The sequence below is a fragment of the Marinoscillum sp. genome, from assembly GCF_965229915.1.
Lineage (GTDB): Bacteria > Bacteroidota > Bacteroidia > Cytophagales > Cyclobacteriaceae > Marinoscillum.
Map to the genome: position 1 here is coordinate 2,394,902 of NZ_CBDDJZ010000001.1, position 115,343 is coordinate 2,510,244.

Below are 115,343 nucleotides of genomic sequence, written 5' to 3' on the forward strand. Positions count from 1 at the left end.
ATCAGTTTTAGGTCATGAACTGATACATGCCAGCATGATGGAAGATATTTACAGCAATACGAATATCATAACCAATAATCAATATGATCTTTCTGATCTTCAAAATAATTTTCCGCTAATTTATGACTTATGGATAACTCAAGGGTTAGGTCCAGAAGGAGCCTCGCACGAGGCTATGGCACAAAACTACCGAGATGGAATGATCATGTTTATGAGAGAAATAGACATTTCACTAAATGGGAGTCCGGTAAATGAGGGTATTTATGAGGAACTATCTTGGGTAGGACTAGAAGGAACAGATGCTTTTGAAGCGGCTGTTGCAACAGGACAAATTAGTGTATCACAATTGAATAATATACAAAATGCCGAGTTATCTAAAGGTAAGTGTAATTAGTATTCTTTTATTTCAAATACTTCTATGTCATTCCCAAACTAGAGATTTGGATGGGCTAAATGATTGTGATGATGCTTTCCGAAAAGCAGAAAGTGATGTAAAAAATGGCCAACTGTTATGGTATAAACAAATTAGACCAAATGCTCACAGTAAATACTTTATTCAAGATCCTACCAGCTATTATAAAAGAAGAAATCAGATAGATTCCTTGATGTATAATATTCATGGCATAGATGTTAAAAGATATGACTATTTGAATGATACATTGTTGAACCGAGATCGGATTGCCAGATGTTATAATGTCTTTATCACCCATCACATGGACACTACATACTCGGAACACTTCATGATAGAAATTTACAATGAACTGAACAAACTCAATGGTGAACCTCCGTTGGATTCTACATGGGTCAGAAAAAAGAAAATACCTGATCAAAAATAAAAGCGGAAGTGCAGATTTATCTAAGGGTAAGTGTAATTGGTCTCAAATAAACCCCATTTAATAATAGCTCCGAATCTCTTAAAGGTCGATTTCTTTTTGTGTCAGACCCAGAGCCGAACTTATATGGAAAGGTTCTTTATAAAGAAGGCTATTTCGAGGCAACGAGAATTTATGATGATTCAGAGATTCCTTTTTTCTATCTGGATCAAAAAATTGACTAGTTAAACTCGTTTAGGATTGGATGTGGACGTGACAGCTTTAGACCTTCATGAAATGAGACAAAAATCAATTCTTCTGTTCCTGATAATCAATACGCATGTCGTTTTTTCTCAAAACGATCAGTATTATCAATTCGTGAAACCAGTAGAAGACTCCGTATTTATCCTGTTTAACGTTGAGGATTCAAAATTCTCCATCGAACGTCTCGGTGGAGAAGACCCGAATCCTGGTCACGACTATGTTATCAAAATGGAAATAGGAATTGATCTTCGTTTCACAAACAACTATTATCCATCCGACATATACCAAAGCACCATTTCATTTGATTCAATGGCTCAATTAGATGTTAAAGACTATTGGTGGTTATACCATAATTATCAAGATAGTAACAGGGATAGATTATTGCAAAAGCTCAATTGGGACCAGACCGACTTCTATTTAGTGTTGCCTGACAGTTGCCAAAAAACAGCTACCCTATACCGGGTGTTCAATAGAAATAATACGGAATACTAATTCATTTTGAGACATTAAAAGAACAGATAGGTTATGGAAACCTATGAAAGCTTTAAGATTTACACTAACATCAGTATTTAGCAGTATCTTAATGACTGCTACAGCCCAATACAACAGTTATTATGTTGTTGGATCTGAAAAATTGGACACATTAGATACGAGAATTCTAAGCCATCAACATTCAGGAGACAGCATTCATAAAATCTGTTATGAATTATTGAGTCATCATGGAGACGTATTTAAAGAAGAATGCTTTATTCTAATTCACGATGGCTCGTATCAGAACATAAAATTTATTTCTGAACGCGAGTTGTTTATCCAAAATCAAGTATTTAAGGTTACTAAGTATTTGAAAGATGATCCAAACATAGCTGATGACGAAGAAATACTCTTCTACACACCGTCCCTTGGAATCATTTTTAGATACAACCTGGCATGGGAGGGATATAATCGCCTTTTTCGGACTTCTTCACTCTCCAAAACTCAATTTGGAATTTTGATAGTTGATCAAATAATGATGGATAAAGAATTTCTCAACTCTTTGGATTGATGGTGAAACAGACTACTGTACGGAATAAAATTAATTTTGCATTGGTTGTAGTTGTATTGGTTTTGTTAGGCATTTCTAATAAATCAAATGCACAATCTCCACTCAGCAATGATCAATATAGATTTATAGAGTACTACTTCTGTGAGATCTTTGAGGCCAGAAAAACGGATAAATTAAGTCTCAATCTGCTAAATTATTCAGATGTCATCATGAGATGGGAGCCAAAATTATCATTAGATGACATTATCTCTAAGGAGTTCATGCAAAAGTACTTACTACCTTTACAAGGGTGGGATACATTAATTTCAAAACAGGATTTTGTCGAAATGAGGTCTCATATAGACAGACTTTCTAATGTAACCCGTCTAAATCAAAAAGAACTAAGGATCAAAAGAAAGAATCTGCTAATAAAAGAGGATGAAAGTAAAAATAGACTAAATAAAAGCTATTCTGACTACACCACTTATCGAATAACCCCACCTGTTTATAATCTAAAAAGAGATTTAATCTTACTTTATGTAGAAAATCACTGTGGTATAGAATGCGGTGGCGGAGAATTCCTATTATTCAAAAAATCAGATAAAGATGGCTCTTTCATCTTCTTAGGTCGGTTGCCCTTATGGGTTAGTTAAAGTAACTAATAAACCTCCTCCTCACTCTCGCCTTGTAGCTGCTTGTCGTGGAGTTCTTTGTAAGCGCCGTTTTTGTTCATCAGCTCATCATGCGTACCTGCTTCCTGCACATAGCCATCATCTAGCATAATCACTTTGTCGGCAAGCTTGGCTGAGGACACTCGATGGGAAATGATGACTGATGTTCTTCCTTTCATTATTCGAGCCATGGCATTGAGGATGGCATTCTCCGTCTTGGTATCTACAGCAGACAAGGCATCATCCAAAATCAAAATCTTGGGTTCGCGAGCGATGGCTCGTGCAATGGACACCCGCTGTTTCTGACCTCCTGATAACGTGATGCCTCGCTCTCCTACTCGAGTGTCAAAGCCATTCGGGAAGCGGTCAATGTTTTCTAGCAAATCAGCATCTGCAGCGGCTTTTTTAATGTCCTCAAAGCTCATCTCGTCTTTACCAAAAGCGATGTTGCCTTTCACCGTATCAGAGAACAAAAAGACGTCCTGCGGTACATAACCAATCTGGCTTCTCACCGTCTCCAGGCTGTATTTCTTGATGTCATTTTCGTCTATTTTGAGCGTGCCACCAGACACATCATACATTCGGCAGATCAGGTTGGCAATGGTACTTTTACCCGATCCAGTGGTACCAATAATGGCTATCGACTCTCCTGGTTTCACATCAAACGACACATTTTTCAACGCCTGGATTCCAGAATCAGGATACGTAAACGATACCTCCTTGAACTGAATGTGTCCAGCAATATCGGTGATCAGATTTTCAGTGGAGACGATCTCACTTTTAGTATTTAAGAATTCATTGATACGCTTCTGAGAAGCTGCCGCTCGCTGGATGATACTCGTGATCCAACCAAGAGAGGTTACCGGCCAGGTGAGCATGTTCACATAAATGATAAACTCGGCAATCACACCGGTACTGATCGCGCCTTCAAATACCTCTACCGACCCGATGTACACCGTGAAAATCACGCTCAAACCAATCAGACCCATGATGAGCGGAAAGAACAATGCCTGCACAAAAGCGAGCCCAAGAGACTTGTGCTTGTAGTCCTCGCTGGCCTTGTCAAACTCCTGCTCCATGTCCTCTTCCCTGACGAAAGCCTTGATCACACGGATTCCCGAAAAAGCTTCCTGTACAAAAGTCGATAAGCCAGATAAACTTTGCTGGATTTCTTCTGATCGTTTGTTGATGATGTTGTTGACGAAATAAATGCTAATTGACAGCAGTGGAAGCGGAATCAACGAATAGAGTGTCAATCTTGGGTTGATGGAAAACATGAACGGGATCACCATGAAAAAGAGCGTAAATAGGTTGATTCCATACATGATCGCCGGACCCACATACATACGCACTTTGCTGACATCCTCTGAGATACGAGCCATCAAGTCCCCGGTGTTGTTCTTTCTATAAAAGCTGAGCGGCAATGTTTGGTAATGTTCGTACACCTCATTTTTTAAGTCATACTCTACTCTTCTGGACATCACAATGATGGTCTGCCGCATGAAAAACATGAAGACTCCTTTGAGCAAAGCGGACACCAGAATCATCAAACCGAGGATCAAAATGCTTTGTGCAAACACCGCATAGGTCGATTCCTGCAGGTCAAAACCACTAAACGCCTGAAAAATATCGTAGCTGCGCTGCAGCAGATCAAACGAATATCTGACTACCACAGCCGGCACTATGCCAAAGAAATTGGAGATAATGATAAAAATTGTCCCCAGAATCAGATGCCATTTATATTTTCGAAAGTATTTATTGAGATGTGCTAAGTCTTTCACAAGGTTTAAAACGCTTAGATTGGCAAATGGTTATTTGATCAAAAACACCTAATTTTGAGGCCCTTTTGGTCGGATGGGCTTTACAGCGACCAAAGGCAGCAAAAGTAGTAATTACGACAACAATGATAGATACCCAACCCAAAGTAAAAAACAGCGAGATCTTCAGCGCCATGGCCGACCTCAACCATGAGCAGGTGGTCTTTTGTCATGATGAAGCGCTTGGCTTGAAAGCGATCATCGCGGTGCACAATACCGTGCTCGGCCCAGCCATGGGTGGCACGCGCATGTGGAATTACCAGTCGGAAGAAGAAGCAGTCAGAGATGTGCTGCGTCTCTCCAGAGGAATGACTTTTAAGAATGCCATCGCAGGATTAAATATCGGCGGGGGAAAAGCGGTCATCATTGGTGATGTGAAGAAAATCAAGACTGAAGCACTCATGCGCCGGTTTGGTAAATTTGTCAACAGCCTGAATGGTAAATACTGGACAGCTGAGGATGTGAACATGACCACTCGTGACATGGAATATGTGCGAATGGAAACCCCGTATGTGACAGGTCTTCCAGGCAAATCAGGTGACCCAAGTCCTGTCACTGCTTACGGTGTCTATATGGGCATGAAGGCCAGTGCCAAAAAAGCCTACGGATCCGATGATTTGAAGGGTAAAAAAGTGGTTGTGCAGGGTGCTGGGCACGTGGGAACTTATCTGATCGAATATTTGGTTAAGGAAGGCGCTGAAGTGTATGTATCAGACATCTTCGAAGATAAAATCGCTGGGGTAACCAGCAAGTTCAATCAGGTGAAAGTAGCCGATCCGAATGAACTGTATGCCATGGATATGGATATCTATGCTCCATGTGCACTGGGAGCCACATTGAATGACGAAACCATCGCTCAGTTGAAGTGCGCCATCGTAGCAGGCGCGGCAAATAACCAACTGGATGATGAAATTATACATGGTCAGGCTTTGAAGGATAGAGGGATTATCTATGCTCCAGACTTCCTGATCAACTCTGGTGGGATCACCAATGTGTACTATGAGCAACAGGGTAACTATGACCGAGATCGCGTTTACGAACAGACGGAACGGATCTATGGAGTATGTACCGAAGTGATCGAGTATGCAGATAACCACGACACTACCACGCACAAAGCGGCATTGCAGTTGGCAATGAACCGTATCAGTGATGTGGGCAAGGTCAAGTTAGCTTACTAGTGCCTCATGGCACTAACTATTCAATAGTACGGATTGACTAGGAAGCATAGCTAGACGAGCTTGTTATTAGTCGCTGAGACTTTTTCAATTGATAGGGAAAAGAAAAGTTAAAAATATAATTTATGCTTAATCGTAGGATTCTTCGTGTCAAAGCCATGCAGGCACTTTACAGTTATTTCACGACACAAGAATCGTTGAAAGAAGTGGTGCGCGAAAGACTGGAAAGTCAGTTTTATCCGGACCCTGCCAAGGATGACTTTTCTGAGTCAGACAAATTTGCGGCTCGTAGAAAACAAGCTTCCAATCTATTCAATGATCATTTGCTCGATAGAAAGGTTCAGCAAACATCGGAGGTAGAGGAAGATGTCATTGAGGCAGTAAATGCGTCAATTGATACGTATTACAAAGAACTGAACAAAGAGCGAAAGGCAATCAAACAAGCAATGCTGGCCGATGTAGAGGATATCAACAGACTGTATCTGAAGCTTCTGGTACTGCCAGTAGAGTTGGCGCACATTGAAAAGCTAGAGCAGGAGAGAAAAGCCAAGGCATACATTCATAAAGAAAGCCCCTGGAAATGGCACTTCATGAACAACCCGTTGATCGACGAGCTCACTAAGTTTGAAGCACTCAACAAAGCATTGATTGATCAGAAAATAGCATGGGATACTGATCAGGTGGATCAACTCAGAACCTGGTACAAGGACATTCTGCGCAAGGATGAAGTACTCAATGAGTACCAGACCAAGGAATCCCCAACCGAAGAAGAGCACAAGGAAATATTGCTCCACTTATTCAAAAAGATCATTTTCAAGAACAGCTCAATAGACGAGTACCTGTCAGAGACAGATCTGCACTGGAGTGAAAACAAGCCAATACTCAGAAGCCTGGTAGCCAAGACTTTCCAGGATTTTGAAGCAGAACTGGAGCCTCCTTACGAACTGAAATCGGTTAGTAAAAACGAGGATGAAGACATGGAGTTTTTCAATGTGATGTTTGATGAAACGCTAGCGAAGAATACTGACCTGGATGAGTTGATAGAAAAAAAGATCAAAAACTGGGACATCTCGCGAGTAGCAATGACTGACCGTATCATCCTGAAGATGGCACTGACTGAAATGATGCAGTTTCACGGTATTCCCACGAAAGTGACCATCAATGAGTTTATTGAGATCTCTAAACAATACAGTACTCCTAAGAGTAAACAATTTGTTAACGGGATTTTGGATGTACTCGCAAACGAACTAACTTCGGATGGTGTTATAAGAAAAAGTGGCCGTGGGCTAATCGACAATAAATAAAGATACTACTATGAGCAGTCGTGGAAATTCATTTTTTGCATTCTTATTTGGAGCCATCACTGGAGGAGTTCTGGGGATTTTGTTTGCCCCTGATAAAGGCACCAACACTCGTGATAAGCTGACTTATCGTCTGGACAAGTACAAAAAACGACTTGAAGAGATTGTGGATGATTTGGTGGAAGGAGCTGAGCTTACAGAGAATCAGGCCAAATCTGATGGTGAAAAGATCGTGAAAGACGCTAAGGTGAAAGCGGAAAAGCTTCTGGACGATGTAAATGGATTGATCGATCAGATCAAAACCAAGTAATCAACCGCCATTAACATATCATTAGGAATTAACCAGTAAGGTATAACGTCATTCTTATATAAGTTTGTGGAGTATTTGAAATCAAAAAGTGTTTAAAATGAAACTTAATACAATCAATCTGTTCGTGATCGCTCTTGCAGGGGCGTTAGCTTTTAGTTGTTCAAACAAAGAGCTGGAGTCAAGAATTGCCAAGTTGGAAGGAAAGGTAGCTGAACTAGAATCTACTAAAAGCACAACACCTAACCTCACACCAACGGCCAAGGCTACAGAGCCAGAGGTAAAACCAGATGGTCCACTTCCATCATTCGAATTTGCCGAAGAAAGTCATGATTTTGGCAGCATCACTGAGGGAGAAGTAGTAGAGCATACCTTTACTTTTAAAAATACTGGCGATGCGCCTCTGATTATTTCATCAGCTACTGCATCATGTGGATGTACTGTGCCAGACTGGCCTAAAGAGCCAATCCCAGTAGGTGAAGAAGGTAAAATCGAGGTAAGATTCGATAGCAAAAAGAAGCCGGGTATCCAGAACAAGACCATTACCATCACGGCTAATACATATCCTAAGCTCAATCGTCTTAGAATCAAAGCCAACGTACAGAAGGCTGACAATCCATCATAATTCATAATTTTTCAGAATGATCAAAACACTATTACTACAAGCCAGCACAGGTGGCACCAACTACACGCAATTCATCATGCTGGCTGGTATGATTGCCATTTTCTATTTCTTTTTCATCCGTCCGCAGCAGAAGAAGCAGAAGGATCAAAAGAAGTTTATCGAGGCAATTAAAAAAGGAGATCAGGTAGTAACTCTAGGTGGAATTCACGGTAAAGTTGTTTCAGTAGATGACTCAACGATCACCCTAGATGTAGATAGAGGCAACAAATTGCTAGTAGAAAAATCTTCTATCTCATTGGAGTCTAGCAAGCGAGTTTCTGGAGAAAAATAATAATGAATACTATACGTGTCTAGAGCATTTAACAACTGGAAGGTAGTCTTGCTATCGCTTATCGGAGCGACTACCTTCTGGTTTTTCAATGCACTGAACAAAAATTATGACGCCCGCATCAGCTACCCGATAGAGTTCGTTTTTCCTCGGGATAGCGTGGTGGTCATGAAACCGCTCGCAAGTACCATTGCGATCGATGTGTCCAGCGGAGGCTGGAATCTGCTCAGAAAGATTACCGTCAATACTACCCCGGTACGAGTTGAACTTGAAAACCCAACAGAGATTGGATTCTACACACGGAGTTCTTTACAACCCATAGTATCAGACCAGCTCAGTGAATTAAAGATCAACTACCTGGTCACAGACACTGTCTTCATCGACATAGAGGAAAAAAAGAAAAAACAAGTCCAATTGATCGTGGACTCACTGTCGATTGATTTAGCAGAAAACCATCGGATAGTAAGCCCTGTGATCATCGACCCTGATACCATCACTTTGATTGGTCCAAAAAGCTTTATCGATACCATCGGCAGTACCTACACATTAGGCATCCCTACCAGAGGTATTTCCAGCAACTATAACCGGGATGTGGAGGTCCGCCTGGAAGGAGGCAAACTCACTTCCAGTAGCCCTCTAGAGGTCTCGGTACAATTCAATGTAGATAAGTTTGAGCGTCAGAGCATTGAGGTGCCTGTAGAGGTGCAGAATGTTCCGGCGGATTCTTCCATCATGGTGGAGAAAGAAGTAGTGCAGGTATTCTATACCATACGAACCAGCCAGAAGGAGGATTACTCTGCAAAAGACTTTGCGATCACCACAGATCTCTTTTTGATGGATGAGGCCGACTCTACAGTCATGGCAATCCTGGTGTATCACCCGGAAGAGATCATTGAAATAGACGTAATACCAGAGTTTCTTAAGGTCATTCCTAATCCAAAGAATAATGAAGTCCAGTAGACCGCTGCTGGTTGGTATCACCGGAGGCATTGGTGCTGGAAAAAGTATTGTTTCGAGGGTTTTTGAAGTCCTGGGTATCCCAAAATATGATGCGGACACTCGAGCCAAAGCCTTGATGAACACCAATCAGCAACTCATTACACAAATCACAGAGCTATTTGGGCAAGAAGCCTATCAGGAAGGCATGCTAAACCGTCAGCATATTGCTGCCCAGGCTTTTGAAAATAAAGACCTCCTCCGTCAGCTCAACGAATTGGTTCATCCGGTAGTGGGTAAAGATTTTAAACGCTGGGCTGAACAGCAAGAATCTCCCTACATCCTGAAAGAAGCAGCACTTCTGTTTGAGAGTGGCTCTTACCAATCCCTCGACAAAATCATTACTGTAACTGCGCCAGAGCAAATCCGAATGGAGCGCGTGATGAGTCGCGATGGACGATCAGAAGAGCAGGTACAATCCATTATCAACAACCAGATGGATGAGGCAGAGAAGGTGAAAAAATCTGACTATGTGATCACCAACGATGGACAACAACTCGTCATTCCACAGGTCCTGCAGATTCACAGCGAACTATCTTAGAATATCTCCTGGTAACTTGATCTGATCGGCATAGAAGTTCATCCGTTTGGATGACAGGTCTAGAAGTTCGATCTGATCCACCATATCCTTCTGGTGGTTATAAAAGACTTCCACATAGACTTTGCCCAGTAGGTATAAATTAACCTTGTGGCGATAGTACCGAATAGAGGTAACCAACTGACCATTGAAGTAAAGCCATTTGGCTCTCTCAGGTAATGTAAGGGCTAAAAAACGGTCTCTGGTCATACCCTGAATTTACTAAAGAAAATTAATCTTCACAGTAAACCAGCTCATATTCTTCCGGTCGATATGCCTTGGACTTGAGGGTAGATCCATCTGCAGCAAAATAGGTCACTACATAAAAGGCTGCTTCCTTCAGATGCTGTTCTGCAAAGAACACCGGAGCGGACTCATTACCTACATTGATGATCTCATTGTACTGGACCGGCAGGATTTCTCCTCGCACATTTCCATGCAGGCCGTATCCATCCTCTCCAGACACCACCGCCAATAGCTCACCAGCCACCGTCATCCATGGACGCACACTTTGAATATTGTCTACAATTATTTCTTCATTCAGGTTGATCAGTGACCAGTCCAGATCTTGTCGTACCCAAAGGGAGGTATCGTTCCAGTCGATGATTTCATCATAGTCAAAGCCGATCACTTCTTTATTGAATGGATTGACAAGACCGTGTTTCCCATCCTTCACTACTTCATAGTTACCACGAATTCGTTTGATTCGGGCCTTGTATTCTGCCGGGATCAGCGCGCCATTATACAGATCATAGCAGCCAATATTACCATCCTTGAGTAGAAATAACAAACCGTCCTGCTCATCAATCACGTCATATTCTGGTGAGAGTAAATTGGAGCCATCAGTACGTTTAACGCCGGTTTTCCCCTTATACTTAAACTTAAACAACGAGTCAGCCATCAAAGTAAGCTCATCAAAATCTCCAAGAAACAGTAATTCAGAATGCTCATCAATTAACTTGTACTCATTACCATCGCGAATGCTCAAATAACTCGCCACACCTCCAGGTCTGGTGAATACGCTCAGTCGATTATTGGGCGTGAGTGGTACACGTTCGTTATTCTGAAAGATGAGCTCTAAAGTATCTCCCGACTTGATAAATGCTGCGAACTCGTTGAGCAACTTTACCGAGTCGATACTGTTGGTAGGCATGACACCATCCGGTCGCCTGGAGAGTAATATCCAATCTTCCTTTTTCAAAGCTATCCATCCATCATTGACCTCTATATGATCGAAATCCTGACGGATCACCTTTGATTTCTCTTCTTTGATCATCCGGTAAGTGTTGGCCTCCACCAGATACCAAAATGCACCGTTGATATATACTTCATGATCTGCCAGAGGTACTACAAAATCAAGATTTGCATCAAGCACCCCTTCCTGTCTGCCGTTAAACACCTGCATCAAAGTATCTTGTAGCAACTCATAGTCATCAAACTGAAACGCCAAACCTTCGTTTCCTTGCAATTGCTCCGGCGTAGTAATAGCATAAAGCCCCTCCCGTTCAACAACCACAAAAGGGCCAATCATCTCCACGTGATCATACTGAGCAGGAAGAACAACGGTACCATTCAGAGCACAGACGCCCCAATTGTAATCATTCTTGAAAGCTATCCACCCATTGGCCAGCTCCACGGCATCATCTACGGACTGATCCAAGACCTTAAAACCAGACGCGTGATAGAGATATGAACCATCCTCTGAAACCAGCTTCAAGGCTGGGCTCAAAGAGCGGTAACTCACCACTCCATCTATCAGGACCGTACCATTTCGGGCAATGAGCTGATTGCTGATCTGTGGACCTACCTGGAGCCAATTATCGTCAATAGCACCACAAGCATAATCAGGATGAACAGTTTTATACACTGGCGCCATGATTAACTCACCCATCGTGTCCATAAACCCAAACAATCCCTCCTCATAAATCGGAAATAAAACACGAGATGAAAGGTCGTGAATAGTCTGCAACGAATCCACATTAGGATGAATTCGGTAAACCTCTTGAGGTATTCTATCCTTTGGGTTTACCAACTTATGGTAGAGAATGTCCGCTGCTTTCTTATTGAGATGGCTGTTTGGATAATTCTTGATGAATTTGAGGTAATCGTCCTTATTATTGGTCACAGTCCACCGCTCAAAAATGATCTGCTCAGCCTCTTTGCGAAATGGAGTCTGAGGGTGCTCTTTTAAGAAGCGAACGTAGCTGGACGTCTGATTGTCCTGAGTATAGTCTTTGAAGAGCAATACCTGGTATCTCTTACGGGCATCTTCTACAAAAGGTGAATCAGGATATGTCTCAAAGTATGTTTTATAAGCCTGCCAGGTGTCCTCTTGACTAGTGGTTTCATAGGCCAATTCATCTCTCAGATAAGTTGCCCGAGTAAGTAGGTCGGAATAGGCAAAGCGTTGGCGAAAGTCTTCCAGAGCGGCTAATGTATTGGCCTCAGCAGCCCGATCAAACGCAGCTCTGGCTACTTGATTCCTTTGATAGATTAATGTATCCATAGACACACCTACATCCTGCAAGTCGTCCAGTACATCGGCATCTGCTCTATGAAAATCATCCAAAGCCCGTTCTATGAATAAACTTGATGAATCAATGTTTCTCCTTACGAAGGAACTATCCAGAAACAATCGAGAATAAAAATACCGCGCTCCGGGGTTGATTGAATCTTTCTCGATGGACTTAAGAACCAGCTTCTCAACTTTCTCAAAATCATGATTGAGATAGGCCTTTTGGATGCGATCCAGTATCCCCGCATTGGTCACAAATGCCACCATCAAAATAATAAAATACCCAACTGACCTCTTATTCATAGCTGATTGTTACACCTTTGCAAAGTAAAAACATTCTCTTTCAATGCTTGTTATGATTTTCGATATCCATTGAGCGGAGAATATTCCGGCTCATACAAGAATATTCCTGCCAGTCCGCCATGGCAAGTTCAAAATCAACCAGATGTATATCTTTACGTAATTAATTCGCAAAGGCGAGTAAATTTTAGGCGGTGATTTGGTCTAGTCGCAACGACTAGATCACAAGATTCGAACCCAACCAGTTATGGGTCGATCTTAAAAGGGGTAAGCGTGCGCTTACCCCTTTCTTTTTTTATGGCCTCTATCTACTGATACCACGGTCTGAAATCAATCCTCGAGTTTAACATCGCAAGTCAAAATGAGGGACTATGAGTGGACTCCTCATAGGTTTGGCACCTCATTTGAGATAATAGCTTGACCTCTAACCAATAGGTCAAAAACTCAAAACATTTTACTATCATGAAAAAATGGTTAAATCCATTAGCGCTCCTGCTGATAGTCAGTGGAACGCTATTCTTAACATCCTGTGGCGGAACTAATGAAGATGAAGGTCCGGCACTCACTCCCTTGATTGTCGGTGAGTGGCAGTATCAGTCAGCAGATGTAGACATCACCATCAATGACAAAGATATTTTCGACTATTTAGTGGCAGAATGGGGCCTTTCTGAAGAGCAAGCAGTAGAGTTTGCAGCCTCATTTGAGGAATCTATGAATGATTTTGATGGGATGAGTTGGAAATTCAATGCCGATGGTACTTACGAACTAACAGATCCTGAAGAAACTGAATCAGGTACCTGGTCCTTGAGCGCTGACAAATCGAAACTGACCCTCACCAGCAATGGGGAATCTGACATCATCAACGTCAGCACACTAACATCTAGTAAGCTGGTACTTTCCTATACAGAAACCTTTGAAGAAGACATGGATGAAGATGGCACTAATGAAGCCTTTGGTATCTCTATCATATTGGAAATGAAAAAGTAAACTGTCCATTTTGAATACAAAACCCTGTCCAATTATGGACAGGGTTTTTCTTTTTTAGCTATTTTCCAATACGAGCAGAATGTCCAACAAAATTATTTTCCTTGCTGCTTGGCCCAGTTATCCCGTAGTGTTATGGTTCTATTGAAGACCAAATTTCCAGAAGTGGAATCCTCATCTACTCGGAAGTATCCAACTCGTTCAAACTGCACCTGATCACCTACTTTGGCATCTTTAAGTGACCCCTCTAATACAGCTTTAGTATTCACCTCCAGGGAGTCTGGATTCAGGTGATTTTTGAAATCATCCTCAATGTCATTCAGGTTCTCTGTTTGGAACAGGCGATCATACATTCTGATCTCAGCCTTCACAGCATGTTTCACAGATACCCAGCCGAGAGTACCCTTGACCTTTTTGCCACTGGTGTCTTGTCCACTACGTGTCTCAGGGTCATACTCAGCATAGATGGTTGAGATTTCACCATTTTCATCCTTATCAAACCCTGTACACTTGATGATGTAAGCATATTTCAATCGAACCTCTCGGTCTGGCCCCAGTCGGAACCATTTTCTTGGACTCGGAGGATCTTCCATGAAGTCTGCTCTGTCGATGTAAATTTCTCGGCCAAACATCATGTCTCTGGTGCCAGCTGACTCATCTTCCGGATTATTGATTGCCGCAAGTGTTTCTTCTTGATCCTCTGGCCAGTTGGTGATCACCAATTTCACAGGATCCAGGATACCAAATACCCTATTCGTTTTTTTGTTGAGGTCTTCCCGTACGGCATGCTCTAATAAGGCCACATCTGTAATGCCATCGCGCCTTGCCACACCTACCTTCTTTACAAAATTTTTAATCGACTCTGGTGTGAATCCTCTACGTCGAATACCTGAAATAGTAGGCATCCTGGGATCATCCCAACCAGCCACATACTTACCCTGCACCAGCTCCAACAACTTACGTTTACTGACAATGGTGTATGATAAGTTCAATCTGGCAAACTCAGTCTGCTTGGATGGAAAAATCTCCAGTTCCTGAATGAGCCATTCGTAGAGTGGTCTGTGCACTTCAAACTCTAGCGTACATAGTGAATGGGTTACCTGCTCAATGCTATCTGATTGGCCATGTGCAAAATCATATGTTGGGTAAATGCACCATTCGCTGCCTGTGCGGTGATGATCTACATGCTTGATCCGATATAGAATTGGGTCACGCATGTGCATGTTAGGTGAAGACATATCAATCTTCGCGCGAAGCACCTTTTCGCCGTTCTTATATTTGCCATCACGCATCTCTTCAAAGAGCTTAAGGTTTTCTTCAGCACTGCGATTGCGATAAGGGCTTTCCTTTCCCGGGACAGTTGGTGTTCCTTTGATCTCATTGAATTCTTCCTGGCTCAGATCATCCACATAGGCTTTGCCCTTATTGATCAGCTTCACGGCAAAGTCATACAACTGTGGGAAGTAGTCTGAGGCGTAGTATTCACCATCCCAATCAAAACCCAGCCACTTTACATTGCTCTTGATGGAATCTACATATTCCACATCTTCCTTCTCCGGGTTGGTATCATCAAACCGAAGGTTGCACTTGCCATTGTACTTTTCAGCCAAACCAAAATTCAAGTGAATAGACTTGGCATGACCAATGTGTAAGTAACCGTTTGGCTCTGGAGGAAAACGAGTCTGAATGGCCTGATGCTTGCCGCTTTTCAGGTCATTTTCGATCATTTGTTCGATAAAGTTCAGGGATTCTCGTTTTTCGTTTTCCATGGGTCTTGAAAAATTTGTCGCAAAGTAAATAGAAACGGAAGAGAAAAGGGAGTGTTTATGAGAGCTTTCGAGGCTAAAACAAAAAAAACGGAGCGCAGTAAGCTACGCTCCGTTTGAAACATAATTTGATATAAAGAGGATTCTACTCCGTCTGAGTAGCCTGTTGGTCTAACGGCGTATCCTGCGTAGGGTTAGTTAACGAAGTGTTAAAAAACTATAATGAAGAGATTAATCCAGAGATTTGCTGTGGAACGAGAAAGGGAGCAGTAGTCTTACATCTTCTACAATCACAAACTGACCATTATGATCACCCATAATTATTCTGATCGGAGCTTCCTGGAGGTTCGCATATTCCATCATCACCTGGCGGCAATTTCCGCAAGAAAACGCATCGGCGGGTTTATTCTTCTGGTTTCTTGCCACAATCGCTATTGTAGAAATGGCTTGTTTAGACTGAGATTTGGCAGCAAATAAGGCCACTCGCTCAGCACACAAACCGGATGGATAGGCAGCATTTTCTTGATTATTGCCAGTGACTATAGAGTGATCAACCATTTGCACCGCACTGCCTACAGAGAAATGAGAATAAGGAGCATGTGCTCCATCCATTGCCTCTACTGCTTTTGTGATTAGCTGCTGGTCAGCCTGGTCAAGCTGCTCTTTACTCCGGGTCTGGTATTCAAAGTGGATCGTACTCATCTATTGCTTTTTGATGGGTAGAGTTATACGGACTTACCCATATGTTGGTTTAAAACAGACTAAAAGTGCTTATCTGTTGAACAAATCCCAAAGCTGAGGACGGGTCAATCAAAATCGCAAACACAATGCCGTAAACTGCTCCATATAAGTGTGCTTCATGGTTGATGTTGTCACTCATGTTTTTACCTTGAAAATATGAATATAAGATGTAAACAATCCCTAACAGAAAACCAGGAATGGGAATGGCTGCAAACAGATAGATGTTCCTAAGCGGATAATAAATGATACTGGCAAATACCATCGCCGACACAGCACCGGAAGCACCCAGACTGTTATAGTTTATTTGATCCTTCTTTTTCCAGGCACCTGGAAGATCAGAAATAATGATGGCCGAGATATAGAACAAGATAAATATTCCAATGCCAGTAGGACCGAATTTCTTAGCAAACTCCATTTCCACAGCGCGCCCGAAGAAGTAGAACGTGAACATGTTGAAACCCAGGTGGATGAAACTCCCATGAATAAACCCGGAGGTGATCAGTCGCCAGTATTGATTCCGATGAAATACCATGTATGGGTTCATCATCCATTTTTGGAGAAGTTCTCCACTGTTCAATGCTCTAAGACTGATTAATACCGTAATGGCAATGATTATTAGGGTAACTGACATGTTTATTTTTCTCTTTTCATAAGTTGTCTTGCAAAACCTTTCAGCAGGTGTTTGCCTTCTTCTCTGGCATCAAGCGATTCCAGTAAATTGAATGACTCATCAAAATACTGATTCATTAGGCCACTGGTCAGTTCTCTGATACCGATCTCATCATAAATGGCCGTAACCGCCTGAACCTTTTCTGATGCATCAAAATCTGTCTTAGAAATCCAGTCTACCAGTTTTGCTTTTTGATTTGGATTGGCTAGCTCAAGAGCCTTAATAAGTAGGAACGTTTTCTTATTAGAAATGATGTCACCTCCCACTTGCTTCCCAAACTTAGCCTGGTCAGCATAGACGTCTAGCAGGTCATCCATGAGCTGAAAGCCTATTCCCATTTTCACACCTATTTCATAGAGACTTTTCCTGTTGGCTGCTGACATGCCACCGATCATGGCTCCCAGCTCCAAACTGAACCCCAACAATACAGCCGTTTTCAGCCGTATCATATTGATGTAGGCATCTATAGACACCGAGTCCTGAGACTCAAAGTTCATATCTATCTGCTGGCCTTCGCAGACTTCTACTGCGCATTTATTGAATGAGCGAATAGCTTCTGGTAGAATATCTGACGGCACCTCCAGTAATAAGTCATAGGCTTTTACCAACATGGTGTCACCACTTAGTATGGCAACCGTACTATTCCACTTCTCATGGACGGTAGGCATTCCTCTTCTGAGTGGAGCCTCGTCCATGATGTCATCATGCATGAGGGTGAAGTTGTGAAACACTTCCACAGCCAGCGATTGTCGAATTATGCTAGATGGATTGTCTTTTACTAATTGATACCCTAACGAAACCAAAAGGGGACGCATTCTTTTGCCTCCCAGTGAAAGAATGTAGGAGATGGGGTCATAAAGTTCTTTGGGATCATTCCCAAATTGCAACTTGCTGATTTCTGCTTCAATTAGGCCTTGGAGCGCTTTGATGTCGGTCATTCTTCGAGTTTCACTAGGTCTAGATCAATCGTCCGTCGATCGATATCAGTCTTAACTACTTTAACAGTCAATTTGTCACCAAGCGTAATGATTCTTTTGTTTCGCTTGCCTATGATTCGATAGTTTTTCTCATCAAACTCGTAATAGTCGTCATCCAGATCGGCCAGACGGACCATTCCTTCACACTTGGTTTCCACGATTTCCACAAAAATACCCCACTCGGTTACACCAGAAACGATTCCTTCAAAATCTTCACCTAACATGCTTTGCATGAATTCTACCTGCTTGTACTTAATGGACGCACGCTCGGCGTCTGCTGCATTCTTTTCACGCTCGGAGGCGTGCACACATTTCTTCTCTTCTGGTTCCACTTCTACGGGCTTACCATCATTGAGGTAATGCCAAAGCAGACGATGCACCATCACATCAGGATATCTCCTGATAGGTGAGGTGAAGTGTGTATAGTGGTCAAATGCCAACCCAAAGTGTGGCTTGGCTTCCGTGGTGTATTTGGCCTTTGCCATGGAGCGTATGGCTAATTGCTCCAGCACGTTTTGCTCAGGCTTGCCTTCTACTTCGTCCAATAGCTTGTTCAAGCTATTGGAGATGTTTCCAGTCACATTCATTTTATGACCAAACTTCGCGGCAAACTTCGCAAAACCATCCAGCTTCTCCGGATCTGGATTGTCGTGTGTTCGGTACACAAAAGTGTACTTACCGTTTTCACCACGACCCCATTTGTAGATATGAGTGGCCACTTCCCTGTTGGCCAGCAGCATGAACTCTTCAATCATCTTATGCGCATCTTTTCGCACTTTAGGTACTACCGCTAGTGGCTTCCCCTTCTCATCGAGTTTGAATTTGACCTCAGTCGTTTCAAAGTTGACTGCTCCGTTTTTGAAGCGCTTATCTTTTAGCTTGTGCGCTATGCCATTGAGCAACTTGATCTCCTCAGCAAAGTCACCTTCGCCTGTTTCTATACGCTCCTGAGCCTCTTCATAGGTAAACCTCCGGTCAGAGTGAATGATGGTACGTCCAAACCATTTCTTTTTTACCTTGCCTTCTGTATCCATAATGAAGGATGCTGAGAAAGTGAGTTTGTCCTCATTCGGTCGGAGTGAGCAAAGGCCATTCGATAGCTTCTCAGGAAGCATAGGTATAGTACGGTCTACCAAGTAAACGGAAGTTGCTCGTTGTAGAGCTTCTTTTTCTAAGATGGACTTAGGTCTAACATAGTGAGATACATCCGCGATGTGTACGCCAATTTCATAATCTCCATTGTCCAGCTTCTCCACCGAAAGCGCATCGTCAAAGTCTTTGGCATCCTCCGGATCAATGGTAAATGTCGTAATGGATCGGAAATCTCTACGTCCTTTGATCTCCTCATCGGTAATTTCCGTCGGGATTTTAGCTGCAGCTTCTTCCACATTTTGGGGAAACTGGAATGGCAATCCAAATTCAGCCATGATGGAGTGGATCTCGGCTTCATTTTCTCCTGCTGGTCCTAGGACATCTTTTACTTCACCAAGTGGGCTGCGGTTTTTAGCATCATGCCATTTGGTGATTTTTACAATCACCTTGTCGTTGTGCTTGGCTTTCTTGATTTTCTCAGGATAGACCATCACATCAAAGTGGATGTTTCTGTTGTCCGGCACCACGAAGCTAAACTTCTCTGATACTTCTATTCGACCGACAAACTCGTCTTTGGCCCGACTGACTATTTCGGTCACACGCCCTTCTGGGCGAAACCCGTCCATGGCTGGTCGGGTCACCTGTACTTTGACTATGTCGTGATCAATCGCAAATTTGAGGTCTTCAGATTTCACCCAAACGTCTTCCTCAGACTCTTCACTGATGATGTAAGCAAACCGTGAGTTGACGTGATCGACTCGTCCGGTGATCTCTGGAGCTTCTACGGAGCTAATAAATCGTCCATCAGGCGCCTTTTCTATTTTACCCTTGGATTCCATGCTGAACAATAGATCCTTGAGGGCTTCTTTGGATTTTTTATCTCGGAGTCCTAATTGCTTGATTAATTGTCGGTAACTAAATCGTTCGCCCAGGTGATGTGCAAATACGCTTCTCAACTGGTCTTTGAGCCGCTTCACTTGTGCGGAATTATTAGAAGGCTTTCCGCCTTTCTGCTTTTTTCTTTTTTTACTCATATAGAGTTTTAACTAACTATTGTAATATTTTTTTCTGCTACTGCTGGCAGTACATTCATTTTTAAAAAAAGCTGGGCAGTAGCGATGACGTCTCCCTGACAGTACTTTTCAATCCGCTGAAGGCCGTTTTCCTCTTCATAGTAAACCTGGTTGACCATGGAGCCGTCTATATCGGATTTGCTGGAGGGAATGTTAAAAATGGTTGTGAGCAGATCCAGCGAGGTAAAATTCTTTCGATCTCCAAACTTCCACATTTCCATGGTGTCGAGAAAATTCACTTCCCATGGCTTCTTGCCGGAGTTGTCCAGCACATATGGGAGTTTGATCCCATTGATGAGCATTCTGCGGCTAAGATACGGAAAATCAAACTCCTTGCCATTATGCGCACATAATCGTAAGCTCTCAACATCAAATTTTGTTTCCAAAAACTGCTTAATTTCTGTTAACAAGACTTTTTCATCATCACCAGTGATTGATTTGACCCGAAGAGCCAGACTGCCATCAGGCAAATCGTGAAAAATCCCAAAAGCTACCGTGATGACTTTTCCAAATTCGGCATAGATTCCGGCTCGCTCTGCAAAAAGTTCGTCAGCAGTATGCTCATCTTCATTTCTCAGAAAGCTAGCTTTTCTCTCCCAGTGTTTCTGTAAGTCCACATTAAGTTTCTGATAATCTTTTGTGAGAGCAACTGTTTCAATATCAAGAATGAGCAGGTTTCGTAAACGTGGATCCATAATTGTAGGTTAGTTCCACAAATTACAAAACTTGAGGGCAGGTTTGCAAAGTATTTTGTTGGTAAGGACAATTTGATAAATAAGAACATTTGCGTAATATTGAAATATAATGTTGTATAAGGTTGTGTAATCTTTTAATCAGATGAAGAAATTTTTAACCGTAAGTGAGGCTGCGGAAAGAATGAATGTGAATTCTGAAACTTTGAGAAGGTGGGATAAATCCGGAAAGTTTACGAGTTCGCGGCATCCTATTAACAACTATCGAGTGTATAGTGAAGATCAAGTAGAATCTTTTGTTGAGGACATGCAAATGGAAATCTCCTATCGAAAGAAAGAAATAACACAAGACTCTATTGATACCTTTTTTAAAACTTCTTACGGAAAGCTATATAAAGGTGACTCTCTACAATTATTAAAAACTTTCGAACCTGGATCTGTTGACTTGATTTTTGCTGATCCTCCATACAACATAAAGAAGGCAGAATGGGATACATTTTCATCGCAAAAGGAATATGTAGAATGGAGTATGGAGTGGATTGCCGAAGCTAGTAGAATTCTAAAAGGAACAGGTTCTTTATATATATGTGGTTTTTCAGAAATTCTTGCGGATGTTAAATGGTCAGCATCTCGATTATTTAAAGGATGCAAATGGTTAGTATGGTTTTATCGAAATAAGGCCAACTTAGGAAATGATTGGGGGAGATCCCATGAGAGTATTCTCCATTTTAGAAAATCCAAGAATTTCAAATTCCATATAGATGAGGTTAGAATTCCATACAATGAACATACCTTAAAGTATCCATCACGTCCTCAGGCAGAATCTTCACAATATGCCAAAGGAAGAAAGGAAAAAAAGCAGTACGTATGGGAGCCAAATCCACTGGGTGCTAAACCAAAAGATGTCCTTGAAATTCCAACTATATCCAATGCTTCTTGGGAGAGATATTCACACGAAACGCAGAAACCAGTTGAACTACTACGTAGAATAATTCTGGCCTCTTCAGACGAAGGTGATTTAGTATTAGATCCTTTCGGTGGTTCAGGGACTACTTATGCTGTGGCAGAAGCGTACTCTAGAAATTGGGTTGGTATCGAAAAAGAGAAAAACTATTGTGAGATTATTAAAGAGCGCCTTTCTGATTATGAACATCTGAATAGAATTAGAAGCGAAGTTGATAGCGTCGAGTCTCAGAGAAGAAGACAAAAATTAAGGGGCTAATAGATCCCAAATGTCTTGAGTTATCAAATCTGAAAACTTTTTCATGTGGTCTGAATAAGGTTGTTTATTTGTGTTGGGAGGGGCATCCAAGTAGTATATTCCCTCTAATTCTGTAAGAAAAGAGGTATAAACCATGAACAAGCCAGATACAAGTGTATAACTAATGTTGTTCTCGTCTTTTCTCTGAACATCATTCAAAAAAATACCTATAACTTTTTGAGGATGATTAACGAACCTTTCAAGTAACATCTTATCAATAAATATCTTGCCCATTCGATCTTTAGATGTTGTCTTTATTGACACGACCACTTCCCTTTCATTGAGGTCCTTTGAGCTGGATTTGACTTTTGCAAAAGGAGATAAAATCAAATCATTTTCACACTTATATATTTTTTCACCTTGATCAGTTTGATATGGAATTTGAAGAACAGCTTTTTTGTTGGCAATGCCAATTGCGGTAAAAACACATTTAATCAACTCCTCAAACCTATTTCCTACATGTTTTCTAGCACTATTTGGATTAACAAAAAGATCTAGTCCAGCACCAATTGATTGCTGTATGGTATATATTGTATTGTCGATGGTGCGTAATTCTGTTAAATCAAAGGTTCGTTGACCAGATGCTATTCTGGCAAGAATGGAGGTGAATAAATGAAACTGATTTTCAAATTTCTCCACATCTGTTACAAACATGGACATGTTGATTGGCCGTATATATTTTGTCGTACCAGCTTGACTGATTATGTGAATTCGATACGGTGATTTATCAGAATAATCAGTGGTAACTGCTGGCAGATATTGAAGTACACTTTTTGTCAGACTTGCAAAATCTTCAAGGTTTGAAAGTTTGGATTGAAGGTCATTACCTAATGACATGGCTTGAAAAATTAATACTCACCAAACCTAATTAAATAAGTTTAATTTCACTCATGCAGCACTCCCTGCAGTTTTAGCTCTGGAATGAAACTTAGGTTGTCTTTGATGATGGTTTCAGGCACGAAAATGTATTTTTTATCATAGAGCTGACCATTGATGAAAAAACTTACCCAATACTCATTAGTGAGGTGAAAAACATCTTCAGAGATGGGTTCAATCAGTGCATATTCACCAGACTCTATTTTAGGAATCATGTGCCTCAATACCGATGTTTTCTGCTCCTGACCATTCTTATCACCGTATCCTTTACTAGTGACCATCACAGTATCCAGTTGTTCGTCGTGACGGTTGAGTAAGTAGACCTTCCAGCCTTCATCGTCCTGAACAACACTGACGAAAACGTTTTCTATTTGGGGAAATTTGATGTCTTTTTTCATGCTGTACTCACAATACTAATTTTCTAACCCTTACCTTGTTGGAGGATATCACGATAAAATTTCCATTCAATTTTTCAATAAACCGATTGATAACTGAAAATACAATATAGGGTCTGGTGTGAGGTTCTTTATCATATAGCCTTACGAGTATTATTCCTCTGTGTGGTTCTTTCTGACGAAATGCAAGCTCACCAAAATCCTTATCTTCAGTAATCAGAATTTCTTTTCTTGAATATGCGATATTCAATACATCAGTGTCATTAATGCCTTGATGATTCTCCTGAATAGAATATACTTCAAATTAGTTCTCTCCTAGATACTTGATGATTTCGAGTTGTACGCTTTCATCAGCAACAAACATGACTTTTACGAAGCGTTCTGATAGGAAACCTCTCCTTGAATAAATTCAGATGCATATGTTAATGCAGCATAAATCTGCTCAGCAACTAAATGTGGATATTCTTCCAGAAGCTCATTAACTGATTCACCATTTCCCATCTTAGCCAAAATTAAATCAACAGGAATTCGCGTGCCTTTAATGACAGGCTTACCTAGCATGATATTAGGATCCGAAGAAATATGATCTTTCCAGTTCATTTGATAAAATTAATCAATTTTCATTTCAAATAAATCCACCAGGTGTCCCTTCACGCGATCTTCCACTTCCTGCATATTTGGAACGTACCCAAGCTCTTTGTCTAGTGAAGTAACAGCCTTGTCGTCGATACCACACGGGACAATGTTCTTGAAGTAATCCAGATCAGCCGTGACATTAAATGCAAAACCATGCATGGTCACCCATCGGCTGCACTTCACACCCATGGCACAGATCTTACGCGCCTTGTCCATGTCCTCAAAATCAATCCAAACTCCAGTGAGCCCATCAATACGCCCTCCTGCTATGCCATAGTCATTCAATGTGAGGATAATCGCTTCCTCGAGATATCTCAGGTATTTATGGATATCCGTAAAGAAATTGTCCAGATCGATGATCGGATAGCCTACCAACTGACCAGGACCATGATAGGTGATGTCGCCGCCACGATTGATCTTATAATACTTTGCCTGCTTGTCAATCAGTCCTTGCTGGTCCAGCAGCAAATGTTCAGGCTTCCCACTTTTGCCCAATGTATAAACATGTGGGTGCTGACAAAAAATCACGATGTTTTCAGTAGGTGTTTGTTCAGCTTCGGGTAGTTTTCGGTTAGCAATCTTCCGGTCTACCTGCGCTTTGAACAACTCCTCCTGATAGTCCCAGGTCTCTTTGTAATCTTTCAGGCCCAGGTTGATGAACTTCGTGTGCTTGTTTTGCTTTGTCAATTAATTGCCGATATAAGACTCCAACAGCGTGGTGCCGGTAGAAGTTTCAAAAGTGTATTGCTCCACTGAAGCGGGCACCAATATCACATCTCCCATAGCTACTTCTTCGCTTCCATGAGCGGTCACGAGACGAGCATTACCTTCCAAACAGATGTAGATTTTGAAGCAATCGAGTCCGGCATGATTTATTTGAAAATTGCCGGTCAGGTGTAGCTTGTTGGTAGTGAAGTACTCACAAGTGACCAAATTGACCGATTCATCCTGTTTGTCGAGGTAAGGTGATTTGTACTCATCGTACTTCTGGTAATCAATAGCGTCCAAAGATTCCTCAATATGGAGCTCCCTTTTATTCCCTTGATCATCTTTCCGGTCAAAGTCGTAAATGCGATAAGTCACATCTGAGGTTTGCTGGATTTCTGCAAGCAGGAGTCCTTTGCCAATGGTATGCACCCGACCGGCTGGAAGGTAAAACACATCTCCAGCGGTAACTTCTTCACGGTTTAGGATTTGCTCCAGGCGTCCTTCATTGAATGCCTTCTGGTAAGACTCTTTGTCCACTTCTTCAGAAAATCCGCTGATCAAGGAAGCGCCCTTATCCGCTTGCATAATGTACCACATTTCAGACTTGCCAAAAGAGTTGTGACGCTTCTGAGCCAGTTCATCATCCGGGTGGACTTGTATGGACAAATCATCATTTGCATCAATGAATTTGATCAATAATGGAAATTCTGATCCAAATTGTTTTTTGATTCGCTCACCCAACAGATCTGCACCATAAAGAGCAATAACGTCCGTCAACGGTTTACCTGCCAGTGTACCATTAGATACCTCAGAGATATTGCCTTTTACTCCGGATAGTTCCCAGGTCTCGCCACAGTTGGGCAATGGCGAAAAATCTTTGCCTAAAATGGTTTTGATCTTTTCTCCGCCCCAAAGCTTATCTTTAAATATGGTTTTGAATTTTAATGGATACAGGCTCATCCCTACACGTCAGATTTTATGAATACCAAAAACAAGGGCAAATATGGGGAAGATTTGGCGGTTTCTTACCTCCGCAATAAGGGATTTGAGATCATAGAGCGAAACTTTAGGTACGGAAGAGGAGAAATAGACGTGATCGGAATTTTAAACAACGAACTGCTGGTCTTCTTTGAGGTGAAGTATCGAAAAGGAGATGAATTTGGCGAGCCAGAGGAGTTTGTATCTCGTGCTCAGGAACGCAAAATCATTGATGCAGCCGAAGAGTACATCTTTGGCATCAACTGGCACAAAGACATCCGATTTGATATCATTTCCATCAAACACGGCGAGGGAATCGAACACATTGAAGATGCTTTCTATTAAAAACACCTTCAATGATCAATGAACTTAGGCAGCTGCTTTTGCCTTCTTGGCCAGCTCCTTGGCTTCTTCTTTGTTTTTGGAATATTTGATGTGATCAGGCACTCCTCGCAGATCCCATATCAACCCGAAAAATGCGAAGACTCTCAGGATGTAATATGTGATATCAATCTCCCACCAAAAGAATCCCTGCCGGGCAGATGACTCATAGTAATGGTGGTTGTTGTGCCACCCTTCACCCAATGTCAAAAGTGCCAACCACAAACTGTTTTTCGATTCATCGTCAGACTTGTAGCGCTGCTTACCAAACTTGTGCATGATCGAGTTGATACTGAAGGTGCCATGATAAGTGATCACTGTGCTCAAGAAAAAGCCAATGAACAAGGTAGAAAATCCAGCCGTAGAGAACATCTCCATTATGCTGCCTCCATTCACAATACCTCCAAGTGCCATCACGGCTATTGCCAGGATAAACGGAGGCACCAAATAATTCTTATTCAACCAAACCAGTTCCGGGTATTTAGAAAAATCACCAATGAGTTTGTAGTCAGTCTCTTTGTAGTCAGGCCCGATGATCCAGCCCACATGCGAATACCAGAAGCCATAATGCTTCATCGAGTGTGGGTCATCGTAGGTATCACTGGTTCGGTGGTGTACCCGGTGGTGACTTGCCCACCAAAGAGCTCCCTTCTGAGCAGACGTCTGAGCCATGAAGGCAATCACAAACTGGAACCATCGAGATGTCTTATATGATCTATGGGCAAAATATCGATGATACCCTCCGGTGATCCAAAACATCCTAATCACATAAAGCGCCAAACACACCATCCAGTCAAAGAAGGTGGCTCCTGTGAAAAGCGCACCTAAGGGAAGAAGGTGAATCAGCAAGAAGTTGATTTCCTGTTTTAGTTTGGGTTTGTTGAGCTCTCTAGGCTCTTGAGACACTTTTGCCATAATTAATTCTTATTAGAGTAATTCCAGAATTACAAGCCGCAAAGATAATGACCGATGCGCTAGCATGATGGCTTAGCTGATCTAAATCATCTTTATGCTCTTATAAAGTTACAATGATTGATTCAGTAGAAAAGTTTCAATCACCATACCTAAGAAAATTAGGTATGGTTGATTACCTTTGACCTGTGGAAAACAAACAACTCATCAAAGGAAGTCTAAATATAATCATTCTGAAACTGCTCAGTGATCAGGAGAAGATGTATGGTTATGAGATTACACAGCATGTGAAAGAGATGACCAAAGGAGAAATGGAAATCACCGAGGGAGCGCTCTATCCGGCATTGCATAAACTAGAAGCGGATGGCTTGATTACCTCCGAATCACAGAAAGTGGGCGGTCGTGTTCGAAAATACTATTTGTTGTCCGAGGACGGTCAAAAAAGTGTCGCCTCACAATTAGATGAGTTGGCTGGATTTCTGAATAATTTGAGTCTGTTGTTGAATTTAAAACCAGCCCCCTAATGAAAACAATCACTAAGGTAGAGTTGGATACGCTTAAGGAATATCTTGGCAAAAGACCTTTTCGTTATGAGGAGGTGTACAATGAAGTGGTTGATCATTATGCTAGCGCATATGAGGGGTCAGATAAAGATCTTTACGATGTAATCAGAGAGCAGGACAAACACTTCACTGATAAGAAGATTAGACAAATTGACCAACAGTACATTACAGATGTAAAAAAACAACTATATAAAGCTCATTTGGGATTGATTCTTGGATATTTCAAATGGCCACAGTTGTTGATGACTCTGGCTGTTGTGTTGGTTTTTTTCTCGGCTGGGCCAATACTTTTAGACTTTCACGATATTGCTTTTTCGTTATTCTTGCTGTTTTTCTTTACGCCTTATGTTTTCATGATTTATGTGATGGGGGCATCACGAAAAATGGATAGCAATCTTCCTGGAAAGATCATCAATGGCAGATTGAGCGAGGCTGGAAGGCTTGGAGTGTTCGGGATACTTTACCTCCAAACAGATTGGTTATACAGCCATGTCGTTCCTAATCCTGCAGAATCTATTCTAGAGGATAATATGTATCTGACTTCCTTCATTTTGTTGATAGGTTTCGCACTGGGCTGGACCACCTACCAATTGTTTCGTTTGAAGTTTAAACCTGTTATTGTCTGATGAAATCAATAAGCGCAGAAGAATTGGATCAGTTGAAAGGTCATCTCATGAAAAAGCCTTTCAAGTATGAGGAGGTTTACCATGAGGTTCTGGATCACTATGCTACAGCTTATGAACGATCCAGCGAATCGCTTGGTGAAGTTAGGGTCGAACTTGATAAGGACTTCTCTGACAATAAGGTAGAAGACATCAACTCTAGGTATTTTGACGATTTAAAAAGAAGTCTTAGAAAAAGTCACGGCACTATTTTCATGGGGCATTTCAGGTGGCCTCAGCTGATGTATACACTGATAGCAACCATTGTATTATGGGTAATTACACCTTTTTTGATGGTTAATAGTAAGGTGGTGTATGTGGCTTTTGCATGTTTGACAGTGACACCTGCAGTCGTTGGGCTGTATTTGTATTTCTACTGGGCTGTAAAAAGACTCAGAGGTAAAACCAAACTCAAAAATGCGCATGCAGAATTGTTTGGGGTGGCGTTCGGCTTTTCAACTGCCTATATTCAATTACCTCAGCTTTGCAAGCTATTTGATGAGGACTTCAATGTATTAATGTACGACTCAGCTCTCACTACGGTCATTCTATTTCTTGCCTTAATTTTGTTTCAAACGTCTTTCACATTAATGTTCAACAGGCTTAAACCTGCCATTTTATGAAGTCTATTTCACCCAAAGAGATCGACCTGTTAAAGGATCATCTGATCAAGAAGCCATTCAAATACCAGGAAGTATTTCTGGAAGTGCTTGATCACTATGCTACTGCCTATGAGCAGTCGGATGAGACCTTAGATCAAACGGTCACTCGATTGGATCAGATATTTACTCCCGGCAAGATCGAAATGATCAATGAACGGTATTTGAAAGATCTGACCAGGAAGATGCGAAAAGCGCATTTTACCTTTTTCACAAACTACTTCAGATGGCCTCAGCTGATTACCACGTTCGTGGTGATTGCTGTATTCATTACTGCAGCTCCTTTACTTCATGCCTATAAACCCCTCAAGGTATCACTATTTATTCTGCTGGCGATTCTCCCTTTATGTTTTGCTATTTATGCTTGGATCAAGGCATTTCAGAAACGAAAGGCTTTACCAGGTAAATTAAAAAATGGTCATTTTGCTGCTATGGGGACCTTCATTGTACTTACCATGAATTATGCCCAGGTAAATACCTTTTATCGATTCTTTTCAGGTAACGAGCAAGCCAATATTTTTGAAATCTCAGCATATTGGACTGCTGGATTTCTGCTATTAGGTCTGATGCTGTGTAGCACTTCTCTTCAGGTTTTCTGGACCAAGGTAAAACCAAACCTTATTTAGTCAGTCAATTCTGTTTCCTCAATGATTCTGTTGATTAATTGAACAGTTTGTGTTTCGTAAATATTTTGCAGACCGCCACTGATCATCAGGTTGTGTGACAGATGGTTCTCAAATACCGCAGACTGTATCATCTCCTGATTTGTCAAAGCAAAAGGACTGGATCCAAATCTACTCTTAAAAAGCATATTGCGTGCAGAACCGTACTCGGAGATCACAGACATGAACTTATTATACTGAGCGGTTTCCAGTAGATACCATTCTCTTAGATTTTCATAATGTTGCTCCCATTCATGAAGTAGTCTTTTGAGCTGTTCATTTTCCAGGGACTTCAATTGTCCGGAATTTCTAAGGTCTGTCAAAACATAGGTGCTTGGATTCCATGTGGGATTGTCATAGAGTCGCCTAGCGAGCGTATCGAGATCGATGGTATCAGGGATGGCCTTGGCCGGATCAATTAGTTCATAGATTAGAATCGAGGCATTAATCTTTCGATTCAATCGAAACATCTGCTCATCCAATGACTCCAAGTTGGTTTTGAATTCCTCATTAAGGTTTCGGATAATCTCCTGTTGCTCCCTTCTAAACTTGACCCCTTCATTCCAGCTGTTTAGAACGAACGCCCCAACCACACCAAGCGTAATAACCAGTATCTCCAACAGGTACTCTACCCACTTATCCGCCAAAGTCTTCCATAACTTATTCATTACTTATACCTCCAGCTAGTCAAGTCTGCTCCTTTTGGCGCACTCTCACGAATGCGTTGCATGATTTTGTCCACATACATGGTATTGTACCTCAGTCGGGAAATGTGATTTGGATTTTCCTGATCTCCATTCCAGCAATGCTCCGCCCGATCTCCATAGTCGACTTCACCGGCATAGTACGGATCGGTAGTACTCTCCAAAAATTCCTCCATCAGGTAGACTGCATCATTGAGGTAATAATTGTCCATATCTCCACAGTAGATATTGATTTTGCCCTGGAGCTTCGGTCCCAATTGATCCCAGTCTCTTTCTAAAATGTACCGAAGGTCATAATTCTCTTTCCAGTAATCGGCCACATCATGATTGATCTCTCCAGTGTATTTGTCCCAGATTCTCGCCGGATAGCCATCTTCACCCTGGGGTGAATAAGTAGCTTCCCAAATATCATACTGACCTCCCGAACGAGAATTATCCCCAAGAGCCAGTTCCATCCAGTTGTAATCTCGTACGGAGGAAGATACATTTCCCAGATAGTCTCTATGACCTGGGATTAGTACTTCTTTATGTTCACTAGGATAGTAGTAAGCATTCTCATCCTCATAAATATTGTTAAGGCAATAAGCTCGAAAATCGATTGGGTCTGGACACGCGGCAAAGCATCCGTTGTATTCGTCGGGATACATCACTTGTACAGCCAGTGCCTCCCAACCTCCGGTTGATCCACCATACAAAAATCGGGACCAACCCTCTCCGATTCCTCGAAACTTCTCCTCAATATATGGAATCAGCTCATAGGTAAGGGCATCTCCATAAGGTCCCTGACTAGCAGAATTCACGGCGTATGAGTCGTCGTAATAGGGGGTAGGATGCTGGATCTCGATGATGATAAACCGCGGAAAGTCTTCACTAATCCACTGCAAGTATTGATCGTAAGCTTCCTGCTGCTGGATGATGTTGTATCCTTTTACATCAAACCGAGCTGAATAGTCAGGTTCCAGGTCAGGATCTGGAGGTGTGGTGCGGAAGCCACCAAAACCTGACGGATAATGCCCATGAAAAACCATCAATGGGTAACGAGCTTCAGGGTGCTCCTCAAATCCTTTTGGCAGCAACACATGCGCTCCCAGATACATATCACGTCCCCAAAACTCGGTGAGCAGATCACTCTTCATTTTCACGTGTTTGATCCATTCGGTGTCCTCTGGCTCTTCTAGAGGTGGAATCACCTGATCCATGACTACCTGGAAGCTCGATGATGACCCCTCTGGAATAGTTATTTTCTTGGGTTTACTGTACAAGTTGCCAGGAGATCGGTTCCATTGCTGACCTTCTCCATTGTCCATAGGCAGCTTGACGGTATGTCCGGTCGATAAATTGAACGTTTCATAAGTGTGCAGGAGTGCCTGGACCCAATACTCACCTGGTTTAAGCTGGCTCAGACTGTTGATAGGATATCCAAAATCCTCCGCATCAAATGTAATCGACTGATCAGACATCATGCCGTCTACATTTTGTCCAAAAACAAGCTGTGTGTTTGGGCCATCGTTGATTTGAAAGCGAGGTTCTCTGGAATCATCTGTGGAGAGTAGCAATAAAAGCCGACCATCTTTCGCTTTAGTACTGGCAGATGAAGTGAAAGAAACCTGAAAGGAAACCTGGTCTTTTGGAGATGAGCAAGACCAAAAAAACAGGGCGATTAGGATAGAGCGATATCCGGATACTAGGTATGTTTTCATTCTCCAATATAGGCAGAATGAATAGATAGTTTAGCCTGTCTTCTGTCCGGGAATTACTTTTTGATCTTCACCTTCTTCTTGAGATACTTCACTATCGCCTCATATTCGGTGTTTTCCCGATTGGATAGCTTCAGGATTTTCTTTTTGGAGTAGAGGACTTTCACTTCACGGAACTCACCATTTTTGGTTTTGACCACCTCTTCGTGCCAACCAAGCACCTCACCAATTTTGATGCTTGTTCGCAATCGACTAATCGGATAAAATACATCGATTTTGTTATCTCCTACTTTGACTACTTTAATAGCTCCCAGCAATTTGCCCAAAACAAGCAAACCAATGACTAGTACTATTGGCGCCAGAATAAGCTTTGCAATAAAAAAACTCTCCTCTTTCAACAGGCTATTGAGTAGCAGGAAAAAGGAAGCAAAAATCAATACTAAAAAAATAGTGAGTGCCGTAAGCGTTTGGGTCTTTGGCTTAGAAACAATCATTCTAGTGATAGTTGTATGTGCCCGATTCCGTGATAATCTCTACTTCTTTCTGATCAGCTGCTTCCACTCTTCCGACGATCTGAGCATCCACATTAAATGATCTGGAGATATCAATTACTTCCTGAGCATACTGCTCTGGTAGGTACAACTCGTAACGATGGCCCATATTGAACACCTGGTACATTTCCTTCCAATCAGTCCCGCTTTCCTCATGGATGAGTTGGAACAGTGGAGGAATCGGAAGCAGGTTGTCTTTGACTACTTTAAGGCTATCGACGAAATGGAGCACTTTCGTTTGCGCTCCACCACTGCAGTGCACCATGCCATTCACTTTTCCAGGTAGCTCTGTCAATACTTTTTTAATGATTGGAGCGTACGTTCTGGTAGGGCTCAAAACAAGCTTTCCAGCATCCAAGGGACTATTAGTTACTGAGTCAGTTAGTTTTTTACTACCTGAGAATACCAGCTCCAAGTCCACTGCCGGATCATAAGCTTCTTTGTATTTTTCTCGGTATTCCTTGTCAAAAACGTCATGTCTGGCAGAAGTTAATCCATTACTACCCATGCCTCCATTATACTCGCTTTCATAAGAAGCTTGTCCATAGGATGCCAGCCCCACGATCACATCACCAGGTTGAATGCCATCATTGGAGATCACATCTGAGCGTTTCATCCTGGCGGTGACCGTACTATCCACGATAATGGTTCGCACCAGATCACCAACATCCGCTGTTTCCCCCCCAGTGGAGATGATGTCTATGCCTTGATCTCGCAGCATTTGGAGTACTTCTTCTGTACCATTGATAATGGCAGAGATAACCTCTCCCGGAATTAAGTTTTTATTTCTACCGATCGTAGATGATAGAAGAATATTTTCAGTACAGCCTATACAAAGCAGATCATCGGTATTCATAATCACCGCGTCCTGGGCTATTCCTTTCCACACAGACAGATCTCCTGTTTCTTTCCAATACATGTAGGCAAGGGAGGATTTGGTACCCGCTCCGTCAGCGTGCATTATGGCACAGTACTCGTCATCCTTTGTGAGTAAATCAGGTACAATCTTGCAGAAGGCATTGGGAAAAAGACCCTTATCTACATTTTTGATGGCTGCATGCACATCATCTTTGGTTGCTGAAACTCCTCGTTTGGCGTATCTATCAGACATGGAACGATTTTTTTGGCAAAGAAAAACAAAATCATCTGAACTTGACCCGAAGAGACATCACGCTTACCAATAACGAGCAAAATAACACAAAGACTAATCCCCAGTTAAGGCCGTACCATTCTGCTAGAATCCCAATCATGGGAGGCCCTACCAAAAAACCTGCTGTGCCAAGTGTGGTTACCGCAGCGATACCCGTGCCAGAGCTATAACCAGGTTCATTTGCTGCTGATATGAACAGTACTGGAACGATACATGAAAAACCAATACCTGTCAGTGAAAAACCAAGTATGGCTAGCACGGCACTGTGAGAGAGTATGGCTAGCAACAATCCAAAGGTGGAAACAAGACCACCGTAAAAAACCAGTTTTTTCTTTCCCAGAATAGGAATTAAAGCATCACCACTTAAACGACCAACGGCCATTAATAACGCAAAACCCGCATAGGCAAACCCTACTAAATATGGATCGGATCGAATAATGTCTCTCATGTAAATGGCACTCCAGTCTGCAATAGCACCTTCACTTAAGAGAATACAAAATGCAAGTACGGCTAACAGTAATAGCCCTCCTTTTGGCAAAGCAAACACCTTGTCTTCCACATTTTTTGACTCCTTCAGTCGGAAAAGTGTGCCAGAGAGACCTAATAACAACAGTGCTACAGCCAACCCAGCTCCAATTAAGTGTGATGAAGTACCCAATTCTAATCCGAGCGTCAGACTACCCGCCATTGAGCCCAGCATGGCGCCAATACTCCACATGCCATGGCAAGTAGACATGATCGGTTTTTTCATGCTCTTCTCAATACTGGCTACTGCTGCATTCATACTGATATTCATGAGAGCATTGATGAAGCCGTAATAAACCAGGGCAAAGGTGAATGTCCAAAAAGAATTGGCAATCGAAATGAGTACCAGTGAAAAAGTATGTAGCAAGCCACTGAGAAGTGTCGTTTTACCAACCTCCAGCTTCGAAATAATCCAACCAGAAAGTGGCATGATCAACAAAGAGCCGATTGGTGCCCCCAGTAATGCTAAACCCAACTCCGCCTCAGACAACCTGATGGCATCTTTGATGTTGGGTATGCGAGTGATCCAGCTTCCGAATAATAAGGAGTTACAGGTGAAGACCAGCCCAATAAAAAAACTGTCCCGATGGGTAACAAAATACTTTAGATGTGTTGCCATTAACTGATCCAGTCTTGCTCGTCTGGATGCCGAAATCTAGCCAATTATCCCCTATTCACCAGAATCATCATCGTCAAAAAAGCGATCGTATTCATCGACTTCTTCAGTGGGTGGTAGTTCTTCCTCCTGTTCCCTTGGATTGTAGCGCAGGACTTTGAACTCGGTTCGTCGGTTTCTCTGGTAGTCTTCTTCTGACTTTTCATTCTGGATTATCAGCTGGGTCTCGCCGTAGCCTTTCGCTACTATTCTTTCTGGCTTTATACCTTTACTGATGATGTAATTCACTGCAGATTTGGCCCTCCTTTGAGAGAGGTCCAGGTTATAGTCATCGGGTGCTCTAGAGTCCGTGTGAGATCCTAGTTCGATATAGATCTCTGGATTGTCATTCATAATCAGCACCAAACTATCCAGCACTTTCGCAGCATCGGGACGTATGTTGGCCTTGTCTAGATCGTAGTAAATGTTGTTAAGCACGATTGCTTTTTCGAGTACGATTCTGTCCATCATGATTTCTGTATCAAACGTCACATTAGTGATAAACTCGGTCAGCGTACTTCTATCTACGGACTTATCCATGGTAGAAAATTCCTTTCTGGTGGTGAAGTAGTCCGTCTTTTCTCCGACCAAATTATAGTGCTCCTCTGCATAAACTCTGAACTTGAACTTGCCATCGTCCGAGGCAAAGGCTTCACTTACCACTTCGTCATCGGCTGCCATTAACGTCACTTTGGTATTAGGCAAGATGATTTTCTTCCCTGCATCATCAGTAGTATATGTGGTCCCTTGTACAAAGTAGTTGACCACTTTCAGATCAGGATCCTCGTTGACATAGGTGTAGATATCATCATCTCCTTTACCCCCTGGTCGGTTCGAACTGAAAAAGCCTCTTGTCAAATCAAATTGATACAAACCAAAATCGTCGGCAGCTGAGTTCATTGGCTGGCCCAGGTTTTCTACATTGATTTTCCCTCTTCTTCGGGTTGCACTGAACAGGTCCAGATTGCCGAACCCGGGATGTCCATTAGAAGCAAAATAAAGCTTTCCATCTTCAGACACAAACGGGAACATTTCGTCACCCGGTGTATTGATCTGAGGACCTAGATTTTGTACATCCACCCAGCGGCCTCTGCGGTTTAGCTGAGCAGAGTAGATGTCCGCACCACCAAATCCACCCTCTCTTGTGCTCGAGAAATAAAGCGTAGTACCGTCAGGAGTGAGTGCCGGTGTTGAATCCCAAGCATCTGGAACATTGATAGCCAGAGGCCTTGGCTCCAGCCATTGTCCATTTCTATATCGGGTAAAGAACAGGTTAACGTTATTATTTCCGGTCGCCTTACCGGAGTTTCCTTTAGCAAAGATAATCGACGTACCATCAGAGCTGATCGCAATAGATCCTTCATTGATATCTGAGTGATTAATGATCGGGTCCAGTGCTTGCAACGTACGGATACTGACATTGGCGCCTTGAGTTCTCACCCTGTAAAGGTCAGTAAATGGGGTACCCGTCACTCCATAGATTTTGCCTCCATCTCGATTGGAAGTGAAGTACAAATAACTGTTAGTGTACACAGGAGCATACTCTGCCCACCTGGTATTTAGATCTTCCAGGTTTTTGATGCGGTAGTAATTTTCCGCACTACTCAAGATGTCTATCTGATCGATATTATCCAACTCCACTTGAGCGAGATCTTTGAACTCCTTAGTGCCTCCAGGAGAGGTTACAAATGTGGTAAGTATCTGCTCCGCACCCTCATAATTCTGGTTGGCTTTCAAAGCGCGTGCATAGTAGTAATCTAACCCTGGCTCATCAGAGCCGGCATTTCTGGCAGCCCGATAATAGGGTGCCGCCTCTTTTAATCGATTAGATAGGCGATAAGCTTCTGCCAGCATGAAGTTGCCCTGAGCATCTGTCGGCTTCACACTGCTGCTCAGGATTTCAATCACCCGCTCATAATTACCTTTATCAAAATTGCTATTAGCCATTTGTTGACTACAGGAGACAACAAGGCCGCTAACTGCAAGAACGAGGAGAAATTTCTTCATAGGGTACGCCGGAATTTTCTATTTGATTCTGAAAAATTAACGATTATTGATCACATGATGTTATATCAACAATCTATTAATCCCAGTCCCTCAGGCAAAGTAACGTTTCAACCAAGAATCTGAGGCAACCTGCTGCCATTGCTGCTTCCAGTCTCCTGCATTCTGAACCGCATTGTTAAAGATCACCGTGTCAGCAGTAATCTCACCATCAGCCACGGCTTGCTTGATCTGTGTGAAAGGCCGCACATTCACCTCATTGCCAACCATATAGGCAACATCACTCTTGTCCAGTAATGAAAGTCCTGTTTGCTGCTCAATATGCTGAATCACGTGCACTGAAGCATCAATGCTACAGCCACTCGCCTGGTGCTGACTCTCATCAACAGCCAGCACAATGAACTGGTCTCTCTCAATGCTGAAAGTGGCTGCAAGCTGACGACCATGAGCAGCCCACTGATCGGTAAACTGCTTTAATTGCTCTGAGATAAAGGCTATCTCTTGCTCAGTGAATGTTCTTATGCTTTGATAGACCCAGATTCTGGCATGATCTGGCATTTCATGGATAATGCTCATAGATGCGAATTTAGCCATTTAAACCCTCTGCTTCCGCAATGAGTTCCGCTAAATCCTGAACTTTCACGTCACTTTCTCTTTCCTTGTTCTTCACTCCATCAGACATCATGGTCATACAGAATGGACAAGCCACGGCTATAGTACCTGCACCAGTATCCAATGCTTCCTCTGTTCGTTCAATGTTGATCTCTTTTTTGCCATTTTCAGCATCCTTAAACATCTGCGCACCACCTGCTCCACAGCAGAGTCCCTTGGTTTTGCACCGTTTCATTTCTACCAACTCGGCATCCAATGCTTCCAACACTTTTCGCGGCGCTTCATAGACTTTGTTGGCTCTGCCCAGGAAGCAACTATCATGATAGGTGATTTTGCGTCCTTTGAATTCGCCTCCTCCTTTCAGAGTGACTTTACCATCGTTGATTAATTCTTGCAAATATTGAGAATGGTGGATCACATCATAGTTTCCTCCAAGATCCGGGTATTCATTTTTCAGTGTATTGAAACAATGCGGGCAAGCTGTGACAATTTTCTTGATTTGGTATCCATCCAGCACTTGAATATTCGCCATTGCCTGCATCTGAAATAGAAACTCATTACCGGCGCGTCTGGCAGGATCACCAGTACAAGTTTCCTCTGGTCCTAGCACAGCGAACTTGACACCTACTTTATTGAGAATTTTGACGAAAGCGCGAGTTACACTTTTGTATCGGTCATCGTAAGATCCAGCACACCCTACCCAAAAGAGTACTTCAGGTTGCTCGCCTTTAGCAGCCAAATCGGCCATGGTTGGAATCTGTATATCTTCAGTCATGGTATTTCAATTTTGATATTTTGGGTTGTTTATTTTTCTTTCATTTCATCTGCCCATTTGAATCGATCAGTTGGGGCAAACTTCCATGGGGCGAAATTGGTTTCTACGTTTTGAAACATCATGTTCCAAGACTGTGGCGCAGCGGATTCTTCCATTGCCACATACCTTCTCATTTGCAATATGATGTCCAGAGGATTGATATTTACTGGACAAGCTTCCACACAGGCGTTGCAGCTGGTACATGCATTGAGTTCTTCTCTGGTGATGTAGTCATCAAGCAATGATTTGCCATCTTCCAAACCTTTTCCACCTTTCTGCAGTGATAGCCCCACATCTTCCATCCGATCACGGGTATCCATCATGATTTTTCTTGGAGACAATTTTTTACCGGTGAGGTTAGCCGGGCACTCACTGGTACACCTTCCACACTCCGTACAGGAGTAAGCTTCCATGAGGTTTTTCCATGTCAGGTCATTGATGTCTTTCGCTCCAAATTTCATTCCCTCAGGCGGTGCTCCTGCATCTTCACCAGTGCTCATTCCCAGCATGATTTTCACCTCATTGGTGATTTCATCCATATTGTTCATTTTACCTTTTGGTGTAAGTCGGCTGTAAAAGGTGTTGGGGAAAGCCATGAAGATATGTAAGTGCTTCGAATACGTCACGTATATGGCAAAAGCAAAAATGCCTACTATATGAAACCACCAGGCAGCTCTCTCAACGAATAAAAGACCTCCGTAACCCATACCTGCAAATAGAGGTTTCATCATACCACTGACTAAGAAGGTGCCAGTCTGAGTGTAGTGATCAGCACCACGTTCTTGTAGTAGTTGATCGGTGGCATTCATTGATAGAATAGCAACCATCAGCACGATCTCAATAACCAGTATGAGGTTACCATCCAGGGTTGGCCAACCTTTCATCTCCACTTTATGAAAACGGTCTACTCGAGTGACATTTCTTCTAAATAGGAAAACTACGCAGGCTAGGATAACCAATACAGCAAGTACCTCAAAGAAAGAAATCAATCCGGTATAAAAGGAACCCAGGTAAGGGGCGAAAAGCCGGTGTGTGCCTAGCAGACCATCCAGAATGATTTCCAAAACTTCAATGTTGATCAGGATAAAGCCAACGTAAATGAGCAAATGGAAAAACGCAGGCAAGAGTCTCTTGAACATCTTCTTTTGTCCAAAAGCCACCAATAGCATGGTTTTCCATCGTTCAGATTGATTGTCATTGATTGGTTGGGGTTTACCAATTCCAATGTTTTTCTTGATCCTCTGAATCCTGCGAAAAAGCAAAAATCCAAAAAATCCAAGTACGGCCACAAAGGCTAGTTGAGCTATCATTTTCTTTTGGGTTTTATTCTTGCGATTTTAAGTAAAATATTTTTTGCACGTTTTAAAAATTACTCTAGTTTTGCACCTCCTTAACAAGGTGCTGTAGCTCAGTTGGTAGAGCATCGGACTGAAAATCCGTGAGTCGGTGGTTCGAGCCCACTCAGCACCACGTTTGATAAACCCAGGCTTTTAGTCTGGGTTTTTTCATTTATGCTTCTACAACTTGCCACAGTATTACTCATCCTTAATTCCTATTTATTCCAAAGCATCGGACTGAAAATCCCTGCCTTGCCGGCAGGCAGGCGTGAGTCGGTGGTTCTGCCAAAGGCATTCCCACGGAAGAGCCCCTGCCTTGACGGCAGGCTAGCACTCAGCACCACGTTTGATAAACCCAGGCTTTTAGTCTGGGTTTTTTCATTTATGCTTCTACAACTCGCCACAGTATTACTCATCCTTAATTCCTATTTATTCCAAAGCATCGGACTGAAAATCCCTGCCTTGCAGGCAGGCGTGTGTCGGTGGTTCTGCCAAAGGCATTCCTACGGAAGAGCCCCTGCCTTGACGGCAGGCTAGCACTCAGCACCACGTTTGATAAACCCAGGCTTTTAGTCTGGGTTTTTTCATTTATGCTCCTACAACTTGCCACAGTATTACTCATCCTTAATTCCTATTTATTCCAAAGTGTCTGACTGAAACTCAATCCTCCCCGGGGTAGAACAGGTGCGATTCACTTAGGACATTCCTCAACTTACAGTAAGTCATGAGTCCTCGTGTTTTTGAAGCATCTATTCCACCATTTATCAGTGTATTTTGATTCGTCATCGACATTAAACATTTCATGTTTACAATTTCCTATTGGATGGTTCCATTTTACCCATTGTCGAAGATACAAAATCCCAGCAATTTAGTATGCATGCATACTAATTTTTCTTTCTGGATTCTCTATTCTGAGTAATTCAACTCTGTTTTATTGGTGTGGAGATCATATCTGTACCTCGAAATAGGTATTTCATCAAAACTCTCTTTAAATGATTTAGATGAGGTATTAATATTATCTATCTTCATGCTTTAAAACCAACCTACTAAAATCATTGAAGCGACTGATCCTCACCTTGACCTTCAGTCTAGCCTGTTTACTGGCAATATCACAGGACTGGGCCACTCTCTATCAGCAATCTGTTGATGCCTATAACAACTATGAGTCACAGGAGGCTCGAAACCTGGCCGAAAGAGCACTATCACTCATACGAAATGAGAACAGCGGCGCTTCAACAAATGAAGCGGTCATCCTACGCCAACTCTCACTAGTTTGCTATGATCTGGGTGATGATGATGGAGCCACAGCTTACGCTAAAGAAGAAGTAGAGCTGCTCATTGAGATAGGTGCCAATCAGGACATGAACTTTGCCAATGCACTGCAAAACCTGGCTGTATCCAGGATGTACCGAAGTGAATACAAGGCAGCAGAGCCTCTGCTCAGCCAGGCACTGGAAATCGCGCTAACCTACAATTCTGAGGACAGCTATGAAGTGGCCGTGTTGAGAGGGAATATGGGAATTGTGCTCTTTCACCTGAAGGAGGATGAGCGGGCCCGCGAGCTGTTTGAATCGTCCATTTCTTCCATGAACAACTACGAGGAGATCACATCGGACTATTATAACATCGTTTACAACTATGGATCCCTACTCGCCGAAAAGGGTAATTATGCAGGCGCTCTGCCCTACTATGAAGCACTGGAGAACTACTATAACTACGACACCCCCAACTATGAATACGGCAGCATATTAGTCAATATTGGTGATGTGCTGGATGAATTGGGCAGGTTCAACGATGCAGTGGAGAAATACCAATTGGCCATAGACAACTTCCGATCCATGGGCGAGGAAAACTCAGATGAATATGGAATTGCACTAAACAACCTAAGTATTGACTTGCAAAAGGTTGGTCGATTTGATGAAGCAGCCAACCTCATGAAAGAGTTGATTAGTCAAAAAGAAGGCTCTTCCAAATCCTATGCAAGTACTTTAACCAACTATGCCAATCTGCTCATTCGCAAAGGAGATATGTCAGCTGCCAAAGAGAAACTGCAGCAAGTGCAAACCTTGTATGCAGCAGATAGTGTCAGTAAAGACATCACTTACATAGGTGCTCTCGAAAGTCTAAGTGGGGTGCTGCTGTCTGAAGGTAATCCAAAAGAAGCTGCCTCAATGATCGAAACAGCGCTTACTGTAGCCACTGAGAATGGGATTGATAAGAAGCTGTATTCGCTCAACAATCAGAAAGCCAAAATCCTCACCAGTCAGGCAAAGTATGCCGATGCTAAAAGAGTAGCAGAGATCGCATTGGAAAAAGCTCTGGCTATCTACGGAACAGAGGCCTTACAAACTGCTTTTGTCAAAAATACTTTGGCAGGTGTGTACACGCAACTCGGAAACTATGATTTGGCTGAAGAACTGTATTTGGCAGTTCTCCCGATTTTTAGAAAGGCCTACGGTGATCAGCATCCAGAATACGCAACTGTGGCTGCCAACTATTCCAGCTTGCTTCAATTGCAAGGAAACTATTACACTGCTGAGTATTACTTGAAAATAGCCGAGCAAATTAAACTGAACACTTTTGGCAAGGACAATCTGGATTATCTGACTACTTATGAAAATTTGGCATTGCTCTACCTAAATACAGCAAGATATACTGAGGCAGAGTTGATCCTTGAGGATATCCTTGCCGTGAAAAAGGGTTTGCTGGAGCCAGATGACCCGTCCATTGGCTATTCACTCACTAATCTCGGCTCGGTCAACAAACAACTAGCAGAGTATGCAGATGCGGAGTCTTACCTTAAAAAAGCCAGAAAAATCTACACCAAGGCGTATGGCGAGAATCATATTTTCTACGCTTCTGTGGTTAATAATCTGGCACTTCTTTACCAGAAGATGGGTAACCTGGAAGCTGCACGCCCACTGTTTGAGCAAGCCCTGGCAGTATATGAAGAACAAATTGGTAAGCTAAACCCCGATTATGCCACAGCACTTGAGAACCTGGCTACCCTTTATCAGCTGGAAGGTGATCTGGACAAGGCTAAAGAACTTCTTGAAGAGGCTTTAAAAATCGATGAACAGATATTAGGGCAGAATCACCCATTGTACTCCAAGACACTGCACAACCTGGCTTCTATCTATGAAAAGGATGACGATTTTGAACGGGCAAAAGAACTCTATACTCGATCACTGGATATTGACCGTAATGTGTTTGGTAAAAACCATCCCTCTTATGCCAGTACACTGTACAATTTGGCTGTTCTGGAGCAAGAGTTAGAAAATTACGAGCAAGCACGAACCTATTACCAACAGGTAGCGGATATTAGAAAAGCTATTTTAGGTGCGAACCATCCTGATTATGCTTACTCTCTGTACGGCCTGGCTTCCGTTCTGCACAAAACCGGATCATTTGAAGAAGCAAAGCCGCTTTACCTGGATGTAACCAATCAATACCTTGAGTTTATCGGCAAGTACTTCCCCGCATTGAGTGAAAGCGAAAAAAGTGCGTTTTATGGAAAAATCAAGCCAGTTTTCGATAGTTACTATGATTTCATTGTGGATTATTATCTACTGAAGAAAGGCACTGAAGAGGATCGGCAGGAACTGGTGGGAAGTATGTACAATTTGCAACTATCTACTAAAGCCCTTCTGCTGAATGCGTCCAACAAAGTGCGAAATACCATCCTGTCTAGCGGAGATGAATCCTTGATCGCGCTGTTCAACGATTGGATTGCCCTGAAGGAAAACATTGTAAAAGCTTACAGCATGAGTAAGGAAGAGCTGGAAAGTAGCCATATTGATATCGCCCAGCTGGAGACAGAAGCCAACAATCAGGAAAAAGAGCTTTCACTGAAGTCAAGTGCATTTGCCGGTGCGTTTGACAATGACCAACCCACTTGGAATCAGGTGCAGGAGAAATTGAACGAAGGGGAGGCGGCAATAGAAATCATCCGCATCAAAAAGAAAATGAAAACGGATTCTGTCCTTTACATAGGTCTGCTACTCGAGCCTGAGCAATTGCCAAAAATGATTGTTAAACCCAATGGCATCTACATGGAGGACAAAGGATTCAAGACCTATAAGAACTCCGTTATTTATAAATTGGAAGATTTGAAGTCTTATGATGTCTTCTGGAAAGAATACGATCAGGAGATTGCACAAACAGTCAATACAATCTACCTGTCAGCTGATGGAGTGCTCAACAAAGTCAACATTGCCACCCTGTATAATCCTGATACAAAGGAATATTTATTGGACCGATACAGCCTGCGATTGTTAAGTAACACGCGTGAGCTGATAGAAGAACAACCAGACACTGAAGGTAGTCAAGAAGCTGTGATGTTTGGATATCCTAAATACTACTTATCAGATCTGGAACAAGCAGCTATGGGCACTCTGATCGCTTCCGCAGATATGGAAAGAAGCTTTGGCAGTGAGATTGCTGAATTACCAGGAACTCTCAAGGAGATTCAGGAAATAGAAAAGGTCGTCTCAGGTGGCGATTGGAACGTGCAAACTTACTTATCAATAGCTGCTACAGAAGAGGAGGTCAAGTCAATTGCCAGTCCCAAAATATTACACATTGCCACACATGGGTTCTTTCTGGAAGATATCAAGACCAAAGAAGATGAAGGGCTCACAAGCAGAAATGCCAAGTTCAATCCACTATTAAGGTCTGGCCTACTACTCGCAGGAGCTCAGAATACGGTAAAAAATGAAGAGTTGGCAGGTGAGGAAGATGGGATCCTTACTGCATATGAAGTAATGAACCTCAACCTCGACAATACACAGCTGGTGGTGATGTCCGCCTGTGAGACGGGATTGGGAGAAGTGAAAAACGGAGAAGGAGTCTATGGACTTCAGCGGTCGTTCATCGTAGCTGGGGCTGACAACCTGGTGATGAGCTTGTGGAAGGTAAATGACCAAACGACACAAATGCTGATGACTGGATTTTACGAAAACTGGTTTAACGGCCAGTCGAAGCTAGACGCATTTAATAACGCAATAGCGGCAGTGCGGAATGAGTTTAAAGATCCCTATTACTGGGGAGCCTTTGTAATGCTCGGAAAATAATCTGATTACCAAGAATACCTAACTAACACTATATGAAACAAGTCATAACTGTCATCGCGATCCTGTTCGGGATAAATGCCTTTGGGCAGGTACCTGACTCGCTGAAGACCTATGCTGATTCACTGAACTATTTCAAAACAACCGCTAAACCTATTGATGTATTCAATACGGACAGAGTGGAGTATGCACCATCGATTTCAGCTGATGGGCGTACCATGATCATCGAATCGAATCGGCGCGGAAGGTACGAATTGTTTGACTCGAGATTTGAAAATGGTGCCTGGAGCGAGCCATTGCCAATCAATGCCATCAATGATTTTGGAGATACAACGGATTTAATTGGAGGGCCAAGTGTTTCTTTTGATGGAAACATGTTGTTTTTCTTTGCTTCCTTTAGAGGAGGCAAAGGCAGTGAGGACATCTATTACTCCCAGCGGGATGGAGATGACTGGACAGAGCCGGTAAACATCGGTGAACCCATCAACTCTCGAGGTTACGAAGGGTTCCCTTCCATTTCTGCCGACGGCAAAACACTTTATTTCGTTCGTCAAAACTTTAACCCTATACAGGATAAAGACCTGGCCAAACAGTGGGAAAACAAAGCCTGTTTCAGCTTGTATTTATCTAAGAAACAGCCAGATGGTAGCTGGGGTCAGCCAGAGCTACTGCCATATCCTGTCAACCAGGACTGTGAGAAAGCCCCACGAATCATGGCCGATAACAAGACCTTGATTTTTGCATCCAACAGACTTGGAGGAAAAGGAAACTTCGATTTGTACCAGACTCGACTTACGCCTATTGGTGACTGGGTTCAGCCTGTAGCACTCGAGTTTGTAAACACAGCTTTGCCAGATCAGTTCTCGTCCATCTCGGCGCAAGGAGATTTACTCTATTATGTACACAATGCCAGCGACATCTATTCTGTAGAGATTCCTTACCAGCTACGCCAGTTTAAGAACATCATTATTCAAGGCTACATCACAGATGGCTCTAGTGGAGAGGGGGTCTCAGCTGATATTATTGTATCTGATGCATTCACCTCCGGTGAAATCATGACCCTAAACAATAACCCCAATGACGGTAGGTACACGGTGGTATTGGCAGTGGGTGGTAATTATAACATAGAAATCAAACGTGATGGCTATACGTCCAAATCCTTGTTCTTTGATCTTACAGATGAGGATGAATATAAGGAAATCGATCAGGATATTCAGCTATACAAATCTGCGAATCTTAACCTGAATATCTACGATGGTGACTTGTTTGAACCAATCCAAGCCAACATCAAAGTGAAGGAACAAGGTGCTAGCAGTTTTCTTCAGGATATTGAGAACAACCCAAGTGGGCGAATCACATTGGATTTGCCTCTGGGCAAGGTTTATGAGATTATCGTGGACAAAGAGAACTTTGATAGCAAGTTCTTTACATTGGATGTTTCAGATCTGGTGGTGTATCCGGAATTTATTCGTGATGTGGAAATGCTCCCTCACAAGCGTGACCTTCAGATCAACGTGGCAGACTTGGTGAACAATGGAAAGATTCGGTCCAGAGTACGAATTAGAAACCGCAACCGAGATGAAGTAATCGAGGTAAATGGCAATGAAACTGTGGCACTTCGTGTAGGTGATCGATACGAGATTGAAGCTACCAGTGATCAAGGCTATGCCTTTAACAGTACAGTGATAGATGTGAAAGCAGAGGGTACTCAAATTACTTCCGGTGATGCGGATGACCCAATGGGTGGAGTATCAGTTGCCAATGGTGGTGCCATGCCAAACATTGAATTGAAACTACAACCACTACTCCCAGGTGCGAACCTGACTTTGAAGGATATTTTGTTTGAGTCAAATTCAGATCAGCTCAATGAAGTCTCCTACAATGAACTACAGCGTGTGGTCGAGCTCATGAAGCAGAATCCAAAAATGCGCGTGGAGATCGCCGCACATACCGATGATGTAGGCTCAGCAGGATATAATGCAGCACTCTCTAACCGAAGAGCACAGAGTGTGGTCAAGTTCCTTATTGAGAACAAGATCTCAGAAGACCGATTTACTGCCAAGGGGTATGGCGAAAGTCAACCAATCGTACCCAATGATACGGAGGAAAATAAGGCCAAAAACAGACGTGTTGTACTAAAAATTTTGGGAGTCTAAATGCGAATTTTCATGAAGAAATTAACACTACTCATACTAACATTAGCGGCTGTTCAGTCTTCATTCGGCCAGAAGCTGGAGAAATATGAAGACGCATTGCCCAGGATTTTGACATTGCCACCAAGTGGAGCACTTGCTCAACTCAAACGGTACATTCCGGAAGAGCCGGAAGAGCCAAGTATTTACTTTCAGATGGCAGTGATCTACGAAACGAGATACAAAAACAGTGATCCAATCAAGGACTATGCTTACAAAGTAGGGAATGCTCGCGAAGCAATCAAAGCCTACTCAGTAGCTGACCGTTTCCTGGATGAAAAAGCTGTCAGAAAAAATGAAGAACTCTATTTCAACTTTGGCCAGATGGATGAAAAAGGCCGAATCGAAGTAGAATATGATACGGTGCGACAACACATAGATGCCATAGTGGCGGAGATGAAGCAGTATGTGACCAATATGCCTATCATCTACGATAAATACACCAATAGCTTTAGTAACTATGACAAGGCTCACAAGGAATTTACGGCTATCGTGGGAGAATACCCGACCTTCAAGGACCTGTATTTGTTATTCGATGAATCTGTAGACGCCCGTTTCGAACAAATCAAGAAAGATTACCTGGAAAGCCAGAAGTACTGGGAAGAGTACAAGTCAGCCTCCGATACTTTTGACATTGGATACGATCAGGAGATGGTTAGCAAACCCATAAAAGTATACAGACTGGACGGATTGGAATCCAAAATCAACTTTCTGGAAAGCAGAATTGAAGTATGGGACTATGCCAGCTGGGTAGATGAAACTCGGGGAATAATCCATGCGGAAATAGACAAACTTCGTCTTGACCTGGCCAAGGAAAACCTACGCCTCAATAGAAGAATTGAGCAAGCAGAACCAGACTTTATTCGTGACGAATTCGAACCATTGAAAGTGACTAAAGAAGTGCTTTTTAATCTGCGCAAATATGACCTGAACTCTGTGGTGGAACCAATCTTCATCTACAAAGAGAAAAAGCATGACCTGATTTATCAGGAAATGCTCAGTAAGCAGCTAGATACTGCCACCAATCTGGATGTGGAGCGGAAACTCTACCTCTATGGCCAAATGGTCAATCGAATCAAAGAAGCGGATACTGTGCTGAGTGATATCCGAAGAAGAAACACTCAAGCATCCCTCAACAAATACCCTGAATTCATCAATACCCATTATCAGGGGATGTCTGGAATCACTGCCATGATTGCTGAGGAGCGGACTACTAACAAAAATGATGTGACCCAATACATTGGCACCATCAGAGATCGGCTGTACGACATACTTGGAAGTGATAGTGTGGCTGAGGTGATTACCTATAAACGCCAGCAGATTCCTCTGCAGGAACAGCTGTCTATGGATGCAGAAATGCTCACTCCTAGGCCGGTGACCACTCATAGGATCAACAACTTTGATGGCTCTACGTTTCTTGGTGGGATCTTTAAAAATGAAAAAGAAAACAAGGTGCAAGCGTTCGTCTGTGGGGTGACACCAGACAAAAAAGTTGGTTGGTACAATGAGTATTTACTTCAGTTTGATAGCGCGATCGGGTACGATTCGCACACTCGTATAGGTGCGATGAAAACAGTACCCGGTGGACTAGCGGTCATGCTACATGGACTGGATACCAATGGGTCCCGACACAATCACCTGTATATTTTAGATGAAAAAGGAGAAGTCACGCTCAGCAAAAGGCTTATTCTGAACCAGTTTCCTCGTACGATCAACTACAACGAACGCACCAATACGCTTATGATCACTTACAAAGGCACGGATTATCTGGATGACATCCTCCAGCAATCCGAACTGATCATGGCCAATTATAGCATCTACGGAGACTTGCTTTGGCAGCAGCGAATCAATTACAAAGGAGACATCAACAGTGTGGTCAACCTGGATGACGGGTACATGCTGGTGGGTAACTACAACGAGCTTAAAATGCTCGATGGAAAAATCAGTAGAGCAGGTGGCTCAAATACAGATACGCGAACATTTGCATTGAAAATTGACCTGGCTGGCGAAATCACTGACATGAAAACTTTTGGTAGCAGTGAATCATATTTTACCAATAAGATCTACAAAGTAAGTGATGACTGCATCAACGTGTTCGGCTCAAGAGGTGCGTATGAAAAGCGAGTGGCTCTGGATGATGAGCCGGGGAGTTCAGTACACATGATTATCAATAGTAGTTTGGATGTACTCACCAGTTCCATGAAATAACTTGGAGCCTAAGAAACATTAAAAAAGGTGCTTACTCAGCACCTTTTTTATTTCTTTTTTGTCCAGTAGTATTTTTCAGAGCGATTACTTCTTTGGGTGAAAGATGTCGGAATTTTCCGCGACCGAGATTTTTCTTGGTCAGAGGACCGAACATGACCCGATCGAGCTTCATCACCTTATATCCAAAGTGCTCAAAAATTCTTCTGACGATTCTGTTTTTCCCGATGTGTATTTCTATTCCCAGCACCATGTTGTCATCCGAGACGATGGCCATTTCATCAGGAATAGCTACTCCATCTTCCAGCTTCACACCTTTCAGTATGTGATCGAAATCCTTGTTTTCAATAGGCCGGTCCAAAGTGACCTGGTAGATTTTTTTGACACTGTAAGATGGATGAGTGAGTCGTTTGGCCAGCTCGCCATCGTTGGTGAATAGCAGTAGTCCGGTAGTCGCTCTGTCCAGTCTGCCGACGGGATAGATGCGTTCTTCGCATGCATTTTTGATCAGGGTCATCACCGTATTTCTACCCTGAGGGTCAGACATGGTGGTAATGAAATCGTTCGGCTTGTTGAGTAGCACATACTGAAGCTTTTCTGATTGGAGTACTTTTCCCTTGTATTGGACCTTATCAGATCGCTGCACTTTGTGGCCAAGCTCACGGATCACCTCACCGTTTACCTTGATCTCACCATCAGCTATTAACTGATCAGCTTCTCTGCGCGAGCAAACTCCCGCATTAGCAATGTATTTGTTCAGACGGATTTCGTCTGATACTGGCTCCTTAAACTTCTTGTTAGGTTTGCCTTGTGGTTTGGAGGGTTTTTTCCCTTTCATCATTCTTCTTCTTTCCCGATTGTGTTCTCCTCTTGCACAAAGTCCTTTGGAGTAGGTAGATCCTTCAGGCTATTAATCCCAAAGTAATCCATGAACTTTTGGTTGGTACCATAAAGCATCGGCCGACCAATAGAATCAGACTTGCCTTTGATTTCGATGAGCTCTTTTTCCAAAAGTTTGTTCACCGCATAGTCACAGTTGACCCCTCTGATCTGCTCAATTTCGGTCTTGGTGACAGGTTGCTTATAAGCAATAATGGCGAGGGTCTCCATAGCTGAATTGGATAGCCTTCGCTTAGACTGCTGTTTCAATAAAATACTGATACTGGCCTGGTAGGCGGGCTTGGTCAAAAACTGAAAGCCTCCTCCGCTTTGTATCAATCCAAAGCTGTATTCATCAGCTTCATACTTTTTTTCTAGTGTGACAATTCCTTCAATGATGTCATTGAGTGGAACATCCGCTTCAAACATTTCTTTGAGGCAGGATTGGATTTCCTCGCTGGTGATAGGTTTAGGAGAGCAAAAGATTAATGCCTCAATATGGTTAGCCAGGTAATCCAAATTACTTGTTGGCGTTTAGCTTGGCTTCAATAGAATGCATGGTATGTGGCACCGCTCTCAAGCGTTCTTTGCTGATAAGCTTACCCGTATCTACACAGATGCCATAGGTTCCGTTTTTAATACGAATTAGGGCTTTTTCCAGGTTATTGATAAACTTCTGCTGACGACCAGCTAGCGTGCTGAGTTGCTCTTTCTCTGCGGTATCCGCTCCGTCTTCCAGCGTCTTGACCGAACTGTAATTGGAATCAGTCCCCTCATCAGTGTTTCGAGTAAGCGAACCTTTCAGGATATTCAATTCCTCTCTTGCCTTGTCCAATTTCTGGTTGATTAGTTCTTCAAACTCCTTCAACTCATCCTCCGAATATCTTGTTTTCTCAGCCATAGGTTTATTATTTATATTAGAGCGGTTTAAAAATAAGCGCTAAAGTAACACATCGATATTACATAAAAAACTATGATTAATGCAATAAGATTCAAAACAACATTCTTTTTCTCACTGTGGCTCAGCCTATTACTTTCCTGCCAAACAACTGAAAAGAAAGAAAATTTGGCCACCGAGCCGGAGCGCAAAATTGCCGTGGTTATTCATGGAGGTGCAGGTAATATAAAAAGAGAAAACATGGATTCGGTAACTGAAGCGGCCTACCGTGAGCGGTTAAATGCTGCCCTTGATACCGCATACTCGATTTTAGAATCAGGTGGGGCCAGTTGCGATGCAATTACAGCGGCAATTGTCCTAATGGAGAATTCACCATTATTTAATGCCGCCAAAGGTGCTGTGTTCACATCAACAGGTGAAAACGAATTGGATGCCAGTATGATGCGCGGTGACGACCTAAATGCGGGGGCCGTGGCAGGAGTGAAAACGGTGCGCAACCCAATTCTTGCTGCCAGAGCTGTAATGCTCAACTCTCCACACGTGATGATGGCTCGAGAAGGTGCGGAACAGTTTGCTCAAGAACAAGGGCTGAACATAGTGGATCCTGAGTATTTTAAAACGGAACGTCGCGCAAAACAACTGGCAAGAGCTATAGAAAAAGAACATGGAACTGTCGGCGCTGTAGCTGTGGATAAGGACAGAAACATCTGTGCAGGCACCTCCACTGGCGGCATGACCAACAAGCGATGGGGCCGTATCGGAGATTCACCCATTATTGGGGCCGGCACCTACGCCAACAACAACACATGTGGCTTTTCAGGCACTGGACATGGAGAATACTACATCCGTGCCGCAGCAGCTCATGATGTGTCCGCCCTCATGGAATATAAGGGCATGAGTGTTCAGGAAGCCACTCAAACGGTCATGGACAAACTGAGTGGAATGAATGCTGATGGAGGCATGATAGCACTAGACCAATATGGACAGGTGTCCATGCCATTCAATACTTCAGGTATGTTTAGAGGCTACAAAACAGAAGGGGAACCAGCAGTAGTGAAAATCTTCAAAGGCGAATGATTTTTAAACAATTACCCCTCTATTGACTTTCAATAGCGTAACAAATGGTTGTTGCGCTATCCTTTTTTTAAGCTTCCTCTGTGAATAAAAAAATCCTACGTTACGTACTGTTCATCCTATTGCTCATAGTGGTGATTGGCTCCTACTGGTACCTCAACTTTGTGGCCTCTGAACGACTCTCAGGCTTGTTAGGTGACCGTGTGAAAATAGATGGTGTGGAAGTGAATCTTCTAGGTCGTCAAGTTCGATTCAAGGCTCCAAAGGTCTATCTCGACTCAATCGAAGGGCAGGCAGACTTGTCTCTGGATGCCAGGGCAGGGGCTGTCACTATTGAGAATTTTAGCTTCTTAGATTTGGTGCTCAACAAAGAAATTGGTGTGGGTGACCTACGTGTCGACTCAGCAGAACTAGAATTAGTGCTGCCAACGGACAAACTAAACCTACAAGGTAAAAAAGAGATCAACCTTTTTGTGAGAGAGCTATTTACCAGCATCAACCTGCACCGATTTTTGTTTCGGAGCACCAATATTCGGATACTCAAAGGACAAAAAAGAGATACGCTTCTGGTGGTTAAGAATTTCCAAATCGATGCTAGGGATATTGTCATCGATACTTCCACAGTGAGTCATGTTTTTCCACTGGAATTTGGCTGGTCCAAGATTAGTGCTGACTCATTTGACCTGAAGGCTGGTGATTTTTACATTTTATCAGGTACCGATTTTCTGATAGAAGATACTACAGTGACTATCCACCAGGTGAAACTCACACCTTCGCTTTCACGTGAAGCGTTTGTCGCTCAGCTGCCACATGAAAAAGCACTTTTCCACCTGGATGTAGAACAAATCACTGCAAAGGATTTAGTCTGGAGCCTGGAGAATGGTTTTGAGGTAAGCTCTTCCAAAGTGGAAGTAGATGAAGCCCAATTAAGAGTCTATAAAGATAAGCGTCCACCTCCTCAACCCCTGGTGGTTAAGCCTTTGCTTTCAGAGGTAATCCGCCAAATCCCAATGGGAATCACCTTGGATACCATCACTGTCACCAATAGTTATATTGAATATGAACAGTATCCTGTTTTATTCCCTAGAAGTGGAAAAATCTTTTTTGATCAGACGTATGCAAGTATCTATAACCTATCGTCGGATAGTTCGCGTGTCGTAAACAACCCGATGTTGGTAACGGATGTACAGTGCGATTTTATGGGTGAGGGAAAACTCACTACGCAGATACGCATGAATCTGTTATCTCCAACGAGTGAATTTACCGTTTACGGTCGGCTAGAAGAACTTCCTGTGACCTATGTAAACCAAGTCATGACACCTCTGGTAGGAGTGACCGCCGAAGGAACTGTTCATCATCTTGATTTTGACTTTGAAGGGGATGACTATGCCTCTAGCGGCAAGTTGACAAGTGAGTATTCGGATTTGAAAATCTCTATTTATGAAGATGACAGAGATAAAGACTGGCTCAAGACGCTCTTTGGAAATCTGGTGCTGAGAAATAATAATCATGAGGATAGCCTGGGATACAAAGAGGGTGAGATCTATTTCATCAGGTATCAAAACAAGGACTTCTTTAATTACCTCTGGAATAGTATTCGTGTTGGGATCATGGACATTGCAGTTCCTTTCCATAAAAACCCCGACTCCACCCGCTCAAGTAATAAACCTAAATTCAAATATGAAGACTGAGCAGGTCTTTTACGAGTATTTGTATATTCACCACCAAATATTCAACAGTTAATATCATGAAGAACGTATTTTTTGCATGGCTGCTATTGTGCACCATGACAGTATGGGCTCAAAAAGACAAGAAACTTACCGACAAAACAGTAGATAAGGCAAGCATAGCCGCTCACCTGAGATTTCTCTCCTCCGACGCTCTGGAAGGAAGAGATACACCCTCTAAAGGACAGGCGGTGGCTGCAGAATATCTCCGTACACAAATGGAGCTTTATGGAGTAAAAGCTTTTGATCAGTATCCGGACTATTACCAGCCGGTACAGATGAAAAAAGTAGTGAAGCCATCAGAGGGGGTGATCGCAGTGGACAGTATGGAGCTTCGCATTGGCGAAGAGTTTTTGTTGATCAACGGAGGTAATTTCGATGTGACCAGTAAGGTAGTATATCTCGAATATGCCACACCTGATGAGATCAAATCGGCAGATGTGAAAGGTAAAGTGATTGTAGCCAATGCAGGTGATGGTCAGGATGTGAGTCCGAGAGCCTGGTTTGGGCTGATAAGTGACAAACGCAAAGCAGCCAAGGATGCTGGGGCTTTGGCGGTAATTGAACTGTACAATTCGGCTCAGATTCCATGGAACGTACTCAAACGCTACCTGAGTGGTGATCGAGTTGCCCTGGATTATGGAGATGCTGATGATTCATTCCCGTCCATTTGGGTAAACAATGCAAATCAGGAACGTAGCGAGGCATTTATAAAAGCCAAACAACTTACACTCACTATGTCTGGAGGAAATGTGGATCGGTTTGAGGTTTTCAATGTGGTTGGATACATCGAAGGAACAGATCCGGAGCTCAAGAAAGACTATGTGGTTTACTCGGCACACTATGATCACGTGGGAATTGGCCAGCCAGACAGCACAGGAGATGCCATTTATAACGGAGCAAGGGACAATGCCGTTGGCTCAGTGACCGTACTGGAAGCTGCAAAAAACATTGGCATGTACCCAACTAAGCGTTCTTCACTTTTTGTGTTTTTCACTGGTGAAGAAAAAGGATTGTTAGGCAGCGAATGGTTTGTAGAGAAAAGTCCTGTGGCTCTAAGTGATATGGTGTATTGCTTTAACAGTGACGGAGGAGGGTACAACAACACCTCCATGGCATCTGTCATTGGGCTGGATCGCACCACAGCCGAAGACTTGTTGGTTGAGGCCATTGAATCTTATGGGTTGACTGCAGGAGATGATGCCAACTATAAAGAACAAGGACTGTTTGACCGCTCGGACAATGTAAGCTTTGCAAAAAAAGGTATTCCAGCTCCTACCTTCACCCCAGGAATGGATGCTTTCGATGATGAAATCTTCAAATACTATCACCAGCCTTCTGATGAGTTTGAAACGCTGGACATGGACTATATGTACACTTTTTATCGAGCTTATGTGCTGGCCGGTAGACTCATTGGTAATATGAAAGAGACACCTTTCTGGAAAGAGGGGGACAAATACTATGAAGCCGGTAAGTCTTTGTACAACAACTAATGATTAAAGCCTCTTCGGAGGCTTTTTCATTTCTTACTATGCCAGTACGCCCATAAGATGAGTAAAGGGTGGATAACAATCAAACGCACCCATCCTACCCATGGACTGACACATAAATCTCCAACACAGTGGCCTTGCTGAATGAAGTAAACGTGACTGGGTATGAACAAAACCAAGAGAAGCACAATTCCCTTTGCGCTAAGCCTTCTGGTTTGAGTGACAAGGAGACCAGCTCCCAATGCAATCTCTGCCAGACCGCTAAAAACGTTGATCACCTCATTATAAGGCAAGTAATCAGGAATAAGTGGCAGGTAAAATCCCGGATTGATGAAATGATTGATTCCTGCCAGAATGTAGAACCCACTTAGGATGAAAAGGCTAAATCGCTTCATTATTCGAGTCCCAGTTTCTTTACGAGTGCCTTTCGCTGACGTTCACGCCTTGCACCAGTAATGATCATCAGTGGTGGATAGATCATGTAGGTGAGACCGGAGGCTAGAAAATTCCAGTTTCCGAACAATCCAGTAATCGCTATGAGCGTCGAAATCAGCGGCACCACAGCGAGAAACATGTTTACCTTCAACATGGTCACTGTTTCGAATACTTCATATTCATCTAGTTCCAGTTCGTCTCTCTTCTTAAGGGCATGCTTATACATGAGGCAAAATGTACCAAAGATCAGCATGGCTCCCACTCCATAAATAATCATGAGATACTTGGTGTCTCCCATGGCGATTACCTCGCTGAATGTATATCTGATGATTTGATCGTTTCCTGTGAGCAGTCCAGAATAGAGGTCAAACAAGATAACGAAGAGAAACTTCAGCGGATAGACATAGATGAGAATCAGGAAAATCAGAAAAGTGTTGTACGAAATAGTGCGCAAATCCTGCAAACCGTACCTAAGGAAGAAAATGTAATGCTGATACCAGATCACCATCACCAGCACTACACAAAGCCCAAAAGGAAGTACATCTTTCAGAGAGCCCCACAGTTCATCAAAGGTATGCGGCACTGAAGATGACAACACAATCAGTGTGATACCCAGTGCAAAAGCGGCATCCGTAAACGCCTCCACCCGGGTTTGATTTTTACCTCGGTAGCGAAAGTGTGGGTCCAAACCCACTTCCTGGTCTTTGAGCATTTGTCTCATGCCTGAAAATAGTTAATTCTGCTCAAATAACTGAAGATTCCCTTGTCTGGCTTGCGAAAGATGATAGCAGGTAGAATTATTTTTCTGGTGCAGGACTTATTAGACAGTGAGCATGGGAACAATCCTGCGGTGCCTAACTGATAAAGGATCAAATTCAATTAATGGCCTTCAACTAAGACAAAACGGCCAGGCCTCCAAAACTTAAAATGTTGTTTACTTGGAAATATATTAAACAACTCATTAGCTTACTTAACAGATTGTTCTTCATAGCTATGAATCGACTATTGCTCACATTGGGTTTGGGTTTTTCAATTTTGATGGTTCAAGGACAAGTAACTTTTCATGTTGGTGGCAACTATACTCTTCTTGCCAGTCACACCAAACACTTTAACTCCCAGCCAGTAACTGGAAATACAGGCTTTTCATCTCTTCAAGCAGCCTATACGATCAAAGAATCTTTTGCCAATGGACCTGGACTTAGTCTTCACCTAAGCTATGGACGAGCATTGGGCAACGCCATTAAGATTGAGGCAGGATTAGGATATGAACTATTGACCTATCAACGTCAACTTGAGATTTTTTTTGAGGAAACTGACAACCTATTCGTTGATCCAGACAACCCAGCAATTGTAGGTGAGCCACTTTTCGCAGATCCATTTGGTGATGTCTCTCCTGTTATTGAAAATTCTGACAACTATGGGAAAACAAAATTACACTATCTCATGCTTCCGGTAATGGCAAGTATTTCTCCAATGAAGCGAATTCGAATAGGTGGCACATTGATAATATCGTCATTGCTGGCAGTTACAGAAACGACCAATGAGCTTTCCTACAGTTTGAATTTTAACTCACTGCAGGATTTGGATACCAACAATGACGGCATAATTTCTATAGTGGAGTATAATCAGGGCCTTATAGGTTCATATGAAGTGCGTGAAAAGACTAGCCACACCAAAAAAGGATATAACCCTTTACAAATCAGTGCTGGAATAAATGTCACCTATGACCTGTTACGATCGATAGCTCTCGGAGCCCAATACACTCAGGGTTTAACTTCTATCTACTCAGAAGAGAAAATCATCACTGAAGATGTTCTTCCCAGCAGGATATCACTATCCTTGTCTATCAGGCTCTTAGATCGAGGCTAATACCCTCGATAGTAATTCCGCACTTTGGCTATAACCTGATCATAAAGAGGTGCTGTAAACTCTTCAAACATCCATTGTGGATTGGGGACGGATGCTTCCAAAGTATTCACCATTTCCAGTTCTTCCTCACTCAGTGCTCGTTCGTCACCATTGAAAGACGCCCATCGAATGGACCAGGTATATTCACTTGGGAACTTCTCCTGTGTAATCACTTTATTCTTATCATTGTCATAGATCTTGAAGTCCAATAAACCGGATCCGGTTATGGCTTTTTCATGTACGGTGAGCTTGGCTTTCACCGTGCCATAGATGTCCTCTCCGTCGCGAGTAGCAATCACCACGCTATCTCTGCTCACCTCCCGGGTATTCTTGCTGCTAAATACATTACCGAGTGAAAACCGATCAAACTCCATGCGGATGATGTGATCCACATATTCCAGCTGCTCCGCCTCCGCCTCAGACGGAGTATAAAACCTCACATATTCGTTTACTCGGGTATTGTGCAGGTATTCATTGATTTTATTGACAAAGAACTCATGCTTCACATTGAGCAAACGGCCCGGAGATGGAATATCCTCGACCACCACACGTAACGTAGCGTAGTACATAGCTTCCTGAAGCTTTTCTTCGACATCCTTGTAACGTGGAACAAAATCCCGAACGACTAGAAAATGCTCATGAGCCTCTATTGCCTTAATTCTGTCTTTTTTGAACTTCAAAGCCTCCACTCCCAAATCATACCGCACTTCAGCAGCATTCCTTTTCGCAGAAGCCAGTTCAGCATCATACTTTACCGGGTTTGGCACTACTTCTCTACAACCTGGGCACCTCAGTATCTCATCATACAAGAAGTTGATCTGCTGATAATCCCTGGCTATGCTTTCCCACTTCAACAAATCGTTAGAAGCTTTCGCTCTATTGACATTATTGATATGGGTTTCTACAGCATATTTATAAGCTTTCTTTAAGGTAACAGTAGCTTTCTTATGATCATCATTAGACCTCAGACGATTCACGGCCTGTGCTACTGCCTTGTCATAATTGCCTCTTTTTAGGGCCTTTTTACCGCTGGCACAGCTCAGCAAACTGCCCATTACGATTAGAATCAATGCTAGTTGTAAATATCTTTTCATGATCAGGTGATTAGCGAGTACTAAGATACGGATACCAGAAATAATGCCAATCAGAGATGACGATCTTAATTTAGTCTAGTTTTGTATTGGAAAATTTCATATTTTCAGCATGAATTAACCAAATCGCCAAATTTTTATGTCACTTATTGCGAAAGATTTCGTCCCGGAAAAAACCAAGGGCGGGATGTTCAAGTCTGGAAAAATGCAAACATTCCAGGAAGTACTAGACCTTGCTAATGCCTGGATTTCTGAGAACCCGCAAATCAAGGTAGTTAATGTAGAAACAGTGGTACTCCCCAACATCCATGAAAAAGATGAGGATGGCAGCACAGATACCGAACTGTGGACTGCAGGAGAGTCGAGCTCTCATTGGTACCAGATTGTGAGGGTTTGGTATAAGGATGCCTGATTAGATCTCCTTTCTCAATACCTCCAAAGGACTCTGGCTGATCACATCACGGCTGTTGGCCAGACCAATCAGCACAGTCATGAAAGTGACTGCCAGAGTCACTAAAATCATCTGACCAAAGTCTGGAACAAAGACAAATTCAAACACAAACTTGCCGAGTAGTGTGGTGAGAATTGTGGCGATCAAAAGCCCGGAAAGTGCGCCAAGTCCTCCAAGGAAAAAGTACTCGGCAAAGATGATCTTCCACAGTTTGGTACTAGAGGCTCCCAGAGTTCTCAAAAGCACGTTTTCACGCATCCGCTGAAAACGACTCAACACAATAGAGCTGATGAGCATAATCACACCTGTACCGATACTGAAAAAAGCCATAAACCGAATGACAAAGGCTATTTTCCCCAGAATGTCTTCCAGCGTTTTCAAGATCAGTTCCAAGTCAATGATGGACACATTAGGATAACTACGCACCACTGCTTGCTGATAACGAGCAGACAGTTCGTTGTTTTGGATTCGGGTGATCAATACATGAAACTGTGGGGCTCGCTCCAATACACCTTCAGGGAAAAGCACCAAAAAATTCGTTTGTACACGTCTCCAGTCGATCTCTCTAAAGCTTCCAATGTAAGTTTTGATCAAAGCTCCCTGTACGTTCCAGAGCACCTCATCACCGATTTCGAGTTCCAGACTCTCAGCCCATCCACTTGCAAAAGAGATGAAGATACTATCCCCAGGTTCAATCTTGGGTGTCCACTCACCCGCTACCAGCGTTTCAGAATCAATCAGACTATCCCGGTAAGTAATCCGATACTCTCGGTCGTACACCCAATCCCTAATGTTCACCGTGGTATCCTCTTCAGCTTCTCGCTTGGTCACTCCATTGATCTCTTCCAACCGCATGGTAACGATAGGTACTTCTTGCAGCACCGGCAAGTCATAATCTAGTGTGAGTTGTTTGATTTCCTCCTTTTGAGGGGTTTGGATATCAAAAAGCACAGTATTGGGGCGATCATCCGCTCCGCTGATAGAAACCCGGTCTACCAATAAATCCTGCATGAACAGAAGAGTGGCAATAAACGCAGTGCCCAAACCAAGTGTGGTTATCAACAGAGAAGTTTGGTTGTGTGGCCTGTACAAATTGGACAATCCTTGTCGCCAAACATAAGGAATCGTATCTGGTAGTAGCCTCTTGATGGCTAGTGCTAAACCCCTCCCGATCAACCCAAGTATAAATATGGTGAGCAGTAACCCAGAGGTAAAAATGGCAGCATCTCCCCAGTGACCTACCTGTAAGTACACGAGTACCAGCAAAAACACAAAGATTACTACACCGACACCTATTTGAACCTTATCAAAGCGAATGTTCCGTTGATTGAGATCCGCACGGATAGCTTGCAATGGGCTCACATTTCTAAGTGATACCAGGGAGATCAGAGCAAACAACATAGACACAACAACGCCTATGGAGATCCCACTGAGGACTGATAGCAATGAAAAAGTTGGCTCTAGATCTACTGGAATAAATTCTTTCACCAGCTCAGGCAGGTATACATGCAAACCAACCCCGATCAACGCACCAATAGCAGACCCAATGAATCCGAATATTCCCACCTGAATCAGGAAGATACTAATCGCTTGCCCAGATTTCATCCCCAGACACCTGAGTGTAGCGACTATCCCTACTTTCTCTTTGGTGTAAACATACATGGAGCTAGCCACTCCGATGCAGCCCAGTAGTAGTGCAGTAAACGCCACTAACTCCAGGAAATTCGTCAGGTCTTTAAATGCGCGACCCGTATCTTCCTTGCGCTCTTCTATATCGTCGATGCTGTAGCCTTTTTGATCCGCTACATCCACAAGCTTGGACCACTTGCCAGTAGTATCCACTTCACTGCTAAACTGAAAGTAATTGAGGTAATTGACCCGGCTACCTTTCTTTAAAAGATCCGTCTGGTCCAAGTGATTGAAAGGAATATACACCACAGGAGCAGCCGTAGCTCCTATATCCGTTTGGCCGGGAATCTTTTGGAGCCGACCGATGATTTTAAACTTGCCCTCCCCAATCTTTACTGAGTCACCAATCTCCACATTGTATTGGATCATCAATTTCTCATCTACCAGTGCAAACTCTCCTTGCTGAAACTGACTTGAAGCCTCCTCAGGTATGGTCTCAATAGCTCCATAATAAGGGTACTTACCGGATAATGCACGAACCTGAGCCAATCGGGTGCCATCCGTACTCGGGAAATAGACCATCGAAGCGAAGTACACTTCTCTGGACATCTCAGGAGCTAGCTCATAGAAAGCAAACATCAAACTATCTTCAAGTGGTTGGTTTCCCTTCACCTCTATGTCAGCACCTATCAGCGATTTGGCTTGATTATCAATCTCTTGCAGTAGATTCTCTCTGAAACTGGTAATACCGACCAACGCAGCAATACCCAAAGAAATAGACAAAATGAAAAGCATTAGTTTGCCTTTACTCTTTCGGCTATCTCTCCAGGCCATCTTTAGTGGCCAGGTAGCGGAATACTTAGAAGGTTGTATTTTGGTTCGTTTATCCATGGAATATGTTTTAGGTTCCATGTTTTAGGTTGATTTCTGAGTGCTACTTTAACCTAAAACTTACAACCTGAAATTAGGAAACTATTTTCCCTCCTTTCAACTTCAAAATTCGGTCTGTTTTATGCGCCAGGGCATCATCATGTGTGACGATCACTAAAGTAGTTCCCTGTTCCTTGTTGATTTCAAAGAGTAAAGATTCGATGGAGTGACTGGTTTCTTCATCGAGGTTGCCTGTGGGCTCATCTGCGAAGAGTATTTTGGGCCTGTTAGCAAATGCTCTGGCTATGGCGACACGCTGCTGCTCCCCTCCAGACAACTGGCTGGGATAGTGCTCATATCGATCACCAAGACCCACTCTGCTCAGAAGTTCTTTCGCAAAAGCAGAGATGTTCTTTTCACCGCGTAGCTCCAAAGGCACCATCACGTTCTCCAAAGCTGTGAGTGTGGGGATCAACTGAAAGTTTTGGAAAATAAAACCCACCTCCTGATTTCTCAATTGGGCCAGTTCATCCTCACTTAGTTTGTTTAACACGATGTTATCTAGAGATACAGAACCGTTCGTAGCTCGATCGAGTCCGGCGCATAAGCCCAGCAAGGTTGTTTTACCACTGCCAGAGGGACCAACAATAGACATGGTTTTACCTTCTTCCAGCTGAAAGTTAATTTCATCCAGAACTTTGATCTCTCTTGATCCGCTTTTGAATGTTTTAGATAGAGCGGATACTTCAAGTATTGCAGACATTTATCTTGAGTTTAAAAAGATAAAAACGTAATCGCTTAAATCATGTTTATTAATCCTGAATTTAATGACTAAAACGCTCAACAGCATTTTTGTCTAGATTAACCTTGACCAAACTATGTTTTCATCAGCCTAGCAGGCAAATTTCGTTAAACAACGAAATTTGGGTTAATTTCGAGACTTGACCTTGCAAAACCTGACTGATCAGATCAAAGACTCCAGTATGGTAAGATATACAATGTACATTTTGTTGGCATTCACCAGCTTTATATACTCCTGTGGAAATGCTGACAAAACTCAAGCTCAGCAACAGACTTCAGCAGAGTCCCAAGTAACAGAGGCACCAAAAGAAAAGTCGACACCTGTTATTCTGTTCTTTGGAAACAGCATTACTGCCGGGTACCAACTAGACATCAAAGATGCATTTCCCGCTTTGATTCAAAATCGATTGGATTCACTTGGATATACATATAAAGTAGTCAATGCCGGTCTCAGCGGTGAAACATCGGCTGGCGGTCTCAATCGGATTGACTGGGTGCTTCAGACTGTTCCAGACATCTTTGTGCTGGAACTTGGTGCCAATGATGGTCTTCGTGGATTAGATTTGGATGAAACTAAGAAAAATCTAAAAGGCATCATCAACAAAGTGCGAGAAGCTAATCCAGACGTCAAAATTATACTGGCAGGTATGCAAGTGCCTCCCAATCTGGGCAATGAGTATACAGGTAAATTCCAAGGTATGTTTAGCGAAATAGCTGAAGAGTCGAATACAGAATTGATTCCTTTTCTCCTGGATGGAGTAGCTGGAAACCCTGATCTTAACCTGAACGACGGCATTCACCCCACTCCCGAAGGACATCAAATTGTGGCCGAAAACGTATGGCCTATCTTACAACCACTCCTGGAAAAAGAACCTAACTCATGACGCTAGAACAGTTTTTTGCTGCAGCCTCAGATTTTATCTGGGGGATGCCTTTATTGGTATTGTTACTTGGAGGAGGGTTCTTCTTCATGGTCTATTCCAGGTTTTTGCCATTTAGATATTTCCGCCACGCGGTAAATGTCTTGCGAGGAAAATACGACGATCCAGATGATCCTGGAGACATCAATCATTTCCAGGCACTCTCCGGAGCTCTTGCAGCCACTATTGGTATGGGAAATATCAGTGGTGTAGCTCTTGCCATCTTTGCAGGAGGGCCAGGAGCCATCTTTTGGATGTGGGTAAGTGCATTCTTCGGTATGGCCACCAAATTTTTCACCTGTACCTTATCCGTCATGTATCGTGGACCAGACTCAGAAGGAGAACTCCAAGGAGGCCCCATGTATTACATCCGGGAGGGTTTGGGGAAAAACTGGATGCCTCTAGCCATCTTTTTTTCTGTGGTAGGCTTCTTTGGTGCCACGCCAGTCTTTCAGGCCAATCAAATGGTGGTCGTGATTAGAGACGTCTTCCTGGAACCTTATGGATTGGCATTTAAAGATCAATTCTTTACTGACCTGACGGTTGGTTTAGTCATTGCGGTCCTGGTTGCAGCAGTTATACTCGGCGGGATTAAACGAATCGGTAATGTGGCCTCTAAATTGGTCCCTGCGATGGTACTGCTCTACACAGGTAGTGTGGTGCTGATACTACTGCTGAACTATGCGGAGGTGATCCCATCGTTCTTGTTCATCATAGAAGATGCCTTTTCGGCAAAAGCAGCACTAGGTGGAGCTTTTGGTATGATTGTCATTGAAGGAGCCAAACGAGCGGCTTTCTCCAACGAAGCAGGTATAGGGACAGCTCCCATGATGCATGGAGCTGCCAAAACCAAAGAACCTGTGAGGGAGGGTCTGGTGGCCATGCTCGGGCCTGCCATCGATACGCTGGTTATTTGTACCATGACAGGTCTATGCATCATCATCACTGGTGTATGGAACTCAGGAGAAGCCAACGGAATACTTCTCACAGCAAGTGCTTTTGCCAAGTCTTTGCCAGGTTTCGGACCGATTATCCTATTGATTTGTGTGATCATCTTTGCCATTACCACCGTTTTCGGTCTGGCCTATTACGGACAAAAATGTTTGTCATTCTTAATAGGAGTACGATATGGACGGTTGTTCAACTACTGGTACATTGCCTTGATTATCGTAGGTTCCGTGTCCAGCCTGAGTATGGTGGTCAATATTGTGTTCGTAGCATATGGACTCATGTCTATCCCTACCATGATTGGAGCGATCATGCTGGCACCCAAGGTAGTGCGTGCTTCCAGGGCGTACTTCAGCCAGGTAGTAGAAAAGTAGCAAAAACACCTGGATAATGGTATCGAACGTTTCTTCCGAAAGTCTTGTCGAATATGAACTCTAAGTTTGGTTCTCTGGTTATAGATTGTCTTATATTTACCGCCATTAAGGAAATGCTATGAGAATAATCATTGCAGGTGCTGGAGATTTGGGTTTTCACCTGGCCAAGCTTTTGGCTTTTGAGGAACAGGATATCATCCTCATCGATCAGGATGCCACCGTGCTGGAACATGCCTCCACTCACCTGGACGTGCATACCATCAAAGGAAGTAGTACCTCTATTTCTGTGCTAGAAGAGGCCAATGTATCTAAGGCAGATTTGCTGATTGCCGTTACTTCAATTGAAGAAACTAACCTCACCACGGCGATCATTGGTAAAAACCTCGGCGCCAAACGGACGGTAGCCAGAATATCGAATACAGAGTTCCTCCATCAGCGTGAGAAGTGTGATTTGAAAAACCTTGGTATTGACGAGATCATCTCACCTGAATCATTGGCAGCACGAGAGATTAAGAGACTACTCAAGCAATCAGCTCTTACAGATACATTCGAATTTGAGAAAGGCATGCTTTCGCTAGTTGGGATTACCGTAGATGAGCACTCCGAGCTGAAGGATAAATCCCTTACCGAAACAGCTTACTTAAATCCGGATCATAATTTCACTACTGTGGCCATCCTTCGTGAGAATCAAACCATAATCCCTCACGGTGAAAATCAATTTCAGCTGAACGATCATGCCTACTTCATCACCGAACCAAGTGGTATCGATCGTGTGATGTCACTGGCGGGAAAAGAGAGTATCGAAATCAAGAATGTGATGATACTGGGAGGAAGTAAAGTAGGGATTAACACTGCTAAGCAACTCAGCAAAAAATACAACATCAAACTCATCGAGCAGGACAAAGACAAGTGCTTCACCCTGGCCGATGAACTTACGGACACCATGATCATCAACGGAGATGGCCGTGACATAGATCTACTCAAAGAAGAGGGAATTGATCGCATGGATGCGGTGATTGCGGTGACTGGCAACTCAGAGACTAATATCATCTCCTGTCTGGTAGCCAAGAACAATGGGGTGAAAAAAACGATCGCTGCGGTTGAGAATATTGATTACATTCACTTGTCTCAGAATATCGGGGTAGATACCCTGATCAACAAAAAACTAATTGCGGCGAACTTTATTTTCAGGTATATTCGAAAAGGACAAGTGCTCAACATCACGAGTATTCATGGTGTAGATGCCGAAATTCTTGAATTTGAAGTACAACCTGACTCTAAAATCTTGCAACACGAACTACGAAACCTTGACTTCCCTAAAACTGCCATAATTGGTGGTGTGATCCGTAAGGGAGTGGGACATACCGTACGAGGCAATTTCTCCTTCCAGCCTAAGGATCGAGTGGTAGTTCTCTCCAAGTCTGAATGCATCCATAAAGTGGAAGGGTTCTTTAACTAATATGCTCTTTAATTACCGCGTCATCGTCAACATCCTGGGCACCTTACTGATGCTGAATGGGGCCTTTATGCTGACATGCATTCCTTTTAGCCTGTATTATCAGGAGGGAGACCTGTGGGCCATTCTTGGGTCATCAGTTATCACGGCTATTGCGGGTTTTTGTATGTGGTTCTTTTCCAGGAAAAACCTAAGCAAAGAAATCAAAAAACGGGATGGCTACATTGTAGTAACCTTTGGATGGCTGTTCATGTCTTTCTTTGGCTCAGTTCCATATATTCTCAGTGGGGCGATCCCAAACCTTACTGATGCATTCTTTGAAACACTCAGTGGTTTTTCAACGACTGGAGCTACCATTCTTACGGACATTGAGTCTGTTCATAAAGGCATTCTCTTCTGGAGGAGTTTGACTCAATGGATTGGTGGAATGGGAATCATCGTACTCACAGTGGCTATACTCCCTATTTTAGGAATTGGGGGAATGCAGCTCTTCGTGGCTGAAGCTCCGGGTATTTCTCCAGATAAGCTCCAGCCTAGAATCAAAGAAACAGCTAAAAGACTTTGGCTCATCTACCTGGGGCTTACATTTACGGAAACCATCCTTCTTTGGGTAGGGGGCATGTCCTTTTATGACGCCATTAATCACAGTCTTACAACCATGGCAACAGGAGGTTTTTCTACCAAAAATGCCAGTATTGCCTATTTCACCTCACCGTTTATTCAGTATGTAATCATTGTGTTCATGTTCCTGGCAGGTACCAACTTTACCATGACCTACTTTGCCTTACATAAGAATTTTAAAAAGGTCCTGAACAATGAGGAATTTAGAACTTATGCAGGGTTTTGTCTTGCTGCCAGCATCATAGTTGGATTGGTTGTATTCAATGTTAGCAATGAGAGCTTTGAAAAATCGATCCGAGATGGCCTTTTTCAGGTAGTCTCCGTAGTGACTACTACAGGTTATATTACAGCTGATTACACGAGTTGGGCTCCATTCATTACAGCACTATTTTTCTTCATGATGTTTTTTGGGGCATCGGCTGGGTCTACTGCTGGAGGTGTGAAAATAGTCAGGCATCTGATCCTGATTAGAAATAGCTTTTTAGAAATCAAACGACAGCTACATCCAAATGCCGTCATACCCGTAAGATTTAACGGAAAGGCAGTTTCAAGAGAAATTACCTACAACATCCTGGCCTTTATCATGATCTACATTTTCATTTTCGCTTTTGGATCCATGTTGATGGGTATTTTCGGGGCGGATTTCGATACTGCTATAGGTTCTGTGGCTACCTGTCTGGGAAATATCGGGCCGGGTATTGGAGAAGTGGGGCCGGTTGATAACTTTGCGAGTATATCTGCTCCTGGTAAATGGTTGCTTTCGTTTTTGATGCTGCTAGGTCGGTTAGAGCTTTTTACGGTGCTGATGCTATTTACACCATATTTTTGGAAAACACATTAATCAATGGATTTTATTCTTAATTTCCTCATCTGGAGTCCTGATCCCAACATCTTCGTGATTCCGGGAATAGACCATCCTGTGCGCTGGTATGGGCTGCTCTTTGCCGGGGGCTTTATCCTGTCACAGCAAGTCATGTTTTGGGTCTTCAAACAAGAAGGGAGACCAGAAAAGGATGTAGAGAAATTGACTGTGTACATGGTTGTGGCTGTAATCGTAGGTGCCAGGCTTGGTCATTGCCTATTTTACAACCCAGGGTTTTACTTAACCAATCCGCTTGAAATCCTCAAAGTGTGGGAAGGTGGTCTGGCCTCACACGGTGGTGCGCTAGGCATCATCACGGCGATCTATTTATTTGGCAAGAAATACCCGCAGTACCCGATGCTGTGGATGCTGGACAGGCTGGTGATTGTGGCAGCTTTGACGGGTGCTATGATCCGAACGGGAAACTTCTTCAACTCCGAAATGGAGGGCACCATGACCAACTCCAATATGGGTGTAGTCTATGCTAGATTTACTGAAGACGTGCTCAGGTATGATGATCGAAAAATTGAAGATGTAACCTTTGAAAAGGGTGGTGACATGGTATCAGACCAGCCAGGGCTGCATCCTATCACTGCAAAAATTACCTATGCCCGAGGCGTACAACTCACCTCTGCAGATAAAGATTTTTTTGAGAATCAGCTGCGAAGTGCCTTGCTTCGATATACTGAAGTGGTTCAACACATCGATTTTGGGAAAGACCAACCGCTCGCCTATAAGTTTTATGAAAAGGATGGGCGAGCTGTTGCTGAAATCTATGGATTGGGCATTTCGCGTCATGTGGCTCAACTATATGAAGCCATTGCCTGTCTGGTATTGATGGTGATCTTTTTCCTGATTTGGAAAAATAAGAGGTTCTATTTACCTCAAGGATTCAATTTTGCCCTGTTCATGATTTTACTCTGGTCAGAACGATTCGTAGATGAATTTTTCAAAATGAACCAGGAGGCCTTTGAAGAAGGCATGGCACTGAACATGGGGCAGATCTTAAGTATTCCCTTGACTCTAGCCGGTATAGTCATGCTGTACATCTTCATGACCAGGGGCAAGAAAACAATGAGCGGCGACCCGAGGTAATTACCTTTTGGTTACTTTGATGTTTTCATTGATAATGCGGGACAGCTCCCTAAGCTTTCCTTGCTCAAACATGGTTGGTATCTTCCCAAGAGGGGTGCCGAGAGGAACTTCATAATTGATATAATCCTGAAATACCATACCCATTCGCTCAGAACGATTGTATGCCTCACGAAAACGAACTCCACCTCCATCAGTCAAGTAATTGTAGGCCATATAGTCCATCATATGCGTTCGTTGATTGAACCAGTATCGGTATTCATCTTCAAAGTCCTTTCCTCCATCTTCCGACTTGAACTGCACCTTGATCACGTCATAGATCGTGTTTTCGATGGTTTGCGTACCTTCATACGACTTGATGACAGCTGGATCATTGAGCAGGTAGGGAAGCTGCACAAAATAGAGTACTGAATTCACGGAATTACTATACTTCACCACCATGCTATCTGGCAAATTGATCGTGTCTCCATTGATCATTCTAGTGAACTTAGAGCTATTGATCAGTATATCTTCTATCAACTCCAAAGAATCAATATATGACCGAGTATAGGTATATTGGTCAGAGGACCTCCATGCGGAATAGGACTTATCTCTAAAATCAAATGAGATTTTCACTTGATCCAATTTGTACTGACCGTGGGCTTTTACAGCTTGATCTACTACCTTCTGTGCTTGCTCTGCACTGTACTTACAAGCCACCAAAGAAAATGATATAAACACCACTAACAACTTCTGCATGTGAGCCTATACGAAAGATTTCCCCGGGCGTTGCAGAATTTCTTTGAGTGGCTAAAACTAAAGTTTCTTGATCTGTTCGTTCTCTTGCAAGCCCTGAGCAATCTGGATATTGATACCATCACTGAGCCCAGTTTCGATCTTTCTGCGTTCAAACTGTTGGTCTGAAACTTGCACCTCCACAAAAATCTCCTCTCCATCAAAAATCAAGTTGCTCTCTTTGATGGCTAATACATTCTCTGCCTTCTGCAAAATGATGTCGGCTGTGGCACTATATCCCGCCCGGAGGAAATAATCATCCTTCAAAGAGACCGCTGCCTTGATGTCAAATTTGATCGCTCCATCGTCAGTCTCTCCTTTTGGTGAGATGAATTCAAGCCTGGCATCAAAAACCACCCCTTCAATAGCTCCTACACTCAATGCCAGCTCCATTCCCTCTGAGATTTTACCTACCTCAGATTCATCCACTTTTCCTTCAAAGATCATCTCACTCATATCTGCAATAGTAGCAATAGAAGTTCCCTCATTGAAGGTGTTGGATTCGATGATGAACGTTCCTTCCTTAACGGGGATATCCAGAATCATACCATCTACAGTGGACCGCACAAGGTTGGAGACGTTACCGGTTTTTTGGGAGGATCCTTCCTTGATGAGCTCCAGATTATTTTCTGCGGCCTCTACTTCCTGCTTTCTGAGCTTAAAGTCAAGCAAAAACTGGTTGTAGTCAAATTCGGAAATCACGCGTTCGTCAAATAGCTCTTTTTGACGCTTCAGTTCCTTTTCGGCATTGTCATAGTTGATTTGAGCTGTTGACAGCTGTGCCTGCGCATTGTTAAGTGCTACCACATTCGGGATGATTTTGATCTTGGCAATAAGGTCTCCGACTTTTACATTAGCCCCTTCTTCTACATAAAGCTTGTCTACTACGCCTGACACTTGCGATTTCAGTGCCACTTCTTTGCGTGGCACAATCGAACCTGTGGCAATCGTCTTTTTGATAATATCTGTACGAAACGGCTGATCCGTTTCGAATACTATCGGAGGTTCTTCTGATTTTTGATAAAGGAAGTACCCTGTCCCAACAAATGCAGCGATAATGATCACTACTACCAATCCAATTAAAATGCGTTTCATCTTTATTCTGAGTTAAGTTAGATTCTATTATTCATCTCGCAAGGCAACTACCGGGTCCACCCGAGCTGCCTTTATTCCGGGAATCAATCCTGCAATAACACCCGAAATGAGCAAGACAATTATGGCAGAAAAAGCCGCCTGAAAATCGATTTCCGGGTTGGCAAAAAACTCACTTTGCATGCCGAACTCTTTCATGGCATAGCTAATACCCTCCACCAGGGCTACTCCTGCTACCAGGCCGAAGTAACCAGACAATCCGGAGATGACCATGGACTCTTGAATGATCATACTGATGATAGACCATGGCCGGGCACCAATAGACTTGCGTATCCCGATTTCTTTAGTTCTTTCTTTGACAATGATGAGCATGATATTCCCAACTCCGATCATTCCTGCCAGAATGGTACCGATGGCTACCAACCAACTAAAAGCGGCAATCCCCGAAAACAAACCTTGCATCTCCTGAAACTCCTGCTCTACGTTAAAGCTGCCCAGTGCCTGTCGGTCATTCGGAGCGATCTTATGCCGTTTACGCAATTCAGCTTTGATGATTTCCTCTGCTTCCAAGCCTGAAGTGCCTGGATTTGGGATACAGCCAAACCAGCCAATGCTATTGCCCATATTGAATGTCTGCTGGGCTGTGGTTCCAGGGATGTGTACAATCTGGATGTCGTTGCGAGCGTCCTCACCTGTAGCCTTCGAATCAAAAATGCCAACTACCTTGAACGGTACACCATTGATTTTGATGAACTCTCCGATTGCTTCTCGCTCTTGAAACAAGTCCTCTTTCACTCTTTTTCCGAGTATAGCCACCTTGCGCTTCCCATCTATATCAAATTGATTGATGAAACGACCTTCTGTAATCCACAGTGGTTGTATCTCAAGATACTGAGGGTAATCTCCCATCAAAGCATAAGAAACGTCTTTATCGTCATAACTCATGGTAATCTGACCTCCTCCAAATCGTGAGCTTACACGTATGCGAGGTGAGACGGTTCTGAGTTGCTTAATCTGCTTGAGCGACTCATAATCATCGGTAGTTAGATCAATTGACCTTCCGGCCTGAAAGCCTGCATATGGAACAGACGTCACTTCCGTCCAAACAAATACGGCATTCTTAGCAATGTTGAAGTTTTGCATTACCCCATTGTGCAAACCATTGCCAGCCCCAAGCAGCAAAACCAACATGAATATTCCCCAGAACACACCAAATGAAGTCAAGGCTGTTCGCAGCTTATGCTTCTTGATGGTTTGCCATATCTCTTCCCATTTGTCCTGGTCAAACATCTTATTCGTCTTTTAAGGCTTCTACAGGTTTAATATTAGCAGCACGCAAAGCAGGGAACAGACCCGCCAATCCTCCAGACACTACCAGAATAACTAACGATATAATGGCTACCTGAAAATTGACCTCTGGTCTTCTGAAAAATTCACTATCCGCACCCATAGCGTCCAAAGCATAGTTTACAGATTCCAGCAGCACCACTCCTAGAAACAATCCGATATAGCCAGCCACAGCAGTGATAAAAATAGACTCCTGTAGAATCAACCCAACAATGCTGTTAGGAGTGGCACCCATGGCTTTGCGTATGCCTATTTCTTTGGTACGCTCTTTCACCACTATGATCATGATATTGCTGACACCTACTATACCAGCCGTGAGCGTGCCAATTCCCACGATCCAAATGAATGTCTTGATCCCATCAAAGAGGCCTTGAACCTGTCTGAAATTCTCTTCCTGATTGTGAACCCAAAATGCCTGGTTGTCATCCGGGTGAATACTCTGTCTGATTTTCAAAAGCTCTACAATGTCATTCTCCAGATCCTTTCCCATTCGACCTGGTCCAGTGGTTACGGCAAATAGAGAAACAGACTTTTCAGGATTGAATATTTGCTGAAAGGTCGAAAAAGGAATGTAAACCCTGGATGCCTGATCCATTTGGTTAGATGCCTCAAACTCAAAGGTGCCCACGACCTTAAACATACTCCCCTTGATGTCCAGGTATTGACCTACAGGATCTACCCCTTCTGGAAACAAGGATTCTACAATTCGGCTGCCAATGTAACAAACTTTGCGTTTTTCACGATCGTCGAGCAGGTTGAGGGCGCGGCCTCCACTCACCTTCATAGTCACCTTAATATCGAAATAATCCGATTTGGTACCGTATACTCCAAAGGCACTTCCGCGGTTTTTATACTTCACAAGATAGCTACCTTGCATCCAGTTTTCTGGTGACATGAACTCGATACCTCCGATTTCTGAATCCACAGACTCCAGGTCCTCCTCCTGCAATGGATGTTGCCTTCCAGAAGGCATGCCTTCATAGGACATAGAGGTTCGTGTCGGAATGACCCAAATGCTGTTAATAGCATCCAGTAACATACTATGCTGTACGCCATTTTGTAATCCCTGACCAGCCCCTAGTAAAAGAATCAGCATCAAGATGCCCCAGAACACGCCAAATGCCGTGGCGAATGTTCGCATCTTATTTTTGGCGATCGCCTGAAAAATCTCCTGCCATTTATCCAGATCAAACATGGGTCAAGTCATAGTTTTCGTTGAGAATCAATCCATCTTTGATCATAATGACCCGTTCGGTTTCAGCCGCTACGTCATTCTCATGAGTCACAATGAGAATGGTCTTTCCCGAGGCATTGACTTCCTTGAAAATATTCATCACCTCCTTGGACGTAGTGCTATCCAGCGCTCCCGTTGGTTCATCGGCAAGAATGATTTTGGGGTTCGTGATCAGTGCGCGTGCTATAGCCACACGCTGCCTCTGGCCACCAGACATTTCATTGGGTAAATGGTTGGACCATTCTTTCAATCCCACACGCTCCAGATAGCCTTCTGCTATAGTGTTGCGCTTCTTCCGACTCATTTTCTGGTAGTAAAGGGGCAATGCCACGTTTTCTACAGCATTCTTAAAATTGAGGAGATTGAAAGACTGGAACACGAACCCGATCAGGTCATTTCTCAGTTTGGCAGCCTTGCCTTCGGAAAGGTTCTTAATGAGGTGCCCACCCAGGTTGTATTGGCCTTCGTCATAGCTGTCTAGTATACCCAGAATATTCAGAAGTGTGGATTTGCCTGAGCCAGAAGAGCCCATGATGGAGACCAACTCACCTTCTTCAATAGTGAGATTGATCCCTTTTAGCACGTGCATCGACTGCTTACCAAGATGGTAAGACTTATGGATATTATCCAGATTCAGCATTATTGGTTAGGAGATGTTGTCATTCCAATAACGTGAAGTTTTGAATAAATGGTGCATTTGAAATGTAAATAAATGTCACAGCCTCAAGGAGGTAGGTAATTTTGGATATATGTTAAACTTTAGTTAATAATATGCGTACTCATTACTTAAACATTTGTTAATTATATGAATTTACAGCTTGGAGTTCTTGAAGAACTGATCCTCATCATTCTATTGATTAAACATGAAACCTATGGAGTAGATATTGCCAAGGAGTATCAGGACCAGCTGGACCAGTCCATATCTCTTCCAGCTATTCATGTAGTGCTTAAGCGTCTTGAGAAAAAAGGTCTAGTCAGCTCAGAAATGGGAGAACCAACTGCCGAGCGTGGAGGTAGAAGAAAGCGGATTTACCGTGCAACCAATAAAGGCTACAAGGCTGCCAGAGATCTACAAGAGAAACGAAGCGAAATGTGGAAACTGGTACCTAAACTAAACTTCAACCTATGAATCGGCAGATCAAACCACCAAAGTGGCCGGAGCGACTATTTTCCTTTCTGATCCATACGGACCAACGAGAGGAAATCCTGGGTGATCTGCAGGAAGCTTATCATTGGCGCCTGGAGCAATTTGGTCTCAGAAAAGCAAATAGACTTTACCTGTGGGAAATGCTTCGATCGATAGGTCTGTCTCATTTAAAACCCATCTCCCAACTAACAGGATTTATGATGATGTACCGAAACTATCTGACCACTGGGTGGAGGTTTTTGAAGAAACACAAACTATACTCTACTCTAAATATTTTGGGTTTGGCCATGGGTCTGGCCTGCTGCTGGCTTGCCTACCTCTATGCCAATGACGAAAGCAGCTATGACAAGCATTTCCCAGAGTATCACCAGCTTTATCGCACAGTTATTGATCTCACACACGCAGACAATGTCCATCACATCGGTGGCAGCTCCACTGCAATGGTGGACCAGATCAAAGAGAAAATACCTGAGGTAGAAGCGATCTCCCATATCAAGAGCGGTTATGGAGTCATACGAAAAGGAGAGGAGTATCTCAATCAATACTATCTAAGAGTTGATCGGGAAATAATTGACATGCTGGGACTCGAGTTTTTAGAAGGAGCTAGAGGGGCGTTTGATAGTCCCAATGACCTAATCATCTCAGAGACACTCGCCAGTAAACTTAACCTGAGAGGCAATGCTGTAGGTAAGATCCTCACTATCAATAGCATACTTGGTCCAGAAGACTTTGTAATCAACGGAGTGTATAAAGACTTACCCAGCAACAGCTCTATTCAAACAGATGCAATGATCTCCTTTGAGCATTATCGAAAAATCGCCAAGCCCAACCGGTTGGTCCAATGGTTTGACATCAACATGAATGCTCTGGTGAAAATACGACCAGACGCAGACGTTGCTACTGTAACTGAAAAGCTAAACCAACTTCATCTTGAAAATGATGAAGAAATAGGTGATCGCGCCCAAATCAAGCTGCAACCAATCGCAGAAATCCACCTTGATACAACATATGGACATTACAATGGAATAGCCAGTGGCGGCAATCAGAGTTTGATCACTATTTTTTTGGCTGTTGGGATTTTCTGCCTGGTTATATCAGTTATCAACTATGCCAACTTTACCATCAGTCTTTACATCAATAGAGCCAGGGAAGTGGCCCTTAGAAAAGTCCTTGGCGCACAAAAATCCGGCATTTTCAGCCAATTGATTTCTGAATCGTTTTTGTCTACAGCACTAGCCGCAATACTGGGTGTCACGCTTCTTATTGGTATCCTGCCTTATTTCTCTGAGTTCGTAAACAAAGGCTACTCTATCTCATCACTCTTGCATCCTGTTTTCGCCATAGGGGCCTTAGGTATCTTAATCGTATGTGCCCTGGTCAGCGGCTCATATCCGGCATTGGTACTCTCACGCTTTCCGATAGTCAAATCGCTGAAAGGAGAACAAAAAATCAGAAGCGGCAAATGGATCACGCAAGGATTGCTTGCCATCCAGTTTGTAATCGCAACCATACTTATTACAGGGATGCTTACTATGAACAATCAACTTCAGTATCTGAGTGCTTTCGATACAAAAGTCAATCCCGAAAACGTCCTCTACTATGATTACCTACCTGGAGATGAGGAAAAGATAGTTCGCTTCCTCCAAGAACTCAACCAAGAGTCCATGGTACAATCCACCGCTGGAATCAGTGGTTACAATGGCACCATTATTACGCTGGAAGATGGCGTAGAAGTAGAAACACGTCACCTCAGAATTCACAACGATCTACTCTCAATGCTTGAAATAGATTTGATCGCTGGCAGAAATTTCGATCCGAGCCTACCCGCGGACCAATTGGACAAAATCATTGTGAATGAAGCTTTTGTCAAGGCCATGGACTTACAAAATCCGGTAGGTCAAAGGGTGCCTTTTAAATACGGAGATTTGGAAAACCCACAAATCATCGGGGTAATTGAAGACTACCATTTTGAATCCGTCAAGCAGAAAATAGAACCACTGGTGGTCTACCAGTGCGACATCTATCCGATTGGAGCAGCCTATGTCAAATTGGGGTCAATGGAGGCCTTTGATCAGAATAGGCTAGATGAAATAGCCCGATCACACTTTGATCCATTTCCCACCGAATATGTATTTCTTCAGGACTACTACGAAAAAGCCTTCAAATCCGAAAAGCTACTTATGCGCCTGGTGGGAATAGGATGTTTGATCTCTATACTGCTCGCCGCAACAGGACTTCTAGGTCTCATAGCACTTAATCTGACACAGCGGCTTAAAGAGATCAGCATCAGGAAAGTGCTTGGTGCCACGGAGAGCAGTCTTTACCTGTTGTATGGTAAACGGTTCCTCCTGATTATTTTCGGAGGACTGATAGTAGGACTACTAATCAGTAGACAGCTCATCATCACCTGGCTAGAAAATTTCCCCTACCACACGAGTTTCAGCATTGGAATAGTCCTCAGTACCATTCTTATTGGCACCCTGGTTGCAACTATTACCATTTTTAGCCAGATATCCAGAGTAAGTCGTGCCAATCCAATTGAATATTTGAGAGACGAATAGCCAAATTTCCACTGCTTTTTTATTACTTCACAACTGTATGAAAAAGCTGTGGATTCTTGCATTGATCTTGACCATGGGTTGCGACCAGCTAACCCGTGAGTCTGAGGCACTACTTACTCCTTTAGAAACACCGCCTTCCTACCTGAGCTTTCGGGTTGATTTTCCCATCAAAGAACTTGAGCTGGGAGTAAACAGGGTACTGCCACAAACACTTTTTGATGATGCGGTGGCCCTGAAGGATAAGGACGATACCCTTTTTCTGAAGGTAAGGCGCAAGGGAAATTTAAAACTCAATTTTAGAGATGGAGAAGCCTACGCTTCTATCCCGCTCGATGTGGATGCAGCAATTAAGAAAAAAGTAATGGGCATTACCTTCTCGAATGAAGATACCCCCGTTTCATTTTCAGGAATCCTTCGTGCTTCGGCTAGCATATCCCTTTCAGACCAGTGGGACATGAATGTGGCTTGTCAATATCAGAGTTTCGACCTGGAGGGAATGGACACGTTCTCCTTTATGGGTATATCGTTCAATGTGGAGAAAATCATCAACGGTGTTATTGATGAGCATCGGGATGACTTGTCAAATGTTATCTGTCAGGCCGTTCGTTCATCACTGGACTTTAGATCAGTCACTGCTAAAGTTTACGCTGATATTCAAAAACCACTCCGAGTAGCCAAAAATCCTCAACCGTTATATCTTCATACACAAGCAAACGCTCTTAATGGCAAACTCATGCCTGTCAAAAGAGATACCTTATCCCTACATGTAGAGTACCGGTCCAAGCTTATTCTAAATACCGATAAAACCCCTACAGAAGCTCAACCTCTGCCTGTTCGCAAGGAACCACTCAATACAGATAACAAACTCCTCATCTATCCAGATGTACAGATCGGATATAACCAGCTCTCCCAACTGCTCACCGAGATGCTCAAGAATGAACCTTTTTCCTATGAAAGATACACCATTACCATCCAATCAGCCAAAGCCAAACCCAATGGTCAGCGATTGCAAATCGACTTGCAAGTCTCTGGTGATGTAACAGGAACCGTGAAGGTAAGTGGCGTCCCCATTTTAAATGCCAATCAGTCTATGAGCCTCTCTGACTTTCAATATGAAATAGACTCGGATGACGACCTCCTCAAAATGGCCGACTGGATATCACATGACTTTATAGAGGAGTACCTCAGCAGTCAGATACAGGTAGACACCAAACCATTCTTTGATGATCTGGACGAATTGATTGTCAGGGGCATTTCCAATACCCCTTTGAATAACAAAATGGATCCATCCATCCAATTCGATAAGATACAAACGTATCAGTTTAGATGTACTGAAGACTTCATCCAATGGGTGTTTGTAATCGAAGGATCAGCAAGTCTCCAGCTGAAAAATGGTTTGTTTCAAAACTAGCAATTGGTCAGTCTGCATCAATGCAGTTAACACTCACAGGAATGGCATATCCATCGTCTGTTTCATAGCAGGTATTGCTGAGCTGACTTGACTCAAAGCCAAAAAGTAGCGTAACACCTACACGATAAGAATCCTGCTCCTCCGGTAACAGTAAGCTGACATTTGCCGAACTACGAACCGGAATTAACCACACAGGCTTCTCATTGATAGAGTCTTGCAAGTGCAGCCACCTATCTTCCCATATGCCATCTCCACAGGTGTTCGTAGCAATATCTGCTTTCAGGCTACAGCTATTACTCTGAGAGATAGCCGCGAGCTGTGGATCTACAGAAATATTAGCCCCGCTGCTTGCATTGACCAATCGGATAACCGTGGTGTCGGGAAGTTGGGAGGAAAACACCTCATCCATATCCAATGAAAGCGTATCTCTTACTAGCGCTTCACAATTGTCTCCATTGCTATTATGGATTAGGAAAAAACGGACCTGTCCTTCACTCTGCCAGGACTCATCCCACCAGGTGTAAAAACTATGTGACTCACATCCTCCACTGTGTTCGATGATCACATCCCAGGATTTAGAGGATTTAGGAGTAATAGCAGTCACTTCGAAAGGATCATTCGGTATACCTAAATCCTCAAAAGACTGTTGTAAATAGGTCAGTCTATTGTCTACAAATGTGTCAGTAGCATCCAGGTTGGTTTCTAGGCATCCCGCTACCAGCAATCCTATTAACCCGATGATTAAGGTGGTTTTATGCATTATTTAGTAGACACATAAGCCCCAATAAGGGTTTGAAGGTAAGCAAAAAAATCTGTGGAATTAAAAGCAAGAACCGAGGCGTTGAAACATAATGCTTTGTTAAACATATATACCTCGGTTCTCTTGAAACGACTCTCGCCATTTACATAGAGAACAAATTGGTTTGATCATTCCCCTAAAGAAGGGGAAACAAAAAGGCCGAGGGGGTAGAAACATAATGCGGTTTGACATAATTACCCTCGGCCATTTGATTGGAGTAAGATATGCGAAATGCGTCGATTAAGCAAGTTGGGAGTGATATTCGGGATGCTCCTCCAGGTAGCTTGCCGCAAAAGAGCAGGTAGGTTTAATCAGAAGTTGTTGCTCTTTGGCAAAAGATATGGCTTCCTCCATCAACTTTCCAGCAATTCCAAATTTTCTGGAGGCTTCAGGAACGGTAGTTGAAACAATCTCCAGTTCCTTATCTCCATGCCTTTCGTAGTGAAGTTCAGCATTACCTCCCATTACTTTGATGTAAAATATCTTACCTAGAAGGTCATGTTTTATATGTAAGTTGCTTTTTGTACGCTCCATGGAAGTGTAACAGGTTAATTATGAATATGTTATAAAAACCCGCCAGATGTAACCTGGCGGGTCTAATAGGTATTATGAAAGGTTCAAATAAATTTTCTTAAAGCTGTTAGCAGTCATTTGGTATTATGAACCTAAGTCGACAATAATAGAAATATCGGTGCTCGTATTGGCCTCTACACCTAATATGTCAAGTATAACATCGAGCGAGCCATTTACCTCAGTTTGAAGAAGTGTGTTGAATTCATATGCTTCCTCCTCAGGTGCGTTTTCTTCTTTGGTAAAAGACCCAATGACCAATTCATAATCTGATTCGTCCATAAAAGCCAGAGTAAAAGAACCATCCTCTGCCACTACAGCACTATTGATAGCATTTTCAAATCGACCTTTTGATCCAGCTGGATCTTCACGCTCCATATCGCTGAACGTACCCTCAGCATAAGCGAATACCACGAGCTTGGATTCCAAGCCTGGTTCCATTTGACTTTGCATCTCCTCGTAATTATCCACCATACCCTGGATCGTTCCAGTGACATTGGCATTGACCAATCTGGCCGTGGACCTCAGCATGAACTCATCTTCAGTAGATGTTTCAGTAAATGCCTTTCTTAAATCAACATCAGCTACTATATCTGTTTGCGCATCAGCTATTACATCAAATTCACCAATGATTTCATACTCATTATCACCTTCAACTTCTATCTGAGACTTTGTGTTATCAGTAAAAGTCACGTATGCAGGCATTTCATCATCCAATATGAATGAAATATCGGAGTACGTTCCTGAGTTCAGTTCTATGCTACCGAGACCATAGGTTTCACCATTTTGGTAAGCCATCAGGTTAAACTCTTGTGTGGCATCAAACATCAATTCAGCATCATTGGAGTCATCCATGCCATCCGCTTTGATACCTTTTACATTCAGATACACTCCAGTGATGTTTTCCGCATCTACTGCGGCATCTGTGGCAGCTACATTGACTGTTCCTTTCGATCTGGAGTTGTTTGGTTCTTCCATGTCATCATTAGAATCACATGAAACAAAAACCAAAGCCATAAAAATACTGGCTACTGCTAGAGGATTAAATTTTGTCCTTTTCATAGTCAAAGATTTTTAGTTCAGCATTGGAAGAGGCCATTGCTGTGCCAAAAACCTGTTCTCTTCACACATGTCACTGATTAACAGTAAAGTAGGTGAATTGGCCCAATAAAGGATAAGTAGAATTTTTGATCAATCTTAGAATCAAGTTGTCAAAATGAATCACATTCCTACCACCACGGTTTCTTTGATCATCTGTGATTTGCCTGATCCGTCATACACTTCAAAGAGTACGACATAGTAACCCCGACGGACCACACTTCCTGTATCGGAAGTGCCATCCCATCGGATGAACCCTGTGGTGCCCAATGATATACCATTCCCCAAATTAGCCACTGGTTGCCCCAGCTGGTTGTACACGGTGATATTAGCAAACTGACCTGCTTTGTCGAGGTTATAGTTGATAGTAGTGAATGACTGATGTGCGGCACTGCGATTGCCGGGTACAAACACCTTAGGTTCGATGCTCAGCTGTGCACTGGTCTGCTGAATTTCATATGATTGTGAATTGGTATAACCAGGAGTAGCATACCCCACAGCTGAAGAGGCCGAACTCCAATTATTGGCATCTTGTGTTTTGGAAGTTGGGTCAATTCGCTCTAGTGAAACTCCATCTACACTCTCCAAAAAGCTTAGATGAAAGTCTTCAGAATAACTAAACTCATCCATGACTACCTCATTTGCGTCAGCTAGTATCACAGTGCCCTCCGTATTGGACATGGCAGGAATAGCACTGACCTGAGCCAGTTTTTTGATGCCCTTGGGGTATTGGTTTTTGAGGACTAAGGTATCCACAGCAATCGCCAGGTGATCACCGGGCCCAAGTAGCAGATGCTTGTCCAACTGATCATAGTCTACCGATTCATCCTGAACTCTCCCCAATCTCCATCCAAACAAGTCCAGGTACTTTGATGAAAGGTTGTAAACCTCAATGAAATCAACTCCCTCCGTTCGTGGATTGAAAAGAAGCTCATTGAGCACTACATCTCCTTCGGCACTCTGAGCTGGTAGGACTACAGTGAGTTTACCATTGCTCAGCGGGTTACCCAGACAATCCACCACACCAAACACCTCTACTTCCAGTGGCACATTCTCTTGTAAATCCTGTTCCAAATAGACCACTAGCGTTTGTTGGTTTTCGCCAAATGTCACATGTGAGATCACATTAACAGGATCCAGAACGAACACCGTATTATCGGGAGTGCTGGCGTTTAGAACTTCACTAAATTCCAGCAGAATGGACCTGGAACCCAGTGCACGTCCGCCGATGAGCTGTGGTCCAAAGCTATCCGGAACTCCCGATGCGCTTGCATTGGGCTCTCCCGGAGTACCACCAGCTGTAGCTGTAGAAGAGGTCCAGTTTTCAGCTCCACCACATGGATTGTTCAAATCTTTCATTTCCAAACTTACCCCTCCGTCTGCAGAACCCGGAGTATGCCAGTCCTGATCATAGGTCACCTGAAATATCAGATTGTCAAAGTGTGTAAGTGTCAGACGTTCTCCGCTGTTATTCAAAGCACTCCATCCACTTACTCCAACTACATCTAGCGCATCAGCAAATCCGGCAGCACCAGCAGTGGTAGTAAGCACCACAAAACTTGAAGGCTGTATCGCCACGGATGGCAGTGCTACAGTATCGGTCTGATCTATTAATGAGACACCTTCCAGATTTATCAGTTTCTCTGAACGATTGTATAGTTCCAGATACTCGGTGCCGGGCAGTTCAATGACCGGGTCTGGATCCGCCATGATTTCTGAAATAATCAGCTCGTTAAATGCTGGTGCAACACCAATACCCACTTCAAAGCTTGCCAAATCCATGGCATTACCTGAGCAATCTGTCGCACCAGATAGTTGGATTAGTACTATCTGATCTTCATTGAGACTAGCAATGAGGTCAATAGTCAACACATCAAAATCCACACCTTCAACTCTTCTCTGATCAGCTACTACTCCTTCCAGGTTGGCAGTAATCAGCGACGAACTATCCATTGCCTCATTGAAGGTGAACCGGATAGTCGTCGGACTCAAAACTTCAAACATGGAAACAATGGGCTTATCATCATCTGGACCTGTATTGAAGAGACTGTTTTGCTGTCCGGGTGTTCCTCCACGTTCATCTACTGAACCATCCCAGTTGGCCGCACCTGAACACAACCCTCCAGGGTTGATTATCTCCAATGAGTATCCACCGGCCTTTTTCTCTGGATCACTAAACCAATCTGAATCATAAACGACCTCCTCAATGGTCTGTGACGTGAATAAGGATAGCGTTTCACCAGAATTGGTCAAGGCCGGCCAGCTGTCCAATCCAATGACCTCACCATAGCTTAGAAAAAGATCAGCATCATCAGCATCTGTTAAAATGACATAGGTGCTATCCGCAATCAGATAATCTCCTATCAATCGTGAGGAATTGCTATCTCGAAAACGAACGTTCTGCAATGAAATGACATCCCCAGTGGTATTGAACAATTCTACATACTCTGCGGAAGGCAGGTCTATTGCCGGATCTGGATCAGCCATCACCTCTGTAATCACCAACTCCCCGGGCTCAGGGTCACGACCAAACCCAAATGTGATGATTGTATCAGCCATCACGGTTCCTGAGCAATCTGAAGCCCCAGAGATCGCTACATCATAGTAGGTGCCCTGCGCCAACTCTTCCACCAATTCTATGGACAATTGCCTGTACCCAGTACCCAAGATCGTCTGATTACTGACTGGATATCCTGAAATATTGAAGGACAATTGCACCAGCGAAGAACTATCCATTGCTTCATTGAAAGTCAATGTGAACTGATCTCGTGTCAATTTCCCAAACTCTGAAATGAATGGAGCCCTGCCATCAGCACCAACCCGATAGACAGAATTTTCTTTCCCTGGTGTCCCTCCCGAGTTGCTGACAGAAGCAGACCAGTTTAGCGATTGTGGACAGGCTCCATAAGGGTCAATCAATTCTAACGAGTAGCCGCCATCGTCTTTTGAAGGCTCTCTGTACCAATCCAGGCTGTAAGTGAGCGAATCAATGATTCCACCCAAAACCGATTGCAACACCAGAGTTTCCCCGGTATTTCCCAGTGATGGGAAATCATCCACCTCCACCACATTGTCAATAACAAAGGCGGTACTTTGATTTTCATCAACCAAGAGAACATAACCTCCCGGTTCTAATGTATAGGATGGCAGACTAACCATGGCAGATCCATCGGATAAGACAAGTCCGCGCAAATCAAAAGTGCTTTCAGAGCCATTGTATAACTCCAGATATTCCACTTCAGGCAGATCAACGGAAGGGGAAGGGTCAGCCATGATTTCGTTGATAATCACCTGCCGATATGTTGGCAATAGAGGTGGTTGGTATTGGAAATGAATGGTATCCTGTACTAGTTGATTACCAGACACATCTCCAATCGGAAAGATAATCAGGTCATATGCCTCATCAACTATTAGTTGATCATTGTAGTCCAATGCTACTGAAGAATCATTCATGAGGCTTATGGACCTTGGCTGACCAATTCCCTGCAAAAGAAACCGATTGATAGATGAAAGAGCAGGTTCGTTCATAGGTTCAGAAAAAGTGAGCATCAATACACTATAAAAATCGCTCTCTAGTTTACTCACAGTGGGGGCTGTCTGGTCATCAATCAGCTCTTCTGAGAAATCAGGTATTTGGCGATCATAGCGATCCACAAGGTCAGACCATTGTAGAGTGATCGGTTGATCTGGAGCTAACTCTGAATCAAGCGTAACCCTAATCAAGCCTGGGTCTTCACTGTCTATACTGACAAAGGTGATAGTGTTGTCTTCTACAGTGAAGTTCGAAACGGATACTGAGGTAAAATCAGTTGTGAACCTGAGGTAAATATTTCGCTTATTGATTAACTCATACGACTCAAAGTAATTCTCAAAAACAGTACGGTATTGTGCGGACTGAAGACTTGCTCCATTTGTTCCTATTACATTGGAAACTTCGAGGTTGATGGAGTCTCCTTGTGTAAGGTCTTGATCTAAGCTTAGCACGTAGGTAACATCACTAATCTTTGAAACTGCGGTCACCTCATATCCCGCAAGCTGATAATTGGAGAGCTGTTCTGCTCCATCTACGGATTGGCTAAACTGGACACTCAAGGTTCTTGCATCTTTCCCTTTCAACTGAGCAATGGCAGGATTCAATGTATTGAACTGGTGGACTGTTGACATTTTTGCGTTTCCCTGATGATCCTCAATTGAAGCAATTGTGAGTTCACTGTCTGGATCCTGATCAATCGAGGTAAAAGTCAGTTGAACATCCGTTGAATCCGGGCCCAATACCATCGCGCTTATTGGATTGCTGCTTGCCAGCTGGTAATTAGTTAATGTGATCGCAGTATTGTAGGTGATACGCTCAGAAAACTCCACCATCACCTCAGTGGTAGACCATTGGCTTACCTTCTCTACTTGCGGCGGTCTGGTGTCATAAATGAATTCAAGATTTCGGCGAGAGCTCATCACATTGCCGTAGAGGTCTGAAATGCCTGAGACGGTCAAAGTCTTTGTCTTTTCCTGCGGAAACTTATTCTCAAATACTAGTTCTATGCTATCTGCAGATATCTGTGTGACAATTGTAGGCTGTTCACTATCTTCCAAAGTGTAGTTTGCAGAAACCAGTGAAGTAGTGCTCTCAACTGCTCCATCAAAAATCACGATGAGCGAAGAATCACTACCAACCTGTAGCCCCTCAATGGTCGGTGCACGCGTATCTCTGATGAATGTGGTTGCTGGAGTGGGCAGTCTTGCAGAGGCATCCTCAGTGAAAATATTGGAAACGTATAGTAGCAGATCCTGATTCTCCTCGAAGTTCTCTTCAAAGCGTAGCCTGAAGCGTTTACCGTTCGTTTGATCCTGTTGGACTTCCACCGGGTGGGATTGAGTATCTTCCAATAAATAATTTGAAGTAACCAAAGCATTGGAAGGCACTTCTGAATACAAGACGTTAAGAACGTTCTCGGTCTCCACATAGGCCGAATCTATTGCCGAGGAAAAGGTGAAATCGAATGTGGAAGTACTGATGGTGTTGGATAAGGTATCTTCAAGACCGGTGTAATTCAAAACATAAGACCCATTCCGGGTAAACGTTTCATCGAATGAAAGCTGCAGTCTATACTGACTAGAATCCTGTAAAATAGCTCGATCTACAGTAAGTCCACTGATCGAATAATTGTCCTCATCCTCAGCGTTCGACTCATTCAGTGGTTCATCAAAAACCAGTGCCAGTTCACTGGAAGTAACAAAATCTATACGTTCGAGTACTGGAGGTTTCGTGTCATAGTAGAAATCATAGGTTTGACTGATCAATTCATTCCCCAAACAATCTGAGATGTTCTCAACTGTGAGCGTATAGCTGATTTCAGATTCTAAATCAGAGGTAAGTACCAGATAAAGTACGGTGTAAGACTGGCTCAGTAAAGAGCTAAAAGAATAGTTTGGCAAGGTGAAATCACCCATATCCAAAGTTGATTCATCTATCGGTTCAGAAAAAGTAAGTTCGAGTGAATCACCACCAACTACTACAATGCTTTCCAAAGAAGGGGCTATCTCATCCATGTCATTAAAGACAGAATTTTGTACACCGGGAGTTCCTCCAGTCACATCTGTTGACCCAGTCCAGTTAGTTGCATCAGAGCAGGGTTGTAACGGGTCAATCAACTCTAAACTGTACCCACCGTCATCTTTGGTATCGTCAGCGTACCACGTGGAAGCGTCATAACTAATGCTGTCTATTGCATTGCCAAGCTGATCTTTCAGCACAATGGCATCTGCCGAGTTGGTCAATGCTCCCATAGAAGTGACTCCAACAATATTAGAAATGGAAAAGTCTCCTGTACTTGCATTGTCTGTTAAAATGACATAGCTCTTGCCTTCCAGCTTATAAGAAGCTACAGACTGTCCGTCGAGTGTAAAGCCGCTCATCTCCACGCTGAAATCCGAAGTATTGTAAATCTCCACGTACTCCACCTCTGGTAGCCCAACTGAAGGTGTTGGGTCTGCCAAAAACTCGTTAATGATGAGCTGTCGCTCTGGGGTGGCCTTGTTAATACTGATACTCGCAGATAATGACACGGGTGTAGAATTCCCTGAGGAATTCGACACGTTGGAAACGTTGAGATCATAAGAACTATTATATAACTGAGTCCAGGTCAACGTTACTTCATCCAAATTTGAATCAGATCTTACCGCCGAAGTTGGTTCACCAATTTCACTCAGGTCATAATTACCGAGCGTTTCTGAAGTGGCTTTATCGATATTCTGATTAAAAGTCACTTTAATTGACAAGTCATCGACTTGTGCCAGTGAACTGATCGCCAGGTTCAAGTAATCGAAGATATCGGTGCTTCCTGGTGCAATTACATTACCATCGGTATCCTCAAGATTGTCAACTGTCAAGGTATAGGTATCATCACCAAAATCGGCTCCAAAAACCAATTCAACCGATTCACCATCGGCTTGAAGAGTAGCAGATGTCGGATTACCAATACTACCATCGAGTGAATAGTTGGACAGTGTTTCAGCTAAAGCTTCATCCAGCGCCTTATTGAAACGTACGATGCATGCATTAGATGCTGTGGCTTCAACAGTATCAATAATCAATGGTATTACAAAAGTAAAATCCTCTGTACCAGAAAAGGAGCTGTTTTGAGAGGTATTCTCCAACCCTGACATGGTCAGCTGAAACGTAGTAGACTCGAAAAGTGGGTTGGCCAAAGTAAGAGTGACCTTGGTAGCATCACTGGCATCCAAAGTAGCTGATGTGGGTTGACCAATTCCATTGTCAATGGAATAGTTGGACGCGGTTTCAGCGCTAATCTGATCCAGCTCATCATTAAAGGTTAGCTCAATTTCAGTGTCAGAAAGAGTAAGAAGATCATTCAAGCTTAATTGAGTATAGGAGAAGTTGTAACTGGTTGCATTGTTTTTAGTCAATGCAGCCGCTACGTCCAGGATATAAGATGAGGTAGTTAAGGGTGTTGACCCGTCAAGAGATAAGGTGACTTTGGACTCATCCGTTCCGCTCTGAGTGGCTGAGTTCACTGTCAATCCATCAATTGAATAATTCGTCAGCAACTCTATATCTGACTGAGCAATGGGCTGATTAAAATCCACCTCAATTTCAGTTGCAGAATTAATAATCACCGAATCCACTTGTACTTGCTCAATAGAAACATCATCCAGCCAAAAAAGATCATGACGCGTTGACGAATAGTCACACAAAAAACCGAAATGGGCAGTGGTAGTGTAAGTAGCATCGGTCACCGTTCCTTCAGAAACGTAATTCATGCCACCAGATGCATCTCTGAATAACTCCCAGACTCCGTTTTCATCTCTGATAACTTTCACTCGTACATTCACTGGGTCTGAATTTACCACATCATCAGTCCCATCAATTATTTCAGTCGTAGATGTTCCATCCTGTCTGTAAAGGCTTATCTCATCATCCGTATTGCCAATTCTGACAAAATATCCATTCAACGACCCACTTAGGTCACTTTGGTCTGAAACCAGGTACACAAACAATTGATTACTACTGGAAGGGTTGAAATCCAGGGTGCAATAAAACTCCCAAACAGTTTTATCAATCAAGGCACTTGGAGTGCTCAAGTACGATTCGGAGGTTACTTCTGGGGCATTTAAGTGGAGTCTCAAATCAACGTCCACTTCAAAATCGGTGACATTGCCAGTCCAGGTAGGATCGCCTGTAAAATCTCCATCAGAAAAGTCATCCGAAACTTGCGCTCCTGCGTAGTACCCAATTAGAAGGATTATCGGAAAAAGAGTGGTTCTTAACCTCATCTTATATTAAATTCGCCGAAAATTAATTTTACTAAAATATTATTCTGTTGACGTAAGTCGTAATTAGTTGAAAAAATGAAAATTGCTGTTGTGGGCGCCACCGGATTGGTAGGCCAGGAAATGTTGAGAGTCATCGAGCAGCGAAATCTACCGTTCGATGAATTGTTGTTAGTCGCTTCTGAGCGCTCTGTGGGTAAGGAAATCACATTTAAAGGTAAGACTTACAAGGTAATTGGACTAGCAGATGCGGTAGAACAAAAGCCAGATATTGCACTTTTTTCTGCTGGTGGGAGCACTTCATTGGAATGGGCCCCAAAATTTGCAGAAGCTGGAACCATCGTAATTGATAATTCATCCGCATGGAGAATGGATGCCAGTAAAAAACTGGTGGTCCCTGAGGTGAATGGAGAAGTACTGCGAATCGATGATCGCATCATCGCCAACCCGAACTGCTCAACCATCCAAATGGTATTGGTACTAGGACCATTGCATAAAAAATACGGCATCAATCGCGTGGTTGTTTCTACTTATCAGTCTGTAACCGGCTCTGGTATCAAAGCTGTGAATCAGATGATGAATGAACGCGCTGGAAAGGATGGTGAAATGGCCTATCCTTATAAGATCGATATGAACGTGCTACCTCATATTGATGTGTTCCAGGAAAACGATTATACCAAGGAAGAAATGAAAATGGTGAAGGAAACCGTTAAGATTCTTCAGGACGAGAATGTGAAGGTTACTGCTACCTGCGTGCGCATTCCTACTATGGGTGGTCACTCAGAGTCTGTGAATATTGAGTTTGACAATGAGTACGACATTGATGAAGTAAGAAGCATCCTATCCAAGACACCGGGTGTAGTTTTAGAGGACGATCCGAAAAATAATATCTACCCTATGCCGTTAAACTCACATCAGAAGGATGAGGTGTTCGTTGGTAGAATCAGACGAGATGAAACTCAGCCAAAGTCACTTAATCTTTGGATAGTAGCTGATAACCTCAGAAAAGGAGCAGCCACTAATGCGGTACAGATCGCTGAGTTCATGATGGAGAACAGCCTGGTATTCTAATTCAAGAACTTTCAAGTTTTCAAATACAATTCATGGCCTGGGGAAAATTCCTCAGGCTTTTTCTATTTCAGTGCTATAGTGTAATTCACGTTTCCAGACATAATACGTTTTCTTTGCTCTGTGAATACCAATGCTTACATAAGAGAGGAGGTCAAGCAATTCATATCAGACAACTTGAACGCTGATGTCCAAAAATTCTTACTCAACCCTCCAGCAGAGTTCAAAGAACACATTGAATTCATAGTCGATCAAATCATCAGCCGTAGAAAAGCTAAAACCAAGCTGCCAGATTGGTACTCCAACAGGGACCTGATTATGCCGCCTCCGTTATCACTAGAGCAGTGTTCTTCACCAGCCACCTCAGCCTACAAGGCCGGACTCATTCAGGGAGAGGTGCTGGTGGATCTAACAGGAGGCATGGGAGTGGATACTTTGGCTTTTGCAGAACTGTACCAACAGGTTCATTATGTAGAGATGAATAAGGACCTCTATGAGGTATTTGAGCACAACAAGAAGGTTCTAGGAAAAAACATTGCTACATATAACCTAACTTCTGAAGCATATCTGAATTCTTTCTCTGATAAGGCATGTTTCTTCGTTGATCCGGCAAGGCGCGATGTAAACAAGTCGCGGGTATTCCGATTCGAGGATTGTTCACCCAATATCTTAGAACTCCTTCCTCAGTTCAAGCAAAAGGCTCAACAGGTCCTCGTCAAAGCTGCCCCAATGATCGATATCTCGCTTGGTATAAAGCAACTGGATCAAGTTAGAGAAGTACATGTGGTCAGTTTGAAAAATGAAGTAAAAGAGGTGCTTTTTCTTTTAGATTTTGAGAGGGAACATCCCAATTCACCAATTATTAAATGCATAAACTTGGAGTCCGAGCAATCTTCATTCGAGTTCAAAAAAGAAGAGGAGCTAGGTGCCAGGTCACAAATGGGCGAATTAAAAAAATACCTCTATGACCCCAATGCTTCCATCTTAAAAGCAGGAGCTTTTAGACTCATTGGAAACCGATTTGACCTCACCAAACTTGGTACTAACACACATCTTTACACCTCTGATCAATTGATTGATGATTTTCCCGGACGAGTTTGGGAGGTACTGGCAACAGAGGTCAATAAAAAGAGTATCGGCCGGATTTTACCAATGGATATAGCCAATGTGATCACTAAAAACCATCCTCAGAAGCCTGAGGAGCTAAAAAAGAAACTGAAGATCAAAGATGGCGGTGAGTATTTTGTGATTGGGTTTCGAGACCTAAAAGACAGAGCTCAGCTGTGCATAGCTAAACCTGCTAGTTGAGATTATATCGCGCATAAAACACCCATCCAGAGATCATGGTAGTCTCATCTCGCTTAATAAAACCAGAGTTTTGGACGAATTTTGAAATGTCCAATAGCTTTTTTGCTTGTAGTGCGCTAGCCATCCTAAAAAAGTACAGCATGAGTTGTGTAATCATTCGTTGAGACCAATTTCCTCGCTGAAAATCCAGTACCTGCAGTTCACCTTCTGGAGTTAGCATACCTTTGATCTTCGTTACTACCTGATCCAATCTCTTTTCGTCAAAACAGTCCAGGAAAAAGGGGCAATAGACGGCATCAAATTGAAGGTCTGCGTTCCACTCCAAAAAATCTGCTTGATAAAAAGTAACGTTTGATTTAGATGATCGCCTCCTTGCTTTCTCCAGCATTTTGGAGGATAACTCCACATACATGACAGACTCACACATGAGCTCTTCCAAAACGGCTCCAGTACCTCCACCTAAAATCAGAATGCTCTCTTTTTCGTTGAGGGCAGGAGCTGCCAAGGTTTGTATGGTTTCCCATTTGCACCCAAATACGATCCTGGCTAAACTGTCATAAATCCCCGCAACCCGGTCAAAATTCATAGCAACAAGAAAAGGCCTGGTAAGTAAAAAATACCATCACCTACCGTACGGTACAATGCTGTTTTTGCAAATTGATTGGGCTTAAGGTAGACAATGGCAAGAATCATCGTCATCATTAAATACAACACCTGGATTTGGTGTCCTAAGCCCATTACCAAGGTGCTGACAACAATAAGAAGGGAGATTCCATAAATCAGACTCTGTGCATTTCGTTCACGCAATCTTAACACGATTGAGTTAAATCCATCCTGTTTGTCTGACGCTCTATCGTAATAAGAAAATATCATTAGGTTCAGAAAGGCAATTCCTACCAGCTGCAGTAGAATCAGAAAATCAGAAGTGATGAGGCCATCAAGCATACTCCATGGACCAATAAAAATGCCCGTAGCATACACAACTGCCACCAGTACTTCCTTGATCCACAGTTTTCTGAAAAAGTAAACCAACAATAGATAGCTCACACAGATTGCAGAGAGAATGGCTCCATTTCGAATGATCTCTATTTCTACGAAGTATAGATTAAGCAGTCCAAGACTAAGCACAGTGCCTGCTATCAATACTAGTAGCTTAAAGTGTTTCTTGTGGAAGAGATGTCTTGCACTAGTAGGCTTTGGCAAACTTCTGACATCCAGCAAATGATCTGCAGTATAAATCAGCCAAATGGCGCTGGCCAGGGCGAAGTAGGCATTCCAGCTCAGAGTAGTCTGATAAAAACGCTCCAGGTAAGCTAAAAAAAAGATGGCTCCCACGACAATGTCCAATGAGAGCCATCTTAAATACTTATAGAAACGATCCATTGGGATCTCTAATTATCCACCTTGCGCCAACGCCTCAGCACCACCAACGATTTCCAGAATCTCCTTGGTAATAGCCGCCTGGCGCGTTCTGTTATAAGTCAACTTCAGCTCTTTCAACAACTCACCAGCGTTATCTGTTGCCTGATCCATTGCAGTCATTCTAGCCCCCTGCTCAGAAGCATTGGACTCAAGTAGCGTCTTGTAAAACTGAATATGCAAAGACTTAGGAACAATCTCCGCAAAGATAAACTCTTGACTAGGCTCATAGAGATAATCAATAGCATCTGAAGAACCTCGCTCTTCTTCAGTTTCCTCATTCTGGATAGGTAAGAACTGCTCTTGTCTGATAATTTGAGTTGCTACGTTTTTGAACTCGTTGTAGACAATTTCAACCTTATCAAATTCTCCAGAAACAAAAGATTTCATGGCATGCTCCGCTGCCTCCATCACATGACCAAAATCCAATTGATGAAACATCCCGGCATACTCCCCTATGACGTTGTAACCTCTCTTGGAGAAATGGTCAAATGCTTTCTTTCCAATTGGCATCAACACCACATTTCCAGCTGCTTCCAGATCAGCATACTTCTGAGCGATTAGTGCTTTGGTCGCCTTGAAAATGCTACTGTTGAAGCCACCGCAAAGTCCTCTATCTGAAGTAACCACTACAATCAGCACTTTGGACACATCTCTGACTTCAGCATATGGATTGTCAATCTGCAAACTATCCACACCTGCAGAAACATTGGAGATGATTGCAGAAAGCTTTTGAGAATATGGACGCATCTGAGTAATACGATCCTGAGCTCTTCTCAGCTTAGCTGCCGCCACCATCTTCATCGCTTTAGTGATCTGCTGCGTTGAAGTGACAGATTGAATTCTTCCTTTTACTTCCTTAAGGTTTGCCATTTCGGTCTAGTTCTTAGTTGTATCTAGATGCTAGATCTTTTGCTACCGTAGCAATTGTTTCAGTAGATGAATCTTCCAACTTGCCAGCTCTAAGTGACTCCAACACATCTTTGTGGGAGTTTCTCATGATGGAGACAAATTCAGATTCGAATTCTTTTACTTTATTTTCAGGTACTTTATCCAAATAACCTTTAGTAGATGCGAAGATGATCGCCACTTGCTCTTCTACAGGAGAAGGAGAGTACTGAGGTTGCTTCAGGATTTCCTGGTTTCTTCTTCCTCTATCGATCGTACGTTTAGTCGCAGCATCCAGGTCAGATCCGAACTTAGCAAATGCTTCTAGTTCACGGAACTGAGCCTGATCTAGCTTCAAAGTACCAGATACTTTCTTCATGGATTTAATCTGCGCAGAACCACCCACACGTGATACCGAGATACCTACGTTAATTGCTGGTCTGATACCAGAGTTGAAGAGGTTCGTCTCCAAAAAGATCTGTCCATCAGTAATCGAGATCACATTGGTAGGGATGTAGGCAGACACATCACCAGCTTGTGTTTCGATGATCGGAAGAGCTGTCAATGATCCTCCACCTTTTACTTTTCCTTTAAGTGATTCTGGAAGGTCATTCATTTTAGAAGCGATCTCATCATTGTTGATGATTTTCGCTGCTCTTTCCAGTAGTCTTGAGTGAAGGTAGAATACATCACCAGGATATGCTTCACGCCCTGGAGGTCTTCTGAGAAGTAGGGATACCTCACGGTAAGAAACCGCCTGCTTGGAAAGGTCATCATAAACAACCAATGCAGGACGACCAGTATCTCTGAAGTACTCACCAATAGCAGCTCCTGCAAATGGCGCGAAGAACTGCATTGGAGCAGGATCAGAAGCAGCAGCACTCACAATCGTGGTGTAAGCCATTGCTCCAGCTTTCTCCAAAGCCGCCTGGATACCGGCTACAGTAGAAGCTTTCTGACCAACTGCCACATAAATACAGTACACAGGCTCGCCTCTATCATAAAATTCTTTCTGATTGATGATGGTATCAATCGCTACGGCAGTTTTACCAGTCTGACGGTCACCAATGATCAACTCACGCTGACCTCTACCAATAGGAATCATCGAGTCTATTGCCTTGATACCCGTTTGCATTGGCTCACTTACTGGCTCTCTGTAGATTACACCAGGAGCTTTTCGTTCGATAGGCATCTCATATAGATCGCCTTCCAAAGCGCCTTTTCCATCAATAGGATTACCTAGTGTATCGACCACTCGACCACTCATACCATCACCTACTTTGATGGAAGCAATCAAGCCTGTTCGTTTTACAGTGTCACCTTCTTTTACTTCTTGAGAATCTCCAAGTAGTACAGCTCCTACGTTATCTTCTTCAAGGTTTAGTACCATTGCTTTCAAGCCATTTTCGAACTCAAGAAGTTCACCAGCTTGTGCTTTAGTTAAACCATAGATTCTCGCTACACCATCACCTACTTGAAGTACGGTTCCAACTTCCTCCAGCTCAGCCTCTGTCTTTGAGTTAGAGAGCTGCTCTCTCAATATCGCTGAAACTTCGTCAGGTCGAACATCTGCCATAGTTTTATTCTTTTGTGTCCTAAGGACGGGGTTTGATTAAATCGTTTCTTTTTGGAACTTCAGTTTTAGGTCTTTCAATTGACCACTTATGCTTTCATCTATTTGTCGATCACCAAGGCTCAATCGATAACCTCCGATCAACTCTGGATTTACTTTCTCAGATAACAAAGGTTTCTTACCAGAGATATCCGCCACCAATTTCTCAAATGTCTTTCGTTCACTATCATCTATGGCGATGGCTGTAGTAACAGTAGCCTCCTGGTATCCCATTTTCTGGTTGTAAAGAGCAACGAACTCTTTAGCTATCTCCGGTAAGTATTGCTCCCTGTTTTTTCGCGCCACTATGTCGAAGAATAAAGCCGTAAGGGCATCCACTTTCTTATCAAAGATGGATTTCAATATCTGAGCCTTCTTCAAGTTAGGAATGATCGGGCTCTTCAACATGGCCACAAAGTCGCGATTAGCTTTGCAGAGTTCAGTAAAACCTTGCATGTCTGAGCGCACGGCTTCTAGTGAACCTTTCTCTTCAGCCAGCTCTAACAAAGGCTTGGCGTATCTAACCGCTATTCTGGTGATTGACATCTTAGTTTACTTTTACTTCTTTCAAAAACTTGTCAATAAGTGCCTTCTGTGACTTGTCGTCTGAAAGCTTTTCTCTCAGAAGTTTTTCGGATATTTCAAGAGACAAACTAGCCACGAGGTTTTTCACCTCAGCCAATGCTGTTTTCTTTTCCGATTCGATTGTTGCCTTTGCATCAGCGATCATCTTGTCAGCGATAACAGAAGTCTCATTTTTTGCGTCTTCCTTAATTTTGTTAGCTATTGCTTGTGCGTCTTTGAGCAATTTATCTCGCTCTATTTTTGCTTCTTGCATCAAGTACTCATTGTCCATCTTGACCTGCTCCATCTCAGCTTTGGCGTTTTCCGCTGCTTTCAATGAATCTTCGATCAGACCTTCTCTGGTTCTTAACGCACTCATGATTGGATTCCATGCAAATGCTCTCAAGATCAACAGTACGATGATAAAAGCAACTGCTTGCCAAACGATTAGACCAATACCAGGAGTTACCAGTTCCATATCTTTATTCTAGATTGTTTGTTAAAAAAGCAAAGTCCCCCCGCTATCCGGGAGGACTTAATGTCTTATGACTTGAACGATATCAGTAGACAAACTACCACACCGAACAGGGCAACACCCTCGATAAGAGCCGCCGCAATAATCATTGCAGTTTGAATCTTACCTCCAGCTTCTGGCTGTCTAGCGATAGATTCCATAGCAGAACCACCGATTTTACCAATACCTAATCCAGCGCCTATCGCAACCAGACCAGCACCGATACCAGCGCCCATAATTGCCAAGCTCATGTCCATTAATAAACTAGCTAACATAATTTGTATAATTAAGAATTAAACATTCAAACTATTAGTGATGAGCTTCTTCCACAGCTGCACCGAAATACATCGCTGAAAGCAAAGTGAAAATATATGCCTGTAGCAACGCCACAAACAGCTCAAGAAAATTCATAAATATTGAAAAGGCTACACTCGCAGGTGCAATCCAAACACTTTCGAAAATGAAGATCAAACTCAACAAGCTCAAGATGATGATGTGACCCGCTGTGATGTTAGCAAAAAGTCGAACCATCAAGGAGAATGGCTTGGTTAATATACCGATAAGTTCAATAGGGATCAGGATCAACAAGATCGGCTTTGGTACACCTGGCATAGCGAAGATGTGCTGCCAATAAGCCTTACCAGAGCTCGCCAGCGTAATGATCAACACGATGAATGCCAACACAAAGGTCACTGAGATATTTCCAGTGAGGTTAGCTCCACCTGGCATCAAGCCCAGCAAATTGTTGAACCAGATGAAGAAAAATAAAGTCAATAAAAACGGTAAGAACTTCTTATACTTTTTCTCCCCGATATTCGGGATAGCAATTTCGTCTTTAATAAAGAGAATGATTGGCTCAAAGAATGACTGCAAGCCTCTCGGCGCCTCTCCAGGATTTCTTTTGTATGACTTAGCGATTGATAAAAACACCAATAACATGAGAATGATACTCACAAACATAGAGGCAACATTCTTGGTGATGGATACATCTATTACTGAGGTGCCGTCAAGCGTTTTGATGTGACCATGATCAATCTCATAGTTACCATAGGCTACTTGCTCATGATCGTCATTGTAGAAGTTGCTTGAAGAAAATACTTCCACTCCATTGTCTGTATATAGAATCACTGGCAAGTAAAGAGTGCCATAGTGACCATCAAAGAAATGCCACACATAGTCATCAGTGATGTGGTGGGTGATCATCTCCCCAGGGCTGAAAGATTCGCCCTCTCCTCCTGCAGCAAGTGATTTATTGAGACCTGCAAATGTCAAAAGGGTAACAAGACCAGCAAGTCCGATGATTTTCCTCAAGGAAACGCCCATTTTCAAAGGTTTTCTGATAAAATATTATTGGCTACTCAAATTCGGCCGCAAATTAGCCACAAGAGTCGTCATTTCAAAGACTAAATAGACTAAATAAACAGCAAAGAAGTTGATAATAAACAACTGCTGAGCGTCGATTCCGATTAGCAGCACAAAGATACAAGCAAAAATAGAAGTGAGCAGCCTAAAGGCCACAGAACCAAGGAGAAAGAGATGTAATTTATCCGTGCTATTTCTTTTTGCCCAGTCAATAGCCAGATTGATGATCAGACCCTGGATAAAATAAAATGCTAAAGTGCCCCAAACTGCTCCATGGATGTATTTGGCCAAACTACTTTGCTGAACGAAAAAGCTGATCAAACCAAGCAAACAGGTAAATACGATATGAATCGGCGTTAACCGGGCGAATAATTTCATTGGATTAGTTCCTTAATGGCAAGATACATGGAGGCAATCACCGAGAATAAAGATAGTCCCGCAGTAAATGCAGGAAAACTCATTTCGAAATACTCATCCAGATACATGCCACCAAAGACTCCTAAAAGGATGGTAGCAATCATCTGAAACCCCAAACTAGTGTATTTAATGTAGGCGTTATCAGGCTTGAACTTAAAGCCTTCCTCAGGATTGGGCTTTGAGGAGCGGTTTGTCTTCTCCTTCTGCTTTGCCAATTTTGATTTCTTTACTTTTCACTCCCATTTTACAGCTACCATTGAAGGCAGCTCCAGACTCCACAATCAGCTTGTTGGTAATGATATCTCCATCAATTACTGCTGTCGGTTTCAGGACCAGGATCTCGGTCACTTCTACTGTACCAGTAATGTGCCCAGCTATTTCTGCATTCTGAGCCAAAACACTACCATCCACTTGAGATGATTGGCCAAAAGCAGCTTTGGACTTAGTCTTGATATTACCTATCACCTTTCCTTCAATACGAATGTTTCCAAAGGTCTCAAGATTTCCCTCCAGGATGGTTCCCTTTCCAATAATATTGCTGGAGTTACTCAATTCTTCTGCTACTTTCTGTTCCTGCTTATTAAACATGGGTTCTTTTTTATTTTCTTTAGAAGGCGACATATTCCTGTGGATTCACTGGGTTTCCATTTTGCCACAACTCAAAATGCAAGTGTGGTCCTGATGTAAGCTCTCCTGTATTGCCAATGATCGCAATAATTTCTCCTCCGCTTACAAAATTACCAACGTTTTTTAATATTTCCGAATTGTGTTTATACACAGAAATTAAGTTGCCCCGATGTTGAACTCCAATCACATAACCGCTATCTAGTGTCCAGGAGGAAAAAATCACCACTCCATCTGCGGCACATTTCACTGGTTCATTTTCTTTAGCTACGATATCCACCCCATAGTGATCACTCTTGGGGTTGAACTCATCAGTAACCATTCCTTCCATCGGAGTAAACAAAAATAGCTCTCTAAACTCGTCGGATCGGGATGTTTGATAAGTCAAGACACCTATATCCTGTTGCTCAAACTCCGCACGAAACTGTGAGTCTATCGGTTGGATACTCTCCCTGAAGCCTACCTCAGGATTGGATAGGGTATTCTCATCAAAATCCTCCATGGTTTCAGCAGTAGTCACCTCACCACCAATAATCTTACGAATATTGGTCATATACTGATCCTTTAAGGCAATTTCGTACTCTAATGAATCGATCTTCATTGTGAGATCTACCAGTTGCCTGTTGGATTGCATCATGGCAAAGCGAGGATCCAGCCACTCTTCCAACACTACTGTCACCAAATACACTGAAAAGGCCATGGTCAAGAGAAAACCCGCAGTTGCTACTAACAACGCCCGAGCATAATTGAATCTTATGGTCTTTTTCTCAGCAAAATTCTCCTCATTTCTAATAATGAGTAAGTATCTGTTGGTAAGCCAGTTTGATATAGTCTTCTTTGGTGCCAAATAGCTGAAATTTAATGAGGCTCAAATATATTGAAACCCGACTGTTTATCTTTACAAGATTCTGTAGGGATATACGTTAATTTGCAAATATCTATTGTGCGAAGGAATCTCATCATTTATTTAGTCTTTATTACGGTGGTAGTTGCTGGATGTTCCACATACAGCAGTAATCCAATCGGTTCGTCCTATCACAACCTGACCGCTCACTACAACGCCTACTTTATTGCCAATGAGCGCATGAAGGAGATAGAAACCTCCTTGTACGAAGGCTTTCAATGGAATTACAACAAAGTCTTACCCATTTATGTGCCGGTTGATTCCAATGATGCCAAAAGCCTGGAAGAACAAATAAACGACTGTGTGGAAAAAGCTTCCATCGCCATCCAGCGTCATGAAGGCTCCCGATGGGAGGATGATTCATACGTGCTAGTTGGCAAAGCTCGCTACTACGCACTGGAATATGCAGATGCTATAGAAACATTCAAATATGTAAATAAAGAAGGTGAAGACGATGACGCCAGACATGAAGCGCTAATCGAATTGATTAAAACTTTTGTGGATTTCAATGAGATTAACAATGCCATTGTCGTATCAGACTTTTTGAAAAAGGAGGATCTTAGTTCGAAAAATAGGAGAGAACTCAGCATGGCGAGGGCTTATTTGTATCAGAAACGAGACGACCTGGATCAACTGGTCAAACATCTGGTGGAAGCGGAAGCCCTAATGAATAGAGGACAAGAACGGGCTCGCATCGATTTCATCATTGGTCAGGTCTATCAACAGTTGGGATTTGAAGCTGAGGCATATAATTACTACCAGTCATGTCTGAAAAACGGACCAGAATATGAACTGGAATTCTACACCAAATTGAACATGGCTCAGGTTAGTGAGCTCACCAGCTCTGGGGATGTCAAGAAGATTAGAAAATATTTCCGGAAACTACTCAAAGACACAAAAAACAAAGAATACAAGGATAAGATCTACTACGAGATGGCCAATTTCGAACTGAAACAGGGTAACCTGAATGAGGCCATTGGGTTTTACAAAGAATCTGTCCAAACTTCAGTTAATAACCAGCGGCAAAAAGCCTACTCTTACCTGAAACTAGGTCAAATCTATTACGATAGCCTTAAAAACTTTGAACTCGCACAAGCTTACTATGACAGTACCGTCACCAGCATGCCCAAAGATGAAGACGGCTATGAAAAAATTAAGCAACGTCAAGAGGTCTTGGATGACTTTGTTAAACAAATCACCATCATCCGTACCAACGATAGCTTGATCTCATTATCCAACTTGCCCTCTGACTCACTCATGGCTCTTGCCACCTCTGTAGCCGAAGAAGAGGCTGCCAAAGAGGAAGAGAAAAGAAAGAAAGAAGAGCGCAGGAAAGAGAACATAGCCCGAAACTCTTCATTCGATACGAACAGTGGCGATCTAATAGGGACGAATCCAGTGTCAGGTGCAACCTGGTATTTTTACTCATCAAGTGCTCTTGGACGCGGGGCTTCTGAGTTCAAGCGGCTTTGGGGAGATCGACCACTGGAGGATAACTGGAGGAGAAGTACCAAAAGTGGAGCCGATGCTGTAGCCCAATCCACCAAATCGGAAACAGAAACTTTGGATGCTTCTGAAACTACCGAAGATAATATCCAGGGAAGAATTGACGAGTTGATTGCCTCTGTACCAAAATCACAGGACCAAATCGATCAAATGCTAGGTGAGGTGGAAGTGGCCCTTTATGAACTCGGTAATATTTATAATTTTCAATTAGAAGAAAAGTCCAACGCCATTCAAACGTTCGAATCCCTGCTGATCCGTTTCCCAAATTCGGAGTATGAAGCTGAAGTATTGTATCAACTTTATCTCCTGTACAAAGATGGCAATGAGTCTCTGGCCCAGCAAAAAGCCGCTATTTTAAAAGAGAAATTTCCAGACTCCATCTACTCCAAGTTGATTGATAACCCCAGATACCGAGAAGACAGCCAATTGCTCACAGAAAAGCTCAAGAAGGTGTACACGAGAGCCTATGAATTATACAATTCTGAAGAATATGCCTTGAGTCAATCTATTCTAGACAGTGCATTGCAAGCGTCAGCAGATAATAATTTTAAAGATAACCTGGCATTGCTTCGTGTGCTGAATATTGGTAAGCAGGAGGGGCAATACAAATACCAGTACGAACTCAATAATTTTATAAAAAATTATCCAGATAGTGATTTGCTGACCTATGCCCAATCACTGTTGAAAGCTAGTGAGGATTATCAAATCAATCTTTACAACAGTGCCAAAGCTAAGTTCGTGGAGTACTTTGATCAAAGACACTATATTGTGATAGTTTACCCTAACAAAGATGACCTGTCACAAGGCATCACTACTGACCTGGATGAATTTATTAAGTCCAAAAATTTAGGGTTAACTACAGGTAACTTGATTCTGGACGAAACCAATGCCCTGGTGCTAATCAACGATTTTCCTGGAAAATCAAGTGCAAAAAACTTTTTGAAATTGATGCAGGCAGAAATCTCTTTCTCAGATAAATATAAAGGTGAAAAGATTTACACTTTTGCCATTACCGAGGATAACTTTAATATCTTCTATCAGACGAGAGATGTCAACGCGTACCTCAACTTCTTTGATAAACATTATAAATAATGAATAAGAAAGCCTTACGAATCATAATTCTTGCTATTTGGATAGTGTTCATTGGAGGTACAGTTTCGGTCTTCAGTCTGTTTACCATGGTCAAGAACGATTTTAATGGCTGGTTTGGTGGTTTACCGAGCCTGCAAGATCTAGAGAAACCAGACCCAGATTTGTCTTCAGAGCTAATAAGTGCTGATGGTGTTTCTTTGGGTAAATACTATCGCAAGAACAGAACTCCAGTAAGCTATGACGAACTCTCAACTGAACTGGTTAATACACTGTTGGTCACTGAGGACATCCGGTTTAAGAAGCATTCGGGTATAGATTTAAAAGGCCTGATTAGAGCCATCATTGGTAAATTGACTTTTAGCTTTCAAGGAGGTGGATCAACCATCACCATGCAGCTTGCAGAAAACCTTTATAAAACCTCTTCCGCCAATCAAGGCAGTTTATATGAAATCAATGGGTTAGGACAATTCATCACCAAACTGAAAGAATGGATTATTGCCGTTCAACTGGAGAAATCCTATACAAAGGAGGAAATCCTTGCCATGTATCTCAATACTGTAGAGTACGGCAGTAATTCCTATGGAATCAAAGTGGCAGCCAACACCTTCTTTAATAAGCTTCCATCACAGATAGAATACAAAGAAGCCGCCATACTAATCGGTTCCATTAATGCACCTACTCGCTATAACCCTGTGTACAATCCAGAAAATGCACAAGCGAAGAGAAGGGAAATCCTGTATAATCTGTATAAATATGGACAGATCGACAAAGTAGCTTTTGATTCTTTAAAAGTATCAGATTTTGGGTTGAATTATAAAGTAGACAACCATAATGAAGGACTCGCCACTTACTTTAGGTCTGTCATCGGTAGAGATCTTCTTGCCTGGAGCAAGGATCATGGATACGACCTATACGACGATGGACTCAAAATCTACACCACTATCGATAGTCGGATGCAACAATACGCTGAGGAAGCAATGGCAGAAGCGATGGATACTTTGCAGCAAATATTTTTCAATCATTTACAAGGTGATGCTCCATGGATTGATAAGGAAGGAAACGAGATGGAGGGATTCCTTCAGGATGCTATTAAAAAAACATCACAGTACCGCGGACTTTCAGACCGATTTGAGGATAATAATGACTCCATTGAATACTACCTTAATCTCAAACAACCCATGACAGTATTTAGCTGGGAAGGCGAGAAGGATACGCTTTTTAGTGTTTACGATTCGCTAGCGTATTATAAGCACTTCCTGCAAGCGGGATTCATGGCTATGGATCCAAAAAATGGTCACATCAAAGCATGGGTTGGCGGCATCAATCACAAGTACTTCAAGTTTGATCACGTGCGCTACGGCAAAAGACAGCCTGGTTCTACCTTCAAGCCTTTCATTTACACAGTGGCAATAGACAATGGATGGTCCCCGTGTCAGCAGGTAGTGGATGCCTCTGTAACCATAGCTATTCCAGGTCAGGAAGCCTGGCAGCCAGAAAATGCCAACGGCAAGTTTTCAGGTGAAACAATGACCATTCGGCAGGCAATGGCACGTTCTGTTAACAGTATCACCGCTTATGTAATGGATAAGGTCACACCTCAAACGGTAGTAGACTATGCACACAGAATGGGTATTGACAGTGATTTGGCTGCCGTTCCATCCTTAGCTTTAGGGGTGAGTGATGTGAGTCTCTACGAAATGCTTGGAGCTTATGCCACATTTGTGAATAAGGGGGTTTATACTCAGCCATTCTACATCTCCAGAATCGAAGATCAAAATGGAAACGTCATTCAGCAATTTGTACCTGAGACTCGAGAAGCGCTCAATGAGCAAACGGCCTATGTCATGCTCCACATGCTCAAAGGAACCACCGAGGAACCAGGAGGTACAGGTATGGCATTAGATCGGGAGCTTCGTGTAAATAACGAAATAGCCGCCAAAACAGGGACAACTCAAAATGCTTCTGACGGTTGGTTTATGGGCGTAACCAAAGATCTGGCCGCTGGGGCGTGGGTAGGTGGTGACGACAGATCGATCCACTTCAAGTACTGGCCCATGGGTCAGGGTGCCAGGACGGCTATGCCAATCTGGGAAAGATTCATGACAAAGGTTTATGCTGACCCAACTTTGGGAATAGAAAAAGGAGAATTTCCAAGACCAGTGAAACCAATTACGGTTGAATTGGATTGTTCCAAATATGATAACCTAACTCAGCCTTCAGATACCTTGTCAGCAGATTTGCCAAGTATGGACGATTTCCAATAATGCAATCTCAAAAGTTTTCTACCAAAGAATACAACCAATTACCCAATCAACCGGGTGTCTATAAGTTTTACAACCAGGAAAACACGATCATATATGTCGGTAAAGCCAAAAGCCTTTCCAAACGTGTAGCCAGTTATTTCAACAAAAGTTCTGATCATAATCGAAAAACGGTAAAGCTAGTTCGTGAGATCGATAGCATAGAAATAGTCATAGTTAACAGTGAGTTTGACGCACTTCTTCTTGAAAACAGTTTAATCAAGGAGAACCAACCGAAGTACAATATCCTACTTAAGGATGACAAGAGCTTCCCGAGTATTTGTGTGACCAACGAACGCTTCCCAAGGATATTTTCCACCCGACGTATCATACAGTCTCAGGGAACCTATTTTGGGCCTTACACCAGTGTAAAAGCTATGAATGGCGTACTGGATCTGATTCGAAAACTTTACACCATCCGTACTTGCAGTTTAAATCTTAGTGAAAGAAATATCACATCGGGCAAATTTAAAGTGTGTCTGGAATATCATATTGGCAACTGCCTGGGACCTTGTGAAGGTTTACAAAGTGAAGATGACTATCAAAAAGACATAGAATCTGCCAAAGATATCCTTAAAGGGAATATTTCAGTGGTTCGTCAGAATTACAAAGAGTTGATGAATGACGCAGCCAGTAACCTAAAATTTGAATCAGCTCAGCTCTATAAGGACAAGTTGGACCTGTTAGAGAAATTCCAGTCCAAATCGCTTATCGTTAATCCAAAACTGAACAACATAGATGTATTTGGAGTGCTGAAGGATCAGGACAGCTATTTTGTCAACTTCATGAAAGTAGAACACGGTTCTATTCGTATTTCTGAAACCATCGAAGCTAAACCAAAACTAAATGAGCCGGAGAACGAATTTCTGCAGGTCCTTTTGTTTGAACTAAGAACTCAGTTTGCTAGTGAAACGAATGAGATTTTGACGAATAAAGAAATAGAAGCCTGGGGCTCTGTAGAGATCATCCATCCAAAAATCGGTGATAAGCGCAAACTACTGGACTTATCCATTAAGAATAGTTCATTCTTCCGAACAGAAAAGATCAAGAGAAAGAATGAGTCTACCAGCCCCAAGGAAAAAGTGTTAGCCATTCTTCAAAGTGACCTTGGGCTAAAAGAATTACCAAAACTCATTGAGTGTTTTGATAACAGTAACATCCAGGGAACCAACCCAGTATCATCAATGGTCTGCTTCAAAAATGGGAAGCCGTCCAAAAAAGACTATCGCAAGTTTAATGTGAAGACCGTAGTAGGTCCTGACGACTTTGCCAGTATGAGAGAAGTAGTCTTTAGGCGGTACAGGCATCTAAAAGAAGAAAGCCTTCCATACCCCAACCTGATTATCATTGATGGAGGCAAAGGACAATTGAGTTCAGCTTGTCAGTCATTGAAAGAACTAGACTTATATGGAGCTATTCCGATTGTAGGCATAGCCAAGCGGCTAGAAGAAATCTACTTTCCTGAAGATGAATTTCCAGTACACATTAGTAAAAAATCTCCTTCATTAAAGCTAATACAACATCTCAGAGATGAAGCTCACCGATTTGCCATTACCTTCCACAGACAAAAACGTAGCAAGGCATCTATTCAATCTGAACTCGACACCATTAAAGGAATCGGCCCTAGCACTAAACAGCAACTTTTGAGCCACCTAAAGAGCATCAAACGCATTGCAGATGCTTCTCAGGAAGAACTGGCATCAATCATAGGGCCTTCAAAGGCGCAAGTTATTTATGAACACTTCCAGCAAAAAAAAGAGGGATCAACAACTTGATCCCTCTTCTGTATTTTTAAGCACAAACTCCTAGTATTCCCAGAGTTCGCTTTCATATTCCATTAACTCGTATTCAAGCTGTTGCTGCATCATCACAGCTTCATATGGATCGTTTGTTTGCTGTCTGATATCCAAACTTTGTGCGTTAGACACCTCAGTGATTGGTGCTGAGAATAACCTCAATTCAAACGCGTCTCCATAATTTCGATGTTGCGCCTGATTTTGGTTGTTATACCAAATAGCTCTATCCACATACGGTCCTCTGAACAAGTTCACCACATCCTCATACTTGAAATGTGCTACTGGTTTCTCGAATCCAGCAGGGTTGTAAGTAGATCCTGCTCTACCAGGTAATACGAGAGAGATTGATTGAATGTACCAATACATTCTTGATCTATTTCGATCAAACAATACTCTTTCTCTCAGATAAATGACATCCATTGCAGTAGGAGGGATTGGATCAAACTGAGGCTCTGAAGACTGCTGTGAGTTGGTTTCGTTACCAAATCCTCCGCCGAATCCGCCACCAAATCCGCCACCATCAAATCCACCACCCTGAATTTCAATAGATGTATTCGCCTGGAATGCACTATCCGACATCAAATTGATGCATGAATCAGTTCTATATGGCTTAATCAATCCAGCGTTTACGCCTTCAATCAGCAAACGAGGCAGCTCTCCATTTATAGAAAAGAAGGGAGAATTCTGCTTCTCTCGTAAATCCATCCGTCTCCATACCATTCTTTCGAACATGATATGGGCTTCTTCAACTTCTGCTTTTATTACGGGGATCTTCACATCCATCTCCTGCGCTAGCAGCATAGGAGAGGTCAAAAGACCCAAAAGCATTGCATAACATAATTTTTTCATAACCTGTTTATTATTTGAGAGGAATCGTAACAATTCTTTGGAAATTGTTAAAATCCTCTACTTCACCTCTAAAGTTTTGACGTTGAACCTGCTTAATCTCAATCACCAAATTGTCTCCTTTTCTTGCTTGAGATACAATAGCTCCTAAATTCACCTGCGGACCTGAAGTAACAGACCCTCTACCAATTCCACCACTTACCAAGGTAATTGTAGCCTGCGCTACCCTGAACTTAGCATCTTCCGGCAGGAATTGCTGGAAACTTTCATCTGCTACAGCTTGTAGGAAAATTCTTGGAGTTTTCGCATCCATTCCATCTTTCAAGTTGATCGGACCCTGATTAGTTCCTGGTACGATTGTCGGTGCAGGAATACCTCTCACTTTGAATGTTCTTGAGCCAATGTAGTTGCCACTACTAGACACTTTCAGTTCCACATCCTGGCCGTTGGTAGGTACTACTGTAACCTGACCTTTACTGCTTCCACTTTGATAAGTTCTAGCATTAGAGGCACTGAATGAAGGATTGTAAGCTACCCCTAATTGTGGCACCTGTACATCCAGATTATTACCACATCTCAAGTATAATGCCTGAACAGACGTGGATTGGATTTGAATCGTAGGTTTCACTACGAAATACTCGTAAGTTTCTTTGAAGGTAGTATCAATACCACCTGGCAGTGTCACAGTAATGGCTGCTTCATAAGTTTTTCTGGCAAGACCATTCTCATCAAAAGAGGAAGAGTTAGCTGTGAACTCTACCAATCCTTGTCCATCAGTCACCTCGATCTCATTGCCATCATAAGTCATAGTAGGTGTCATCCCTGAAGAAGACGCTGCAATGAACATTTGAGCAGTATACTTAGTGCCAGCAGCAACATATTTACTTTCTGGTTTCACCATAGGGATGATTCTGTCAAATTTCACATCACCAGCTCCTACTTTCTTAGACAAGAAGTCCATCGCACCAGTTTCGTAGCTTAGCACCCTTGATTGGAACTCACTGATCGTAGCAAGTCCAGCTGGGGTAGGTGAACTGTCAAATGCTAGAGTAGAGAATGGCTTTCCTTGTTGGTTCGGGTCTTCACTGTAAATCGGATCCTCATCTGCGTCTAAAGCTATAGGTCTATAGTACGTTAGATCTGATTCCTCAGCTCCAACTTCTGTTAGCTTCTCTCTCACAAATTGGGCATATCCATTTAGAACCTCCTTCAGTCGAGCACCATGTCCTTCTCCTCCTTCTTCTTCAGGCATCATATAATGACCTACTTTGTCATAATCTGTTTTACCTTTCAGGTGTTTAGCATCTCCTTTGTATTCTCCTTCGTGTCCTTCCTCGTATCCCCCTGTTAGGGTTACAAGCGTATCTTTTAATAGAGTCAACTCCTTAAGCACCTCTGATGCTTTAGCGCGGATTTCTTGAGCTGCCTCCATCACTGCTTGGTCCTTAGGGCGGTTACCGGTTTCGTTCACCATATCTACAATGCTCTCGAGCACAAGAGCATTTCTCTCATCGGTTTCTCTATTAGCCCGAACAAGAGAATCATCCAGAAATACGAACTTATCAATGACTGTAGTGGATACGTTCAGTGCTAACAATGCAGTAAGCACCAAATACATCATTCCAATCAGTTTCTGCCGTGGTGTTTCTTTTCCTCCAGCCATAGTCTTTTCTTTTTAGCGTGTTAAGTTGGGAATTAACCTTGTTTCATTGCACTTAGCATGTTGCCATACACCTTATTAAGTGAAGCAATGTTGGTTGTAAGTTGGTTAAGTTCAGCCTGGAATGCTGTAGTTTCTTTTCCAGCATCTCCCATACTTTCCAATGCTTGAGTCAGGTTAGAGTAGAATTTGTTCATTGACTTGACGTGTCCTTGAGCATCTTTTAACTCCATCTCATACACTGCATTCAATGCGCCCAAGCTCTTGGTTACATTCTGCACTTGTGTATGATACTCTTTAGTATCTTTAGCAGCTTCAGTCATTGACTTCATGCCTTCCATACTGGCAGCATAGGACTTGTTCATTTCTACAAGTGTACCTGAAGCAGTTTTTACGTTCTTAGCATATTCGTTTGTAGCAAGAGCAGCATCTCCTAGTTGAGCCATTTTACTGGCTGAGTCAGAAAGATTTCTCATCCCATCTCCCAAACTTTTAATCAACTCAGGACCAACTTTAGCGTCAGCAAGCATCTTATCCATGCCAGCTGCTACACCAGTGTTTCCGCCTGAAGTTACTTTTCTTGGAGCAGCAACAGGACCATCATAGTCATCAGCTAACTCTGGGTATACTTTAGCCCAATCAATTTCTTTGTGTTTTGGCTCAAAGGAACTCAAGAAGAATATTACAGCCTCTGTAGTAAGTCCAATTACCAACATCGCTGTAGCTCCTGGCCAGTGTGATATTTTAAACATCGCTCCTACAATTACAATCGCAGCACCAATACCGTAAATTTTCGGCATTATCGTTGAAAAGAGAAGCTCCTGAAATCCGCCTTTTTTGCTCATTGTCTTATAATATTTAGGTTAGTTTTATCTTAAAATTCGTATCCTGATGATCTACCAAGATAAGTCATTGCACATCTAAATCCTATAGAAGATCTAGCTGAATCTCGATGTTCGTATGTTCTTGTTCCTGTCTCCAGGTAATAGGCAATATCTTTCCAAGAGCCTCCACGAACTATTTTGTAATCAATTCTTTCATCGTAGTAGGTTGGGTTCAAATCCCATACCAGTGGCATTGCTGAAGGATTGTAAGCATCTTCGCACCATTCTGCCACGTTACCAGACATGTCAAATAGACCATAATCATTCGAGAAATAGGTAGCTACCTGAGATGTATAGGCAAAGCCGTCATCAAAGTAATTACCACGACCTGGCTTGAAGTTGGCCAAGAGACATCCTCTTTGGTTCCTTATATATGGATTACCCCAAGGATACTTTGCCATATCTCTTCCTCCTCTGGCTGCATACTCCCACTCAGCTTCTGAAGGCAGTCTAAATGCCGGCATGATCGGAAGACCAACGCTCTGTCTGTATTCATTTAAATGTTGAGTTCTCCACTCGCAGAAGTATTTGGCCGCATTCCAATCAACTCCTACCACCGGGTAGTCATCAAATGCTGGATGTGACCAATAGTAAACAACCATAGGGTCGCCCATATGGTGAGTGAAGTCTTCCGTCCATACCATAGTATCAGGTAATAAATCTGCAATTGAATAGCCTGCTGGCAAATCAACTTCAGATCCTTCTGTGATAGCTTGGGTGAATTGACGGTACTCGTTGTTGGTAATTTCGGTTTCATCCATGAAGAATGCCCCGATTGTAACCTGTTTGTTCAGGTTAATTTGTGTGGCAGCTACATCTTCGTCTGCCTGACCCATGTGAAAGGTACCAGCTGGAACAGCAATCATTCCATATGGTCTGGTCATTTCCCATCCCTGCCGATCGGGAACACCTATTAGTTCTCCATTATCGGAAGATCCTCCACCAAAAAGTCCGCAGCTTTGGGATAGAAATCCCAGTGCAAGAAGGCTTAAAGTGGAAAACTTTAAAACACGCATATTATTCATAACACCTTATTTGAACTTGCAAGTATGTAAAATAAACAAACTTTATCAAAAAATATTGTGACTTCCTAAGCCTAAATATATAACCTTCTGCGAATTCGGCACAAATTTTATCTTCAAAATACCCCTTTTTATGGATGAATCTCTAAGATATGGTCTCTTAAAAACTGAACCGCGGAGTTTTTACCTTTTTCTTTCCACCAAAAACCAAATTCGGCAAATCATACCTCACGAAGATTTCATGGGTGGTGGCTGCTTTTGCATTTTGATTGACAAACACATAGTCAAAGGAATAGCCAACTTTCAATTCTTTGTTTTCCATCAATGCATAACCAAGATATAGGATAGCCGACTCCTGTCGTCTGTAGGAAATGCCAGCCCATACTCGCTCCCCTATGGTCATGATGCCTCCCAGGTCAAAGGTCACAGTCTTCAAATCGGATCTAACTAACACTGTGGGAGAAATGGACAGATTGTCTTTGATGGTGATGGTGTACCCAGAGTGTGCGGCATAGGTCATAGCCAGTTTGTTATCCAAACCGTCCACGCCATAATTAAAGCCCGGCTCCAGAATATTCTGTACTCCTGCTCCAACAAAAAAACCTTTATTGCTTCGATAAAAAACACCCGCATTCAGGTTAGCCCCAATCTGAGTCTGCCTGCCACCTCCGGGAATAATGGGATCATCTGGTTCATTTGGGCGATACAGGTCGGTGTTTAATGATTGTGAAAACAGAATGGGTGTCACTCCCACAGCAACGATTCCTCGCCTGAGCTCCTGAGTATAGGTAAGTGGCAATCCTGCCTGTAGATTGGTAATTGGCCCAAGATTGTCATTAATCACATTGAACCCAAGAGAGGAAATAGGGAAGTTCTTTACCGGAACGAGTGCTGTGAGCATCTGAGTACTTGGGGCTCCTCCAGACCCATCGAATGAAGATGAGTACCCCAGCCACTGACTTCTGTGCTGAAACGCAACAAACGCTTCTGACTCACCACCTGCCCAACCCGGATTGAAGTATGTTGGATTGAACATGTAATGACCAAAAAAGGGAGTGTTCTGTGCCTGTGCACAATACACTCCCCAAAATATCATCATGCTAATCGCAAATCTTTTCATAACAGCATTTTCATTAAAAAAGCTAATAACAAAAATACCCTTATTACTTAGAGATTGTTATAGGTTATTTGCTTTTTTAATATAATATTCCAATGCACCGGTCATAGATGGGGCATTAGGTAGAGGTGCCTGAATGTCCAAAATCAACCCTGCATCTCTTACAGCTTTGGCCGTGGTAGGTCCAAACGCGGCAATCCGGGTTTTGTTCTGTTTGAAATCCGGAAAGTTGTCAAACAATGACTTGATCCCTGATGGACTGAAGAAAGCCAAGATGTCATAATAGACATTTTCCAGATCCGACAAATCTGAAGCCACTGTTCTATAGATGATGAGCTCAGACCAAGTGTATCCATTCTTATCTAAGAACTCTGGAATGTCATCTTTTCTAATATCTGAGCATGGAAAAATGAATTTCTCCTTTTTATGCTTTTTCATAACTTCCAGCAGGTCCTGCGCAGTGCGTTCTCCTGTGAAAATCTTACGCTTCCTGATCACGATATACTTCTGCAAGTAGTTAGCAGTCTGCTCTGAGATGCAGAAATACTTCATATCGGTTGGTATTTCCACTTTCGTTTCGGCAGCTAATCGGAAAAAATGATCCACTGCGTTTCGGCTGGTGAAAATCACCGCTGTGTGATCAAGGATGTTCACTTTCTGTTTTCTGAATTCCTTAGAATCCACCGGATCAATCTCAATGAACTGTCTGAAATCAATTTTGAGATTATACTTTTCGGCGAGTTTGTGGTACGGGGAATTTTTGTCTGAAGGCTCTGGTTGCGACACAAGTATAGACGATACTTTGTTAAGCCTTTCTTTGTCTGTAACTAACAATTCTTCACTCATTCCTTTCAAATACTGTTAAAGTACGGCTGTTGATCTTACGATTTTAATAACCAATAGATGATTACAAAACATGGTAAGAATTCGGTGGTGCAAAGGTAGGTAATTATCATTAGTTTTCTATGCGAATAGAATTTATCAAACTTTAATATCATCCAGAACTGAAAGAATATCAGTAGGATAACATAGAGGATAACAATGAACCAACGAATTTTCTCTGAGGTGAAATTGAAGAGGGTGTAATCAACTGAGGACAAGACTAATGCGATGGATGTCAGCAGAATCAAAAAATGAATGAAATCCTGGTTTTGGATATTAGGAAGGTCTTTGAACTGAAAGATGTAACCAGCCACATTGCTCCAAATGAACTTCATTAGAAGCATAAGTACTCCAATAAGTGCAACCAGTAATACACGAGGTACGGATACCATCCAATCCGGATTTAATCCAAGTGATATTAGTTGATAGCCCAAATAATAACTAAGTAGTGAACCGAGCACTCCCAGATACATGAGTGCATATAGATTATCAAAACTGAAAAAACTAGCATAAGCATCTTCCGCACTTAACCCACGCAACTTCAAACTGAGCGGATTACTGTAAGACTTGCTAAATGTAGCCGCAAAAAAGCGTCTATAAACGCCTGCCATCACCAGCAGCAAACCCACTAATAATAAGTAGCTGTTTTGATCCAGATGACCTTTTTTACTTATTCGACCAAACAAAAGGCCATTAGAAGACCCTATCACCTCCAGCAACCTAGTGTTTAACTCAGTCTGCCGCCAGTCTTTTCCATAAAACGTGAGAGTGGGATTGTCGAGATGAAAATTTCTAACCGAGTCTACGTTTAAGGATACGGTACCTTTGAAATTGTTTTGATATATCTGATCTCCGATCCAGATATCGAAGGGCACTTTGGCTTCAATGCGAAGAAGCACCCCCGGCTCGGATGGAGGTAATTCAAAAAACACGATATCACTTTTGCGCTCGATGTATGGGATAGAGTTGCCGGCCTCATCAAAGGTTTGCCAGGCTGATGACAAATCTTCTATGAACACGGTATCCTGCTGGGCTGAGAGGTCAGTAGCCAAAGTAATCAGCAGTAGTAAAATGGCGTTTCTAATCAAAATCTTGAAATGTACCCTAAATGGACTTTTACATTTGTGAAATCGGCTGAGATGTCCTCAGACCAGCCAATGGCTGTAGCAAAGGTAAATAAGCCCGAAGAAGTATTTAAAGATAAGCCCAATCCTGCACCCATGGGTAACCTACTGGAGTTTAAATCTCTCTGTGCTGATACATCATAAAACAGCATTAGATACGAGTTTTGTTCGAAATACTGCCGAAGTTCCATTCTGGATAAAAAGAAGTTTCTGGCAAAGAAAAAGTTCTCATTAAACCCTCGCAGGGAGTTCAGTCCACCAATCCGATTGAACTCATTTCTAAGTAACTGGTCACTTACCAGCACTTGACCAGATAATGAGTGATAAAAGGCTAAACCAGATGCAACAGGCAGCTGATATCTAAAGCCTCCAGTAAGTCTGAGCCTGTTGGTCTGTAAGGATAAGGTATCATAAAATGAAACATCAATGGCTGGGTTTTTCGATATCTTTTTGTCCCCAAGGGACACGCCTATCCGGTACTTCATTTCCTTACCAAATGAAAAAGGTAGATTGTAATAGACACTCCTCAGACCCAGAGAATACATCCCAGACTGATAGTCGGCAATACCACTACGCAAATCAACCTCGGTAGCATCTATCAAACTTCCATTTTCTTGTTCATAACCCAATACCAGTTCAGAAGTGGTCCAAAGATTGGTTCCCAGTTCCAGCTTCCACATTTGCTGGAGAAATGAGCTGTCTTGCTTGAGTATGTTTAGATTGAAATTGGCAAAAAGTGGTGATGAAAAAAGGTATGGGTGTGTATACGAAATGTCCGCAGACTGTGATTGATCTGCAAAACGATTCCAGTTTATACCGAGGGACTTGCCGGAGCGAAATAAATTGGCCAGATACAAGTCCAGATAACCAGTTATCACTAACTCATTACTCACCGACTGATTGGGTAAAAACCCAATGACTCCTTCAAATGAGCTTTGCTGTAAATCTTCCAAATCCAGATAAATGGTCGTCTTGCCTTCGGCGAATGTAACATCTGGAGTTTGACGGAGCTGTACAAAAGGCAATCGTTTGAGTTTTCTTGGGATGCTCAGAAAAGCATCTTCAGAATACGGCATTCCTGGGCGAACATCTAATACTCTTTGCAGAAAGCTGGCGCTAACATCCACCGCATTTAACAGAACCAATGAATCATATACAATTGACGGGCCTGGATCTATTAATAAGGACGCATGCAAGAGATCTGACTCACGACGGATTCGGGTCATAGATATGCTGGCAAACGGATGACCTTCATTGATTAGTTCATGCAGCTTCTTCCTGGCCGTGATCCAATAAAGACTGCCTGATTTCGGTATGGTGGTCTCGAGTGAATCGTAGTAAACGTCATAGGAATATATGGCGTCTAAGGTAATGCTATATGATGCCCCACGATGCAGGTATATCGAGTCTCCCACTATACTATCCATGCCTGCGTAGAGATGGCCTTGCTTCCAGAGATTCAATAACCTTTCATTCACTGCGGCCTGAATGCCGACTGTGTCCTGGACTGAAAGACTGTCTACCAACTTAGCATCCTGAAACACATATCGCCTCCGTTGTGCCCAACCAGCGGTAAGAAGCAGAAGTAATAGACTGACATGGATAAACCGAAAGATCATAGACGCACGATGTACCTTTGCAAGATATAGAACGAATTGATGGCTGGCATTTATATTCATATTCCATTTTGCAAACAGGCATGCCACTACTGTGATTTTCACTTTAGTACCAATCTCTCACGGCAACAAGAGATGGTCGATGCTTTGTCTACCGAATTGAAACTGCGAGCTCATGAGCTTTCTTCTGAGCACATTGAAACCATCTATTTTGGTGGTGGAACTCCGTCGCTATTGACGGACATCCAATTGGAGCATCTCCTGCATGTCATTGAAAGCAACTATCGGGTTATAACCAACCCAGAAATAACCCTGGAAGCTAATCCTGACGACCTGAGCGAACAGAAATTATATTCAATTAAATCCTGCGGTGTAAATCGGCTGAGCATCGGAATTCAAACATTTGATGAGGGTCGGCTAAAACTGATCAATCGCGCCCACACACAATCTGAAGCAGAAAAATGTCTTGTGAATGCTCGAAAAGTTGGTTTTAATAATATATCGGCTGATCTGATCTATGCCATCCCTCCAGATGACCTTAGCTACTGGAAGAGTGACC

General features: G+C 42.8%; 102 protein-coding genes and 1 tRNA gene (2 of these 103 running past the window's edge). 41 read left to right on the forward strand and 62 right to left on the reverse strand.

What is annotated here, in order from left to right:
* The 4 genes from ACO067_RS10355 to ACO067_RS10370 form a co-directional block, all read left to right on the forward strand.
* On the forward strand, window positions 1-394 hold the end of the coding sequence (locus tag ACO067_RS10355) for a hypothetical protein (RefSeq protein WP_421873752.1). Its footprint begins 1,133 nt before the window's first position; 394 of the gene's 1,527 nt are visible here — the last part of the coding sequence; its start codon lies off the left edge, out of view; the stop codon is at window positions 392-394.
* A 715-nt stretch (window positions 395-1,109) separates the two neighbouring features.
* Window positions 1,110-1,568 carry a hypothetical protein gene (locus tag ACO067_RS10360; protein WP_421873754.1) on the forward strand — a complete coding sequence of 153 codons (459 nt, stop codon included), beginning with the start codon at window positions 1,110-1,112 and terminating at the stop codon, window positions 1,566-1,568.
* A 43-nt stretch (window positions 1,569-1,611) separates the two neighbouring features.
* Window positions 1,612-2,118, forward strand: a complete 507-nt coding sequence (locus ACO067_RS10365) for a hypothetical protein (protein ID WP_421873755.1) — start codon at window positions 1,612-1,614, stop codon at window positions 2,116-2,118.
* Complete coding sequence (locus tag ACO067_RS10370) at window positions 2,118-2,750, forward strand: hypothetical protein (RefSeq protein WP_421873757.1); 633 nt, start codon at window positions 2,118-2,120, stop codon at window positions 2,748-2,750. Before ACO067_RS10365 ends, ACO067_RS10370 begins: the two co-directional genes overlap by 1 nt.
* Before the next feature lie 5 nt (window positions 2,751-2,755).
* Here ACO067_RS10370 and ACO067_RS10375 read toward each other — a convergent pair whose 3' ends face one another.
* Window positions 2,756-4,549: an ABC transporter ATP-binding protein gene (locus tag ACO067_RS10375; RefSeq protein ID WP_421873759.1), complete on the reverse strand. Its 1,794-nt coding sequence runs from the start codon at window positions 4,547-4,549 to the stop codon at window positions 2,756-2,758.
* Window positions 4,550-4,671: 122 nt separating this feature from the next.
* Here ACO067_RS10375 and ACO067_RS10380 point away from each other — a divergent pair, with 122 nt between their 5' ends.
* The 7 genes from ACO067_RS10380 to coaE all read left to right on the forward strand — a co-directional run bounded on the left by ACO067_RS10380 (window position 4,672) and on the right by coaE (window position 9,858).
* A complete protein-coding gene (locus ACO067_RS10380) occupies window positions 4,672-5,763 on the forward strand; it encodes a Glu/Leu/Phe/Val dehydrogenase dimerization domain-containing protein (RefSeq protein WP_421873761.1) in 1,092 nt (363 codons plus the stop codon).
* Between the two features lie 122 nt (window positions 5,764-5,885).
* Entirely contained in the window at window positions 5,886-7,064 is a 1,179-nt protein-coding gene (nusB, locus tag ACO067_RS10385; protein ID WP_421873763.1) for a transcription antitermination factor NusB, read from the forward strand.
* A gap of 10 nt (window positions 7,065-7,074) precedes the next feature.
* Window positions 7,075-7,371, forward strand: a complete 297-nt coding sequence (locus tag ACO067_RS10390) for a YtxH domain-containing protein (RefSeq protein ID WP_421873765.1) — start codon at window positions 7,075-7,077, stop codon at window positions 7,369-7,371.
* 97 nt (window positions 7,372-7,468) lie between these two features.
* On the forward strand, window positions 7,469-7,993 hold the full coding sequence (locus ACO067_RS10395) for a DUF1573 domain-containing protein (RefSeq protein WP_421873767.1): 525 nt from the start codon (window positions 7,469-7,471) through the stop codon (window positions 7,991-7,993).
* 16 nt (window positions 7,994-8,009) lie between these two features.
* On the forward strand, window positions 8,010-8,324 hold the full coding sequence (yajC, locus tag ACO067_RS10400) for a preprotein translocase subunit YajC (RefSeq protein ID WP_421873769.1): 315 nt from the start codon (window positions 8,010-8,012) through the stop codon (window positions 8,322-8,324).
* 15 nt (window positions 8,325-8,339) lie between these two features.
* Window positions 8,340-9,281: a hypothetical protein gene (locus tag ACO067_RS10405; protein ID WP_421873770.1), complete on the forward strand. Its 942-nt coding sequence runs from the start codon at window positions 8,340-8,342 to the stop codon at window positions 9,279-9,281.
* The gene (gene coaE, locus ACO067_RS10410; protein ID WP_421873772.1) at window positions 9,268-9,858 is read left to right on the forward strand and encodes a dephospho-CoA kinase; all 591 of its coding nucleotides are present in this window, start codon (window positions 9,268-9,270) and stop codon (window positions 9,856-9,858) included. Before ACO067_RS10405 ends, coaE begins: the two co-directional genes overlap by 14 nt.
* Here the strand turns inward: coaE and ACO067_RS10415 are convergent.
* Window positions 9,850-10,104: a hypothetical protein gene (locus tag ACO067_RS10415; protein WP_421873774.1), complete on the reverse strand. Its 255-nt coding sequence runs from the start codon at window positions 10,102-10,104 to the stop codon at window positions 9,850-9,852. The genes coaE and ACO067_RS10415 overlap by 9 nt on opposite strands.
* A gap of 22 nt (window positions 10,105-10,126) precedes the next feature.
* On the reverse strand, window positions 10,127-12,712 hold the full coding sequence (locus ACO067_RS10420) for a hypothetical protein (RefSeq protein ID WP_421873776.1): 2,586 nt from the start codon (window positions 12,710-12,712) through the stop codon (window positions 10,127-10,129).
* Between the two features lie 459 nt (window positions 12,713-13,171).
* Here ACO067_RS10420 and ACO067_RS10425 point away from each other — a divergent pair, with 459 nt between their 5' ends.
* Window positions 13,172-13,696 carry a lipocalin family protein gene (locus ACO067_RS10425; RefSeq protein WP_421873778.1) on the forward strand — a complete coding sequence of 175 codons (525 nt, stop codon included), beginning with the start codon at window positions 13,172-13,174 and terminating at the stop codon, window positions 13,694-13,696.
* Window positions 13,697-13,788: 92 nt separating this feature from the next.
* Here the strand turns inward: ACO067_RS10425 and ACO067_RS10430 are convergent, their stop codons facing one another.
* The 6 genes from ACO067_RS10430 to ACO067_RS10455 form a co-directional block, all read right to left on the reverse strand.
* Window positions 13,789-15,462 (reverse strand): glutamine--tRNA ligase/YqeY domain fusion protein, encoded by a 1,674-nt coding sequence (locus tag ACO067_RS10430; protein WP_421873779.1) that lies wholly within the window; start codon window positions 15,460-15,462, stop codon window positions 13,789-13,791.
* Window positions 15,463-15,690: 228 nt separating this feature from the next.
* Window positions 15,691-16,161, reverse strand: a complete 471-nt coding sequence (locus ACO067_RS10435) for a cytidine deaminase (protein WP_421873781.1) — start codon at window positions 16,159-16,161, stop codon at window positions 15,691-15,693.
* A gap of 49 nt (window positions 16,162-16,210) precedes the next feature.
* Window positions 16,211-16,831: a rhomboid family intramembrane serine protease gene (locus ACO067_RS10440; protein WP_421873782.1), complete on the reverse strand. Its 621-nt coding sequence runs from the start codon at window positions 16,829-16,831 to the stop codon at window positions 16,211-16,213.
* A 2-nt stretch (window positions 16,832-16,833) separates the two neighbouring features.
* Window positions 16,834-17,808, reverse strand: coding sequence for a polyprenyl synthetase family protein (locus tag ACO067_RS10445; protein WP_421873784.1), 975 nt, complete (start codon window positions 17,806-17,808; stop codon window positions 16,834-16,836).
* On the reverse strand, window positions 17,805-19,973 hold the full coding sequence (gene rnr, locus ACO067_RS10450) for a ribonuclease R (protein ID WP_421873786.1): 2,169 nt from the start codon (window positions 19,971-19,973) through the stop codon (window positions 17,805-17,807). Before rnr ends, ACO067_RS10445 begins: the two co-directional genes overlap by 4 nt.
* An 8-nt stretch (window positions 19,974-19,981) precedes the next feature.
* Window positions 19,982-20,707, reverse strand: coding sequence for a 3'-5' exonuclease (locus ACO067_RS10455; RefSeq protein ID WP_421873788.1), 726 nt, complete (start codon window positions 20,705-20,707; stop codon window positions 19,982-19,984).
* Between the two features lie 142 nt (window positions 20,708-20,849).
* On the opposite strand from ACO067_RS10455, the gene ACO067_RS10460 reads away from it, so the two are divergent.
* Window positions 20,850-21,926 (forward strand): DNA methyltransferase, encoded by a 1,077-nt coding sequence (locus ACO067_RS10460; RefSeq protein WP_421873790.1) that lies wholly within the window; start codon window positions 20,850-20,852, stop codon window positions 21,924-21,926.
* On the opposite strand, the gene ACO067_RS10465 is transcribed toward ACO067_RS10460, so the two are convergent.
* The 6 genes from ACO067_RS10465 to ACO067_RS10490 all read right to left on the reverse strand — a co-directional run bounded on the left by ACO067_RS10465 (window position 21,915) and on the right by ACO067_RS10490 (window position 25,540).
* Window positions 21,915-22,802, reverse strand: a complete 888-nt coding sequence (locus tag ACO067_RS10465) for a hypothetical protein (protein WP_421873792.1) — start codon at window positions 22,800-22,802, stop codon at window positions 21,915-21,917. The two genes, ACO067_RS10460 and ACO067_RS10465, sit on opposite strands and share 12 nt — an antisense overlap.
* Window positions 22,803-22,849: 47 nt before the next feature.
* A complete protein-coding gene (locus ACO067_RS10470; RefSeq protein ID WP_421873794.1) occupies window positions 22,850-23,239 on the reverse strand; it encodes a hypothetical protein in 390 nt (129 codons plus the stop codon).
* A gap of 7 nt (window positions 23,240-23,246) precedes the next feature.
* Complete coding sequence (locus ACO067_RS10475) at window positions 23,247-23,525, reverse strand: DUF5615 family PIN-like protein (protein ID WP_421878296.1); 279 nt, start codon at window positions 23,523-23,525, stop codon at window positions 23,247-23,249.
* 80 nt (window positions 23,526-23,605) lie between these two features.
* A complete protein-coding gene (locus ACO067_RS10480; RefSeq protein WP_421873796.1) occupies window positions 23,606-23,836 on the reverse strand; it encodes a DUF433 domain-containing protein in 231 nt (76 codons plus the stop codon).
* Window positions 23,837-23,845: 9 nt separating this feature from the next.
* Entirely contained in the window at window positions 23,846-24,559 is a 714-nt protein-coding gene (lipB, locus tag ACO067_RS10485; protein ID WP_421873798.1) for a lipoyl(octanoyl) transferase LipB, read from the reverse strand.
* A complete protein-coding gene (locus ACO067_RS10490; protein WP_421873800.1) occupies window positions 24,560-25,540 on the reverse strand; it encodes a type I phosphomannose isomerase catalytic subunit in 981 nt (326 codons plus the stop codon).
* Window positions 25,541-25,558: 18 nt separating this feature from the next.
* Between ACO067_RS10490 and ACO067_RS10495 the strand changes: the two genes are divergently transcribed.
* Window positions 25,559-25,903 carry a YraN family protein gene (locus ACO067_RS10495; RefSeq protein WP_421873802.1) on the forward strand — a complete coding sequence of 115 codons (345 nt, stop codon included), beginning with the start codon at window positions 25,559-25,561 and terminating at the stop codon, window positions 25,901-25,903.
* A gap of 24 nt (window positions 25,904-25,927) precedes the next feature.
* Here the strand turns inward: ACO067_RS10495 and ACO067_RS10500 are convergent, their stop codons facing one another.
* Complete coding sequence (locus tag ACO067_RS10500; protein WP_421873804.1) at window positions 25,928-26,854, reverse strand: acyl-CoA desaturase; 927 nt, start codon at window positions 26,852-26,854, stop codon at window positions 25,928-25,930.
* Window positions 26,855-27,039: 185 nt separating this feature from the next.
* Here ACO067_RS10500 and ACO067_RS10505 point away from each other — a divergent pair, with 185 nt between their 5' ends.
* From ACO067_RS10505 to ACO067_RS10520, 4 genes are read left to right on the forward strand one after another with little or no spacing between them, the layout of a single operon-like run.
* Entirely contained in the window at window positions 27,040-27,375 is a 336-nt protein-coding gene (locus ACO067_RS10505) for a PadR family transcriptional regulator (RefSeq protein ID WP_421873806.1), read from the forward strand.
* Window positions 27,375-28,040, forward strand: coding sequence for a hypothetical protein (locus tag ACO067_RS10510; protein ID WP_421873808.1), 666 nt, complete (start codon window positions 27,375-27,377; stop codon window positions 28,038-28,040). The genes ACO067_RS10505 and ACO067_RS10510 overlap by 1 nt, the downstream gene beginning before the upstream one ends.
* Window positions 28,040-28,699, forward strand: a complete 660-nt coding sequence (locus ACO067_RS10515) for a hypothetical protein (protein ID WP_421873810.1) — start codon at window positions 28,040-28,042, stop codon at window positions 28,697-28,699. Before ACO067_RS10510 ends, ACO067_RS10515 begins: the two co-directional genes overlap by 1 nt.
* On the forward strand, window positions 28,696-29,361 hold the full coding sequence (locus tag ACO067_RS10520; RefSeq protein WP_421873812.1) for a hypothetical protein: 666 nt from the start codon (window positions 28,696-28,698) through the stop codon (window positions 29,359-29,361). Before ACO067_RS10515 ends, ACO067_RS10520 begins: the two co-directional genes overlap by 4 nt.
* Here the strand turns inward: ACO067_RS10520 and ACO067_RS10525 are convergent.
* From ACO067_RS10525 to ACO067_RS10565, 9 genes are all read right to left on the reverse strand, one after another.
* Complete coding sequence (locus ACO067_RS10525) at window positions 29,358-30,065, reverse strand: DUF6090 family protein (protein WP_421873814.1); 708 nt, start codon at window positions 30,063-30,065, stop codon at window positions 29,358-29,360. The two genes, ACO067_RS10520 and ACO067_RS10525, sit on opposite strands and share 4 nt — an antisense overlap.
* Window positions 30,065-31,801 (reverse strand): alpha/beta hydrolase-fold protein, encoded by a 1,737-nt coding sequence (locus ACO067_RS10530; protein ID WP_421873816.1) that lies wholly within the window; start codon window positions 31,799-31,801, stop codon window positions 30,065-30,067. The genes ACO067_RS10525 and ACO067_RS10530 overlap by 1 nt, the downstream gene beginning before the upstream one ends.
* Window positions 31,802-31,854: 53 nt before the next feature.
* Entirely contained in the window at window positions 31,855-32,292 is a 438-nt protein-coding gene (locus tag ACO067_RS10535; protein ID WP_421873818.1) for a hypothetical protein, read from the reverse strand.
* A gap of 1 nt (window position 32,293) precedes the next feature.
* Window positions 32,294-33,460 (reverse strand): AIR synthase related protein, encoded by a 1,167-nt coding sequence (locus ACO067_RS10540; RefSeq protein WP_421873820.1) that lies wholly within the window; start codon window positions 33,458-33,460, stop codon window positions 32,294-32,296.
* Window positions 33,461-33,491: 31 nt separating this feature from the next.
* Window positions 33,492-34,643, reverse strand: coding sequence for an MFS transporter (locus tag ACO067_RS10545; RefSeq protein ID WP_421873822.1), 1,152 nt, complete (start codon window positions 34,641-34,643; stop codon window positions 33,492-33,494).
* A gap of 51 nt (window positions 34,644-34,694) precedes the next feature.
* Complete coding sequence (locus ACO067_RS10550) at window positions 34,695-36,626, reverse strand: OmpA family protein (RefSeq protein ID WP_421873824.1); 1,932 nt, start codon at window positions 36,624-36,626, stop codon at window positions 34,695-34,697.
* A gap of 150 nt (window positions 36,627-36,776) precedes the next feature.
* Window positions 36,777-37,259, reverse strand: a complete 483-nt coding sequence (locus tag ACO067_RS10555; RefSeq protein WP_421873826.1) for a hypothetical protein — start codon at window positions 37,257-37,259, stop codon at window positions 36,777-36,779.
* A 10-nt stretch (window positions 37,260-37,269) separates the two neighbouring features.
* Window positions 37,270-38,070, reverse strand: coding sequence for a (Fe-S)-binding protein (locus tag ACO067_RS10560; protein WP_421873828.1), 801 nt, complete (start codon window positions 38,068-38,070; stop codon window positions 37,270-37,272).
* Between the two features lie 29 nt (window positions 38,071-38,099).
* The gene (locus ACO067_RS10565; RefSeq protein WP_421873830.1) at window positions 38,100-39,419 is read right to left on the reverse strand and encodes a 4Fe-4S dicluster domain-containing protein; all 1,320 of its coding nucleotides are present in this window, start codon (window positions 39,417-39,419) and stop codon (window positions 38,100-38,102) included.
* A gap of 87 nt (window positions 39,420-39,506) precedes the next feature.
* On the opposite strand from ACO067_RS10565, the gene ACO067_RS10570 reads away from it, so the two are divergent.
* From ACO067_RS10570 to ACO067_RS10585, 4 genes are all read left to right on the forward strand, one after another.
* A tRNA-Phe gene (locus tag ACO067_RS10570) sits at window positions 39,507-39,579 on the forward strand.
* Window positions 39,580-40,501: 922 nt separating this feature from the next.
* On the forward strand, window positions 40,502-44,518 hold the full coding sequence (locus ACO067_RS10575) for a tetratricopeptide repeat protein (protein ID WP_421873832.1): 4,017 nt from the start codon (window positions 40,502-40,504) through the stop codon (window positions 44,516-44,518).
* Window positions 44,519-44,550: 32 nt separating this feature from the next.
* The gene (locus ACO067_RS10580; RefSeq protein WP_421873834.1) at window positions 44,551-46,671 is read left to right on the forward strand and encodes an OmpA family protein; all 2,121 of its coding nucleotides are present in this window, start codon (window positions 44,551-44,553) and stop codon (window positions 46,669-46,671) included.
* 12 nt (window positions 46,672-46,683) lie between these two features.
* Entirely contained in the window at window positions 46,684-48,915 is a 2,232-nt protein-coding gene (locus tag ACO067_RS10585; RefSeq protein WP_421873835.1) for a hypothetical protein, read from the forward strand.
* A 31-nt stretch (window positions 48,916-48,946) separates the two neighbouring features.
* Here ACO067_RS10585 and ACO067_RS10590 read toward each other — a convergent pair whose 3' ends face one another.
* From ACO067_RS10590 to ACO067_RS10600, 3 genes are read right to left on the reverse strand one after another with little or no spacing between them, the layout of a single operon-like run.
* Window positions 48,947-49,753, reverse strand: coding sequence for a pseudouridine synthase (locus tag ACO067_RS10590; protein ID WP_421873837.1), 807 nt, complete (start codon window positions 49,751-49,753; stop codon window positions 48,947-48,949).
* A complete protein-coding gene (gene scpB, locus ACO067_RS10595) occupies window positions 49,750-50,310 on the reverse strand; it encodes an SMC-Scp complex subunit ScpB (protein WP_421873839.1) in 561 nt (186 codons plus the stop codon). The genes ACO067_RS10590 and scpB overlap by 4 nt, the downstream gene beginning before the upstream one ends.
* Window position 50,311: 1 nt before the next feature.
* The gene (locus ACO067_RS10600) at window positions 50,312-50,692 is read right to left on the reverse strand and encodes a TraR/DksA family transcriptional regulator (protein WP_421873841.1); all 381 of its coding nucleotides are present in this window, start codon (window positions 50,690-50,692) and stop codon (window positions 50,312-50,314) included.
* Between the two features lie 72 nt (window positions 50,693-50,764).
* On the opposite strand from ACO067_RS10600, the gene ACO067_RS10605 reads away from it, so the two are divergent.
* From ACO067_RS10605 to ACO067_RS10615, 3 genes are all read left to right on the forward strand, one after another.
* Window positions 50,765-51,766: an isoaspartyl peptidase/L-asparaginase family protein gene (locus tag ACO067_RS10605; RefSeq protein WP_421873843.1), complete on the forward strand. Its 1,002-nt coding sequence runs from the start codon at window positions 50,765-50,767 to the stop codon at window positions 51,764-51,766.
* Window positions 51,767-51,846: 80 nt separating this feature from the next.
* On the forward strand, window positions 51,847-53,454 hold the full coding sequence (locus ACO067_RS10610; protein ID WP_421873845.1) for a hypothetical protein: 1,608 nt from the start codon (window positions 51,847-51,849) through the stop codon (window positions 53,452-53,454).
* Window positions 53,455-53,510: 56 nt separating this feature from the next.
* Window positions 53,511-54,983: a M28 family peptidase gene (locus tag ACO067_RS10615; protein ID WP_421873847.1), complete on the forward strand. Its 1,473-nt coding sequence runs from the start codon at window positions 53,511-53,513 to the stop codon at window positions 54,981-54,983.
* A gap of 26 nt (window positions 54,984-55,009) precedes the next feature.
* On the opposite strand, the gene ACO067_RS10620 is transcribed toward ACO067_RS10615, so the two are convergent.
* Both ACO067_RS10620 and ACO067_RS10625 read right to left on the reverse strand, forming a co-directional pair.
* A complete protein-coding gene (locus ACO067_RS10620) occupies window positions 55,010-55,375 on the reverse strand; it encodes a hypothetical protein (RefSeq protein WP_421873849.1) in 366 nt (121 codons plus the stop codon).
* Entirely contained in the window at window positions 55,375-56,136 is a 762-nt protein-coding gene (locus tag ACO067_RS10625) for a TMEM175 family protein (protein WP_421873851.1), read from the reverse strand. The genes ACO067_RS10620 and ACO067_RS10625 overlap by 1 nt, the downstream gene beginning before the upstream one ends.
* A gap of 272 nt (window positions 56,137-56,408) precedes the next feature.
* Here ACO067_RS10625 and ACO067_RS10630 point away from each other — a divergent pair, with 272 nt between their 5' ends.
* Window positions 56,409-57,284 (forward strand): outer membrane beta-barrel protein, encoded by an 876-nt coding sequence (locus ACO067_RS10630; protein WP_421873853.1) that lies wholly within the window; start codon window positions 56,409-56,411, stop codon window positions 57,282-57,284.
* On the opposite strand, the gene ACO067_RS10635 is transcribed toward ACO067_RS10630, so the two are convergent.
* Window positions 57,281-58,417 carry a hypothetical protein gene (locus ACO067_RS10635; protein WP_421873855.1) on the reverse strand — a complete coding sequence of 379 codons (1,137 nt, stop codon included), beginning with the start codon at window positions 58,415-58,417 and terminating at the stop codon, window positions 57,281-57,283. The two genes, ACO067_RS10630 and ACO067_RS10635, sit on opposite strands and share 4 nt — an antisense overlap.
* A 136-nt stretch (window positions 58,418-58,553) precedes the next feature.
* Between ACO067_RS10635 and ACO067_RS10640 the strand changes: the two genes are divergently transcribed.
* Window positions 58,554-58,826: a hypothetical protein gene (locus tag ACO067_RS10640; RefSeq protein WP_421873857.1), complete on the forward strand. Its 273-nt coding sequence runs from the start codon at window positions 58,554-58,556 to the stop codon at window positions 58,824-58,826.
* Here the strand turns inward: ACO067_RS10640 and ACO067_RS10645 are convergent, their stop codons facing one another.
* Together ACO067_RS10645 and ACO067_RS10650 are read right to left on the reverse strand one after the other, a co-directional pair.
* Complete coding sequence (locus ACO067_RS10645) at window positions 58,827-61,406, reverse strand: ABC transporter permease (protein WP_421873859.1); 2,580 nt, start codon at window positions 61,404-61,406, stop codon at window positions 58,827-58,829.
* A gap of 52 nt (window positions 61,407-61,458) precedes the next feature.
* Window positions 61,459-62,127: an ABC transporter ATP-binding protein gene (locus tag ACO067_RS10650; protein WP_421873860.1), complete on the reverse strand. Its 669-nt coding sequence runs from the start codon at window positions 62,125-62,127 to the stop codon at window positions 61,459-61,461.
* A gap of 220 nt (window positions 62,128-62,347) precedes the next feature.
* Here ACO067_RS10650 and ACO067_RS10655 point away from each other — a divergent pair, with 220 nt between their 5' ends.
* The 5 genes from ACO067_RS10655 to ACO067_RS10675 all read left to right on the forward strand — a co-directional run bounded on the left by ACO067_RS10655 (window position 62,348) and on the right by ACO067_RS10675 (window position 68,441).
* Window positions 62,348-63,049 (forward strand): arylesterase, encoded by a 702-nt coding sequence (locus tag ACO067_RS10655; RefSeq protein ID WP_421873862.1) that lies wholly within the window; start codon window positions 62,348-62,350, stop codon window positions 63,047-63,049.
* Window positions 63,046-64,407 carry an alanine/glycine:cation symporter family protein gene (locus ACO067_RS10660; RefSeq protein WP_421873864.1) on the forward strand — a complete coding sequence of 454 codons (1,362 nt, stop codon included), beginning with the start codon at window positions 63,046-63,048 and terminating at the stop codon, window positions 64,405-64,407. The genes ACO067_RS10655 and ACO067_RS10660 overlap by 4 nt, the downstream gene beginning before the upstream one ends.
* Before the next feature lie 118 nt (window positions 64,408-64,525).
* Complete coding sequence (trkA, locus tag ACO067_RS10665) at window positions 64,526-65,866, forward strand: Trk system potassium transporter TrkA (protein WP_421873866.1); 1,341 nt, start codon at window positions 64,526-64,528, stop codon at window positions 65,864-65,866.
* A 1-nt stretch (window position 65,867) separates the two neighbouring features.
* Window positions 65,868-67,325, forward strand: a complete 1,458-nt coding sequence (locus tag ACO067_RS10670) for a TrkH family potassium uptake protein (protein ID WP_421873868.1) — start codon at window positions 65,868-65,870, stop codon at window positions 67,323-67,325.
* 3 nt (window positions 67,326-67,328) lie between these two features.
* Window positions 67,329-68,441 carry a prolipoprotein diacylglyceryl transferase gene (locus ACO067_RS10675; protein WP_421873870.1) on the forward strand — a complete coding sequence of 371 codons (1,113 nt, stop codon included), beginning with the start codon at window positions 67,329-67,331 and terminating at the stop codon, window positions 68,439-68,441.
* On the opposite strand, the gene ACO067_RS10680 is transcribed toward ACO067_RS10675, so the two are convergent.
* Genes ACO067_RS10680 through ACO067_RS10700 form a run of 5 tightly spaced genes read right to left on the reverse strand, consistent with a single transcriptional unit; the run spans window position 68,442 to window position 73,525 of the window.
* Window positions 68,442-69,176 (reverse strand): DUF6503 family protein, encoded by a 735-nt coding sequence (locus ACO067_RS10680; RefSeq protein ID WP_421873872.1) that lies wholly within the window; start codon window positions 69,174-69,176, stop codon window positions 68,442-68,444.
* Window positions 69,177-69,233: 57 nt separating this feature from the next.
* Complete coding sequence (locus tag ACO067_RS10685; protein ID WP_421873874.1) at window positions 69,234-70,307, reverse strand: efflux RND transporter periplasmic adaptor subunit; 1,074 nt, start codon at window positions 70,305-70,307, stop codon at window positions 69,234-69,236.
* A gap of 27 nt (window positions 70,308-70,334) precedes the next feature.
* Window positions 70,335-71,594: an ABC transporter permease gene (locus ACO067_RS10690; RefSeq protein ID WP_421873876.1), complete on the reverse strand. Its 1,260-nt coding sequence runs from the start codon at window positions 71,592-71,594 to the stop codon at window positions 70,335-70,337.
* 1 nt (window position 71,595) lies between these two features.
* Entirely contained in the window at window positions 71,596-72,846 is a 1,251-nt protein-coding gene (locus tag ACO067_RS10695) for an ABC transporter permease (RefSeq protein ID WP_421873878.1), read from the reverse strand.
* Entirely contained in the window at window positions 72,839-73,525 is a 687-nt protein-coding gene (locus ACO067_RS10700) for an ABC transporter ATP-binding protein (protein WP_421873880.1), read from the reverse strand. Before ACO067_RS10700 ends, ACO067_RS10695 begins: the two co-directional genes overlap by 8 nt.
* A gap of 165 nt (window positions 73,526-73,690) precedes the next feature.
* Between ACO067_RS10700 and ACO067_RS10705 the strand changes: the two genes are divergently transcribed.
* The 3 genes from ACO067_RS10705 to ACO067_RS10715 are packed head-to-tail and all read left to right on the forward strand — an operon-like array spanning window position 73,691 to window position 78,004.
* Window positions 73,691-74,014 (forward strand): PadR family transcriptional regulator, encoded by a 324-nt coding sequence (locus ACO067_RS10705; RefSeq protein ID WP_421873882.1) that lies wholly within the window; start codon window positions 73,691-73,693, stop codon window positions 74,012-74,014.
* Window positions 74,011-76,593 (forward strand): FtsX-like permease family protein, encoded by a 2,583-nt coding sequence (locus ACO067_RS10710; RefSeq protein WP_421873884.1) that lies wholly within the window; start codon window positions 74,011-74,013, stop codon window positions 76,591-76,593. Before ACO067_RS10705 ends, ACO067_RS10710 begins: the two co-directional genes overlap by 4 nt.
* A gap of 37 nt (window positions 76,594-76,630) precedes the next feature.
* The gene (locus tag ACO067_RS10715; protein WP_421873886.1) at window positions 76,631-78,004 is read left to right on the forward strand and encodes a DUF4403 family protein; all 1,374 of its coding nucleotides are present in this window, start codon (window positions 76,631-76,633) and stop codon (window positions 78,002-78,004) included.
* Between the two features lie 7 nt (window positions 78,005-78,011).
* Here ACO067_RS10715 and ACO067_RS10720 read toward each other — a convergent pair whose 3' ends face one another.
* From ACO067_RS10720 to ACO067_RS10735, 4 genes are all read right to left on the reverse strand, one after another.
* On the reverse strand, window positions 78,012-78,764 hold the full coding sequence (locus tag ACO067_RS10720) for a hypothetical protein (protein WP_421873887.1): 753 nt from the start codon (window positions 78,762-78,764) through the stop codon (window positions 78,012-78,014).
* Window positions 78,765-79,043: 279 nt separating this feature from the next.
* A complete protein-coding gene (locus tag ACO067_RS10725; RefSeq protein ID WP_421873889.1) occupies window positions 79,044-79,337 on the reverse strand; it encodes a GNAT family N-acetyltransferase in 294 nt (97 codons plus the stop codon).
* A 123-nt stretch (window positions 79,338-79,460) separates the two neighbouring features.
* A complete protein-coding gene (locus tag ACO067_RS10730) occupies window positions 79,461-80,435 on the reverse strand; it encodes a DUF4382 domain-containing protein (RefSeq protein WP_421873891.1) in 975 nt (324 codons plus the stop codon).
* Between the two features lie 159 nt (window positions 80,436-80,594).
* A complete protein-coding gene (locus ACO067_RS10735) occupies window positions 80,595-88,262 on the reverse strand; it encodes a lamin tail domain-containing protein (protein WP_421873893.1) in 7,668 nt (2,555 codons plus the stop codon).
* A 75-nt stretch (window positions 88,263-88,337) separates the two neighbouring features.
* Here ACO067_RS10735 and ACO067_RS10740 point away from each other — a divergent pair, with 75 nt between their 5' ends.
* On the forward strand, window positions 88,338-89,330 hold the full coding sequence (locus ACO067_RS10740; RefSeq protein WP_421873895.1) for an aspartate-semialdehyde dehydrogenase: 993 nt from the start codon (window positions 88,338-88,340) through the stop codon (window positions 89,328-89,330).
* Between the two features lie 120 nt (window positions 89,331-89,450).
* On the forward strand, window positions 89,451-90,635 hold the full coding sequence (locus tag ACO067_RS10745; protein WP_421873897.1) for a THUMP-like domain-containing protein: 1,185 nt from the start codon (window positions 89,451-89,453) through the stop codon (window positions 90,633-90,635).
* Here the strand turns inward: ACO067_RS10745 and ACO067_RS10750 are convergent.
* The 12 genes from ACO067_RS10750 to ACO067_RS10805 all read right to left on the reverse strand — a co-directional run bounded on the left by ACO067_RS10750 (window position 90,628) and on the right by ACO067_RS10805 (window position 98,882).
* The gene (locus ACO067_RS10750) at window positions 90,628-91,221 is read right to left on the reverse strand and encodes a class I SAM-dependent methyltransferase (protein ID WP_421873899.1); all 594 of its coding nucleotides are present in this window, start codon (window positions 91,219-91,221) and stop codon (window positions 90,628-90,630) included. The two genes, ACO067_RS10745 and ACO067_RS10750, sit on opposite strands and share 8 nt — an antisense overlap.
* Window positions 91,218-92,018: a UbiA family prenyltransferase gene (locus tag ACO067_RS10755; protein ID WP_421873901.1), complete on the reverse strand. Its 801-nt coding sequence runs from the start codon at window positions 92,016-92,018 to the stop codon at window positions 91,218-91,220. The genes ACO067_RS10750 and ACO067_RS10755 overlap by 4 nt, the downstream gene beginning before the upstream one ends.
* A 12-nt stretch (window positions 92,019-92,030) precedes the next feature.
* Window positions 92,031-92,927 (reverse strand): ATP synthase F1 subunit gamma, encoded by an 897-nt coding sequence (atpG, locus tag ACO067_RS10760; RefSeq protein WP_421873903.1) that lies wholly within the window; start codon window positions 92,925-92,927, stop codon window positions 92,031-92,033.
* Between the two features lie 13 nt (window positions 92,928-92,940).
* Window positions 92,941-94,518 (reverse strand): F0F1 ATP synthase subunit alpha, encoded by a 1,578-nt coding sequence (gene atpA / locus ACO067_RS10765; RefSeq protein WP_421873905.1) that lies wholly within the window; start codon window positions 94,516-94,518, stop codon window positions 92,941-92,943.
* Window positions 94,519-94,554: 36 nt separating this feature from the next.
* Window positions 94,555-95,100 carry an ATP synthase F1 subunit delta gene (atpH, locus tag ACO067_RS10770; protein ID WP_421873907.1) on the reverse strand — a complete coding sequence of 182 codons (546 nt, stop codon included), beginning with the start codon at window positions 95,098-95,100 and terminating at the stop codon, window positions 94,555-94,557.
* 1 nt (window position 95,101) lies between these two features.
* On the reverse strand, window positions 95,102-95,596 hold the full coding sequence (gene atpF, locus ACO067_RS10775) for a F0F1 ATP synthase subunit B (RefSeq protein WP_421873909.1): 495 nt from the start codon (window positions 95,594-95,596) through the stop codon (window positions 95,102-95,104).
* A gap of 65 nt (window positions 95,597-95,661) precedes the next feature.
* The gene (gene atpE / locus ACO067_RS10780; protein ID WP_258099515.1) at window positions 95,662-95,907 is read right to left on the reverse strand and encodes an ATP synthase F0 subunit C; all 246 of its coding nucleotides are present in this window, start codon (window positions 95,905-95,907) and stop codon (window positions 95,662-95,664) included.
* A 34-nt stretch (window positions 95,908-95,941) separates the two neighbouring features.
* Window positions 95,942-96,955, reverse strand: coding sequence for a F0F1 ATP synthase subunit A (gene atpB, locus ACO067_RS10785; RefSeq protein WP_421873911.1), 1,014 nt, complete (start codon window positions 96,953-96,955; stop codon window positions 95,942-95,944).
* Window positions 96,956-96,979: 24 nt separating this feature from the next.
* Window positions 96,980-97,372 carry a hypothetical protein gene (locus ACO067_RS10790; RefSeq protein WP_421873913.1) on the reverse strand — a complete coding sequence of 131 codons (393 nt, stop codon included), beginning with the start codon at window positions 97,370-97,372 and terminating at the stop codon, window positions 96,980-96,982.
* Window positions 97,369-97,626, reverse strand: coding sequence for an AtpZ/AtpI family protein (locus ACO067_RS10795; RefSeq protein ID WP_421873915.1), 258 nt, complete (start codon window positions 97,624-97,626; stop codon window positions 97,369-97,371). The genes ACO067_RS10790 and ACO067_RS10795 overlap by 4 nt, the downstream gene beginning before the upstream one ends.
* Window positions 97,577-97,999, reverse strand: coding sequence for a bactofilin family protein (locus ACO067_RS10800; RefSeq protein WP_421873917.1), 423 nt, complete (start codon window positions 97,997-97,999; stop codon window positions 97,577-97,579). The genes ACO067_RS10795 and ACO067_RS10800 overlap by 50 nt, the downstream gene beginning before the upstream one ends.
* A 19-nt stretch (window positions 98,000-98,018) precedes the next feature.
* On the reverse strand, window positions 98,019-98,882 hold the full coding sequence (locus ACO067_RS10805; RefSeq protein WP_421873918.1) for a M23 family metallopeptidase: 864 nt from the start codon (window positions 98,880-98,882) through the stop codon (window positions 98,019-98,021).
* Between the two features lie 96 nt (window positions 98,883-98,978).
* Here ACO067_RS10805 and ACO067_RS10810 point away from each other — a divergent pair, with 96 nt between their 5' ends.
* From ACO067_RS10810 to uvrC, 3 genes are read left to right on the forward strand one after another with little or no spacing between them, the layout of a single operon-like run.
* Complete coding sequence (locus tag ACO067_RS10810; RefSeq protein WP_421873920.1) at window positions 98,979-101,537, forward strand: tetratricopeptide repeat protein; 2,559 nt, start codon at window positions 98,979-98,981, stop codon at window positions 101,535-101,537.
* A complete protein-coding gene (locus ACO067_RS10815; protein WP_421873922.1) occupies window positions 101,537-103,801 on the forward strand; it encodes a transglycosylase domain-containing protein in 2,265 nt (754 codons plus the stop codon). Before ACO067_RS10810 ends, ACO067_RS10815 begins: the two co-directional genes overlap by 1 nt.
* The gene (gene uvrC, locus ACO067_RS10820) at window positions 103,801-105,612 is read left to right on the forward strand and encodes an excinuclease ABC subunit UvrC (RefSeq protein WP_421873924.1); all 1,812 of its coding nucleotides are present in this window, start codon (window positions 103,801-103,803) and stop codon (window positions 105,610-105,612) included. The genes ACO067_RS10815 and uvrC overlap by 1 nt, the downstream gene beginning before the upstream one ends.
* A gap of 30 nt (window positions 105,613-105,642) precedes the next feature.
* Here the strand turns inward: uvrC and gldN are convergent, their stop codons facing one another.
* The 8 genes from gldN to ACO067_RS10860 all read right to left on the reverse strand — a co-directional run bounded on the left by gldN (window position 105,643) and on the right by ACO067_RS10860 (window position 114,787).
* The gene (gene gldN / locus ACO067_RS10825) at window positions 105,643-106,482 is read right to left on the reverse strand and encodes a gliding motility protein GldN (RefSeq protein WP_421873926.1); all 840 of its coding nucleotides are present in this window, start codon (window positions 106,480-106,482) and stop codon (window positions 105,643-105,645) included.
* A gap of 10 nt (window positions 106,483-106,492) precedes the next feature.
* Window positions 106,493-108,142 (reverse strand): gliding motility protein GldM, encoded by a 1,650-nt coding sequence (gldM, locus tag ACO067_RS10830; protein ID WP_421873928.1) that lies wholly within the window; start codon window positions 108,140-108,142, stop codon window positions 106,493-106,495.
* Window positions 108,143-108,174: 32 nt separating this feature from the next.
* Window positions 108,175-108,939 carry a gliding motility protein GldL gene (gldL, locus tag ACO067_RS10835; RefSeq protein ID WP_421873930.1) on the reverse strand — a complete coding sequence of 255 codons (765 nt, stop codon included), beginning with the start codon at window positions 108,937-108,939 and terminating at the stop codon, window positions 108,175-108,177.
* Window positions 108,940-109,013: 74 nt separating this feature from the next.
* Complete coding sequence (locus ACO067_RS10840; RefSeq protein ID WP_421873932.1) at window positions 109,014-110,048, reverse strand: SUMF1/EgtB/PvdO family nonheme iron enzyme; 1,035 nt, start codon at window positions 110,046-110,048, stop codon at window positions 109,014-109,016.
* 157 nt (window positions 110,049-110,205) lie between these two features.
* On the reverse strand, window positions 110,206-111,165 hold the full coding sequence (locus ACO067_RS10845) for a type IX secretion system membrane protein PorP/SprF (RefSeq protein ID WP_421873934.1): 960 nt from the start codon (window positions 111,163-111,165) through the stop codon (window positions 110,206-110,208).
* Window positions 111,166-111,222: 57 nt separating this feature from the next.
* Window positions 111,223-112,008 (reverse strand): uroporphyrinogen-III synthase, encoded by a 786-nt coding sequence (locus ACO067_RS10850; RefSeq protein ID WP_421873936.1) that lies wholly within the window; start codon window positions 112,006-112,008, stop codon window positions 111,223-111,225.
* A gap of 35 nt (window positions 112,009-112,043) precedes the next feature.
* Window positions 112,044-113,132 carry a DUF4271 domain-containing protein gene (locus tag ACO067_RS10855; protein WP_421873938.1) on the reverse strand — a complete coding sequence of 363 codons (1,089 nt, stop codon included), beginning with the start codon at window positions 113,130-113,132 and terminating at the stop codon, window positions 112,044-112,046.
* Window positions 113,129-114,787 (reverse strand): ShlB/FhaC/HecB family hemolysin secretion/activation protein, encoded by a 1,659-nt coding sequence (locus ACO067_RS10860; protein WP_421873940.1) that lies wholly within the window; start codon window positions 114,785-114,787, stop codon window positions 113,129-113,131. The genes ACO067_RS10855 and ACO067_RS10860 overlap by 4 nt, the downstream gene beginning before the upstream one ends.
* Window positions 114,788-114,826: 39 nt before the next feature.
* Here ACO067_RS10860 and hemW point away from each other — a divergent pair, with 39 nt between their 5' ends.
* On the forward strand, window positions 114,827-115,343 hold the 5' end (the start) of the coding sequence (hemW, locus tag ACO067_RS10865; RefSeq protein WP_421873942.1) for a radical SAM family heme chaperone HemW. Its footprint extends 614 nt past the window's final position; the window shows 517 of its 1,131 coding nt (coding positions 1-517); the start codon lies at window positions 114,827-114,829; its stop codon lies beyond the right edge, outside the window.

Bases quoted from the DNA above. Each gene is read 5' to 3' on its own strand.
- ACO067_RS10535 (WP_421873818.1), bottom strand. From the start codon at position 32,292: ATGATTGTTTCTAAGCCAAAGACCCAAACGCTTACGGCACTCACTATT.
- ACO067_RS10480 (WP_421873796.1), bottom strand. From the start codon at position 23,836: ATGAACTGGAAAGATCATATTTCTTCGGATCCTAATATCATGCTAGGT.
- ACO067_RS10600 (WP_421873841.1), bottom strand. From the start codon at position 50,692: ATGGCTGAGAAAACAAGATATTCGGAGGATGAGTTGAAGGAGTTTGAA.
- ACO067_RS10860 (WP_421873940.1), bottom strand. From the start codon at position 114,787: ATGATCTTTCGGTTTATCCATGTCAGTCTATTACTTCTGCTTCTTACC.
- ACO067_RS10640 (WP_421873857.1), top strand. From the start codon at position 58,554: ATGTCACTTATTGCGAAAGATTTCGTCCCGGAAAAAACCAAGGGCGGG.
- ACO067_RS10730 (WP_421873891.1), bottom strand. From the start codon at position 80,435: ATGAAAAGGACAAAATTTAATCCTCTAGCAGTAGCCAGTATTTTTATG.
- ACO067_RS10590 (WP_421873837.1), bottom strand. From the start codon at position 49,753: ATGATGAAAGGGAAAAAACCCTCCAAACCACAAGGCAAACCTAACAAG.
- ACO067_RS10545 (WP_421873822.1), bottom strand. From the start codon at position 34,643: ATGGCAACACATCTAAAGTATTTTGTTACCCATCGGGACAGTTTTTTT.
- ACO067_RS10700 (WP_421873880.1), bottom strand. From the start codon at position 73,525: ATGCTGAATCTGGATAATATCCATAAGTCTTACCATCTTGGTAAGCAG.
- coaE (WP_421873772.1), top strand. From the start codon at position 9,268: ATGAAGTCCAGTAGACCGCTGCTGGTTGGTATCACCGGAGGCATTGGT.
- ACO067_RS10755 (WP_421873901.1), bottom strand. From the start codon at position 92,018: ATGGATCGTTTCTATAAGTATTTAAGATGGCTCTCATTGGACATTGTC.
- ACO067_RS10650 (WP_421873860.1), bottom strand. From the start codon at position 62,127: ATGTCTGCAATACTTGAAGTATCCGCTCTATCTAAAACATTCAAAAGC.
- ACO067_RS10720 (WP_421873887.1), bottom strand. From the start codon at position 78,764: ATGCATAAAACCACCTTAATCATCGGGTTAATAGGATTGCTGGTAGCG.
- ACO067_RS10840 (WP_421873932.1), bottom strand. From the start codon at position 110,048: ATGAATAATATGCGTGTTTTAAAGTTTTCCACTTTAAGCCTTCTTGCA.
- gldN (WP_421873926.1), bottom strand. From the start codon at position 106,482: ATGAAAAAATTATGTTATGCAATGCTTTTGGGTCTTTTGACCTCTCCT.
- ACO067_RS10430 (WP_421873779.1), bottom strand. From the start codon at position 15,462: ATGGAAAACGAAAAACGAGAATCCCTGAACTTTATCGAACAAATGATC.
- ACO067_RS10605 (WP_421873843.1), top strand. From the start codon at position 50,765: ATGATTAATGCAATAAGATTCAAAACAACATTCTTTTTCTCACTGTGG.
- ACO067_RS10560 (WP_421873828.1), bottom strand. From the start codon at position 38,070: ATGACTGAAGATATACAGATTCCAACCATGGCCGATTTGGCTGCTAAA.
- ACO067_RS10685 (WP_421873874.1), bottom strand. From the start codon at position 70,307: ATGAAACGCATTTTAATTGGATTGGTAGTAGTGATCATTATCGCTGCA.
- ACO067_RS10635 (WP_421873855.1), bottom strand. From the start codon at position 58,417: ATGAAAAGATATTTACAACTAGCATTGATTCTAATCGTAATGGGCAGT.
- ACO067_RS10390 (WP_421873765.1), top strand. From the start codon at position 7,075: ATGAGCAGTCGTGGAAATTCATTTTTTGCATTCTTATTTGGAGCCATC.
- trkA (WP_421873866.1), top strand. From the start codon at position 64,526: ATGAGAATAATCATTGCAGGTGCTGGAGATTTGGGTTTTCACCTGGCC.
- nusB (WP_421873763.1), top strand. From the start codon at position 5,886: ATGCTTAATCGTAGGATTCTTCGTGTCAAAGCCATGCAGGCACTTTAC.
- ACO067_RS10620 (WP_421873849.1), bottom strand. From the start codon at position 55,375: ATGAAGCGATTTAGCCTTTTCATCCTAAGTGGGTTCTACATTCTGGCA.
- ACO067_RS10440 (WP_421873782.1), bottom strand. From the start codon at position 16,831: ATGTCAGTTACCCTAATAATCATTGCCATTACGGTATTAATCAGTCTT.
- ACO067_RS10735 (WP_421873893.1), bottom strand. From the start codon at position 88,262: ATGAGGTTAAGAACCACTCTTTTTCCGATAATCCTTCTAATTGGGTAC.
- ACO067_RS10420 (WP_421873776.1), bottom strand. From the start codon at position 12,712: ATGAATAAGAGGTCAGTTGGGTATTTTATTATTTTGATGGTGGCATTT.
- ACO067_RS10815 (WP_421873922.1), top strand. From the start codon at position 101,537: ATGAATAAGAAAGCCTTACGAATCATAATTCTTGCTATTTGGATAGTG.
- ACO067_RS10800 (WP_421873917.1), bottom strand. From the start codon at position 97,999: ATGTTTAATAAGCAGGAACAGAAAGTAGCAGAAGAATTGAGTAACTCC.
- gldL (WP_421873930.1), bottom strand. From the start codon at position 108,939: ATGCCGAAAATTTACGGTATTGGTGCTGCGATTGTAATTGTAGGAGCG.
- ACO067_RS10490 (WP_421873800.1), bottom strand. From the start codon at position 25,540: ATGAGCCTGTATCCATTAAAATTCAAAACCATATTTAAAGATAAGCTT.
- ACO067_RS10540 (WP_421873820.1), bottom strand. From the start codon at position 33,460: ATGTCTGATAGATACGCCAAACGAGGAGTTTCAGCAACCAAAGATGAT.
- ACO067_RS10670 (WP_421873868.1), top strand. From the start codon at position 65,868: ATGCTCTTTAATTACCGCGTCATCGTCAACATCCTGGGCACCTTACTG.
- ACO067_RS10470 (WP_421873794.1), bottom strand. From the start codon at position 23,239: ATGAAAAAAGACATCAAATTTCCCCAAATAGAAAACGTTTTCGTCAGT.
- ACO067_RS10395 (WP_421873767.1), top strand. From the start codon at position 7,469: ATGAAACTTAATACAATCAATCTGTTCGTGATCGCTCTTGCAGGGGCG.
- atpE (WP_258099515.1), bottom strand. From the start codon at position 95,907: ATGTTAGCTAGTTTATTAATGGACATGAGCTTGGCAATTATGGGCGCT.
- ACO067_RS10555 (WP_421873826.1), bottom strand. From the start codon at position 37,259: ATGAGCATTATCCATGAAATGCCAGATCATGCCAGAATCTGGGTCTAT.
- ACO067_RS10435 (WP_421873781.1), bottom strand. From the start codon at position 16,161: ATGAGTACGATCCACTTTGAATACCAGACCCGGAGTAAAGAGCAGCTT.
- ACO067_RS10495 (WP_421873802.1), top strand. From the start codon at position 25,559: ATGAATACCAAAAACAAGGGCAAATATGGGGAAGATTTGGCGGTTTCT.
- ACO067_RS10630 (WP_421873853.1), top strand. From the start codon at position 56,409: ATGAATCGACTATTGCTCACATTGGGTTTGGGTTTTTCAATTTTGATG.
- ACO067_RS10660 (WP_421873864.1), top strand. From the start codon at position 63,046: ATGACGCTAGAACAGTTTTTTGCTGCAGCCTCAGATTTTATCTGGGGG.
- ACO067_RS10455 (WP_421873788.1), bottom strand. From the start codon at position 20,707: ATGGATCCACGTTTACGAAACCTGCTCATTCTTGATATTGAAACAGTT.
- ACO067_RS10710 (WP_421873884.1), top strand. From the start codon at position 74,011: ATGAATCGGCAGATCAAACCACCAAAGTGGCCGGAGCGACTATTTTCC.
- ACO067_RS10415 (WP_421873774.1), bottom strand. From the start codon at position 10,104: ATGACCAGAGACCGTTTTTTAGCCCTTACATTACCTGAGAGAGCCAAA.
- ACO067_RS10615 (WP_421873847.1), top strand. From the start codon at position 53,511: ATGAAGAACGTATTTTTTGCATGGCTGCTATTGTGCACCATGACAGTA.
- ACO067_RS10525 (WP_421873814.1), bottom strand. From the start codon at position 30,065: ATGAATAAGTTATGGAAGACTTTGGCGGATAAGTGGGTAGAGTACCTG.
- uvrC (WP_421873924.1), top strand. From the start codon at position 103,801: ATGCAATCTCAAAAGTTTTCTACCAAAGAATACAACCAATTACCCAAT.
- atpA (WP_421873905.1), bottom strand. From the start codon at position 94,518: ATGGCAGATGTTCGACCTGACGAAGTTTCAGCGATATTGAGAGAGCAG.
- atpG (WP_421873903.1), bottom strand. From the start codon at position 92,927: ATGGCAAACCTTAAGGAAGTAAAAGGAAGAATTCAATCTGTCACTTCA.
- ACO067_RS10585 (WP_421873835.1), top strand. From the start codon at position 46,684: ATGAAGAAATTAACACTACTCATACTAACATTAGCGGCTGTTCAGTCT.
- ACO067_RS10850 (WP_421873936.1), bottom strand. From the start codon at position 112,008: ATGAGTGAAGAATTGTTAGTTACAGACAAAGAAAGGCTTAACAAAGTA.
- ACO067_RS10690 (WP_421873876.1), bottom strand. From the start codon at position 71,594: ATGTTTGACCAGGACAAATGGGAAGAGATATGGCAAACCATCAAGAAG.
- ACO067_RS10565 (WP_421873830.1), bottom strand. From the start codon at position 39,419: ATGATAGCTCAACTAGCCTTTGTGGCCGTACTTGGATTTTTTGGATTT.
- ACO067_RS10695 (WP_421873878.1), bottom strand. From the start codon at position 72,846: ATGTTTGATCTGGATAAATGGCAGGAGATTTTTCAGGCGATCGCCAAA.
- ACO067_RS10365 (WP_421873755.1), top strand. From the start codon at position 1,612: ATGAAAGCTTTAAGATTTACACTAACATCAGTATTTAGCAGTATCTTA.
- ACO067_RS10550 (WP_421873824.1), bottom strand. From the start codon at position 36,626: ATGGCTAATAGCAATTTTGATAAAGGTAATTATGAGCGGGTGATTGAA.
- yajC (WP_421873769.1), top strand. From the start codon at position 8,010: ATGATCAAAACACTATTACTACAAGCCAGCACAGGTGGCACCAACTAC.
- ACO067_RS10360 (WP_421873754.1), top strand. From the start codon at position 1,110: ATGAGACAAAAATCAATTCTTCTGTTCCTGATAATCAATACGCATGTC.
- ACO067_RS10750 (WP_421873899.1), bottom strand. From the start codon at position 91,221: ATGAATTTTGACCGGGTTGCGGGGATTTATGACAGTTTAGCCAGGATC.
- ACO067_RS10580 (WP_421873834.1), top strand. From the start codon at position 44,551: ATGAAACAAGTCATAACTGTCATCGCGATCCTGTTCGGGATAAATGCC.
- ACO067_RS10680 (WP_421873872.1), bottom strand. From the start codon at position 69,176: ATGCAGAAGTTGTTAGTGGTGTTTATATCATTTTCTTTGGTGGCTTGT.
- ACO067_RS10740 (WP_421873895.1), top strand. From the start codon at position 88,338: ATGAAAATTGCTGTTGTGGGCGCCACCGGATTGGTAGGCCAGGAAATG.
- ACO067_RS10705 (WP_421873882.1), top strand. From the start codon at position 73,691: ATGAATTTACAGCTTGGAGTTCTTGAAGAACTGATCCTCATCATTCTA.
- ACO067_RS10530 (WP_421873816.1), bottom strand. From the start codon at position 31,801: ATGAAAACATACCTAGTATCCGGATATCGCTCTATCCTAATCGCCCTG.
- ACO067_RS10675 (WP_421873870.1), top strand. From the start codon at position 67,329: ATGGATTTTATTCTTAATTTCCTCATCTGGAGTCCTGATCCCAACATC.
- gldM (WP_421873928.1), bottom strand. From the start codon at position 108,142: ATGGCTGGAGGAAAAGAAACACCACGGCAGAAACTGATTGGAATGATG.
- ACO067_RS10845 (WP_421873934.1), bottom strand. From the start codon at position 111,165: ATGAAAAGATTTGCGATTAGCATGATGATATTTTGGGGAGTGTATTGT.
- ACO067_RS10520 (WP_421873812.1), top strand. From the start codon at position 28,696: ATGAAGTCTATTTCACCCAAAGAGATCGACCTGTTAAAGGATCATCTG.
- ACO067_RS10655 (WP_421873862.1), top strand. From the start codon at position 62,348: ATGGTAAGATATACAATGTACATTTTGTTGGCATTCACCAGCTTTATA.
- ACO067_RS10645 (WP_421873859.1), bottom strand. From the start codon at position 61,406: ATGGAACCTAAAACATATTCCATGGATAAACGAACCAAAATACAACCT.
- atpH (WP_421873907.1), bottom strand. From the start codon at position 95,100: ATGTCAATCACCAGAATAGCGGTTAGATACGCCAAGCCTTTGTTAGAG.
- ACO067_RS10445 (WP_421873784.1), bottom strand. From the start codon at position 17,808: ATGACCGACATCAAAGCGCTCCAAGGCCTAATTGAAGCAGAAATCAGC.
- ACO067_RS10465 (WP_421873792.1), bottom strand. From the start codon at position 22,802: ATGTCATTAGGTAATGACCTTCAATCCAAACTTTCAAACCTTGAAGAT.
- ACO067_RS10715 (WP_421873886.1), top strand. From the start codon at position 76,631: ATGAAAAAGCTGTGGATTCTTGCATTGATCTTGACCATGGGTTGCGAC.
- ACO067_RS10460 (WP_421873790.1), top strand. From the start codon at position 20,850: ATGAAGAAATTTTTAACCGTAAGTGAGGCTGCGGAAAGAATGAATGTG.
- ACO067_RS10625 (WP_421873851.1), bottom strand. From the start codon at position 56,136: ATGAGACAAATGCTCAAAGACCAGGAAGTGGGTTTGGACCCACACTTT.
- ACO067_RS10370 (WP_421873757.1), top strand. From the start codon at position 2,118: ATGGTGAAACAGACTACTGTACGGAATAAAATTAATTTTGCATTGGTT.
- ACO067_RS10380 (WP_421873761.1), top strand. From the start codon at position 4,672: ATGATAGATACCCAACCCAAAGTAAAAAACAGCGAGATCTTCAGCGCC.
- atpF (WP_421873909.1), bottom strand. From the start codon at position 95,596: ATGGAACTGGTAACTCCTGGTATTGGTCTAATCGTTTGGCAAGCAGTT.
- ACO067_RS10725 (WP_421873889.1), bottom strand. From the start codon at position 79,337: ATGGAGCGTACAAAAAGCAACTTACATATAAAACATGACCTTCTAGGT.
- ACO067_RS10790 (WP_421873913.1), bottom strand. From the start codon at position 97,372: ATGAAATTATTCGCCCGGTTAACGCCGATTCATATCGTATTTACCTGT.
- ACO067_RS10500 (WP_421873804.1), bottom strand. From the start codon at position 26,854: ATGGCAAAAGTGTCTCAAGAGCCTAGAGAGCTCAACAAACCCAAACTA.
- atpB (WP_421873911.1), bottom strand. From the start codon at position 96,955: ATGGGCGTTTCCTTGAGGAAAATCATCGGACTTGCTGGTCTTGTTACC.
- ACO067_RS10510 (WP_421873808.1), top strand. From the start codon at position 27,375: ATGAAAACAATCACTAAGGTAGAGTTGGATACGCTTAAGGAATATCTT.
- rnr (WP_421873786.1), bottom strand. From the start codon at position 19,973: ATGAGTAAAAAAAGAAAAAAGCAGAAAGGCGGAAAGCCTTCTAATAAT.
- ACO067_RS10515 (WP_421873810.1), top strand. From the start codon at position 28,040: ATGAAATCAATAAGCGCAGAAGAATTGGATCAGTTGAAAGGTCATCTC.
- ACO067_RS10425 (WP_421873778.1), top strand. From the start codon at position 13,172: ATGAAAAAATGGTTAAATCCATTAGCGCTCCTGCTGATAGTCAGTGGA.